Source organism: Mycolicibacter heraklionensis (assembly GCF_019645815.1).
Taxonomy (GTDB): Bacteria; Actinomycetota; Actinomycetes; order Mycobacteriales; family Mycobacteriaceae; genus Mycobacterium; species Mycobacterium heraklionense.
The window spans coordinates 3,037,059-3,150,262 of record NZ_CP080997.1 but is presented as its reverse complement, the minus strand read 5'-3'; the positions used below and the strand labels follow the sequence as shown (position 1 = coordinate 3,150,262).

Here is a 113,204-nt window from a genome sequence, read left to right as displayed (position 1 = left end):
GCAGGTCAGGGCAACGGCGAGGGCAAGGCTGCGGCCGAAGCGGTTGAGCCGCTGGCCGAGTGGGAGCAGGAGCTGCTGGCGGGCGCCACCACGTCTGCACCCGACGCCGAAGCCGGCGCCGAAACCACCACCGACGCATCGTAGGAAAGGCACACACAGTGGCGAACTACACCGCTGCCGACGTTAAGCGGCTTCGGGAACTCACCGGCTCAGGCATGATGGACTGCAAGAACGCGCTGGCCGAGAGTGACGGCGACTTCGACAAAGCCGTCGAGGTGCTGCGCATCAAGGGCGCCAAGGACGTCGGCAAGCGCGCCGAGCGTGCCACCGCCGAAGGTCTGGTCGCCGCCAAGGACGGCGCCCTGATTGAGCTGAACTCCGAAACCGACTTCGTCGCCAAGAACGACGAGTTCAAGTCGCTCGCCGACGAGGTCGTCACCGCCGCCGCGGCGGCCAAGACCTCCGATGTCGAGGAGCTCAAGAGCGCCAAGATCGGTGACCGCACCGTCGGTGAGGCCATCGAGGCGCTGTCGGCCAAGATCGGCGAGAAGCTCGAACTGCGCCGCGTCGCCTACTTCGACGGCACCGTGGAGACCTACCTGCACAAGCGGGCCTCCGACCTGCCGCCGGCCGTGGGCGTGCTGGTGGAGTACTCCGGCTCGGACAAAAACGCGGCCCACGCGGTCGCGCTGCAGATCGCCGCGCTCAAGGCCAAGTACCTGACCCGCGACGACGTTCCCGCCGACCTGGTGGCCAACGAGCGCCGCATCGCCGAAGAGACGGCCAAGGAGGAGGGCAAGCCCGAGGCTGCCCTGCCCAAGATCGTCGAAGGCCGGGTCACCGGCTTCTTCAAGGACGTCGTGCTGCTGGAGCAGTCGTCGGTGTCGGACTCGAAGAAGAGCGTCAAGGCGCTGCTCGACGAGGCCGGCGTGACCGTGACCCGCTTCGTGCGGTTCGAGGTCGGCCAGGCCTAGTCCCCGTCGTACGAAAATCACCGCCAGCGCCCGTCAATCGGGCCTGGCGGTGATTTTCGTTTGGGCCTCACGGACCCGCCTGGTCCGTCGGATAGTGTCACCGACATGCAACATGTGCACGCCTTCGGCGACGACGCGCTCGGTGACTCGGACACGGTCGGCCTGGTCGAACGACTCCGATCGGGCGAGGTGTCGCCCGCCGAGCTGGTCGACGCTGCGATCGCGCGCACCGAAGCGGTCAATCCGCAGCTGAACGGCCTGGCCTATCGGGCGTTCGACCGGGCCCGGGATGCCGCCCGGCACGGTGCACCTGCCGGCCGCGCCGGGTACTTCCAGGGCGTCCCGACGTTCATCAAGGACAACGTCGACGTCGCCGGGATGCCGACCATGCAGGGCACCGACGCCTGGCAACCGCACCCAGCCGCGGCCGACGGCGACTTCGCCAAGCTCTACCTGAACACCGGGCTGATCGCGCTGGGCAAGACCCAGTTGAGCGAGTTCGGATTCAGTGCATCGGCCGAGCATCCGCGGATCGGCGCCGTACGCAACCCGTGGAACACCGACTACACCGCGGCGGCGTCGTCGTCGGGATCGGCGGCATTCGTTGCCGCCGGGGTGGTGCCGATCGCGCATGCCAACGACGGCGGCGGGTCCATCCGCATTCCCGCGGCCTGCAACGGACTGGTCGGGCTCAAGCCGTCGCGGGGCCGGCTGCCGCTGGACAAGGACCTGCGTGCCATGCCGGTGCGGATCGTCTTCAACGGTGTGGTGACCCGTTCGGTACGTGACACCGCCGCCTTTTACGCAGAAGCGGAACGGATTTGGCGCAACACCAAGCTGCCGCCGATCGGTGATGTCCGGGCACCGAGCGCCCAGCGGCTGCGGGTGGGGGTGATCACTCGGTCGATCGCGCGCGAGACGTCGGCGGAGATGCGCGAGCTGACCTTGAAGACCGCGGCGCTGCTCGAGGAACTGGGTCACCGCGTCGAGTATCTCGACCGGCCACCCGTACCGGCGTACGTCATCGACGACTTCCTGCTCTACTGGGCGTTTTTGGCGACCGCATTGGTCAAGGGCGGGCGGCGGATGTTCGGCCCCACCTTCGACCGCACCCGGTTGGACAACCTGACACTGGGGCTGGATCGCCACGCCACCCGCCACCTCTACCGGCTGCCGCTGGCGGTTGCCCGGCTGGCGGCCGTGCGCCGGCGGCACACCTCACGGCTGTACGGCGACTACGACGTCGTGCTCACTCCGACGCTCGCCCACGAGACCCCGCGGGTGGGCCACCTGGACCCCACGGCCAGCTATGAGCAGGTCATCGACCGGCTGATGGACTGGGTGGCGTTCACGCCGCTGCAGAACGCCACCGGTGAACCGGCGATCTCGCTGCCGCTGGCCGAGTCCGCGGCCGGGTTGCCGGTCGGCATGATGTTCAGCGCCCCTCTCGGGCAGGACGCCCGGCTGTTGGAGCTGGCCTACGAACTGGAGGCCGCGAAGCCCTGGCCGACGATCGCCGCCCGGGCCTGACTAGTCACTCCGCGCCGATTCGCTCCAACATCTGCCGCAGCCGGTGCTGCTCGGCCGCGCTCAGCGCAGCCAGCACACGACTGTCGGCGACGCGCACGGCGTCCTCGGCCTGTTTCAGCAGATTCCGACCGGCCTCGGTCAAGTTCGCCGGCAGTGCGCGCCCGGACGGCACCGACTCCGGGCGGCTCACCGCGCCGCGGTTCTCCAGCCGGTGCAGCACGGTGTTCATGGCCTGCGGGGTGACGCCGGTGTGGCGGGCCAGCTCGGCGCTGGAGAGTCCGGGACGCAGCAACAATGCCCGCATGCAGACGAATTCGGGCAAGGTCAGCCCCAGCGGTCCGAGTACCGCGGTCACCTGCGGGCGCAGCGCCGAGCTGACCCGGTACAGCAGATAGCCCAGCGGAGCACCGTCCACGTCATCCATGTCAAATATCCTGACATACCAGGGTCTCTGCGCTGAGCTGCTGGCTATAGATCGTTTCCCGCGTAGGACAGGTTGAAGCTCTTATTGGTCAGCGGGAAGTCCGGGACGATGGTGTCGGCCATCGACACCGGCAGTGCGGGCCAGTTGAACCAGGACGGGTCGACGATCTTGGCGCGGGTGACGACGCCGTCGGCCCCGATCTCCACCCGGTGCACGATGGTGCCACGCCAGCCCTCGACGATGCCGACCCCGCGGCGAGGTCCGGTCGCTGCCGGAACCGGCTGCCGGACTTCGATCGGGCCAACGTGATTGTCGATCAGGTTGCGGCACAGGGCGACTGACGCCGCGAACTCATCGCGGCGAATGGTGTAGCGGGCGAGCACATCGCCGGCGCTCGCCGTCGCCTCGGTGACCGGCAGCTCGGTGGTCGGGTGGTCGAGGCGAGCGTCGGTGACAATCCCGCTGGCCCGGGCCACATAACCCAGGGTGCCCATCGCCACGGCGTCGTCGCGGTGCAATACCGAGGTGCCGGCGAACCGGTCGTAGATCACCGAGTTACCCAACGTCAGCTCGGCGATCTCGGCGACGTCATCAGCCAGGTCCTGCAGCCGGTCCGGGGAGGGAAGCTCTTGCAGCACAACGCCTCCGGGCCTGACCGCCCCGCGCAACAGCCGGTGTCCGGTCACCTGCGCGTTGATCCGCAGCGCAAGTTCGCGGACGCGCTGGGCGTGTGCGTTGGCCAGGCCGAAGCCCACATCGTTGGCCAGGGCGCCCAGGTCGGCGGCGTGGTTGTAGAGCCGCTCGAGCTCGACGAGCAGAGCGCGCAGCCGGTGCACCGGATCGGGCAGCTCGACATCGAGGGCGTCTTCGACGGCCAGGCTGTGCGCGAGCGCGTGGCCGGCGGAGGTGTCACCGCTGATTCGTTCGGCCAGGTCGACCGCCCCGACCGCGGCGCGGCCCTGAAAGAGCCGCTCGATTCCGCGGTGCACGAACCACAGTCGCGCCTTGAGTCGTAACACCGACTCGCCGACGACCGAGAACCGGAAGTGGCCCGGCTCGATCAGGCCGGCGTGTACCGGGCCGACCGGGATCTCGTAGACCCCGGCGCCGTCCACGGTCAGGAAGGGAAAGTGGTCCGTAGCAACGAATTCTCCAGGCGGCTCGGCGTCGTTGCGCATCGGATGCCAACCCTGCGGCCAATGCGCGTGTCGCACCAGGCGGCGAGGTTGCGGATGATCGACCGGGGTGATCCCGTACAGATCGAGCATCTCGCGCTCGAATCGGCCGGCCTGAAAAGACAACCGGGCCAGCGAAGGGATCTCCGGGTTGTCCGCCGCAACGGTCAGGGTGAGCTCGGTACGGCGGTCCGGGCGGCCGGCCAGGAACAGGTACACCACCCGCAGGGTGTCGCCGTCGTCGTGGGCGGCCATCAGGGCGAGCCGGAACCCGTCGGCGAACAGGGCGGTGGCCGCGCCGACGAGTTGACCAGCGGTGACCGGCTGTTCGCGGGTGATCGGATTCATCAGCGGACTCCGAGTTGGCTTGCGGCGACTGCGAACAAGTCGGACAGCGGGCCCGCGGTGACTCCCAGGGCGAGCGAGGCCAGCACCCCGGCCACCAGGGCGCCCGCAACCGTCACCGGAACCCGGATCGCCGGACTGCCGGTGTCCGGGGTGCCCAGCAGCATCCGGCCGGTGTTGCGCAGCAGCGCGGCGAACGCCACCACCAGCGCCACCAGTGCCAGGCCGAGCGCCCATGCCAGCCGGGCGTCGGCCAGCGACATCGCGATCGCGACCTCGCTGGCGAACATCGCGAACGGCGGCAATCCGAGCAGGACCACCATTCCGGCCGCGAACGCGCCACCGATCAGCCGCGACCTGCCGAGCACCGCGGTGATCTCGCCGATGGCGGTCGTACCGTGGGCGGCCTGCAACTGCCCGCCGGCCAGGAACAACACCGTCTTACCGACACCGTGAGCCAGCACATGCAGCAGCAGGGCGGCGATCGCCAGCCGGGTGCCGGCGGCCGCGGCAACCGCGATCAACCCCATCGTCTCCATCGATGAATAGGCCAGCATCCGTTTGAGATCGGTCGTGACGGTGAGCAGCAGCGCCGCGATCAGCAGCGTCACCAAGCCGGCGGCCAACAGTGCGGTCCGCAGAAAGGCCGGGCCCACCGCGGCATCGATGATCGGCTTGATCCGGATCAGCACCGAGAATGCGACGGAGAGCAGCACCCCGCTCATCAACGCCGAAACCGGCGCCGGGGCCTGGCTGTGCGCATCGGCGAGCCAGGTGTGAAACGGCGCCAGGCCCATCTTGGCTCCGTAGCCGATCAGCAGCAGTGCGCCCGCCAACCGGGCCACCGCCGGGTCGAGTCCACCGGCGTGGGCGGCAAGCACGTCGAGGTCCAACGCGTCCTCACCGCTCGCCCCGGCATGCAGCGCGGCGAAGTGCAGCAACACGGTGCCCAGGAACGCGATCGTGATGCCCACCGAACACACCATGACGTACTTCCAGGTGGCCTCCAGGGCGGACCGGCTGCGGTGGTGCCCGACCAGAAACGCAGTGACCACTGTGGTGGCCTCCACCGCGATCCACACCACGCCGATGTTGTTGGCCGACACCGCCAGAGCCATCGCCGCCAAGAACGCCGGAGTCAGGATGCCGTACAACCGCGCACCGCGCTCGTCGGTGTGCCCGCGAGCCAGTTCGGCGTCGATGTAACCGATGCTCGCCCAGGTGGCCAGGCTGCCGACGACCCCGATGACGATCAGCATGGTCACCGACAGGGCATCGGCACGCAGCAGGCCGTTCAATGCCAGATGCGCGTGGTCGCCGACCTGAAAACCCAGGGCGACACCGCATCCGAGGATCACCCACGCCGACACCACCGTGAGGCCGGCACTGAGCCGGCGCCAGCCGAGCGCCACCGAGCACAGCGCTGCCAACACCGGTGCCAGCAGCGGAAGCAGGATCAGAAGTGTCATCAGTCGCGTAGCTCCCGCAGCAGGTCCAGGTCCACGCCGCCAAAGGCGTTGCGCAGCTGTCCCGTCAGCACTCCGAGCACGATCAAGACGAACAGCACATCGAGCGAGGCGCCGAGCTCGACGATCAGCGGGACGCCGGCGGTGAGCAGGAACGCGGTCGCGGCGATCCCGTTGTCCAGCATCAGCAGCCCGACCGTCTGGGAGATGGCGTGGCGGCGGGTCGCCATGATGAATAGCGCGATCAGCACCGTCGCGATGGCCGCCGGGGCGGCGTTGGTCGACGTGCTGGGCGCCAGCGCGACCACGGGTTGGGCGATGGTGAACGCCGCGACCACCAGCGCGGTGACCATCAGCAGCGAGGCGGTGGTGCTGACCAGGGGAGCGGACTCACGGCGTTCTTGGCGTTCGGCGCCCAATGCCCGGTGGAGCAGCCATGGCAGCAGTACCGCACGTACCGCCAGCACGCCGAGGCCCACCAGGAGCAGGGCCCGATCGTGTTCGTGCGCACCACGAATCATCGGGATGGCGGCCAGCGCGACGCCTTGGGCGACGAGCAACCGGCGCACCACCACCGACAGGTCCCGGTGCCAGACGGCCAGCACCGCGGCCAGCAGCACGCCACCGGCAGCCAGGTCCAGCATGTTGACGTAGTTCACCCACCCGCTCCTGTGAAGAAGTTCGCCGCCGTCACGGCCAGCAACGCCAGCACGAAGGACCCGGCGAGTAATTCGGGCACCCGAAACAGTCGCAGCTTGGCGAGGAATACCTCCACGGCGGCCATGACTGCGGCCAGCACGGCCACTTTGAGCGCGATCGCGCCGGCGCCGACGATCACGTCGAGCGCACTGGGGTCCGCGCCCGCGATGCCCCAGGGAAAGAACAGATTGGCCAGCAGCGCCAGCAGCACGGTCAGCCGCATGCCGCTGGCCCACTCGACCATGGCCAGCTTGGGGCCGGCATATTCGAGCACCATGGCCTCGTGCACCATGGTCAGCTCCAGATGGGTGGACGGGTTGTCCACCGGTAGTCGGCCGGTCTCGGCGACGATCACGATGACCAGCGCGACGAATGCCAGCGCGCTCGCCAGTGAGATCACCTGACCGGGATGCTCGCTGGTGTAGCCGACGATGGCCCCCAGGTTGGCCGAGTTCGCCGGGATCGACAGCCCGAATACGGCAACCAGGATGGTCGGTTCCACCAGCGCCGCGATGGTGATCTCGCGGCTGGCGCCCATGCCACCGAAGGCCGTCGCGGTGTCGATGCCGGCCAAGGTCAGGGCCACCGTGCCCAGGAACAGCAGGCCCACGACCGTGATCAGGTCGGCGATCGGGTCCAGCGGCGAGCCGGTCGCCACCAGGGGAGCGGTGGCGACGATGACCAGCGTGGTGGCGGCCAGGGCGGCCGGTGCCGCGGCGAACACCCAGGTGGTGCCGAGCGGCTTGAGGTTCTGCTTGCCCAGCAGTTTGCGGATATCACGCCATGGTTGCCAGATCCCGGCACCGGTGCGGCCCTCGGCGCGGGCCCGGACCTGACGCGTCAGGCCGATGACCAGTGGGGCGCCGGCGATGACACCGGCGACCTGCACGAAGCCCGCTAGGTAAGCCATCAGGTTCATCGCGCCACCAACATGGCGATCAGCACTCCCACCGCGCCGTAGGCCAGGTAGAGGTGCACGCTGCCGGTGTGGGCGCGGCGCACCAGTTGCGCGGCGGCGGCCACGCCCTGAAGCAGCGGGGCATACCAACGGTCTTCGACGACGTCGGCCACCCGCGCCCGGTAGGCGATCCGGTCCACGTAATAGCTCGACGGAGCCTGCCGAGTCACCTCGACGGCGGCGTCGGTGTGCAGCACATCGTCGAAAACCTGCTGCAGCGGTTGGGCGAACGACGTCGCGGTGTATTGCATGCGTGCGCTCAGTTCGTCTGCGCCGCAGGCCCACAGCGGCACCGTGGCGGTGCTCGGGCGCGCACGCGCCCGCCAGCGTGAACCGATCAGGACCACCACGACGGCGGCCGCCAGAACGACGGCCAGTAGGCCCGGGGACATGGACGCGTCCAGCCCGGGAATGCGCAGGTAGGTTCCGAGCGCCGGGGCTGCTCCCGACACCGGCAGCGTCTCGAGCGCCCGGTGCAACAGCGGGCCCACGGTCCCCGGTGCGACGGCCAGCACCACACAGGCGAGTGCGGCCAGCGTCATCCCGGCGAGCATCGTGGTGGGCGCTTCCCGGGCCTCCGCCGCGGCGTCCGAGCGTGGGCGCGCCAGGAACCCGATTCCGAACGCTTTGACCATGGCGGCCACCCCCAAGCCGGCGGTCAGTGCGATCGCACCCACCGCCAGCGGGGTCACCAGGGTGATCGTGAGGTCGTGGTCGGCTCGGGCGTGCATCAGCGACTGGATCAGCAGCCATTCGCTGACGAAACCCGCGCCCAGCGGCAGGCCGGCGGCGCCGAGCGCGGCCACTCCGAACAGCGCTGTGGTGCCCGGCATTCGGCGGACCAGCCCGCCGAGCCGATCCAGGTCGCGCAAGCCGGTGGCGACCAGTACCGAGCCGGCGGCCAGGAACCCGAGGCTCTTGAACGCACCGTGGGCGAGCAGATGCAGCAGCGCCGCCACCGCGGCAACGGCTGCGGCATCGCGTGATCCCGCGCCCGACAACAGCATCGCCGCACCCAGGGCCAGGGTGATCAGCCCGATGTTCTCCGTCGTCGAATAGGCAAGCAGGCGTTTGAGGTCGGTTGCCACCGACGCCTGCAGCACCCCGTACAGCGCCGACGCGCCACCGGCGATCAGCAGCGTCAGACCCCACCACCGCGGGCCGGGACCGAGCAGCTGCACGTCGACGCGGATGATCCCGTAGATGCCCAGGTTGACCATGGCGGCGCTGAGCAACGCCGAGACCGGGCTGGGCGCCTCCGGGTGCGCCCTGGGCAGCCACGCGTGTAGCGGAAGCAGACCGGCTTTGGAGCCGAAACCGATCAGGGTCAACACGAATACGGTGTTGCGCACGGGATCGGGCAACGCACCGACACCGGCGAAGTCGTCGCCGGCCTGGGCTGCCAGCACCACCAGTCCCAGCAGCAGCGACACGAAGCCCAATTGGGTCATCACCGCGTAGATCAGCGCGGCCGAACGCACCTCGCTGCGCTGTTGATCGGTGAGCACCAACACCAGCGACGTCAGCGCCATCAGCTCCCAGGCGAGCAGGAACGTCGTCACCGAGCCTGCCGCGGGGACCGCCAGCAGCGTGGCGACGAACAGCGGCAGCGTCAGCAGCGGGACCGCGCCGTATCGCTCGTGGCGTGCGTAGCCGATCCAGTACAGGCCGGCGGCCACGGCCACCGCACCGGTCAGCGCCATGAAGAATCCGCCGAGCGGATCGATGCGCAGCTGCACGCCCAGCAGCGGCACCAGCCAGTCGATGCGAATCGCGGGCACCGTGCCGAACACGCCGGCCAGGCCGATGCCGACGCCGGCCGCACCGATCCCGGCCGTGGCGGCACCGCTGAGGGTCGCCGGAAGCGCTCGGTGGTGCGATGTTTCGGGGGAGGAAACCGCCGGCGTGCTCACCGGCCGGTCACCGACCGCAGCGCGGCGAGGATCTGCTCGGGTGTCGGCGGACAACCGGGAATTTCGACATCGACTTCGACCACCTCGCCGACCGCCCCCACGGTTGCATACGACTTCGCGAACACCCCGCGATTGAGCGCGCAGTCGCCGCACGCGATGACCTTTCGGGGCTGCGGGGTGGCCTCCAGGGTGTTGCGCAGCGGCTCGGCCATATTGCGGGTGACCACCCCGGTGACCAGCAGGGCGTCGGCGTGACGCGGCGAGGCGACGAGCCGGGCGCCGAATCGTTCGGCGTCGTACACCGGGCCGAACGCCCCGGCGATCTCGATCTCGCAACCGTTGCACGATCCGGCGTCGACATGGCGAATCTGCAACGACCCCGCGACGCCCGCCGGCGGGTCGGTGGCTGCCGGTGGGCGGGCACCGGCCGGTTCGGTGATTCGGCCCAGCGCACGGATTCTCGTGAACCAGCTCATTGCCCCGCCCGCAGGTCATCGAGGATGGCAACTTGCTCGTTGAGCATCCCGGTCAGCGCTTTGCGTGCCACCGCGAGCAGTTCGGTGATCACCGGCGAGGCGATGGAGTAGACCACCGCGTTGCCGTCTTTGGCGGCCGTCACCACGCCTGCGCGGCGCAGGACACCCAGCTGTTGGGACAGATTCGACGCCTCGAGCCCGGTCTCCGGGATCAGCTCGCTGACGGTGTGGTCACGTTCGGCGAGCAATTCGAGGACCCGGATCCGGGCGGGGTGCCCGAGGGTCTTGAAGAACTCGGCTTTCACCTGATGCAGCGAGTTCGGCACAGCCCAGACCATAGCAGCGGATGCAACAATTGAAAATTTCTTCATATGTTGTGATGGTCACGTCCGGTGTCGCCACCCCGGGCTCTGTTTGACCGGTCCGGTAGGGCAGGATGAGAATGCCGTCGCGGACGATTTCCGCGATGGCGCTGTCATATCCGCGCAGCCCCGAGGAGCCTGATGACGGAGCCGACGAGTACCGACGAAAGCCGGCCGTCCGGCCGTCCCCCTTACTCCCGGGTTTTGCTCAAGCTCGGCGGGGAGATGTTCGGCGGCGGGCAAGTCGGCCTCGACCCCGATGTGGTCGCCCAGGTGGCCCGCCAGATCGCCGAAGTGGTCCGCGACGGTGTGCAGGTCGCGGTGGTGATCGGTGGCGGCAACTTCTTCCGGGGCGCCCAGCTTCAGCAGCGCGGCATGGAACGGATGCGCAGCGACTATATGGGCATGCTCGGCACCGTGATGAACAGCCTTGCGCTGCAAGACTTCCTGGAAAAGGAAGGCATCGACACCCGGGTGCAGACCGCGATCACCATGGGTCAGGTCGCCGAACCCTACATCCCGCTGCGGGCCCAGCGGCACCTGGAGAAGGGCCGGGTGGTGATCTTCGGCGCCGGCATGGGTCTGCCGTACTTCTCCACCGACACCACCGCGGCCCAACGGGCGCTGGAGATCGGCGCCCAGGTGGTGCTGATGGCCAAGGCGGTCGACGGGGTGTTCACCGCCGACCCGCGCACCCACCCCGACGCCGAACTGCTCACCTCGATCACCCATCGCGAGGTCATCGACCGCGGGCTGAAGGTGGCCGATGCCACCGCGTTCAGCCTGTGCATGGACAATGGCATGCCGATCCTGGTGTTCAACCTGTTGACCGATGGAAATATCGCGCGCGCGGTCGCGGGTGAGAAGATCGGGACACTGGTCACCAGCTGAGGACGCCGGTGTCACAGCGGAGCGATAACGAGGAGCGGGGCACATGATCGACGAGGCTCTCTTCGATGCCGAAGAGAAAATGGAAAAGGCCGTGTCGGTGGCCCGTGACGACCTCTCGACCATCCGCACCGGCCGGGCCAACCCGGGCATGTTCTCGCGGATCGTCATCGACTACTACGGGTCGATCACCCCGATCACCCAGTTGTGCAGTATCAACGTGCCCGAGGCACGGCTGGTGGTGATCAAGCCCTACGAGGCGTCGCAGCTGGGCCCCATCGAGAACGCGATCCGCAACTCCGACCTCGGCCTGAACCCCAGCAACGACGGTTCGCTGATCCGGGTGGCGGTGCCGCAGCTGACCGAGGAACGGCGCAAGGAGCTGGTCAAGCAGGCCAAGGCCAAGGGGGAGGACGCCAAGGTCTCGGTGCGCAACATTCGTCGCAAGGCGATGGAAGAGCTGCACCGCATCCGCAAAGACGGCGAGGCCGGCGAGGACGAGGTCGGCCGGGCGGAGAAGGACCTGGACCGCTCCACCCAGCAATACGTGACTCAGATCGACGAGCTGGTCAAGCACAAAGAAGGCGAGCTGCTGGAGGTCTAGCGGCCGTCCAGCAGGCACACCCGTGGCAGACCACGACACCGGCGTAGACGCCGCGGATTCGCAGCCGAAACAGTCGCGAGCCGGACGCAATCTCCCCGCGGCCATCGCCGTGGGTGTACTGCTGGGCGGGACGCTGGTCTACACGCTGCTGTTCGCGCCGCGCTTCTGGGTGCTGATTCTGGCGGTGGCCGCTCCGGTTGCCACCCATGAGATCACCAGGCGGCTGCGTGAAGTCGGCTACGACGTGCCGTTCATCCCGCTGGCACTCGGCGGCCAGGCCATGCTGTGGCTGTCGCTGCTGTTCGGCGCGAGGGGAGTGCTCGGCGCCTTCGGCGCCACCGTGGTGATCGTCATGATGTGGCGGCTGGTCGGTCAAGGGCTGCACAACGCCCCGGTGAACTACCTGCGGGACATGTCGGCGACGATTCTGATCGCGGTCTGGGTGCCGCTGTGCATGAGCTTCGCGGCGCTGCTGGTCTTTCGCGACGACGGCCCGGGCCGGGTGCTGTGCCTGCTGTTCCCGGTGGTCTTCTCCGACATCGGCGGCTACGCCGTGGGCGTGCTGTTCGGCAAGCATCCGATGGCGCCGGCGATCAGCCCGAAGAAATCCTGGGAGGGTCTGGCGGGATCGCTGGTGCTCGGTGTTGCCGCGGCGGTGTTCGCGGTCACGATGTTCCTCGACCGGCCGTGGTGGGTGGGCCTGCCGCTGGGCCTGCTGCTCGTGGTCACCGGGGTCTTCGGCGACCTGATCGAATCCCAGGTCAAACGCGATCTGGGCATCAAGGACATGGGCCGGCTGCTGCCCGGCCACGGCGGGATCATGGACCGGCTCGACGCGCTGCTTCCGTCGGCCGTGGTGACCTGGATCGTGCTGACCGTGCTGCCCTGAGTCACCGGCATACTGGAACCGATCATGACGCAACAGCTGGTGTTCACCGCACCGCGGCGGGCACTTCCGCCGCGGCATCTGGCGGACCTCGACGCCGACGGTGTGGTGGCCGCGGTCGCCGAGCTGGGGCTGCCGGCCTTTCGCGCCAAGCAGCTGGCGAACCAGTACTACGGCCGGCTGATCGCCGACCCGCAGCAGATGACCGACCTGCCCGCTGCGGTGCGCTCCTCGGTGGCTGAGGCGCTGTTTCCCACCCTGCTGACCGCCGCCAGCGAGATCGAGTGCGACGCCGGTGAGACGCGTAAAACGTTGTGGCGGGCGCACGATCACACCAAGTTCGAGTCGGTGCTGATGCGCTATCCCCGCCGCAACACCGTCTGCATCTCCTCGCAGGCCGGGTGCGGCATGGCGTGCCCATTCTGTGCGACCGGCCAGGCCGGCCTCACCCGAAACCTCTCCACCGCCGAGATTCTCGAACAGGTGCGGGCGGCGTCCGTCGAACTCCGCGACAGAGACCACGGCAGACTCTCCAACATCGTGTTCATGGGGATGGGAGAGCCGCTGGCCAACTACGCCCGGGTGGTGGCCGCGGTACGGCGCATCATCGAGCCGGCACCCAACGGCTTCGGCATCTCAGCGCGGTCGGTGACGGTCTCCACGGTGGGACTGGCCCCGGCGATCCGCAAGCTCGCCGACGAGCGCCTCGGGGTGACGCTCGCGCTGTCGCTGCACACTCCCGACGACGAGTTGCGCGACACGCTTGTTCCGGTCAACAACCGGTGGAAGGTCTCCGAAGCCCTCGACGCCGCGCGTTACTACGCGGACGTGACCGGCCGGCGGGTGTCCGTGGAATACGCGCTGATCCGCGACGTCAACGACCAGCCGTGGCGGGCAGACCTATTGGGCAAAAAGCTGCACCGGGCGCTGGGACCGTTGGTGCACGTCAACCTGATTCCGCTCAATCCCACGCCGGGCAGCGAGTGGGATGCCAGCCCCAAGCCGGTGGAGCGGGAGTTCGTCCGGCGCGTCCGGGCGCAAGGCGTGGAATGCACGGTCCGCGACACCCGCGGCCGCGAAATCGCCGCGGCGTGTGGGCAATTGGCCGCCGAAAACCAGTGAATCCGTCGCGAGATCGGAACCACGCAGAAAAAGGTCGAGTAGACCGCTGCGTCAGCCCGATCTCGCGGAAAGTGCGGTGCGCTTAGCGCAGCCAGCCGCGGTTGCGGCCGATGATGTCGCGCACCACGACGAACAGCGTCAGGGCGGCGAAGCCCAGCAGGAAGTAGTCCTCGACGTGGCCGATGTGGTTGCCACGCAGCATGAGCAGTAAGAAACCGACGATGCCGAAACCGACGATGTGCCAGGTGCGGTAGTTGATCGCGCTCCAACCCCACGCTGCAGACGGCACCTCGACAGGGTCAACTCCGTTGTGGCGCTCCACCTCGGTACTGGCCACTTCGACTCCTTCAGTTCGCCCGTGCAACTACTCCTGCGCGACATTCTGACATATCGCAACGCAGCCACCTACCGTGGACGTCATGGCCCTGCACGTCGCAGAAGCGCCGCCGATCTGGGAATTCGCGGTGGCCCCACCCCGCATCGCGCCGGGTGTGGAGTCGATGGTGGGCTATCGCGCGCTCGACGTCCCCGACCGCGTTCACCGGGGGATGCCGTCGTCGACGGTGACCTTCATCGTCAGCCTCGACGAGGGGGTCGAGGCGGCCGATCGGGCCGACGCGCTGATGGCGGCCCGGCCGACCCCGATCATCCTGGGTGGATTGCACGAACACGCCAGCCATGTGCGACAGCGTCGCGGTCAATCCGGCGTTCAACTGGCGGTGCATCCGATGGCCTCGCGCGCACTGTTCGGTGTGCCGGCCGCCGAGCTGAGCGTAACCGACTTCGACGCGGCACCGATGTTGGGTGGCCGGGCGGTGCGCCTGCATGAGCAGCTCGCCGCCGCACGATCCTGGCCGGACGCGTTCGCGCTGGTGTCGGCGTACCTGGTGGCCGAACAGCGTCGCCGCGACAACAGCGTGCGGCCGGAGGTGACTTACGCCTGGCAGCTGCTGCAGCGCAGCCGGGGGAGGGTTCCCGTCGCGCGCATCGCCGAGCAGGTGGGACTGAGCCAACGCCATCTGACCACGCTGTTTCGCCGCGAGGTCGGCCGCACTCCGAAGGCGGTGGCCATGCTGATGCGCTTCGAATACGCGACCGCCCAAATGGCCGATGAGGCTCGCCGGTGTCGGCATGTCGACCTGGCGGGTATTGCGGTTGCTGCCGGATACGCCGATCAGGCTCACCTGACCCGCGACTTCGTTCGGTACGCCGGGCTCTCACCGGGAGCCTGGCTGGCCGAGGAGTTCCAAAACATTCAAGACGGCGGCCATGCGCAGCGCTCACAGTGGGGACATGACAGCTTCGAATCCGACCGTCTGGTTGACCCTGCAAGCGCATGACGCGCGCAAACTCATCGACTACTACGTCGACACCTTCGGTTTCGTCGTCACGGCCCGCCACGGCGATGACGGCGAGACCGTCGCCCACGCCGAACTGCGCTGGCCAGAGGGCGTCGGCGGCGTCATGCTCGGCAGCTACAAACCCGGTAGCGACTGGTGCCGGGAACCCGGCACCGCGGGTGGCTTCGTCGTCACCACCGACCCCGACGGCCTCTACCGGCGGGTCGTGGAACGCCACGCCGAGGTGATCCGACCGCTCACCGACACCGACTACGGCGCCCGTGAGTTCGCCGTCCGCGACCCGGAGGGCAACCTGTGGAGCTTCGGCAACTACGCGGGAGCACAATAGGTGGGTGACCACGGGGCGCCGGATCAAAGTTCTGCTGTTGGGCTCCACCGGCTCGATCGGAACCCAGGCGTTGCAGGTCGTCGCGGCGAACCCGGACCGCTTCGAGATCGTCGGACTGGCCGCCGGAGGCGGCAACGCGGCGCTGCTGGCCGCCCAACGCGCCGAGACTGGGGTCGCTAACATCGCCGTCGCCGACGCACAGGTCGGCGAAGCGCTCGATGCCCCCTACTGCGGACCTGAGGCCGTCACCCGCTTGGTGCAGGACACCGAGGCCGACGTGGTCCTCAACGCCTTGGTCGGCGCGCTCGGACTGCGGCCCACGCTGGCGGCGCTGGAAACCGGGGCCCGGCTGGCCCTGGCCAACAAGGAATCGCTGATCGCCGGCGGCCCGCTGGTGCTGCAGGCCGCCCAGCCCGGCCAGATCGTGCCGGTGGACTCCGAGCACTCGGCGATCGCCCAGTGCTTGCGCTCCGGCACGCCCGATGAGGTCGCCAAGATCGTGCTCACCGCTTCCGGTGGGCCGTTCCGGGGTTTCAGCGCTGCCGAGCTGGAAGGCGTCACGCCCGAACAGGCCGGTGCCCACCCGACCTGGTCGATGGGCCCGATGAACACGCTGAACTCGGCCTCGCTGGTGAACAAGGGCCTCGAGCTCATCGAAACCCACCTGCTGTTCGGTGTTCCCTACGAGCGAATCGACGTGGTCGTTCACCCGCAGTCGATCGTGCATTCCATGGTCACCTTCACCGACGGCTCGACGATCGCCCAGGCCAGCCCGCCGGACATGCGCCTGCCGATCGCGCTGGCCCTGGGCTGGCCGGCTCGGGTGCCCGGGGCGGCCGCGGCCTGCGACTTCACATGCGCCTCTACCTGGGAGTTCGAGCCGCTGGACGACGCCGTATTCCCGGCGGTGCAGCTGGCTCGCCAGGCCGGTCAGACCGGCGGCTGTATGACCGCCGTCTACAACGCCGCCAACGAGGAGGCCGCCGAAGCCTTCCTCAGCGGGCGGATCAGCTTCCCCGCGATCGTGGGCACCATCGCCGAGGTGCTGGGCGCCGCCGACCAGTGGGCCGCGCAACCCGCTACCGTGGATGAGGTACTCGATGCGCAGCGCTGGGCCAAGGAACGAGCGGCTCGCGCCGTCGAGGCGACAGCTACAAGAAAGGTCGGAAGCACCCGATGATGTTCGCGGTCGGCATCGCGCTGTTCGCGCTGGCCATCCTGGTTTCGGTGGCGCTGCATGAGTGCGGTCACATGTGGGTGGCGCGCGCCACCGGTATGAAGGTGCGGCGCTACTTCGTCGGCTTCGGAACGACGTTGTGGTCGACGCGACGCGGCGAGACCGAATACGGCCTCAAAGCGATCCCGGCCGGCGGCTTCTGTGACATCGCGGGCATGACCGCGGTGGAGGAATTGGAGCCCGACGAGGTCGACCGCGCCATGTACAAGCAGAAGACCTGGAAGCGGGTGGCCGTGCTGGCCGCCGGCCCCGCCATGAACTTCGTCATCGGTCTGGTGCTGGTCTACTCGATCGCGGTGATCTGGGGCCTGCCCAACCTGCACGCGCCCACCACCGCGGTCATCGGCGAAACAGCTTGTGTGGCACCCGAAGTCGTCAAGGGCGAACTGGGCAGCTGCTCGGGCCCCGGCCCGGCTGCGCTTGCCGGCATCGAATCGGGTGACGTGGTGGTGAAGGTCGGCGACACGCCGGTGACGACCTTCGAGGAGATGGCCGCCGCGGTACGCAAACAGCACGGCCGGACCCCGATCGTCGTCGAACGCGACGGCAGCACACTCACCAAATACGTCGACGTGACGCCCACCCAGCGCTGGATCGCCGACGGCCCCGACCGCGAGGCCGTCCCCAGCACCGTCGGCGCCATCGGGGTGGGCGCCGCCCAGTTCGGCCCGACCAAGTACAACCCGGTCACCGCGGTGCCGGCCACCTTCTCCTTCAGCGGAGACCTGTCGGTGCTGCTGGGTAAGTCGCTGGCCAACATCCCCTCCAAGGTCGGTGCGCTGGTGCACGCCATCGGCAACCCGCACGGGGAGCGTGACCCGGAGACCCCGATCAGTGTGGTGGGCGCGTCGATCATCGGCGGCGACACCGTCGACCACGGCCTGTGGGTGGCGTTCTGGTTCTTCCTGGCTCAGCTGAACTTCATTCTGGGTGTGCTGAACCTGGTGCCACTGCTGCCGTTCGACGGTGGGCACATCGCGATCGCGCTCTACGAGAAGCTCCGCAACATGGTCCGGTCGGCCCGCGGGAAGGTCGCCGCGGCACCGGTGAACTATCTCAAGCTGATGCCGGCCACCTACGTAGTCTTGGTGGTGGTGGTCGGCTACATGCTGCTCACCGTGACCGCCGACTTGGTCAATCCGATCAGGCTGTTTTGATAGGAGACCCCTCATGAGCGTCGGCCTAGGAATGCCGACCGCCCCTCCGCCGACGCTGGCGCCGCGTCGCAAGACCCGCCAGCTGATGGTCGGCGGGGTCGGGGTGGGCAGCGACTATCCGATCGCGGTGCAGTCGATGTGCACCACCAAGACCCATGACGTCAACGCGACATTGCAACAGATCGCGGCGCTGACCGCCTCGGGCTGTGACATCGTGCGGGTGGCCTGCCCCCGGCAGGAGGACGCCGACGCGCTCGCCGAGATCGCCCGGCACAGCCAGATCCCGGTGATCGCCGACATCCACTTCCAGCCCAAGTACATCTTCGCCGCGATCGACGCCGGCTGTGCCGCGGTCCGGGTGAACCCGGGCAACATCAAGGAGTTCGACGGCCGAGTCGGCGAGGTGGCCAAGGCGGCCGGCGCAGCCGGCATCCCGATCCGGATCGGCGTCAACGCCGGTTCGTTGGACCAGCGGTTCTTGGCCAAGTACGGCAAGGCCACCCCCGAAGCGCTGGTGGAGTCCGCGCTGTGGGAAGCCTCGTTGTTCGAGGAGCACGGCTTCGGCGATCTCAAGATCAGTGTCAAGCACAACGACCCGGTCGTGATGGTGGCGGCCTATCAACAGCTGGCCGAGCGTTGCGACTACCCGCTGCACCTGGGCGTCACCGAGGCCGGCCCGGCCTTCCAGGGCACCATCAAGTCCGCCGTGGCGTTCGGCGCGCTGCTGTCCCGCGGCATCGGCGACACCATCCGGGTGTCGCTGTCGGCGCCGCCGGTCGAAGAGGTCAAGGTCGGCAACCAGATCCTGGAGTCGCTCAACCTGCGGCCGCGGGGTCTGGAGATCGTGTCGTGTCCGTCGTGCGGGCGGGCTCAGGTGGACGTGTATCGGCTGGCCAACGAGGTCACCGCCGGGCTGGAGGGGATCGACGTCCCGCTGCGGGTCGCGGTGATGGGTTGTGTGGTCAACGGTCCCGGTGAGGCCCGCGAGGCTGATCTGGGTGTGGCGTCCGGCAACGGCAAGGGTCAGATCTTCGTCAAGGGCGAGGTGATCAAGACCGTTCCCGAGGCGCAGATCGTGGAGACCCTCATCGAGGAGGCTCTGCGCCTGGCGGAGCAGATGGGTGACGGATCTCCCGGCGGCTCGCCCACCGTCGCCGTAAGCTGAGTCACCATGTCGGCTCCACCCGATTTCCGTCTCGACCAGCGACGGGTTTCTGTGGCGCGGGACGCCGCGGCGGTCTGGCGGGTGCTGGAGGAGGATCCGATCGGCTCCTGCATGGTCGCGGCCCGCGTCGCCGATCACGGTGTCGATCCCCGGTCGATCGGCGGGGAGTTGTGGACGCGCGGCGGTGTGGACGAATCCTTGTGCTACGCAGGCGCGAACCTGATCCCGCTGCGCGGCGCCCCGGCTGACCTCACCGCGTTCGCGGACAAGGCGGTGGGTGCGATCCGGCGCTGTTCGTCGTTGGTGGGCCGGGCCGAACTGGTGCTGCCGATGTGGCAGCGCCTCGCCGATTCCTGGGGCCCGGCCCGCGACGTGCGCGAGAGCCAACCGTTGATGGCACTGCACACCATGCCCGCGTGCCCGATGGATGCCGAAGTGCGCCAGGTGCGTCCCGACGAGCTCGACGCATACCTGGTGGCCGCCGTCGACATGTTCATCGGTGAGGTCGGGGTGGACCCGCGGGCCGGTGACGGCGGCCGCGCCTACCGCCGGCGGGTGGCCAACCTGATCGCGTCGGGGCGGGCCTGGGCGCGCTTCGAGCGCGGCGAGGTGGTGTTCAAGGCCGAGGTGGGTTCGCAGTCGCCGACGGTCGGGCAGATCCAGGGCGTGTGGGTGCACCCGGAACGGCGCGGCCGCGGGCTGGGCGCCGGCGGCACCGCGATGCTGGCCGCGGTGATCGTCGGCACCGGACGCATCGCCAGCCTGTACGTCAACGACTTCAACGAGGTGGCGCGGTCCACCTACGAGCGGGTGGGGTTCACCCAAGTCGGCACTTTCGCGACGGTGCTGCTCGACTGACCCGGCTCGGCCGCCGACATCTCGGCCGGGACACGAAGTGATCTCGGTGCGCCTCCACGCTCGTGACTGTTGCAGTCTTTAACATCAGCCCCAATGACAACTGCAAGCTCATTAGTCACACGCGTCACGGGCCTGGTCACCGCGCTGCTCACCGCAGCCGGCCTGGCGGCCTGCACGCCGCGCCCCGACGGCCCAGGGCCGGTCGCCGAACGCTTCTTCGCCGCCCTGGCCACCGGCGACACCGCGACCGCCGCCGAGCTCAGCGACGACCCGTCTGCGGCACGCAGCGCACTCAACGCCGCGTGGGCGGGCCTGCAGGCCGAACACCTGGATGCGCAGGTGCTCAGCTCGCGCTACAACGACGACACCGGCAGCGTGGCCTACCGCTACACCTGGAAGCTGCCGAAGAACCGGACTTGGGCCTACGACGGCCAGCTCAAGATGGTCCGCAACGAAGGCCACTGGACGGTTCGCTGGACGGCCACCGGCCTGCACCCCAAGCTCGGCGAGCACCAGACCTTCGCGCTGCGGGCCGACCCCCCGCGCCGCGCGGCGGTCAACGAGGTGGGTGGCACCGACGTGCTGGTGCCGGGCTACGTGTACCACTACGAGTTGGACGCCAGCCGGGCCGGACGAAACCTGATGCGCACCGCCCGTGCGGTGGTCGACACCTTGCGGCCCTTCGACGACGCGCTGGGCGACCCGCAGCGACTGGCCGAGCAGGCCAGCTCCTTGAGGTCTCCGCTCGACCTGATCACGCTGCGCAAGGCCGACCACGACCGTGTCGAAGCCGCCATCGGCGCCCTTCCGGGAGTCGTGGTCACTCCGCGCCCCGATCTGCTGCCCACCGATGACCACTTCGCGCCGATGCTCATCAGCGAGGTCAAAAAGGCCGTCGGGACCCAACTCGAAGGTGCTGCGGGCTGGCGGGTGGTCAGCGTGAACCAGAACGGCGTCGACGTCGCGGTACTGCACGAGGTCGATCCCGCACCGGCACCTTCGCTGACGATCAGCTTGGACCGAGCGGTGCAGCGCGCCGCCCAGAACGCGGTCAACACCCGTGGTGACAAGGCGATGATGGTGGTGATCAAGCCATCGACCGGAGAACTGCTCGCCGTTGCGCAGAACGCAGCGGCTGATGCCGACGGCCTGGTCGCGACCAGCGGTCTGTACCCCCCCGGGTCGACGTTCAAGATGGTCACCGCGGGCGCGGCGATCGAACGGGACATGGCGACGCCGAACTCCATGGTGGGCTGTCCCGGCGAACTCGACATCGGCCAGCGCACCATCCCCAACTACGGTGGGTTCGACCTGGGCCTGGTGTCGATGTCGCGGGCCTTCGCAAACTCGTGTAACACCACCTTTGCCGAGTTGGCCAGCCGGATGCCGCCGCGGGCGCTGTCGCAGGCGGCCAGTCGCTACGGAATCGGGGTGGACTACCTGGTGGACGGGATCACCACGGTCACCGGCTCGGTTCCGCCGACCGTCGACCTGGCCGAACGCACCGAGGACGGATTCGGACAGGGCAAGGTGCTGGCCAGCCCATTCGGCGTCGCCCTGGCTGCGGCGACGGTGGCCGCGGGCCGGACACCGGTACCCCGACTGATCGAGGGCCGACCGACCGCGGTCAACGGTCCCGCCGCTGCCCCGGTGAGCGCGGAGATGCTCGACGGACTGCGCGAGATGATGCGGCTGGTGGTGACCGACGGGACCGCACGCGACATCGCCGGCTGCGGCCCGGTCTACGGCAAGACCGGAGAGGCCGAATTCGCCGGTGGTTCGCACTCCTGGTTCGCCGGATATCGGGGCGACATGGCCTTCGCGTCGCTGATCGTCGGTGGCGGCAGCTCGCAGTACGCGGTTCGGATGACCAAGGTGATGTTCGACTCGCTGCCGGACAACTTCCTGCTGTAGCGGCGTAAATTGAGAAGCCATGACGGGTCTCAGCGACGACATGGCCGACGTGGCCTTGCGTATCTCGGATGCGGACCGCAACGGCACCCTGCGGCGCCTGCACAATGCCGTCTCCCTCGGGTTGATCGACATCGGGGAGTTCGAGGAGCGCGCGGCGCAGGTGTCGCAGGCGCGGATGCGCTCGGACCTCGACACCCTGATCGGTGACCTGCCCGGACCGCGCGCCATCGTCACCTCGGCGGCCGACCGCGTCGAGCTGCGTGGCTGGGCCGGCTCGCTCAAGCGGCACGGGGAATGGATCGTGCCGACCCGGCTGGCATTGGTGCGGCGCCTGGGCTCGGTTGACCTCGACCTCACCAAGGCGCGGTTCGCCGGGCCGGTCGTCGTCATCGAGCTCGACATGCGATTCGGCTCGGTCGACATCCGCCTGCCCGACGGCGCCAGTGCCTCGATCGACGACGTCGAGGTCTACGGCGGCAGCGCCCGGGACCGTCGCCCCGACCCGCCCGCCGAAGGAGCCCCGCACCTGGTGTTGACCGGGCGGGTGGTGTGCGGCTCGGTGGACATCAGGGGCCCACGGCGCAAGCTCCGCTGGCGGCGCTGACCAGCTCCGTTAAGCTGGCGTAATGCCCGTTCGTGCCCCACTTTCCCCTGGCGTGCTGTCTCCGACGCTGCCGGTGCCCCGCTCCATCCCGCGTCCGGAATACGTCGGCCGCGCCACGGCCGCCGAGGGGTCCGAGCCCTGGGTGCAGACGCCTGAGGTGATCGAGAAGATGCGGGTGGCAAGCCGGATCGCGGCGGGTGCGCTTGCCGAGGCGGGCAAGGCCGTGGCGCCCGGTGTGACCACCGATGAGCTGGATCGCATCGCCCACGAGTTCATGGTCGACCACGGCGCTTACCCCTCGACGTTGGGTTACAAGGGTTTTCCCAAGTCGTGCTGCACGTCGCTCAACGAAGTCATCTGTCACGGCATCCCGGACTCGACGGTGATCGCCGACGGCGACATCGTCAACATCGACGTCACCGCGTACATCGACGGAGTGCACGGCGACACCAACGCCACCTTCCTGGCCGGTGACGTCTCACAAGAACACCGGCTGCTGGTCGAACGCACCCACGAGGCCACCATGCGTGCCATCAAGGCGGTGAAACCCGGCCGCGCGCTGTCGGTGATCGGCCGGGTCATCGAGTCCTATGCGAACCGGTTCGGCTACAACGTGGTCCGCGACTTCACCGGCCACGGGATCGGCCCGACCTTCCACAACGGTCTGGTGATCCTGCACTACGACCAGCCCGAAGTCGACACCATCATCGAGCCGGGCATGACCTTCACCATCGAGCCGATGATCAACCTCGGCAGCCTGGACTACGACATCTGGGACGACGACTGGACGGTGGTCACCAGCGACGGACAGTGGAGCGCCCAGTTCGAACACACCCTGGTGGTGACGGACGACGGAGCCGAGATCCTCACCCTGCCGTGACTTCCGGCTGGCCGCTGTTGAGGCACAGTCTGTTGAGCCGCTGAGGGGCCCGCCAAAATCGCCCCGTGCCGCCCGATGGGCTGTAGCGTGGCGCAAATGCCGGGCACGATGATGACCATCGACGGGTTCCCGATCCCGGTCGATGTGGCAGGTCCGCAAAACGGGCCCGTCGTCGTCGTGCTTGCTGCGGCGCAGCACCCCCTCACCGCCTACGACGCGGTCTGCCAGCGGTTGCACACCGCCTCCCTGCGAACCATCGTGATCGGCGCAGATCCGCGTCTGACACCCAAGTCGGTGATCGGCATTCTCGATTCGCTGGGCGTGCAGTGCGGCGTTCTGGTGGGCGACCGCACCGGCGCGGACAATGCCTGGGAACTCGCGGCGACGCGCCCGGACCGCTTCACCGGTCTGGTGGCGCTCGACCGGGGCCATCCGCGCGCGCCGGATCTCAGCGGCGTGATCCGTGACGAGCGCTGCCCTCCGGTGGAGATCAACACCACCGTTCTGGTCAGTTCCCGGGCCACGGCAGCGGTGGCCAACGCCAGCCAACGGTTTGTCTACGGCGAACATCGCCTGGTGATGCTGCCCGGGCGGCGCAGCGCCCAGGAATTCACCGCACAACTGGCGATGGAGATCGTGTTGCGGGCCAGTACCTGGTAATGCCAGGCGCGGAAGAGTAGGTTCCGGCGTAGCCGACGACCGGGGGGTGGTGCGTCGGCGGGGGAAAAATCACATACGTATCTGGGGGGATACCAAATGTTGTCGTGGGGGCAATCAATACCGGCGTTGCTGCGTGAACGTGCTCAGCAGTGGCCTGACCGGCCGGCGTTCACCTATATCGACTACGAGGTCGATCCGGCCGGTTACGCCGACACGTTGACGTGGTCCCGGATTTTGGCGCGCACACAGGCCGTCGCCGTGGAAGTGGCCGCGGTTGCCTCGCCGGGTGACCGCGTCGCGCTGCTCGCGCCGCAAGGCCTCGAGTACATCGCCGGCTTCTTCGGTGCGATGGAGGCGGGCTGCATCGTGGTGCCGTTGCCGGTACCGGCGTTCGGCAGCCACGACGAGCGAGTCACCGCGGCGTTGAAAGACTGCGCACCGGCGGTGGTTCTCACCACGTCGGCGGTCGCCGGCGACATCCACGGCTGCGTCAGCGCTGTCGGCGGAAGTTCGCCCGCGATCATCGAGGTGGATCTGATCGATCTCGACGCCCCTGTCTCCTGGCGCGGGACCGGTGCGTTGACGACGAAAACCGCACTGCTGCAATACACTTCCGGGTCAACCGGCTCGCCGAGGGGCGTCGTGGTGTCGCACCGCAACGTGTTCGCCAACATCGAGCAGGTGATCGCGGACTACTTCGGCGACGACGGGGGAGCGCCACCGCCGGACACCACGCTGGTGTCCTGGCTGCCCTTTTACCACGACATGGGTCTGCTGCTCGGTGTGATGGGAGCCGTCTTGCTGGGCCGCCACTCGGTGGTGATGAGCCCGATAGCGTTCCTGCAGAAGCCGTCCCGATGGATCCAACAGCTGGCCACCAACTCCTGTGCGTTCACCGCCGGACCCAATTTCGCGTTCGAACTGGCCGCGCGCCGGACCACCGATGAGGACATGGCCGGTCTCGACTTGGGGAGCGTGCACACCATCTTGAGCGGCAGCGAGCGCATCCACGCGGCGACGATCCGCCGTTTCACCGACCGCTTCACCCGCTTCAATCTGCCCGCCAGTGCACTGGCACCGTCGTACGGGCTGGCCGAGGCAATGGTCTACGTCGCCTCGGCGCCGCGCGCGAACCGTCCGGTGACGGTCCGGCTCGACTACGAGAAACTGGTGGCCGGCACTGCGCAGGCCGGTCCGGGCGGGGCCGAGCTGGTCAGCATCGGCGCTCCGCGGGCCTGCACGGTGCGGATCGTCGACCCCGAGGTGCACACCGAGAACCCGGACGGGCGCGTCGGGGAGATCTGGGTGCACGGGCCCAACGTCGCCGGCGGTTACTGGCACAACGCGGAGGCCACCGAGCGCACCTTCGGCGGGCACCTCGAGTCTCCGTCCGCCGGCACACCGGTGGGGCCGTGGTTGCGCACCGGCGACCTGGGCGTCATCCACGACGGCGAGCTGCTGGTGGTCGGGCGTATCAAGGACCTGTTGATCGTCGACGGCCGAAATCACTACCCCGATGACATCGAGGCCACCGTGCAGGAGCTCACCGGGGGTCGCGTCGCCGCGGTGCCGGTCGCCGGTGACGGTGGTGAGCAGCTGGTGGTCATCGCCGAGGTCAAGAACCGGGGCAATACCGTCGAAGAGCAATTGCACCGGATAGCGGCTCTGAAAAAGGATGTGGCGGCGTCGGTTTCGCGGTACCACGGGGTCCGGGTCGCCGACCTCGTACTGGTCGCTCCCGGCTCGCTGCCGATCACCACCAGTGGCAAGATCCGCCGCTCCACATGCGCCGACTGCTACCGTGCGGCGCAGTTCCGTCGGCTGGAGACCGTCGACTGACCGCGGGCGGGTAGCCTGACAGCACTCAACTGTCAGGGAAGATCGTCGTCGGCGAAGGAGCGCAATGAGTCGGCCTACGATGCTGTCCCTGACAGAGCTGCAACCACTGGTCGCCTCCGGGGAGATCGACACCGTTGTGGTGGCGTTCGCCGACATGCAGGGCCGGTTGGTCGGCAAGAGAGTCGCGGCCGAGCACTTCGTCGCCGAGGTTGCCGAACACGGCGTGGAGTGCTGCAGCTACCTGCTGGCCGTCGACGTGGAGATGCACACCGTCCCCGGCTACTCGATCGCCGACTGGGGCACCGGCTACGGCGATCTGGTGCTCAAACCGGACTTCGCCACACTGCGGCGCATCCCGTGGTTGCCCGGCACCGCGCACGTGCTGGCCGACGCGCACTGGCCGGACGGCGGTCCGGTCACGGTGGCGCCCCGTCAGATACTGGCCGCTCAACTCGCCCGACTGGCCGAGCGCGGACTGATCGCCTACGCCGCCACCGAACTGGAGTTCCTGGTCTTCGAGGAGAGCTACCGGCAGGCGTGGGCCGGTGGGTATCGTGGCCTGACCGCGGGGACCGACTACAACGCCGACTATGGTCTGGTCGCCGGCACGCGGCTGGAACCGCTGCTGCGTGACATTCGGCTGGGGATGACCGGCGCGGGCCTGCGCTGCGAGGGCGTCAAAGGGGAGTGCAACAACGGCCAGCAGGAGATCACCTTCCGCTACGAAGAGGCGCTGACCACTTGCGACAACCACAGCGTCTACAAGAGCGGCGCCAAGGAGATCGCCGACCAGCACGGCAAGAGCCTGACGTTCATGGCGAAGTTCGACCAACGCGAAGGCAACAGCTGCCATGTGCATCTGTCACTGCGCAACACCGAAGGATCTCCGGTGTTCGCTGATCCCGAGGCGCCGCACGGCATGTCGGCGTTGTTCCGGGGTTTCCTGGCCGGCGTGCTGGCCACGCTGCCCGAGCTGACCCTGTGTTATGCCCCGAACATCAACTCCTACAAGCGATTCGTCGGCGGTAGTTTCGCCCCCACGGCGATAGCGTGGGGCCTGGACAATCGCACCTGTGCGCTGCGAGTACTCGGCCACGGCAACTCGATGCGGGTGGAGTGCCGGGTGCCCGGCGGCGACGTGAACCCCTATCTGGCGGTCGCGGCACTGATCGCGGCGGGGCTGCACGGCATCGACAATGATCTGGCGCTGCCCGAGCCGGTCGACGGCGACGCCTACCGGGCGGGACTGCCGCACCTGCCCACGACGCTCGGCGGCGCCGTGGAGCTGTTCGCCGAATCGGCGTTAGCGCGCAAGGCGTTCGGCGATGAGGTCGTCGAGCATTACCTGCACAGTGCCCGGGTCGAGTTGGACGCATTCAACACCGCGGTGACCGACTGGGAGAGGGTCCGGGGTTTTGAGCGCTTCTGAACCCGTTATCGGACTGACGACCTATCTGGACCGAGCGAAGTTCGGAGTCTGGGATGCGCGGGCCGGCCTGCTGCCCGCCCAATACATCCAGAGCATCACCGCCGCAGGCGGAATCGCGGTGCTGTTGCCGCCGCAGCCGGTGACACCCGACATCGCGGCGCGTGTGCTCTCCGGTGTCAGCGCCCTGGTGATCACCGGCGGCCGCGACCTGGACCCCGCCGGGTACGGCCAGACCCCGCACGATGAGACTGATCGGCCCGACAGCACCCGGGACGCCTGGGAATTCGCCCTGTTGGCGGAGGCGATGCGGCGCGGGATGCCGGTGCTGGGGATCTGTCGTGGCGCCCAAGTACTCAACGTGGCGCTCGGCGGGACGCTGCACCAGCACCTGCCCGACGTCATCGGTAGCACCGGCCACCGGGCGGGTAACGGCGTCTTCACCCCGATGCCGGTGCGCACCGTGGCTGGCACTCGGCTGGCCGAGCTTCTGGGCGAGACCTGCCAGGTGCAGTGCTACCACCATCAGGCGATCGCGGACGTGGGTGCGAAACTTGTCGTCAGTGCGCGCGATGACGACGGGGTCATCGAGGCGATCGAGCTTCCCGGGGAGGATTTCGTGCTCGCGGTTCAGTGGCATCCCGAGGAATCCCCGGACGATCTGCGGCTGTTCGCCGCGATCGTGGCCGAAGCGGGCAAGTACGCGTCGGCTCGGGTGAGCGAATGATCCACGAACTGATCAACCCGGCCACCGGGGTGGTCTTCGCGACCGTCGACCACGTCGAAGCCGCCGCCGTGGACGATGCGGTGCGCCGCGCGCAGGCCGCCCAGAAGCGGTGGGCCAAACGTGCCCCGGCCGAGCGGGCCGCGGCGCTGCGAGACTTCGCCGCGGTTGTCGGCGCCCACATCGACGAGCTGGCCGCGCTCGAGGTCACCAACTCCGGCCATCCGGTGTCGGCCGCCGAATGGGAAGCCGGGCATGTCCGCGACGTGCTGCAGTTCTATGCGGCCAGCCCGGAACGGCTGTCCGGCAAGCAGATACCGGTCGCCGGTGGGCTCGACGTCACCTTCCACGAGCCGCTGGGCGTCGTCGGGATCATCACCCCGTGGAACTTCCCGATGCCGATCGCCGCGTGGGGTTTCGCACCGGCGCTGGCCGCCGGAAACGCGGTGCTGATCAAGCCCGCCGAGTGGACGCCGCTGACCACACTGCGGTTGGCGGAGCTGGCTGTGGAGTCGGGTCTGGATGGCGACCTCTTGCAGGTGCTGCCCGGTCGCGGTGCAGAGGTGGGGGAGCGCCTGGTCACCCACCCGGGCGTGGCCAAGATCGTGTTCACCGGTTCCACCACCACCGGCACCCGGGTCCTGCAGGCCGGCGCGGCCGGGGTCAAACGGGTGACGCTGGAACTCGGCGGCAAGAGCGCCAACATCGTGTTCGGCGACTGCGACCTGGAGCAGGCGGCCGCGACGGCACCCTACGGCGTGTTCGACAACGCCGGGCAGGACTGCTGCGCGCGTAGCCGGATCCTTGTGCAGCGCAGCGTCTATGACCGCTTCATGGAGTTGCTGGAGCCCGCGGTGGCCGGCGTGGTCGTCGGCGACCCGACGTCCCGCGACACCGAGATGGGCCCGCTGGTGTCGCGCCCGCACTGGGAAAAGGTGGCCTCCTACGTGCCCGACGACGCGCCGGTCGCCTTCCGAGGTCAGGCTCCCACCGGCCCCGGTTTCTGGTTCCCGCCCACGGTCCTGACTCCCGCGGCCACCGACCGGTGCGTCAGCGAGGAGATTTTCGGCCCGGTGGTGACGGTGCTGCCGTTCGATGATGAAGCCGACGCCATCGCCCTGGCCAACAACACCGTCTACGGGCTGTCGGGCTCGATCTGGACCAACGACCTGTCCCGGGCGCTGCGCGTCTCGCGGGCGGTGGAAGCCGGCAACCTGTCGGTGAATTCGCACTCCTCGGTGCGCTTCACCACGCCGTTCGGCGGCTTCAAACAGTCGGGGCTGGGCCGGGAGCTGGGCGCGGACGCCCCGCTGTCGTTCACCGAGACCAAAAACGTATTCATCGCAGTGAAGGAGATGCAGTGACCGATCTGACCCAACGCCTGGCCGGACGGGTAGCCGTGGTGACCGGCGCCGGTGGCGGAATCGGCTTGGCATCCGCGCGGCGGATGCGCGCCGAAGGCGCCCAGATCGTGGTCGGCGACCTCGACCAGGCGGCCGGCACCGCGGTCGCCGATGAGCTCGACGGCCTGTTCGTTCAGGTCGACGTCTCCGATCAGGACCAGGTCGACGCGCTGTTCGACACCGCGGCCCAGACGTTCGGCTCGGTGGACATCGCCTTCAACAACGCCGGCATCTCGCCGCCCGACGACGACGTGATTGAAACCACGGAACTTCCTGCCTGGCAACGGGTTCAGGATGTCAACCTGAAGTCGGTGTACCTGTGCTGCCGGGCGGCACTGCGGCACATGGCGCCCGCCGGACGCGGGTCGATCATCAACACCGCATCGTTCGTGGCGGTGATGGGTTCGGCCACCTCCCAGATCTCCTACACCGCCTCCAAGGGCGGCGTGCTGGCCATGTCGCGTGAGCTCGGGGTGCAGTACGCCCGGCAAGGCATCCGGGTCAACGCGTTGTGCCCCGGGCCGGTGAACACCCCGCTGCTGCAGGAGCTGTTCGCCGCCGACCCGGAGCGCGCCGCCCGCCGGCTGGTGCACGTGCCGGTGGGCCGGTTCGCCGAGCCGGAGGAGATCGCCGCCGCCGTCGCGTTCCTGGCCAGCGATGACGCGTCGTTCATCACCGGCTCGACGTTCCTGGTGGACGGTGGGATCAGCTCGGCGTACGTCACGCCGCTGTAGTCGCCCGGCTCGGCACCCAGCGGGCTTTGCCCCCGATCTCGGCGGGGTCGGCGGCGGCGATCTGATTGACCAGGGGATGTTCCACCGCCGGGAGCCGCCGCCGTAGCTTCTCGCAGCGCCGCAACAAAGCCAGGCATTCCCGCGCCGTCAGGGCCTCGAAATCCAGCCCCGGCGCCCGATCCACGTCGCCGAAGCTATCCACAACCAAAACCACAGTGACACAAGTGGATACGGTGACAGTACCGGACCGGGAAGGGTTGGGCTGAACGGGCTGTGTCGTGGGTGTTCCATTGAGTGGAACGGTGTGTTGATCGCTGCGACAGCAACCCGATAGCGTCCCGAATTCTTAGCATAAACACAGCAAAGCATTGGGGGCTCACCATGAATACGCACACGATTCGCTGCGCGACACTGCTTGGCTTCGCTTTGGGCGCACCGCTGATCGCGCTGGCCACCAGCGCCCTGGCGGCCGCCGACCCCGATTACGTCGTATACGAGCCGATATCGTCCAACGGTCCCGACGCCGGTCAACCGGGAGAGTACTTCTTCACAGGTGGAGTCAAAGACTTATCTCATCCGACGGTCGGGATTCACGGAGACGGGGTGGTCGGCAACTGGATCGCAACCAATCAAATCTTCGCTGGACTGGATTTCTACTCGAATACCGCCGGCTACGAGCTGTACGTCAACGGCGCCGACAGCCATGACTACATCGAGGAGTATTCCAACTTCGTCGCATCCGACGCCACCGGGACTGAGCTGTGGGGCAACACCTTCACCGAGGAGTTGAACTCCTCTGGAGTCGTGATCGGTATGTCGGATGTCATCGATTTCGGCGGCCAGGACTTCACCCTCTTCGACACTCTCCCTTCGACCGAGTTCTAGTAGGCGTTCCTCGGAACCATTCGGCTACGGCGCCAGCCGCACACCCACCCGCTCGGTCGCCAGCAGGTCGCCCAGGATCTTCGCCACCGTCGCCAATTCGGCATGGGTGTAGCGGGACAAGAAGTCGCTCATGCCGAGGTTCATCTCATCGTGCAGGCGGCGGTGGGCGCGCACCACGATGCGGCCGTCCGCGGTGAGTCGCAGGGCGATCTCCTTGCGGTTGCCCGGCACGGGCAGGCGTTCGACCAGGCCGGCCGCCACCAAGCGCTGCACATGCTTGGATACGGTGCCCTTGAGCTGCCCGGATCGGGCGGCCAGGGTGACGATATTGACCGGATCGTCGCCGATGCGATCGAGCAGATGCATGCTCAGGGTGGGCAGTTCGCGCACTGCCGCCTCTAGCCGCCGAGGGCAGTGCTGCGCCATGAAGTCACGCTCGGCGTCGCCGCCGGAGTCGTCGAACTTGTCGCCCACGGCTTGGACCAGGTCGCCGATCCGGGCGATCACGTCCGCTTTGGTTTTCACCGAAACCATATTGCCACGGCGCCGCGTCTCCGAGTATGGTTTCCATAGAAACCAAAAGGAGGCGTCGATGAAGGCAGCAGTGATCGAGGCGTTGGGGCGGGTGCCGGTATACACCGATTTCCCCGAGCCCGAAGCACATGACGGCGCGGTCATTGCGACAGTGGAGGCGTCGGCACTGACCAACCTCACCCGCGGGTTGGTCGCCGGTACGCACTACGGCAGTTCGGGTTTGTCGCTGCCCGGGGTGGCCGGAGTGGACGGTGTGGCCCGCCTCGCCGACGGCCGCCGGGTGTACGGCACCGCGGTCACGCCATACGGAATGATGGCCGAACGCACCCTGCTTGCCCCGGGCCGGATCGTCGAGCTGCCAGACGGCATCGATCCGGTACTCGCTGCGGCCGCGCCCAACCCCGGCGTGTCGGCGTGGGTGTCGCTACAGCACGCCGCACAGGTCCGCCCCGAACATCACGTACTGGTACTGGGCGCGACCGGCGTCACCGGGTCACTGGCGGTTCAGTTGGCCAAGTCCGAGTTCGGGGTCGAGCGGGTGGTCGCTGTCGGACGTGACGCCGACCGGCTCGACTGGCTGCGCGGTCTCGGCGCCGACACCATCCGGCTGGGCCACGACGACCTGGCCGCCCGGGTCGCCGCGGCGCACCGAGACCGCCCGTTCGACGTGGTCATCGACTACCTGTGGGGGGAACCGGCCGAGCAGGTGCTGGCCGCCCTGGGCAATCAGGGCCTGGGGGCAGTCGCCCACGCGACACAGTTCATCCAGGTCGGCACGATGGCCGGCCCCACCATCAACCTCGCCGGTGGAATTCTGCGCAGCGCCGCGGTGACGCTGCGCGGGGTGGGCCTCGGCAGTGTCCCGATGGACGTGCTGCGGCAGGCCAACCAGGAATTCCTGCCCCGGCTGTTCGCCATGCTCGCCGACGGCCAACTTCAGCTCGCGACCCAGCGGCAGCCCTTGGCGGACGTCGAGAAGGTGTGGACTCAGCGGGAGCCGTCGGGCACCCGGGTGGTCTTCACGCCCTAAAGCCGCTTCGGCCTACGTCAGAACCACTCCGGCCGCATCTCCAGAGTCGTGCGGTCCAGGCTTTCCAGCAGGTCGAGCTGCGGTCCGGTATTCGGCAGCTCATACCGGAAGAAGTACCGGGCCGCCTGGCGTTTGCCGTCGAAAAAGTCCCCGGTGCGCCCCTGGGCGGCCAACAGCTGCTCCAGCCAGATCCAGGCGATCACCACATGGCCGAAGGCCTCCAGATAGACCGCGCTGTTGGCCAGCGCGGCATCGATGTCGCCGGCGGCGAACATGCCCGCGGTGACGGATACCAGTCGCTGGATCACCGTGTCGAGTTGGGTGGCCATATCGGCCAGTTCGCCGCCGGCCCCATGCGCGGCCGCGGTGCTCTCGGTCATTGCCCGGTGTAGCGCGGCCAGGCTGGCCCCGTCGCGTTGCACCACCTTGCGGCCCAACAGGTCCAGGCTCTGGATGCCGTGGGTGCCCTCGTGGATCGGGTTGAGCCGGTTGTCCCGGTAGTGCTGTTCGACGTCGTACTCGCGGGTGTAGCCGTAGCCGCCGTGCACCTGGATCGCCAGATCGTTGGCGGCCAGGCACCACTGAGACGGCCAGCTCTTGGCGATCGGGGTGAGGATGTCCAGCAGCGCCGTGGCGTGGTCAAGTTCCTCGTCGGATTCGGCGGTGTGCGCGATGTCGACCAGTCGCGCGCAATAGAGAGCCAAGGCGAGCGCTCCCTCGACGTAGGACTTCTGCGCGAGCAGCATCCGCCTGACATCCGCGTGCTCGATGATCGGAACCTGCGGCATCGCAGGGTCTTTCGTGGTCGCCGGACGCCCCTGTGGACGGCTGCGCGCGTAGTCCAGCGACTTCAGGTAGCCGGTGTAGCCGAGCGCGATGGCACCCATGCCCACGCCGAGGCGGGCTTCGTTCATCATGTGGAACATGTAGGTCAAGCCGCGGTGCTCGTCGCCCACGAGATAGCCGACCGCGCCCGGCTCGCCGCCGGGTCGGTGGCCGCCCTCCCCGAAGTTGAGCACGGTGTTGGTGATTCCGCGATAGCCCATCTTGTGGTTGAGCCCAGCCAGCACGACGTCGTTGCGCTCACCCAGCGTGCCGTCGGGATTCACCAGATACTTCGGCACGATGAACAGCGAGATCCCTTTGGTGCCGGCCGGGCCGCCCGGGATCTTGGCCAGCACCAGGTGGACGATGTTGTCGGTCAGGTCGTGTTCGCCACCGGAGATCCACATCTTCGATCCGAACAGCCGGAAGGTGCCGTCGGCCCGGGGCTCCGCACGGGTGGTGATATCGGCCAGCGATGAACCGGCCTGGGTCTCCGAGAGGCACATCGTCCCGAAGAAGCGGCCGGCGAGCATGGGTTTGACGAAGGCGGTGACCTGTTCTTCGCTGCCGAACTTGGCGAGCAGGTTCGCGTTGGCCATGGTCAGCATCGGATAGCCGGCGGTGCTGACGTTGGCGGCGAACAGCCAGGCGAAGCCGGCCTGGGCCACCGTTGCCGGCAATTGCGCACCGCCCAGCGAGTAGTCCATGGCCATGCCGATCAGCTCAGCCTCGGCGCAGGCCGCCAGTGCCTCCTTGACTTCACCGATGATGGTGACTTTCGTCCCGTCGAAGGTGGGCTCGTGAGCGTCGCTCTTCTTGTTGTGCGGGGCGAAATAGCGAGTGGCCAACTGCTCGCACAAATCGAGTGTGTCGGAGAAGGTTTCCCGGGAGTGTTCGGAGAAGCGCTCTCGCCCGGTGAGTTCGTCGACGCGCAGCCAGTCGAACAGCAGGAAATCGAGGTCTTGGCGGGACAGCAGGGTGGACTTCATCTGGCGAACCTTTCACTCCAGGCCGAGCAGTGCGTTCTCCACGACCTCGGGCAGCGCCGGGTGGATCCAGTATTGACCGCGGGCCATCTCCGGCGCGGTGAGACCGAAGCTCATCGCCTGAATCAGCGGCTGGATGATCGACGACGCCTGGTAGCCCATGATGTGTGCGCCGAGGAGCCGCCCGGTGCCGCGTTCGGCGATGAGCTTGGCAAATCCGTTGCTGTCCTCCATCGCCCAGCCGTAGGCGACGTCACCGTAATCCTGGATCTTCACCGAGATATCGAGACCCTTTGCCAACGCCTGTGTTTCGGTCAGTCCGACCGCAGCGATCTGCGGATCGGTGAAGACCGCGGCCGGCACATAGCGGTGGTCGGTGATCCGCATCGAGTCCACGTCGTCCCAGTCGCACAGCAGGTTGTGTTGCACCACCCTGGCTTCGTGGTTGGCGACATGCTTGAGCTCGTAGGGCGAGGACACGTCGCCGAGCGCGAAAACTCCGCGCGCCGAAGTACGTTGGTACTTGTCGACGGTCACCCGCCCGCCGGCGACGACGACACCGGCCTGCTCGGCGTCCAGCAGGTCACCGTTGGGCACCCGCCCGGTGGCCACCAGCATCGCGTCGGCCCGCAGCACCGAGCCGTCGTCAAGCTCCACGACGACACCCGGCCCGGCGGATCCCTCCTGGCGGGCTGCGACCACGTTGCGGTGCGAGCGCAGCTCCCACTTGGCCGCGGCGATCCGGGTGAAGCGTTCGGCCACGGTCTCGTCGCAGTGCCGTAGCAAGGTCGAGCCGCGGATCACCACCGTGACCCGGACTCCCAAGGCGGAGAAAACGTGGGCGAACTCGGCGGCGATGAAGCCGCCGCCCACGATCACCAGATGCTCGGGCAGCTCAGCGATCCGCATGATGTCGTCGCTGGTGTAGTAATGCGCCCCGCTGTTGGCGATGGCGGGCGGGATTGCCGAGCGCGACCCGGCCGCGATCACCACCTGCTCGGCGCTGAACTGCTCGCCGCCGGCGGTGAGCAATAGGTACCGGCCGCACGCGCCGACCGGGCCGAACCGGGTGTGCTCGCCGTAGACGTCGACGTTTGGCAGGCTGCGGCGGTACTGCTCGCCGCCGGCGGCGATCGGGTCGATCCGCCCGAACACCCGCGAGACGATGTCGTCCCAGCGCACACCGTCGATATGAGCGTCAATCCCGTAGCGAGACGCCTCGGTCACCGTCTTGGCGACCTCGGCGGCGTAGACGAACATCTTGGTCGGGATGCAGCCCACATTGAGGCAGGTGCCGCCGAAAGTGCCCTGCTCGCAGATCGCCACCCGCTTGTCCGCGTAGCGCTCGTCGAGAATGCTGTTGCCCGAACCGGTTCCGATGATCGCCAGGTCGTAGCTCTCCATTGCGTCAGCCTAAACGGTGTGCGGGCTAATCTGATGGCGTGTCCACATCGGTTCAGACCGAGATGACCGACGTAGCGCTGATCGGCGCGGGCATCATGAGCGCCACATTGGGGGCGATCCTGCGCCGCCTGGAACCCAACGCCGCAATCACCATCGTTGAGCGGTTGGAATCCGCCGCCGGCGAGAGCAGCGATCCGTGGAACAACGCCGGAACCGGCCACGCCGGACTGTGCGAACTGTTCTACACACCGCAGCAGCCCGACGGCTCGATCGACACCGCCAAAGCGGTGCGCGTCAACGAGCAGTTCCAGGTGACCCGGCAGTTCTGGGCGTATGCCGTGGAAAACGGCCTGCTGGAGCAACCGCGCGACTTCGTGCATCCGATCCCGCACGTCAGCTTCGTGCACGGCACCGAGGGCGTGGACTACCTGCGGCGGCGCCATCGTGCGCTGGCCGGCAACCCGTTGTTCGCCGGAACCGAGTTCATCACCGACTTCGGCGAGTTCGCCGCGCGCCTGCCCGCGATGGCCGCCGGGAGAGATCCCGACGTGCCGGTGGCCCTGGACTGGGCGCCGCATGGCACCGACGTCGACTTCGGTGCGCTGGCCGGCCAGCTCATCGGCTACGGCGTGCGCCACGGCACTGCGGTGTTCTTCGGCCACGAGTTGCGCTCGCTGCGCCGGGAGTCCGACGGCAGCTGGACGTTGGGCCTGGCCAACCGCCGAACCGGCGAAACCCGAAGGCTCAATGCCAAATTCGTCTTCATCGGCGCCGGGGGAGCGACGCTGGGCTTGTTGCAGCGCGCGGGGATCCCCGAAGTGCGGGGCTACGGCGGCTTCCCGATCGGTGGGGTGTTCCTGCGCTGCGGCGCCGCGCAGCTGACCGCCGGACACCGCGCCAAGGTGTACGGCGCCCCGGTCCCGGGTGCGCCGTCGACGACGGCCCCGCACCTGGACTCCCGGATGGTCAATGGTGCGTCGTGGCTGCTGTTCGGGCCGTTTGCCGGCTGGTCTCCGAAGTTCCTCAAGCACGGGCGCGCCACGGACCTGCCGAGATCGGTCCGCTTCGACAACGTGAAGTCACTGCTGAGCGCCGGGATCCGGGAGCGCGAACTGGTCGGGTACCTGCTCGGCCAACTGCGGCGGACACACGCCACCCGTGTCGAGGCGCTGCGGGAGTTCCTGCCGCCTGCCGATCAAGCGGACTGGAATGAGATCCGGGCCGGCCAGCGCGTGCAGGTGATCCGCGGCGGACAACTCGATTTCGACACCACGATCGTCAGCGCCGGCGACGGCAGCATCGCGGGACTGCTCGGTGCCTCACCCGGCGCTTCGACCGCGGTGCCGGCGATGCTGGAGGTGCTGGCGCGCTGTTTCGCCGGGAAGTTCGCGCAGTGGCTGCCGACGCTCAAAGAGATGGTGCCCTCGTTGGGCACGCGACTCTCCGAAGAGCCCGCGTTATACGAGCAGGTGTGGCAGTGGGGCAGCCGACAGCTTCAGCTCACCTGATGGGCACGGGGCTAACGGAGGTGCCCCCAGCGCCCGGCTTCGCCGCGCTGGCGATCGCCACTAGAGTTGCCGGGTGACCGAGAACCCCTACCTGGCCGGTTTACGGCTGGCCGGCCGCAAGGTTGTCGTTGTGGGCGCGGGAAGCGTCGCGCAGCGACGACTTCCGCTGTTGGTGGACAGCGGCGCGCAGGTGCTGGTGATCGCACCCAGCGCCACCCCGGCGGTCGAAGCGCTGGGGGAGCGCAAGCCCGGCATCACGCTGGTCTCGCGCGCCTACCGCGACGGAGATCTGGCCGACGCTTGGTATGCGATCGCGGCCACCGACGACCCGGAGGTCAACGCCGCCATTGTGGCTGAGGCCGATCGTCGCCAGATCTTCTGTGTGCGGGCCGATCTGGCCGTCGAGGGATCCGCGGTCACCCCGGCCACCTTCGGTTACTCCGGTCTGTCGGTGGGCGTTCTGGCCGGCGGCGAGCACAACCGGTCGGCGGCGATCCGCTCGGCGATCCGGGAGGCCCTGCAGTCCGGAGCCATTACCGCAGAGACCTCTGACGTGGTGCGCGGCGGTGTGGCGCTGGTAGGCGGCGGACCCGGCGATCCGGAACTGATCACGGTGCGCGGCCGTCGCATGCTCTCGCACGCCGACGTCGTGGTGACCGACCGGCTTGCCCCGCCCGAACTGCTCGCCGAACTGCCGCCGAACGTCGAAGTCATCGACGCCGCCAAGATCCCCTACGGGCGGGCAATGGCGCAGGACGCCATCAACGCGCTGATGATCGAACGCGCCAAGGCCGGCAAGTTCGTGGTGCGCCTCAAGGGCGGCGACCCGTTCGTGTTCGCCCGCGGCTACGAAGAAGTCCTGGCCTGCGCCGAGGCCGGTATCCCGGTGACGGTGGTACCGGGTGTGACCAGTGCCATAGCGGTACCGGCTCTGGCCGGAGTGCCGGTCACCCACCGGGCCGTCAACCACGAATTTGTGGTGGTCAGCGGGCATGTCGCACCCGACGATCCCGAATCGTTAGTGAATTGGGACGCCCTGGCCGCACTGCGCGGAACCATCGTGTTGCTGATGGCTATCGAACGCATCGAACAATTCTGCGCGGTGCTGCAAAAAGGCGGACGACCTGCGGATACGCCGGTTCTGGTGGTGCAACACGGCACCACGCCGGCCCAGCACACGCTACGAGCGACCCTGGCCGACGCGCCCGAGAAAATCCGCGCGGAGGGCATCCGACCTCCCGCGATCGTCATTATCGGGGCCGTCGCAGGTTTCGGGGTTTAAACAGCTCTTAATATTACTGTAGGGTAGCCGGTTATGACTGCACTTGATGATGCAGGGCGTGCGACCGTGCAGCGGTCCGAAGGCGCTGCCGGGCAGGTTCCCCGGGGGCGAGCCGGCTCCGATCTCGTGAGCTGGACCAGCAAGTATGTGTCGTCCTGGCTGCCGTCTCGTCGCTTTATCTACGCCGTGATCGCGATCGGTGGCATGCAGCTGCTGGCCACCATGGACAGCACGGTCGCCATCGTCGCGCTTCCTAAGATCCAAGACGATCTGGGCCTGTCCGACGCGGGTCGCGGCTGGGTGATCAGTGCCTACGTGCTGACCTTCGGCGGCCTGATGCTGCTCGGCGGCCGACTCGGCGACACCATCGGCCGCAAGCGCACCTTCATCAGCGGGGTCGCGCTGTTCACCATCGCGTCGGTCCTGTGCGCGGTGGCCTGGGATGCGCCCACGCTGGTCATCGCCCGACTGCTGCAGGGGGTCGGCTCGGCCATCGCCTCACCGACCGCACTGGCGCTGATCGCCACCACCTTCCCGAAGGGGCCGGCCCGTAATGCCGCAACCGCGGTATTCGGCGCGATGACCGCCGTCGGTTCGGTGATGGGCTTGGTGGTCGGTGGTGCGCTGACCGAGCTGTCGTGGCGGCTGGCGTTCGGTGTCAACGTGCCGATCGGCCTGCTGATGATCTACTTGGCCCGCACCGCACTGACCGAGACCCATCGGGAGCGGATGAAGCTCGACGCCGCCGGGGCGCTGCTGGCGACCCTGGGCTGCACCGCCGCGGTATTCGCGTTCACGATCGGCCCGGAGAAGGGCTGGATCTCGGTCATCACCATCGGCTCGGGCGTGGTCGCGATCGTGGCGATGCTGGCGTTCGTCGTCGTCGAGCGCACCGCCCAGAACCCGGTGGTGCCGTTCAGCCTGTTCAAGGACCGCAACCGGGTGGCGACCTTCGCGGCGATCTTCCTGGCCGGTGGGGTGCTGTTCACCGTGACTGTGACCATCGGCCTGTACGTGCAGGATCTGATGGGCTACTCGGCGCTGCGCGCCGGAGTCGGATTCATCCCGTTCGTCATCGGGCTGGGCATCGGCCTGGCGGCGTCCTCGCAGCTGGTCCGGCGGTTCCCGCCCCGGGCGTTGGTGATCGCCGGTGGCATCGTGGTGCTGGGGGCGATGATCTACGGCTCGACCGTCGACCGGAACCTCCCGTACTTCCCGAACTTCGTGACGTTGATCGTGCTCGGCGGGTTCGGCATCGGCATGATCGTGGTGCCGCTGACCTTGTCGGCGATCACCGGTGTGGGCTTCGACCAGATCGGCCCGACCTCGGCGATCGCGCTGATGCTGCAGAACCTCGGTGGGCCGATCGTGCTGGCGGTCGTGCAGGCCGTCATCACCTCGCGCACGCTCTACCTGGGCGGCACCAACATGCCGGTCAAGACCATGAATCCCGCGCAGATCGCCGCGTTGGACGCCGGGTATACCTACGGCCTGCTGTGGGTGGCGGCCGTGGCCGTCCTGGTCGGCGCGATCTCCCTGCTGATCGGTTACACCGCCAAGCAGGTCGCGCACGCCCAAGATGTGCAGGACGCCTTCGGCGACCTGTAACTTCGCCTGGCTTCGCCGCACTTACGGTCCCCGCTAAGCGGCCTGCGGCGCTGGGCGTCGGCTACACGTATTCGCTGCTGTGGGTGGCGGCGATCGCGATCCTGGTGAGCGGGGCGGCGTTGCTCATCGGGTTCTCGGCCGACCAGATCGCCCGCGCCCAGCGCACCCGTGAGGCCGTGGAGGCCGGGGAGCTGTAGGCGCGCCGGGCAAGTCCGCGTCTGCTCGCGGCTGAAGATAGGCTCTCGGCCTGTGATCACCCGGATGTCCCAACTGTTCCTGCGCACCCTGCGCGACGACCCCGCCGATGCCGAAGTCCCCAGCCACAAGCTGCTGATCCGGGCCGGCTACATCCGGCCGATCGCACCCGGTCTGTACAGCTGGCTGCCGCTGGGTCTGCGAGTGCTGCGCAACATCGAGCAAGTGGTGCGCGAGGAGATGAACGCCATCGGCGGCCAGGAGATCCTGTTCCCGGCGCTGCTGCCCCGCGCACCCTATGAGACCACCAACCGCTGGACGGAATACGGCGACGGCCTGTTCCGGCTCAAGGACCGCCGCGACAACGACTACTTGCTGGGCCCCACCCACGAGGAGCTGTTCGCCCTGACAGTCAAGGGGGAGTACAACTCCTACAAGGACTTCCCGGTGGTGCTGTATCAGATCCAGACCAAGTACCGCGATGAGGCGCGGCCGCGAGCCGGCATCCTGCGCGGCCGCGAGTTCGTGATGAAGGATTCGTATTCCTTCGACGTGGACGATGCCGGCCTGGCCGCCGCCTACGAGGCGCACCGGGTGGCCTATCAGCGGATCTTCGACCGGCTCGGTGTGCGCTACGTGATCGTCTCCGCGGTGTCCGGCGCCATGGGCGGATCGGCCTCCGAGGAGTTCCTCGCCGAGAGCGCGGTCGGTGAAGACACATTTGTGCGCTGCCACGAGTCCGGCTACGCCGCCAATGTCGAAGCGGTGACCACCGCCCGCCCCGAACCGCAATCGATCGAGGGCCTGCCCGAGGCGAAGGTGTACGACACCGGCGACACTCCGACGATTGCCACCCTGGTGGATTGGGCCAACGGCGCGCTGGACCGTACGGTCACCGCCGCCGACACCCTCAAGAACGTCCTGCTCAAGGTCCGCCAACCCGACGGCGACTGGGAGCTGCTGGGCATCGGGGTGCCGGGCGACCGCGAGATCGACGAGAAGCGGCTCGGCGCGGCGCTCGAACCCGCCGAGCACGCACTGCTCGATGACGGTGACTTCGCCAAACACCCCTTCTTGGTGAAGGGCTACATCGGTCCGAAGGCATTGCAGGACAACGGGGTCCGCTACCTGGTCGATCCGCGTGTGGTGGACGGCACCAGCTGGATCACCGGCGCCGACGCACCCGGCAAGCACGTCGTGGGGCTGGTCGCCGGGCGTGATTTCGTCGCCGACGGCACCATCGAAGCGGCCGAGGTCCGGGACGGGGACCCGTCACCGGACGGGGCCGGCCCGCTGGTCAGTGCCCGGGGGATCGAGATCGCCCACATCTTCCAGCTCGGCCGCAAGTACACCGACGCGTTCGCGGTCGACGTTCTCGGCGAGGATGGCCGGCCGGTGCGGCTCACCATGGGCTCCTACGGCGTCGGCGTGTCCCGGCTGGTGGCTGTCATCGCCGAACAGCAGCATGACGAGCTGGGCCTGCGCTGGCCGTCGCAGGTCGCGCCGTTCGACGTGCACGTGGTGATCGCCAACAAGGACGACGCCGCACGCGCCGGCGCGACCGAGCTGGCCGCCGAACTGGACCGGCTCGGTCTGGAGGTGCTCTTCGATGACCGGCAGGCTTCGCCGGGAGTGAAGTTCAAAGACGCCGAGTTGCTCGGGGTGCCGTGGATCGTGGTGCTGGGGCGTGGCTGGGCCGAGGGGGTTGTCGAACTGCGGGATCGCTTCTCCGGGCAGACCCGTGAGCTGGCCGTCGGTGCGGAGTTGGCCGGGGAGATTCTGGCGGCGCTGGGCCGCTAGCTGGTCCCGGTCTAGTCCCCGTCTAGTCCTGGCCGCCCGGGAAGGCCTGGGTGATCGGCCAATTCCCCAGCGCGCGGTTCCAGTGCGCGGCCAGCACGGCACTCTGGCCGAGCGCGGTCGCCGCGAATTCCCGGTCGGTGGCTTCGCTGGCCTGCTCGACGACTGCACGCCAGGCTGCCGCGGTGTCGTCTTCCATCCGGACCGCCAGCCGCAGTGCGTCATTGGACGTGGTCACCGGCATGGGCACCTGATATCCGGCAGCGGCGGGTGGAACCGCAACCGAGCGGCTGGTCAGGATCGCGATGGTGCGGTCCCGGCGTTCGCGGTGCTGACGGATGGTGGTGACCACCAGATCGTTGAAGTCCGGCAGCGAGTACGCCGACACCAGCCCGTAGCCGTAGACGACCCCGTATTCGGTGGCCAGGGCATCGATCAGGGCCGATTCGGGGCCGGAGGCCGGGCTGGGCTCGGGAGATGTCATGTCTGCGCCACCAAGGCGACCGCGTAGGCGGCGGTGCACGCCGCGGCGATGGAGGCCAGCAGCCCGGCCCGGTAACCCGACGAGGCGACCGCCAGCTTTCCGGAGCTGTCGGCGGCGGCCCGTAACGCGTTGATCACCTGCGAGACCGTCGGGGCCGGCGCGTCCGGCGCGGCGTTGGCGGTGGTGGTTTCGGTCTCATCCGCCGGCGTCTTTCCGGCGGCGCGGGCGATCTCGGCTGCCAGCGCCCGGGCATGCTCAGTTCGCTCCTGCGACACCTGCTCCAGTGCTGCGGCCAGCGCCTTGGAGTCCGGGTCGGTCAGCGCCTCAGCGGCTGCGGTGGCCAGTTCACTGTCGTGTAGGGCCAGCTGTCGTTGGGCTTCCAGGTCGTCCACGACGGGCGTCGTAGGAGCAGAGCCGCAGGCCGGGGCCGCGAGGGCCAGCAGGGCGAACATCCCGGCGCCGGTGAGCACGCGCCGGCGGTCGATGACGGACAGGGGGCCAGGCACCCTGACATCCTGCCATTGCGACAGAAGCGGAGGGACGCGACGTGGCCGGGACCGGGCCGCGGTACGCTGACGGGCGCTTTTGCCGGTTTGCTGTGGCTGTGTTTCCCACGGCGTATCGTTGATGACTGGTTCCCGGCCGCGCCTGGCGCGTGGGAACGCGCCGACTGAACAACTCAAGACGAGGAGCTCGCCGTGGCCACCGGGCTACCTTCCCAGACACAGGTGATCGAGCTGCTCGATGCTGAGTTCACCCGCGCCGGATACGAGATCGAAGACGTCGTCGTCGATGATCAGGACCCGCTGCCGCGAATCACCGTGGTCGCCGACGGCGACACTCCGCTGGATCTGGACACCGCCGCGGCGCTGGCGCGTTCGGCGTCGGAACTGCTCGACACCCTGGAGTTCGACGGCCAATACGTGTTGGAGGTCAGCTCGCCCGGTGTGGGGCGGCCGCTGACCACCGCGAAGCAGTTTCGGCGCGCGCACGGTCGCAAAGTTGAGCTGACGCTGTCCGACGGGTCGGGTCTGGCCGGTCGGGTGGGCGTCGTCGATGACGACGTCCTGACGCTGGTGGTGCGTGCCGGGCGGGACTGGAACCGTCGCCGCCTGCCGCTGAGCGAGATCAGCCGAGCGGTGGTACAAGTCGAGTTCTCGCCGCCGAGCGAACGTGAGTTGGAGTTGGCGGGCCTACAGGCCCCCGAGGCGGGAACGGAGGCCGGAGCATGAATATCGACATGGCCGCGCTGCACGCGATCGAGGCCGACAAGGGCATCTCGGTCGACGTGGTCGTGGACACCATCAAATCGGCGTTGCTCACCGCATACCGTCACACCGAAGGTCATCAGGCCGACGCGGTGATCGACGTCGACCGCAAGAGCGGCGTGGTGCGGGTGCTGGCCCGCGAGACCGACGCCGACGGCAACGTGATCAGCGAATACGACGACACCCCCGAGGGCTTCGGCCGGATCGCGGCGACCACCGCGCGCCAGGTGATCCTGCAGCGGTTGCGTGACGCCGAGAACGAGAAGGCCTACGGCGAGTTCTCCGCGCGGGAGGGCGACATCGTCGCCGGCGTCGTCCAGCGCGACGCCCGGGAGAACGCCCGCGGTGTCATCGTGGTGCGCCTGGGTACCGAAGCCAAGGGTTTCGACGGCGTCATCCGCCCCGCAGAGCAGGCACCGGGCGAGGCCTACGAGCACGGCGACCGGCTGCGCTGCTACGTGATCGGGGTGACCCGCGGCCTGCGCGAGCCGCGTATCGAGCTGTCCCGTACCCACCCGAACCTGGTCCGCAAGCTGTTCGCCCTGGAAGTCCCCGAGATCGCCGACGGGTCGGTGGAGATCGTCGCGGTCGCCCGCGAGGCCGGCCACCGCTCCAAGATCGCGGTGGCCTCGCAGGTGCCCGGCCTGAACGCCAAAGGCGCCTGCATCGGTCCGATGGGCCAGCGGGTGCGCAACGTGATGAGCGAGCTGGCCGGCGAGAAGATCGACATCATCGACTACGACGAGGACCCGGCGCGCTTCGTCGGCAACGCGCTGTCGCCGGCCAAGGTGATGTCGGTGACCGTCATCGACCAGGCTGCCCGGGCCGCCCGGGTAGTGGTTCCGGACTTCCAGCTGTCCCTGGCCATCGGCAAAGAGGGCCAGAACGCCCGGTTGGCGGCCCGGCTGACCGGCTGGCGCATCGATATCCGCAGCGATACCCCGGAGCCCGGCGCCAACGGCGCCGAGCACGAGGCCGGCCGGGGCGTGGCGCAAGAACACTGAGCGGGACGCGGACCGGCGGGGCACTGAGCGGGGCGCTACGGGGTTTGTTTGGCGGTCCCAGCATCGCCTCTCCTTCGTCGAGCCTCGCTGAACCACCGGCCCGGATTCGGGTGGTTCGGGTGATCCCCGTTGTATGGGTAGACTGAGCCGTGATCCAGCGCGAGACTTCGACAGCCGCCTCGCGGACGCACCGCTCCCCAGAGGGACCGGTGCGCACGTGTGTCGGATGCCGGAAACGTGCGTTGACCGTCGAATTGCTTCGGGTGGTCGCGGTGTCAACCGAGAACGGCAACGGTGCCGTGATCGTTGACCGCGCGGGCAACCAACCGGGGCGGGGTGCGTGGTTGCATCCCGCGTCGGAGTGCCTGCACGCGGCGATTCGGAGACGGGCATTCGTGCGCGCGCTGCGGATCAGCGGTTCTCCGGATGTATCCGGGGTGGAGGAGTACTTCGAAGGATTCGAAGATCGGCTCGCCGCCCCGGTCAACAGAACAGGTAGCGAAGAACATGAGCACACCGTGAAGTCCCGATGACCATGCGTCATAGCTAAACCCGAGGCGCGGCCCACCACCGCTGTCGCCTCATAGACAGGAGATGTAGTGGCAAAGGCCCGCGTACACGAGTTGGCCAAGGAACTCGGTGTCACCAGCAAGGAAGTCCTCGCCCGCCTGAGCGAGCAGGGCGAATTCGTCAAATCGGCGTCCTCAACCGTGGAAGCCCCCGTCGCGCGGCGGCTGCGCGAGTCCTTCGGCGGCGGTAAGCCCGCGCCGAAGGCCGAAGCGCCCGCGGCCCCGGCGCCCGCCAAGGCCGCTCCGGCTCCGTCCCCGGCGGCGACTCCGGGACCGGCGAAGCCGGCACCGGCCGCTGCGGCTGACGGCGAGGCTGCGAAGCCCGCCGCACCCGCGGCCAAGCCGTCGGCTCCGGCAGCCCCGGCGGCTCCGCCCGCGCCCGCGGCCGAGGCCCCGCCGCCGGCAGCTGCGGCACCCTCCCCGGCGGCGCCGCCCGCTCCCGGCCCGCGGCCGGCAGCACCGGGCCCCAAGCCCGGCGCCCGCACCCCGCGCGTCGGCAACAACCCGTTCTCTTCGGCGCAGCCGGTTGAGCGCGCCATTCCGCGTCCGCACCCGCAGGCGCCCCGGCCTGGGGGCGCACCCCGGCCCGGCATGCCGCGTCCCGGCGGCGGCGCTACACCGGGCAACATGCCCGGTCGCACCAGCAACTTCGGCGCGCAGGGTCGCCCGGCGCGCCCCGGCGGTCCGCCGCGTCCCGGTGGCGGTGGCCGACCCGGTGCGCCCGGCGGTCGCCCGGGCGGTCCCGGCGGCGGTCCCGGTGGTAACTACCGCGGTGGCGGTGCCGGTGGTCCCGGCGGCGGAGGCGCCCCCGCAGGCGCCGGCGCCGGAGGTTTTCGGGGTCGTCCCGGAGGTGGTGGCGGCGGCGGTCGTCCCGGCCAGCGCGGTGGCGCGGCCGGTGCCTTCGGCCGGCCCGGCGGTGCACCCAAGCGCGGACGCAAGTCGAAGCGGGCGAAACGTGCCGAGTACGAGAACATGCAGGCGCCGGTCGTCGGTGGTGTGCGGTTGCCGCACGGCAACGGCGAGACCATCCGGCTGGCCCGCGGCGCATCGCTGAGCGACTTCGCCGAGAAGATCGACGCCAACCCGGCTGCCCTGGTGCAGGCGCTGTTCAACCTCGGTGAGATGGTGACCGCCACCCAGTCGGTGGGCGACGAGACGCTGGAGCTGCTGGGCAGCGAGATGAACTTCGTGGTGCAGGTCGTCTCGCCCGAGGACGAGGACCGCGAGCTGCTGGAGTCCTTCGATCTGACCTACGGCGAGGACGAGGGCGGCGAGGAGGACCTGCAGAGCCGGCCGCCGGTGGTGACCGTCATGGGTCACGTCGACCACGGCAAGACCCGACTGCTGGACACCATCCGCAAGGCCAACGTCCGCGAGGGCGAGGCCGGTGGCATCACCCAGCACATCGGGGCCTACCAGGTGTCGGTCGACTTCGACGGCTCCGAACGGCTGATCACGTTCATCGACACCCCGGGTCACGAGGCGTTCACCGCCATGCGTGCCCGTGGCGCCAAGGCCACCGACATCGCGATCCTGGTGGTGGCCGCCGACGACGGTGTGATGCCCCAGACGGTGGAGGCGATCAACCACGCCCAGGCTGCCGATGTGCCGATCGTGGTGGCGGTCAACAAGATCGACAAGGAAGGTGCCGACCCGGCCAAGATCCGGGGGCAGCTCACCGAGTACGGACTGGTTGCCGAGGACTTCGGCGGCGACACGATGTTCGTCGACATCTCCGCCAAGCAGGGCACCAACATCGCGGCCCTGGAAGAGGCGGTGCTGCTGACCGCCGACGCGGCCCTGGACCTGCGGGCCAACCCCGACATGGAGGCCCAGGGTGTGGCGATCGAGGCCCACCTGGACCGCGGCCGCGGTCCGGTGGCCACCGTGCTGATCCAGCGCGGCACGCTGCGAGTCGGCGACTCGATCGTCGCCGGGGATGCCTACGGCCGGGTGCGGCGCATGGTCGACGAGCACGGCGACGACGTGGAAGAGGCGCTGCCGTCGCGGCCCGTGCAGGTCATCGGGTTCACCTCGGTGCCGGGCGCCGGCGACAACCTGCTGGTGGTCGACGAGGACCGCATCGCTCGCCAGATCGCCGACAAGCGCAGCGCGCGTAAGCGCAACGCGCTGGCGGCGCGCTCGCGCAAGCGGATCTCGCTGGAGGACCTGGACTCGGCGCTGAAGGAAACCAGTCAGCTGAACCTGATCCTCAAGGGCGACAACGCCGGTACCGTCGAGGCGCTGGAAGAGGCCCTGATGGGAATCCAGGTCGACGACGAGGTGCAGCTGCGGGTGATCGACCGCGGTGTCGGTGGCATCACCGAGACCAACGTCAACCTGGCGTCGGCGTCGGACGCGATCATCATCGGGTTCAACGTGCGTGCGGAGGGCAAGGCCACCGAGCTGGCCAACCGCGAGGGTGTGGAGATCCGGTACTACTCGGTCATCTACCAGGCCATCGAAGAGATCGAGAGCGCGCTCAAGGGCATGCTCAAGCCGATCTACGAGGAGAAGGAGCTGGGGCGGGCGGAGATTCGCGCCATCTTCCGGTCCTCCAAGGTTGGCAACATCGCCGGCTGCTTGGTCACCTCCGGTCTCATCCGCCGCAACGCCAAGGCGCGGCTGCTGCGTGACAACGTGGTGGTCGCCGAAAACATCACGGTCTCCTCGCTGCGCCGGGAGAAGGACGATGTCACCGAGGTTCGCGACGGCTACGAGTGTGGTCTGACGCTGACCTACAGCGACATCAAGGAAGGCGACGTCATCGAGACCTACGAGCTCGTAGAAAAAGCACGTGTGTAGGCGCGGTCATCATGGCTGACCCGGCACGGGCACGCCGGCTGGCCAAGCGGATCTCCACGATCGTCGCCTCGGCGATCGAGTACGAGATCAAAGATCCGCGGCTGGCCGGCGTGACGATCACCGACGCGAAGGTGACCGCCGATCTGCACGACGCGACCCTGTACTACACGGTGCTGGGCCCCTCCCTGGACGAGGACCCCGACTACGGCGGGGCCGCTGCCGCGCTGGAGGGGGCCAAGGGGGTGCTGCGGTCCAAGGTCGGCGCAGGCACCGGGGTGCGGTTCACCCCGACCCTGACGTTCGTCCGGGACACCGTGCCCGACGCTGCCCATCGGATGGCGGAACTGCTGGCCGCAGCCCAAGCCGCCGACGCCGACCTGGCCCGGATACGGGAGGGCAAGCAACCGGTCGGGGACCCCAACCCGTACCGGGAGGCGCCCGGACAAGCGGGCGCCGACGACAGCGGTGACGGTGAGCAATCGGGCGACTGACCCGCTGCCCACGGGCCGGCGGGTCGACGCCGCCGGAGCAGTGGCACTGCTGGCGGGCGCGGGCACGCTGGCGGTGATCTGCCATGTGAATCCCGACGCCGACACCATCGGTGCGGGGCTGGCGCTGGCGTCGGTCCTGCGACGGCGCGGCAAGGCGGTCGAAGTCAGTTTCGCCCGCCCGGCGGTGCTGCCGCAGACGCTGCAGTCGTTGCCGGGCGGCGACCTGCTGGTCGCTGCCGATGCGATGCGCCGGGACGTCGATCTGGTGGTCACAGTCGACGTCTCGAGCGCGGATCGGCTCGGGGAGCTGCGGGAGCTGGCCGTCGGCCGCGAGCTGCTGGTGATCGACCATCATGCATCGAACCAGCTGTTCGGCACCGCCAACTTCGTTGACGCGTCCGCGGATTCGACCACGATGATGGTGGCTGAACTGATCGACGCCTGGGGCGAGCCGATCGACGTGGAGGTGGCGCACTGCCTGTATGCGGGGCTGGCCACCGACACCGGGTCGTTCCGGTGGGCCAGTGCCCGCGCGCACCGGCTGGCGGCGCGGCTGGTGGACGTCGGCGTGGACAACGCGGCGATCACCCGGACCGTGATGGACACCCACCCTTTCGGCTGGCTGACGATGCTGTCGCGCGTGCTGGCCAATGCGCGACTGCTGCCTGACGCGGCGGGCGGGCGCGGGCTGGTCTATGCGGCGGTCGACCACGCCGAGTGGACCGCGGCGCGGTCCGAGGAGGTGGAGAGCATCGTCGACATCGTGCGCACCACCGCACAGGCCGAAGTGGCGGCGGTGTTCAAGGAGACCGAGCCGGGGCGCTGGGCGGTGTCGATGCGCGCCAAGTCGGCGGTGGATCTGAGCGCAGTGGCCGTCTCATTCGGCGGTGGCGGACACCGGCTGGCCGCCGGCTACACAGCGACCGGAACGGCGCAGGACGTGATCGCTGCCCTGGTCACCGCGCTCGAGCGGTGACGGACCGCGCCCCGGCCGGCGGCCGCCAGATCATGGCGCTGGCGTTGCCGGCGCTGGTGGTGCTGGCCGCTGAACCGTTGTATCTGCTGTTCGACACCGCGGTGGTCGGCCGACTGGGTGCGCTGGGCCTGGCGGGGCTGGCGATCGGCGGGTTGATCCTGGGCCTGGTGGGCTCGCAGGGCACATTCCTGTCCTACGGCACCACGGCACGGGCGGCACGCCACTTCGGGGCCGGTGACCGTCGCGCCGCGGTCGCCGAGGGGGTGCAGGCGACCTGGCTGGCACTGGTCCTGGGGGTGCTGATCGTCGTCGTGGTGCAGGCTGCAGCGGTGCCGCTGGTCTCGGCTGCCGCAGGTCGTGACGCCATCGCGCAGGCCGCCTTGCCGTGGCTGCGGATCGCGATCCTCGGCGCTCCGGCGATCCTGGTGTCGCTGGCCGGAAACGGATGGCTGCGCGGAGTGCAAGACACCTCGCGCCCTCCGCGCTATGTGGTTGCAGGCTTTGCGCTTTCGGCGCTGCTGTGCCCGCTGCTGGTCTTCGGGGCGCTGGGCATGCCGCACTGGGGCCTGGCCGGCTCCGCGGTGGCCAACTGTGCGGGCCAGTGGCTTTCGGCACTGTTGTTCTTGCGTGCGCTTGCCTCCGAGCAGGTTTCGCTGCGGTTCGACACTGCGGTGCTACGCGCGCAGCTGGCGATGGGCCGCGACTTGATGGTGCGGTCGCTAGCTTTTCAGGCGTGTTTTGTCTCGGCAGCCGCAGTGGCGGCCAGGTTCGGGGCGGCAGCGTTGGCCGCCCACCAGATTGTGCTGCAGCTGTGGATGTTTCTGGCGTTGGTGCTTGATTCGCTGGCGATCGCCGCCCAGGCCCTGGTCGGCGCGGCACTGGGTGCCGGAGAGGCCGATCAAGCCAGGTCGGTGGCCATGCGGGCTACCGTGTTCTCGGGCATGGCCGCCGGGGTGCTGGCCGTGTTGCTTGCCGTCGGCTCCGGCACGCTGCCCGGCCTGTTCACCGGCGACGGCGCGGTGCTGGCCGCCGTCGCGGTGCCGTGGTGGTTCATGGTGGCTCAGTTACCCATCGCCGGAATCGTCTTCGCGCTTGACGGCGTGCTGCTGGGCGCCGGGGACGCCGCGTTCATGCGTACCGCCACGGTGATCAGCGCCTTGATCGGGTTCCTGCCGCTGATCTGGCTGTCGTTGGCGCTGGATTGGGGGCTGGCCGGGATATGGTCGGGATTGACCACGTTCATCATGCTGCGGTTGCTGTTCGTCGGGTGGCGGGCGCTTTCCGGGCGCTGGGTGCGAGCCGGACGGCCGTAGGATCGGCGGGCGTGAGCAGTCAGCGAGATCGGATGCTGCGCGGGGCGCTGTATCGGCCCGACGACCCGGACTTGGTCGCCGGCCGGCGGGATTGCCAACGCGTGGTGGCGGCGTTCAACGCCACCGGTCCAGACGACGCGGACGCTCGCCGTGAACTCCTGGACAAACTGCTGGGATCATTCGGGGCGAACTCAGAGATCTTGCCCCGGTTCTGTTGCGACTACGGAACATACATCAGCATCGGTGCCAACTGTTTCGTCAACTATGACGCGGTCTTTCTGGACTGCGCGCCCATTACCATCGGCGACCACGTGTCGATCGGACCCCGCGCCCAACTGCTGACGGCGCTGCATCCCATCGACGACGTCGATGCGCGGCGGGGCGGCTGGGAATCAGCCGCTCCGGTCACCCTTGGCGACAACGTCTGGCTGGCGGCGGGGGTGATCGTCTGCCCCGGGGTGTCGATCGGAGACGACACGGTGGTGGGGGCCGGCAGCGTGGTGACCCGGGATTTGCCGGCCGGTGCACTGGCCGCAGGAAATCCGTGCCGGATCCTTCGGCCGATCCACTAGCCCACCAGCCGTCAGACGCCCACGCCGGCGTTCACGTCCCAGGGCCGCCGGCGTGGCGGCGAAGCGACGTCGCCATAGGGCCACGGGGGGTAGGGCGCGTAGTTCTGCGCCACGACTGAGTCCACCTGGGGAGGTCCGGTTTGCTGTCCCACGGTAACCGTGTTCCAGCACGCCGGGGCGTTCTGTTTGTCCAGCTAACTGACAGGAAAAACCTACAATCCCTATCTATACATTTAGGTTACTCGTGGGTAGCATTCTGCTCGTTGTTACCGGTGGCATACATCTGACTGTCCGGATGTAACCCACCGGCATGGGAAAACGACGGAGATGGGGAAGCTCGAAAATGATGCATTACCGACTGATCGCCGCAGGCCTGGCCACCGGGGGTGGGCTGCTTACTGCGGCGTTCTTACAGGCTGCGGTCGCCGTGGCGGGCCCGGGCGACGACGCTGTGGCGCCGAGTGCCACCGGTGCCGACGCCTTTACGCTCGGCGGATATACGTTTGACCCGTACACAGGAACCGGCTCCTCCGCGCAGGAGGGTTTCGACCTTGTTCACACGCTCACCGGCTCTGCGCCCCTGTTGACTCTCGGTGGTGGCAGCCCCGGCGGCCTGCTGCCGATCGCACCCCAGAACTTCGAGGTGTACGGCGCGGACGGCGCCAGCCTGGGCAGTGTCAACTCCAGCGTGGTCGTCACCAACCTGGCGGGCTTGACCAACACTCAGTTCACCATCACCGACGTCAACGCCGCATCCGGCGGGTCGGCGGCGGACCTGCCGACGTCGGGGTCGGTCTATGACGTGTTCAACTTCGGCGGTGGCTTTGCGAATGTCTACATCGCCACCCCGGGCGAGGACGGGACCGTCACCGACACCTTCGTGACGCCCTGGGGCAGCATGGACCTGAGCTCGATGTTCGCCGGCTTCAACGCGGCGGACCCGCTGCAGCCGGGTGACGCCTTCGCCGCGCTGCAGGCCGGGGCGTCGGGCGGTGGCGACGACGCCTTCGCCATCGGTGGCCTGACGCTGGACCCGTTCCTGGTCGACAGCAACGGCGCCAATGTGGGGGAGGGCTTCACCCCGGTCGCTGCGCTCGGTGGCGCCGCGCCCCTGCTGGCCATCGGCGGCGCATCGCTGGGTGACCCGAGCCACCAGGGCAACGGTCTCGCGCCACAGAATTTCGATGTCTACAGCGGTACCGGCGACGACGCCACGCACCTCGGCACCATCAACACCGCGGTGGACGTGACCAATCTGTTCGGCATGACCAACGCCCAGCTCGTCGTCACCGACGGTTCGGACACCGGCGACGGCCTGCCGGCCGCGGGCACGATCTACGACGCGTTCAACTTCGGAGGCGGCTTCGCGAACGTCTACGTGGCCACCCCGGGCGAAAACGGCACCATCACCGACACTTTCGTGACGCCGTTCGGCAGCATGGACCTGAGCTCGCTGTTCAGTGGCATGGCCACCGGGGTCTCGATGGACCCGGGCGCCGCATTCGCCGCCCTGAGCGACAGTGCCGTGGGCGCGGAAGCCTTCAGCATCGGCGGCACCACTTTCGACCCGTTCACCGGGTCCGGAGCCGACACCAGCCCGGGATTCGCGCCGGTCTACCAGACGGTCGGCGCGCTGCCGTTGCTCAACATCGGCGGCGGATACCCGGGCCTCAACCTCGGCGGCACCTGGTTCCCCCTGCCGGTGACCGGACAGGACTTCAACATCTATGACGGCACGGACCTGCTCGGCACCGCGCACGCTCAGGAGACCGTCACGCAGCTGCTGGGCCTGACGACCACGGAGTTCGTCATCGATGGAGTGACACCCGGTGCTGGCGACGCCGCGGACCTGCCGGCGTTGGGTTCGGTGTACAGCGTGCTGGACCTCGGTAGTGGTTTCGCCAACGTCTACTCCGCCATCCCCGGGCTGGACGGCGCCGACAGCACCGTCACGGACACCTTCGTGACCCCGTTCGGCGACTTCGACCTGAGCTCGCTGTTCGGTGGATTCGACGCTTCGGCGTTGTTGGACCCGGGTGCTGCGTTCCTGGGTCTCGACTTCTAGCGGTTCGCCACACCTGACACGTCCCGGGCGGTGCGCAAGCGCCGTCCGGGACGTGTCGTGTCACTGCACCTGGGCGCGCCCACGTTCCAACACGGCCGCCCGGTTGGCGGCGACGTCGGCGCCGGTCACGGTGTGCAGCCACTGCTTGGCCGCCATCGCTTCGATCCAGAGTCCGGTGGCGGTCTGCGACTCGTCGATGCGGTGATAGGAGGCCAGCAGTGCCCGTACCGCGGCCTGGTTGTTGCCGACGATCGAGGCAGCCACCCGGCGCGCTGCGGGCAGCAGCTCGGCGTGCGGCACCACCTCGGTGACCAACCCGGCCCGCAGCGCGTCGGCAGCGGAGAGGTAATCGCCGGTCAGGCTCATCCGGCGGGCCAAGCCCACGCCGACCTTCTGGGGGAGCCGGACGCTGAGTCCCCAGGACGGCAGCAAACCGACCCGAGCGTGGGTGTCGGCGAACCGGGCTTGCTCGGAGGCGATCAGGACATCGCAGTACAACGCCAGCTCGAGCCCGCCGGTCACCGCCGCACCGTTGATGGCGCCGATCACCGGCTTGGTCATCGGTGGCCACTGCGGGGAAATGTCTGTCAGTGCAGTGGATTCGCCGAACTCCTTGAGGTCCAGCCCGGCGCAGAACACCGGATCGGCGCCGGTCAGGATCACCACGTCGACGTCGTCGTCGACGTCAGCGTCGGCCAGCGCACCGAAGATGGCGTCCCGCAGGGCACCGGACAGCGCATTGCGGGCCTGCGGGCGGTTGAACGTCAGGGTGCGGACGCGGTCCTGTGTCTGGACCAGCAGAATGTTGTCGCTCACCGGTTCACCGTAGCCCCGGCTACGCTGAGGGGAATGCACGGTATGGCGTTGAAGGAGTGGAGCGCTGTCGTTGCCGCGCTGCTGGCCGGCCGGCAACGAATCCTGCTGCGTAAAGGCGGCATTCACGAGAAGCGCTTCGACACCCATGCTGAGGAGTTTCTGCTGTTTCCGACCTCGGTGCACAGCCACGCCGAGCGGGTCCGTCCCGAACACCGCGACCTGCTCGCGCCGGCGGCCGTCGATTCCACCGCTGAGCAGGTGCTGGTACGGGCCGCGGCGAAAGTCGTTGCAGCGCTGCCCGTCGAGCGCCCCGACGCATTGGAGGAGATCGCGGACCTGCATATCTGGACCGCCGACTCGGTGCGCGCCGATCGGCTGGATTTCCGGCCCAAGCATCGGCTGACGGCGCTGGTGGTCCAGGTGTTCCCGCTGTCCACACCGGTGCGGCTGCCGCGCAGCCCCGATTATGCCGGTTGTGCCAGCTGGGTGCGGCTACCGATCGCCGACCCTGAGCTCGGGTCCCCGGTGTACACCGCCGAACAGCTCGAGGCGGTGGCCACCCGGGTTCGCGACACCGTCGGCTGACGCACTCGGCGGGTCAGATCTGCCCGTGGCTCGGCGGCCGGACCGCGGTGAGCTCCCAGGCTCCGATGTGGTGATACTTCCAGTCCACCGGATCGTGCACGCTGTGCGTTCGGGCATTGCGCCAATGTCGATCCAATCCGTACTTGAGGTCGGTTCCGCTGGTTCCGGTCAGCGCGAACAGCTCGCTGGCCACCTCGACGGCCACCTCGCTGGCGAACGCCTTGGCCTGGGCAACGGCGATCGACCCCTGCGCTGCGGTGTCGGGACCGGCCGGGATCAGGCCCAGCTCCTCGAGGACTTCGGCCGCCCAGCGCAGCAGCTGCACCGCGGCACGGGTGCGGGTGGCCAACCGGCCGAACCGCAACCGGATGTGCGGGTCCTCGGCCGCCGTCGGCGCCTGGTCGGACCGGTACGCCTCGAAGAACGGCCGGCTGCGGGTGCGGACGAATTCCGCGGCGTCGGCCAGCGCCCCCTCGGCGATCCCCGCTTCGATAGCCGCGTGCACCAGCTGTGTTCGCGCACCGAGTAGCTGTGGTTCGGTGAACGCCGTCCAGTACGGCACCACGAAGCCGGATTCGACGTGCACACCATCGAAAGTTGTTGTGCCGCTGACCGTGGCGCGCTGTCCCATCGCCGACCAGTCCTCACCGATGGCTATTCCTGGACTGTCGCGTTCGATGAGCGCCAGCACCAGCTTGTCGTCGGGGTCCAGCGCGCTGGCGGCCAGCCAACGGGCCGTGATGGCGCCGGTGCTGTAGTACTTGACGCCGGCCAACCGCCAGCCTGGTCCGTCGGCGACCAGCCGGGTCTTCAAGTCGAGCGCGTGTGTGCCGCCGCGTTCGGCCAGCACCGGGGCGATGCGTCCGCCTTCGGTGACCGCGGGCAGGATCCGGCTGCGTTGTTCTGGCGTACCGAGCCGGCGCAGGATGTCGATGGCCAGAAAGTGGCCCTGCGGGATCTGCGCCAGCGCCGGGTCGGCGGCGGCGATGGTTCTGATCACCTCGGCCAGGGTCACCGGGCCCAATCCGGCGCCGCCGTCGGCGACCGGGACAGTGATGGCCGGCAGACCCGAACGGTCGAAATCGGCCAGCTCGCCGCGCGGCACACCCCCGGCCCGGTCCCGCTCGGCGGCGCCGGGGCGCACCGCGGCGGCGAATGCCTCAGCGGCAGCGACGGCTTCGGCGTGGCTACCGAGGCGCCGCACGCGGCCCGCCGTCACGGCAGCGCCGGCGCGGGCACGGGTGCCAAGCCGGCATGTGCCTCCAGTTCGCGCACCAGCGGCAGCACGTTTCGGCCGAAAGCCTCAACCTCCTCCTGGAAGTGCAGGAAGCCGGCCAGGATCAGATTCACCCCCAGTTTGCGGTACTCGACGATGCGTTCGGCGACTTGTTCGGCGGTGCCGATCAGCTGCGTGCGGAAGCCGTCGTTGTACTGCACCAGGTCCTCGAAGCTGGAATCAGCCCACATGCCACGATGGTCGGCGGTCGACGCGCCGGCCTGCCGCACCGCCGCACCGAATCCCTGGACCGCGGGAACATCGGCTTTGGCGATGATCTCCCGCAGTACCTCTTTGGCCTCTGCCTCGGTGTCACGGACGATGACGAAGCCGTTGAGGCCGAAGCGGGGCGGTGCTGCGCGGCCGGAATCGGCAGCGACCCGGCGAAGGTCGGCCAGTTGGGCGTTGACCCCGTCGAAGTCGTTGCCGTTGGAGAAATACCAGTCGGAGTAGCGGCCGCCGTTGTTGCGGGCTGCGGTGGAGTTGCCGCCCTGAAAGATCTCCGGGTGGGGCCGGCCATCCCACGAAAGTGGCTTGGGCTGCAGGCGGAAGTTGCGGATGCGGTAGAAGTCGCCGGCCAAGTTGGCGGGGTCCTCGGTCCAGATCGCCCGGAGCGCCTGAATGAATTCGGCGCTGCGCCGGTAGCGTTCGTCGTGCTCAAGCCACGGCTCGCCGAGCTGGGTGAATTCGTCCTTGAGCCAGCCGCTGACGACGTTGACCGCCGCCCGTCCGTTCGACAGATGATCGGCGGTCGCCAGCCATTTCGCCAGCACGCCCGGCTGCCACAATCCCGGGTGGACCGCGGCGATCACTTTGAGTCGCTGCGTGGCCAGCAGCAAGGCCAGGCTGAAACTGGTTGACTCGTGCTGATATTCGGCGCTGTAGCTGGCCGTGTAGCGGACTTGGGTCAGCGCATATTCGAAGCCGGCTTCCTCGGCGATCCGGGCCAGGGCGACGTTGTAGTCATAGCTCCAGTCGGTGCGCTGCTCGATCGTCGAGGTGACCAGCCCGCCGCTGACGTTAGGCACCCAGTAGGCGAAGCTCAGCGGCGTGGTGGGGTCGGTCGGCATGGCTTGTCTTCCTTACGTGGTCAGTGGGGCAGGGGGGTGGGCGAGCAGGCCCCGCTCGGCCAGGATCGGCAGCACACCCTCCCCGAACGAGAACGCCTCCTCCAGGTGCGGGTAGCCGGACAGGACGAACTCGTCCAGCCCCAGGCGGTGGTATTCCTCGATGCGGTCGGCGACCTCCTCGTGGCTGCCCACCAGTGCGGTCCCGGCGCCTCCTCGCACCAGGCCCACACCGGCCCACAGGTTCGGTGAGACTTCGAGCTGGTCGGTTCGGCCGCCGTGTAGCTCGGTCATCCGGCGCTGGCCCTCGGATCCGGAATTGCGCTGGACCTGCTGAGCGCGGTGAATCTGCCCGGGGCTGATTCCGGCCAGTAACCGATCTGCCTGGGCCCACGCCTCCGCCGCGGTGGGCCGGCTGATGACGTGCAGGCGGATCCCGAACCGCAGCTCGCCGGATGCTGCCCGAGCCGAGCCCAGATCCTTGACCCGCCGGCGAACCGCATCGAGCTTGTCGGCGACCTGCGCGGGCGGTTCGCCCCAGGTCAGGTAGACATCGGCGTGCTCGGCCGCCACATCCATCGCTTCCGCCGACGATCCGCCGAGATAGATGTCAGGCCACGTGGCTGCGGGCACGATGGTCGCATCGTCGACGAACAGATGATCGCCGCGGAAGGTGACGGGCTCCCCGGACCACAGCTGCCGGAAGACGGTGAGGAACTCGCCGGCCCGCCGATAGCGCGCGGTCTTGTCCAAGTCGTCGCCGAACCGCCGCTGCTCGGCGTCGTCACCGCCGGTCACGACATTCAGCAGCAGCCGTCCCCCCGATATCCGCTGGAAGGTGGCCGCTGCTTGGGCCACCAGCGTCGGAGCCTGCAACCCCGGACGGAAGGCCACCAGAAACTTGAATCGTGTGGTGAGTTGGCTCAGCGCGGCGGTGAACACCCAGGCGTCCTCACACCAACTGCTGGTCGGTGTCAGGGCCCCGGTGAACCCCAGCTTCTCCGCCGATCCCGCCACCAGGCGCAGATAGTCCAGATCTGGGGCGCGGTCGGCTCCGTAGGCGTTCGCGCGGCTACCCGCGACACCGACGGCGTTTCCCAGACTGAGATCACTGCGGGAATCTCCGTTGGTGGGCAGGAACCAGTGCAGGGTGATGGGCATCAGCGGTAGAGCGAGAACTCGGGGTGCCGATGGTTGAGCACCCAGTCGCCGACCTCGCGTGCCTTGTAGGCGACCGGGTCGTGCAGGGTGTGGGTTCGCAGGTTGCGCCAATGCCGGTCGAAACCGTACGCGCTGGTGGTGGCGCGGGCGCCCTGGATTTCGAAGAGTCGGCTGACGGTGTGCAAGCCGACTTCGGTAGCGAGATATTTGGCTTCGTACACGGCGATGGCGGCCTCGGCGCGCTGATCCTCAGTGAGTCCCGGGCCGATATTGACGGCTCCCTGCAGGGCCTCGCCGGCCCGGTCGGCCAACAGCCCCACAGCACGGACCTGACTGACCAATTCGCCGACGGTCTGCAGGATGTAGGGATCGTCGGTGGCTCGGCCTACACCCGAGGACTCCCACGGTGTGGCGTGGTCCCGGGTCCAATTCACCGCTTCGGTGAGCGCGCCCTCGGCGGTGCCGACATAGAAGTTGACGAATGCCAGCTGCCAGTGCGGGGTGATCAGCGTCTGGTAGGGGCTCAGGGTGCCTCCGGTGAATGGCTCCTCGCCGAGCACCTCGTGATGTTCGATGCGCGCGTCGATGACGCGGACCCCGCCGGAGTCCGTCAGGCGCTGACCGATGTTGTCCCAGTCGTCGAGGAAGGTGAAACCTTGTCGACCCCCGCGGGCGTCGAGCGACAGGAACACCTGCGAGCCGTCCAGCAAGGCGGTGACCGAGAGTTGATCCCCGGTGCTGGCGCCACTGGCGAACGTCCGGCTGCCGTTGAGCAGGAAGCCGTCGCCGTCGCGGGTCAAGACCAGGCCCGCGCTGCCGCGCGGGTTTTGAATCCCGCCCCAGAACAGCTTTTCGGCGGCATTGCGACGAGACTGGGCGTCCGCCTGCGCCGGCGTGCCGAACAGCGTGGCGACCCGGGTTTGGGCGTAGTGATAGCCGAGCAGGTGAGCAATCGAGGTGTCGCCACGAGAGATTCGCCGGGTTACCTGGGCGGCCTGCGCGAAATCGAGTCCAGAGCCGCCGTATTCGACCGGCTCCTGAATCTGTAGCAGATCGTTGTCGCGCAGCAGTTCGATCTCGGCGCGTGGCGTCGCGTTGGCCCGGTCCCGGGCGGCAGCGGTCTGGCGCAGCTGCTCGGCGACGCGGTCGGCGGTAGCCAGCACGTCGGCGATCGCCCCGTCGCTGGCTGCGGTGCGCTCGGTGACGACGGTCATGGGTGCTCCTCGCGGACTATGTGTGGCACAACGGATAACTCGATTTGACGAGACTTGGACGAGATACAACGCGGACTCTTCGTCCTCGAGCAAGACGGGCATTTGCCGACTGCGCCGCTCTAACCCCCGCTGATCAGCGCTTTTGCCGCCGATGGTGCTAGAAACAAGCTGATTCGAACCAGGCGGGAACTCGGAAGGCCCGGGTGCGGCGCTCCCGGCGGCTACCGGCGGTCCGGCTGGCCGACGTGCCAAATTCCGCTCGCCCTGGAGCTAATCGTTATCAAACGCTAAGCCGCTGTTCACGACTCCGTGACCTGTGGCTGCCAGCAGACGGCCTGTTGCGGATGAGCGGCGACTGAAATTTCATTCGGTGCTGAATCGCCTTCCGACGCACGGTGATCTCGCGCGTCTGGAGTCCCGCCACCATCCCGATCATCCAAAGAGGAAGAGCCAATGAGGGTTTCGATTAATCGTGGGGACTGGTCCAGGGTGATCGATCGGTGGCGAGCGGGAATCCACGTGGCAGCGGCAGCTGCTGCCGTCTTGGTGGCCGCCGGTTCGCTGACCGTGGTGGCCGGCCCGGTGGCGCGCGCCGACGACATCAAATACGAAGCGTTCTACACGCCGCCGGCTCCGCTTCCGGCCGGGAGTCCCGGTGATCTGATCCGGACCGAGCCGCTGCACCTGGTACTGGAACCATCCGGTCAATTGGGCGCCTTCGTCGGGTCCGGTACCCGAATCATGTACCGGGGCACGGATGCTCAGGCGCATCCGGTGGCGGTCACCGGGGCCTATATCGAGCCCGACGTGCCCTGGCCGGGGCGCGGACCGCGCCCGCTGATTGCCTACGCGACAGGACCGTACGGCGTCGGCGAGCAGTGCGCGCCGTCGCGGCTGTTGGACCAGGGTATTCACTTCTCGCAAGGCTTCGACCTGACCTTCAACTACGAAGAGGGCTTCATCGCGACGCTGCTGGCCCGCGGTTTCGCCATCGTGGTGACCGACGGAATCGGATTGGGCACTCATGGGCCGCAGTCGCCCCAGTTCTTGAACCGGGTTGCGGCCGGAACCGCGCTGATCGACGCGGCCCGCGCGGCTCAGAAGCTGCCCGGCACATCCCTGGATCCGCACGGACCGGTCGCGTTCTGGGGCTGGGCATCCGGTGGGCAAGCGTCGTTGTCGGCCGCCGAGCTGGCACCGACCTATGCACCCGAACTCAACGTGGTGGGCAGCTACGCCAACGCGCCGCTGACCAACGTGGTCGAGGCGATCCCCGCCGTAGACGGCAACTTCTTGGCGGTGCTCGCGGGCTATCTGTTGCGCGGCATCCAGGCGTCCTATCCGGAGACCGAACAAGCCATTTGGGATGCACTGACGCCGCGCGGGGTCCAGATGCTGGACTGGAGTGGACACACCTGCCTGGTGCAGGGCGGCGTCGACTATGCGTTCCGTCACCTTGAGTTCTGGTTCAAGGACGACCTGAATGCGGTCGCCTCCGCCGAACCGCTGAAGACGATCTTCGCCTCCCAACGGGTGGGAAACATCAAACCCCATGGACCGGTGTATATCTCGCACAACCGCTGGGATCCGTTAGCGCCCTACACGTCGGCCCATGACACGGCGCGCGACTGGTGCCGACTGGGTGCAGACGTAGAACTGTGGACCAACGAACAGCCGCCGTTTCTGAACAAGATGGACATCAACATCCTGCTGCCGCAGTTCGTCGACGGTGAGCGGAGTATGGCGTGGGTCAGCGATCGCTTCAACGGTGTGCCGACCAACTCGAACTGCGCCGCGATCCAGGCCGAGTGACCTCCGGCGGGTGTTACCGGCGGGACCGCAGGGTCCGAATGATCTGCGCTGAGAGTTCCGGGTCGGCGAGCAGTTGATCGATCAGCGCCGTCATGACTTCCTGCCCGGTGATGCGAGCGCATCCCACTCGGTCGGCGGCATCGCGCTGCCAGAGGTCGAGCCCGCGATGTTGCGCCGGCGACAGATCGACGGTGCGGCGGGTCCGGGTTTGACGCAGCGGAATCGGCTCCGTCGGCTTCATTCCCGTTTCGCGTGGCGGTGCCCAGCCGGTGGCCGGGGCGCTGAAACTGCGGTTATTGAGGGAATCGCTGGCAGCGCTCATCGTGTGGACCTTCGGTTGCGGTGGAACCTCACCCTGGTACTAACGCCAGAGTAGCCCGTCACCCGTCGGGTAAGACCAGAGCGGCCTCAGCGGGCCCTCGCCCCGGTGATGGCGTCGCGCAGGGGCCCGCTCATCGGTCGGATGCGCACAAAGCCACGGTGTGGCAATTCTTCGCGCCATTATCTATACAAGATTAAAGAAATGTTAGATGGACTCGGTCGGTCATGATTCCATTAAATACGGACCTCCGTGAATCAGTGGGTCAGTAGATCAGTAGATGGGTCTTGAGCTGCATATATAGACGTCTTCTACACGGATGTGGCGCGTCTTGTGCGAAATATCCGGCACACAAAAAAATTGTCAATCAGACCGTTGTTGAGCACTCGTGCCGGTGCTACTCTCCGAATATCAAGATGATTCGGGAATCTTGACGAGGGAGGAAATCATGTTGATTTCACGCAATTCGTGCCGACGCGTGGCCGCCGGAGCGATCAGTGCCGGCACCGTCGCCGGTGCGCTGTTGGTCGGCGCCGCGGGCCCGGCGCAGGCATCCCCGGGGGAGGTCGGTGCACAACCGCCCGCGGCGGTCCACATGGCCGGGACCCCGCTCGGGCTCCCGGTCGCGGTCGGGAATCGCGTCGCCATCGATCGCGCACCGGCCGATACCGTGTTCGCCACCGACTGGCGCACGGCTCCCATGCCGCAGTGGGGCCGGCACCACTGGTGGCGTCATCACCACTTCTGGCACCGCTGGTGGTGGTGGTGGTGATCGCGATGTCGGCCTTTGACCGCGGTGGGCTGCGTGCTACCCGGAATGGGCTGGCACTGCTGGCCGCACTCGGCGTCGGGGCAACCCTCGCCGGGTGCGGCACCAGTGCCGAAGTCACCCCGGCCGGGCCGGTTGCGTCCCAGCCGCCCGCCGCTGAGCCGAGCCCGGCGCCGTACGACATCTCACGAGTCGACGCCGTCTCCAACGACTTTCCGCAGGGCTTCACGCCGCAGGCGCACCCGGCAAAGACACTGGGGCAGTCCGACATCGACGGTTCCGCGGTCGCCGCGTTCACCGACGCCCAGGTCGACCCGCCGCAGTGCCGCTCGGTGGTTATCCCACCGTATGTCGATCCAACGGTCGGCACCGAAGCTGCCGGCGTGATCGGGCAGGGAGACCAGGGCAACGTGTACGTCGTCGCCCTGCGGTCGCCGAATCCTGTTGCGGCTCAGTCTGAACCGGCGGGCTGTGACCGGATCTCGCTGTCCGGTTCGCCGGAGGCGACCGGGACCGTGGAGCGTATCGCGGCACCCGCCATTGCCGGCGCCACCACGACCGGGGTGAAGCTGAGCGTGGCGGACCCCGAGGAGGACCCCGACTATCTGTACACGGCGGCGCTCGACCAACGAACGTCGGTGGTCGTCATGGGCAGTGCGGATGCGCAGTTGGATCCGCAGCGGCTGATGTCAGACCTACTGGTCAAGGCGGTCTCGGCGGTCCGCGGGCAGCAGCAACCGTGAGCCGGCCAGCCGCACCGTGTGAGTTGCCGGTCGGGCGGCGGCGCCGCTGATCGCGGGCTCGCCGGTGCCCAGGTTGCGGGCGAACCGGGGATGACAGCCGCCGGCGATCAGCAGCCGGATGCGAGAGCCGGCCGCAAAACGGTGGGCGATCTGGTCCAGGTCGATACGAACCGTGCCAGTGTTCTGGTCCAACCGACGGTAGCCGTCACTGACATTGCGTGAGCGTCCGCGACCGTCGACCTCGCTGACCCTGACGAACACGTCGACATGCGGGTGGTCGCTGGAATGCGCCAGCTCCACCACCGGGCTGCCGAAGACGTAGACATCCTCGGTCAGGGGCTCCCCGGTGAAGGTCAGCACGTCGGCACGGCGCGCCAGCGCGTCGTCGCGCTGATAGCCGCCGCCGGGGGCGAGCAGCCGCCCGCCCACCGTCGGCGTGGGATCGGCCGGGTCATAGCTGAAGCTGGCCGAGTCGGTCGCACCGTCGGCCACGGGTGAGTCGGCCAGCCGCCCGCCGGTCTGCAGCCACCAGCTTCGGCCGGTCGGTTCGGGGGCCCAGTCCGGAAATTCACGCCAGCCCCCGCCGCCGGTGACGTAGACGCGGACCGGGCTGGTTCGCGACGGCCCGTCCGCGCCGGCCAGATGAGTGTCGAGCCAGTCCAGGGATTCTGCGGTAACAGTGCGCAATCCCTTGGTCAGCATCTCGGTGTGGGTCCACGGGCCGACGGTCAGCGCAACCTCGGCTCCCCGGTCGCGCAGTGTCGCGAACTGAGCCAGCGTCTGGTCCAAGAACAGGTCTTGCCAGCCACTGAGCAGCAGCACCGGCACCTGGGTCCGCTCCAGCGCCACCGGGTGACGCAAGCGGTCCCAGAACGGGTCATCGCGATCGGGGTGCTCAACCCACGACTCGTACCAGGGGGAGCCGCCGCCCAGCAGCGCCCGGCCGGCCGAGCCCAGCGGCAACGCAGCCGCGGCACGTTTGACCCGGCGTTGCGCGGTCAGCTGCGCCAAGCCGGCACGGATCCGTGGCCGAACCTCCTGGTGGGCCATCATGTGACTCCAGCCCAAGAAGTCGTTGAGCGCGAACGACCCGACGCCCCACGTCGACTGGTACAGATCGTGCGGCCCGACGGTGATCACCGCCGCGGTCAGCTCCGGTGGTGGGTCGGCCAGCAACGCCCACTGAGTGAAACCCAGATACGACAACCCGATGGTGCCGAAGGACCCGGTGAACCACGGCTGGGCGCGCAGCCAGGCCACGGTGTCGGCACCGTCGGCGGCCTCGTTGACCATCGGCTCGAACACCCCACCGGAGCCGAAGGTGCCGCGCACACTCTGCAGAATCACCCGGTACCCGCGGGCGGCGTACATCCGGGCGAACACCAGCGAGAACGGGAATTTGCGGCCGTAGGGGCAGCGCACCAGCAGGGTGCCGGCCACGTCGCCGGTCGGCTGATAGTGGTCGGCGCGCAGCTGGACCCCATCGCGCATCGGGATGTGCTCCCGGCGCACGGTGTAGCCGGTGGTGGGCGGCGGCAGCCGCCGCAGCGCCCGATTGACGATGGCATCGGCGAAACGGGGTGAGGTACTCGCCATGCAGGTCAGTACTTGTAGTGCGGAGCCAGCTGGTGGGCGCGCATCAGGTTCTCGGTGGGGCAGTCCACGTCCGGGCTGGAGTACACCGGCGAGTAGTACAGCGACTGCTGGATCAGGCCGTAGCTGGTCTTGAACGCCACCATGCAGGAGAACCACCACCGGTTGTTCCACTCGGTGGGCTTCATCACCCAGTACTGCGCCGCCCGGTGCCCGTTGATGTCCATCTCGATCGCATCGGCCGGGATGGACTCGTCGTAGCTGCGCCAGACGTACGTCTCGACGGCCATCTGGTAGTTGCCGGCGTCGAATTCGCAGCGCACGCCCTCGACCGGCTTTGGCGGCGTGAACGCCAGCCCCAACTGTGCGATGACGTCGTAGGGGATGTCCTCGCAGGCGTCGAACGGGCGTGGGTTGGTGATGTTGACCGCTTTGCTCGAGGTAGTCGGGGGTGCCAGCGGCATCGCGGTGGACCGCAACTGGACCCCGGACTTGCCGGCGACGTCATTGCCGGGGGGTGTCTGTTGCCAGACCATCACGACGGCCATCACCAGCGCCCCCAACGCGGTGATCAGACGCAGTTTGGTGAGCATGACACTCCTCGCTTCCGCCCGGTGTTCTGCCGGGAGTGTACAAGTTGTGGCGGCGGCCACTGCCCCGAAGGCGAGAACACGTTCTAATTCTGCGCACCTATTAGGCTCGACCCTCGTGAACACCCACGAGCCAAGGGCTGCAGACGGCCCGACCCTGTGGGCGATCTCCGATTTGCACACCGGCCACCTGGGCAATAAGCCGATCACCGAGGCGCTGCATCCGGCCACCGGGGACGACTGGTTGATCGTCGCCGGCGACGTCGCGGAGCGCACCGACGAGATCCGCTGGGCACTGGATCTGCTGCGGAAACGCTTCGACAAGGTGATCTGGGTTCCCGGCAACCACGAGCTGTGGACCACCAACAAGGATCCGATGCAGATATTCGGGCGCTCGCGCTACGACTATCTGGTCGACATGTGTGACCAGATGGGCGTCATCACGCCCGAGCACCCCTTCCCGGTCTGGACCGAGCAGGGTGGCCCCGCCACCATCGTGCCGATGTTCCTGCTCTACGACTACACCTTCCTGCCGGCCGGCGCGACGAGCAAGGCCGAAGGTCTGGCCATCGCGCGGGAGAACAACGTGGTGGCCACCGACGAGTTCCTGCTGTCGCCCGAGCCCTACGGCACCCGTGACGCGTGGTGCCGCGACCGGGTCGCGGTGACCCGCAAACGCCTCGAAAACCTCGACTGGATGACGCCGACCGTGCTGGTCAACCATTTCCCGATGGTGCGCCAGCCCTGCGACGCGCTGTTCTACCCGGAGTTCTCGCTGTGGTGCGGCACCGTGGAAACCGCCGACTGGCACACCCGTTACAACGCGACGTGTTCGGTCTATGGCCACCTGCACATCCCGCGCACCACGTTCTACGACGGCGTGCGCTTCGAAGAGGTCTCGGTGGGCTATCCGCGGGAATGGCGTCGCCGCCGGCCGCATCGGTGGCTGCGCCAGATACTGCCCGATCCGCAGTACCCGCCCGGTTACCTCAACGAGTTCGGCGGCCACTTCGCCATCACCGATGAGATGCGCGAGGCCAGCGCGAAGTTCGCCGAACGGCTACGCCAACGGCAGGCGCGATGAGCAAGCTGCTGGACGGGGTGCTCGAAGGAGCGCCGACAGGTTCGCTGGCCTGGGCCGAGCGCTACGACGATCCGCCCGGGCTGGCTCCACTGCCCGAGGAAGAGCCGCTGGTTGCCCGCTCGGTCGCCAAACGCCGCAACGAATTCGTCACCGCGCGCTACTGTGCCCGGCTGGCGTTGGAAGAGCTCGGGCAACCGCCGGTCGCGATCCTCAAAGGGGAGAAGGGCGAGCCTGCTTGGCCGGACGGCGTTGTCGGCAGCCTGACGCACTGCGCGGGTTTCCGCGGCGCGGTGGTGGGCCGCAGCGTCGACGTGCGGTCGGTGGGTATCGACGCCGAGCCGCATGACGTGTTGCCCGACGGCGTGCTCAACGCGGTCAGCCTTCCCGCCGAGCGTGTCGAGCTTGAGGCGCTGCCGCAGGACCGGCACTGGGACCGAATCCTGTTCTGCGCCAAGGAAGCCACCTACAAGGCGTGGTTTCCGCTGACCAGGCGGTGGCTGGGCTTCGAGGATGCCCACATCACTTTTGACCCCGACGGAACCTTTGCCTCCCGCATCCTGATCGACCCCGCGGCGCTGTCCGGGCCGCCGTTGACCGAGCTGCGCGGGCGCTGGTCGGTGGCGAGCGGTCTGGTGCTGACGGCGATCGTGCTGTGAGCACGCCGCCGCCGGCCGGTCTGGTGATCGTCGACAAGCCCGCCGGAATCACCAGTCACGACGTCGTTTCGCGGTGTCGCAGGATCTTCGGGACCCGCAAGGTCGGCCACGCCGGCACGCTGGACCCGATGGCCACCGGGGTGCTGGTGATCGGCATCGAACGGGCGACCAAGATTCTGGGATTGCTGACCACCTCGCAGAAGTCCTACGCCGCCACCATCCGATTGGGCCAAACCACCTCGACAGAGGACGCCGAGGGCGAGGTGCTGGCGACGACTTCGGCGGCGCACATCACCGATGACCAGATCGCCGCGGCGATCGCCGGACTGTGCGGTGATATCGAGCAGGTCCCCTCCGCGGTCAGCGCCATCAAGGTCGCCGGCAAGCGGTCCTACCAGCTGGCCAGGGAAGGCCGCGCCGTCGAACTGCCCGCCCGGCCGGTGCGCATCGAACGCTTCGAGTTGCTGGCGGTACGGCGCGACGAGCCGTTCGTCGATCTGGACGTCGAGGTGGACTGCTCGGCGGGAACCTACATCCGGGCACTGGCCCGTGACGTGGGCAGCGAGCTGGGAGTGGGCGGGCACCTGAGGGCACTGCGGCGCACCCGCGCCGGCAGCTTCGGGCTGGACCAGGCTCGCACCCTCGACGAACTGGGGGAGAGTGCAGCGCTGAGCTACAGCCTGGATGCCGCCTGCCTGCAAACCTTTCCGCGCCGGGACCTCACCGTCGACGAGGCACTCGACGTCAGTCACGGCCGGCCGCTGGCACCGGCAGGCATCGACGGCATCTACGCGGCAACCGACGCCGAGGGGCGAGTGATCGCACTACTGGAGGACTCGGGACGACGGACCAAGTCGGTGGTCGTCGTCCGGCCGGCAACGCTATAGTTCGCCGATGGTGACCCATGAGCGCGAGATCACCGACCCGGTCGATCTGTGCACCCCATCCGGGTCGCTGAACCCGGCCGCGGTGGGCTGGACCCGAACCCCGTTGCACCGCAGTAATCTTCGCGGGTGGGGCCGCGCCAAGCGGTGGGAGTACTGGTGCGTGACGACGCCCACCCACCTGATCGCGGTGACCGTCGCGAGCCTGGACTATCTCGGCGTGAGCAATGTGTACTTCTTCGACTATTCCGGCCGTGAGGTGAGTCGGAGCTGTCTGCACCCGGCCGGCTGGGGAATCACCCTGCCGCCCAGTCTCGGAGACGGACCGGCCGCCGCCCGCGGCCTGATCACGATCGACCTCACCACCGAGCCCGACGGCACCCGGATCCGGTTCTCCTGCAAGACCTCTGCCGGACCCATGACCGGTGACCTGTTTGTGGCATTGCCGCCCGGACACGAGACGCTGGCGGTGGTGGTGCCGTGGGGCGAGCGGAGATTCCAGTACACCGCCAAGCACACCGCGCGGCCGGCGTCGGGCGTCGTGCGGGTCGGTGACACCCGCTACGACTTCGAGGGCGGATGGGGTGTGCTCGACCACGGGCGCGGCCGCTGGCCGGCCAACACCGTATGGAACTGGGGTGCCGCCTCCGGGCCCACCGACGGCCACACGGTCGGCCTGCAGCTGGGCGGCAAGTGGACGGTGGGCACCGGCAGCACCGAGAATGCGCTCTGCGTCGACGGCCGACTGAGCAAGATCGGTGCCGAACTGGACTGGCATTACCCCGAATACGCCGGGCCGTGGACGATCCGCACGCCCGGCTCCGACCAGGTGGAGCTGACGTTCACCCCGTTCCACCACCGGTCACCGCTGCCCGGCACCCACCAGTGTTTCGGGCACTACGACGGTCGGATCCGCACCGACGACGGGACGAGTGTTGCCGTCGACGGTCTGCTCGGCTGGGCCGAGCAGGTGCACATGCTTTGGTGAGCGGAGCTGGCTCAGACCCCCGAATGCTGCGCAGGCGAGGCAGTCCGCGACCTCCGCGTGGCGTGGGAGGCGTCCCCGTCCGGCGCGGTTATGCTGAGGAAGTTGCATACCCTCGGGAACGTATGTAAACGCTTCTCTGCAAAGTTAGGCCGACGCAGGGAGCTGCGACAGGACCAATCGGGGAGGTGGGTGGATGGCCGCGAGCGGCACTGCACCTCCAGTACGGCGCACCCAGGCAGAGCGCAGTGCAGCGATGCGGACCCGCCTGCTCGACGCCACCATCGAATGCTTGGTGACCTACGGCTACGCCGGCACCACTACGCCGCGCATCGCCGAGTTGGCCGGCGTCACCCGGGGCGCCCAGATCCACCATTTCCGGTCGAAGGAAGACCTCGTCGTCGCCGCGATCGAACATCTCGCCCAGCAGCGCACCCAGGCCGCCATTCGGGAGCTCGGTCAGATTCGGTCGATCCCGGACCCGGTGGCGACGGCCCTCGACTTCCTGTGGGAGGCCCACCAGGGGCCGATGTTCATTGCCACCGTGGAACTTTGGGTCGCCGCCCGCACCGACCGGGTCCTCGCTCAGCACATCGAGAGGGTGGAAGCCGTCGTCAACGGCACCCTGGTCGCTGCGATCGCCCAGCTGATGCCCGGGCATCCCGCGCAAAAGGAGATCCGCAACGTCGTCTACACCGCCATGGACGCGCTGCGCGGAATCCTGGTGGCAAGCTTCGTGGATCAGGACACTGAGCGCGCGCGGCGGCGTTGGGAACGCGTCTGCGGCCACCTGCGCCAGATTGCGGCAGACGCGATCCGTGATTCGCCATCGGACCGCCGAGCCCAGCCCGGGTCAGATGGTGAGCGGAACGCCGGCGAGGATGGACTGCAGCGCCAGAAACGGCAACCCGAGGCCCATCAGCGCGGCCATGGTGATGTCGCCGGCGGGGATGAGCTCGAGTTGGTCCACAAACCCGCCGAAGTCACCGGCGACTAACTGGTTCGTCCCTTCGGCGAGGAAATGCAGGTCGTTGGTGACGAAGTTGGCCGGCGCGCCCAGAACGACGGGCAACAGCTGCTCGATGACGTAGACGGCATTGGTGAGCCGGTCGTCGGCGCCGATGTCGGTGAGGGCGTCTCGCAGCGGGTCGCCGAGGGCGTAAACGGCCTGCTGGATCAGCGGATCGAGCTGATCGTTGATGACATGGCCGACCACGCTGTCGAGGCTATTGAGCGCGCCGGAAACCGGACTGAGTGCGGCCGCGAGCCAGTCGGGAATGACGACACTGTTCACCGCGTCGTGCAGACCGGAACTCACGGCGTGGATAAGCGGATCGGTCTGATCAGCCAAGGAACCGAGAGCAGTCGCCAGGTAAGTGACGGGGTCGGTGATCAGCGACGGCAACGTTGGCAGCCCGAGGTCGGTGAGCGCCGCGTCTGCTCCGCGTAGGGCGCCGTCGACCAGATCTTCGAGGACCGCGAACGGATTGACGTCCGTGGGGAAAAGTCCGGCCACGGTGGGAGCGTTCGCCGGTCCGGCTGACCACCCATGGTCGGGGTCGCCGTAGCCAAGATTGACGATCACCCGCAAGGCCGGCTCGATCAGGTGAATCAGCCACGCCGGGACGCCGAGTTGCTGGAACGGTAGGAGCAGTGGCAGATAACCGGTGGGAATCATCCAATAGTGGGTCATGGTGTCGCCGGCCGTCGGCAGCTCGATAGCCGTCGCAAGTTGCTCGGGCGTGAGAGCCGCGTAGGTGCCGTGCACGGTAGCCATGCCCAGCAGGGCGTTGAGGTCGGCCACGATATTGAGCGGGTACTTCGGGAAGTCCGCCCACCCGTCGTACTCGAGCGTGAAGACGTCCGTCGGATACAGATTGTCCGGGGTCGCGCCGGAGAACGTCAGCAGGGCGGGGATGTCGGCACCGTCGAAGCGTTCCAGCAGGCCGCCGTTGGGATTGTTGCCGTCCCCGAGCAGGACGAAGGCCAACTGATCGATGTCCGGCCGCTCATCGGCGGGCAGGGTGGCCAAGTAGCTCATCTCACGGGTGATGATCGACGCGCTCTGCGAGACGCCCAACACCACCACGCTGTTGCCGGCGGCGATCTGGGTCCGGATCTGTTCGTCGAGGACGTCGGCACCCCACTGCACCGACGTGTCGAAGGACAGGCTTTCCAAGCCGGTGAACGGGTGAAGCTGCTCGGGGGTGGCCAGACCGTAAGAGCTGTCGACGGAGTAATGCGGGCCGACGTTAGCCGGCGCAATGGTGCCGGTGATGAAACGGTCGACAACCGCCTGGATCAATCCCTGCGTCGGCTGCGACCACGGGGATTCGGGTGTTAGGCAACAGGGTCCGGTGCCGCTCATGATCCATGCCTCGCTGTCCAGCAACGTCACTGCCGGGGTTGTCGGCACCCCGAACGGGATTGGTGTGGACGCCGTCAGCCACAGCAGGGCGCTGCCGGCGATGGCGCAGGGCAGACCAGAAAGGCGCCTCGGCGATGTCATTACCCGACCTCCTCAGGAGATGGCGGCAGTGCGGTTTCCCGGTTACGGCACAAAGGCGGAAAGGATTTCGAGGCCACCGTCAACAGCTCCCTGCAGCGCCACGAGGTCGGCCGCCACGGCATTGAGAATGTCGTCGGCGAACACCAGCGCCGCGAAAAGGCCGATGGTGATGTCCTCGCCGGGTATGGCACCAAGGGTGCTGATGAAACCGGCGACGTCGCCCCCGGCCAGCGTGTCGACCGCAGAGAGGACGGCGTTGATGTTGACCGACGGCAGGGTGGTCACGGCCTCTAGGGCCATCTGCACCGGCGGCAGGAACGCCGCGGCGTTAACTCCCAGCGCCAAGGTCAGATTTGCGAACGTATTGGCACCCAGCGCCTGGATTACCGAAATGATGTTGCCGACGGTGTCACCCGGAATGATCGTGGGTACCGGAACCGGAGGGGCGGTGATACCGGTGACCCCGGTGAGGATGTCCAGCGGCGAACCCGTCGGAGCCGCGGCGAAGTTCGGTACCAACGCTTCGAAGGTCACGCTGTTGAACGCGTCATTCCAACCCTGCTGCGCGCCCTTGACCAAGTCGGTCAACAGATCGATGAGGTCGACGTTGGGCAGGAAGCCGGCCGGCGTGGGCACGTTCGCCGGCCCCGTCGAATAGCCGAAGTCGGGATCCCCGTAACCGAGGTTGACCAGCACCCTCAGATCCGGCTGGATCAGGTCGGCCAGGGGGTTTCCGATAATCGGCAGGGCACGCAGCGGCTCCAGCAGGGGAAGGTTCTCCGTGGGGACCATGTAATAGGTGGTCGCGGTGCCGTAGGCCGGGTCGGTCGGCAGCTCGATCGCCGACGCGATCTGTTCCGGTGTCAGATTGCCGGCGGTCGGGTGCACAAACAGAAAGCCGGCGATCGCATTGAGGTCGGCCAGGATATTGATCGGGTACTGCGGATAGTCTGAGGCGCCGTCGTATTCAAGCGTGTAGACAGCCGTCGGGTAAATCGTGTCCGGTGGCGTCGCACCGTTGAATGTCACGCCCAGCGCCGGGAAGGCAAGATCGGGATAGCGGGCGAAGAGCCCGCCGTTCGGATTGTTCGGGTCGACGAGTAGCACGAATCCCAGCTCGTCGGCGCTGGGTTGTTGGTCGGCGGGCAGGGCGGCCAGCAGGCGCATCACTTCGCCGGCGACGACGCTGCTTTGCGAGTCGGTGAGGACGACGACATGGTTCCCCTCAGCGATCTGACGCAGAATGGCATTGTTCAGCGTGTTGGCGCCCGCGGCTACCGACTGGTTCAGCGTGAGGCTGCTGACTCCGGTCAACGGATAAAGTTGTTCGGGGGTATAGACACCCTGCGCATGGGCGCTGGTGAAACCGGGGAAATTCGGTGTGACGAATTTGTCGGTGCCGCCAATGATGAAGCCGGGCGGCGGGTTGGGTACCGAAAGCCCGGTGCCGCCCAGGACCAACGTGACGTCGTCGCCGTACGCGAACGGCGCGCTGATCGTTGCGGTCAGCGCCAAGACACCGATACCCGCGGCGGCGGCAAGCCGGAGACCTGGCCGGATCGGCCCATTCGGGTGCGGCGCGAAGGTCATGAGAAGAGTCCCGCGAGTGCGTCCACGGTGAATGTGGCCGTATTCAAGACGTTTAAGCCAAGAAGGCCCAGCCCCATCGAGATCAGCGCCGCGTCGGCTGCGAGCGGGTTACCGATCGCGTCGACAAGGTTGCCGGCCTCGATGCCGGCCATGAACAGTTGGGCGTTGTACAGCGGCACACTGGTCAGCAATGTCAGGAGCAGATCCGCGGTGGGAAGCAGCGCCGCGTAGTTGGTCGCGACTACCGAGGTGACGGTATTGACGATGTGGGTGAGTTCCGATACGAAATCGCCGGGGCCAGAGGGTATCGACGGCAGAGTCGCCGCGACCAGCGCCGCCGGGTCCGGCATGGACAGCGACCCGAGATCGTTCACGAACTGTTGGAATCCTTGCTGCGCCCCACGCGCCAGGTCGTCGAGGACCGTGCCGACGTCAATGTTGGGGAACAATCCGATCGGGGTGGGAACGTCGGCGTAGGTGGTCGCCGCAAAGGGATCGTCATAGCCCAAGTCGACGAGGACTTTCAAGGCCGGCTGGAGCAGATCGGCCAACGGATCGCCGACGACGGGGATCGACCGCAGCGGTTCCAGCAGTGGCAGATTCTCGGTCGGGATCATGTAGTAGGTGGTGGCACCGTCGTACCCCGGTGACGTCGCCAATTCCCTGGCGTCAGAGATCTGTTCGGCCGTGAGGGCCGGGTACATGCCATGCCCGTACAAGACGCCCAAGAGTGCGTTGAGGTCCGACAGCAGATTGAGCGGATACTTCGGGAAGTCGGCATAGCCGTCGTACTGGATCGTGTAGATATCGGTCGGGTAGGGGGTATCGGACGGTGTCGCGCCGGTCAGGGTCGCACCCAGGCTCGGCGCGGTGAACCCGACGAGGCGCTCGAAGAACCCGCCATTGGGATTGCTGGGATCGCCGATCAGCACGAAGTGGAGGTCGTCGGGGCTTGGTTGCTCCCCGGGCGGCAGTCCGGCCAGCTTCTGCATTTCCAAGCTGGCGATCACGGCGCTCTGCGAATAGCCCAGGACGGCGACGCGGTTTCCAGTGCCGACTTCCTGCATGATCGCGTCATGGAGGATCTGGACCCCCTGGTCCAGTGACTGGTCGAGAGTCAAGCTCTTGGTGCCGGTCAGTGGGTAGAGGTTCTCGGGCGTGAACAGGCCTTGTGCTTGGTCCGCGGTGAAGTCCGGGAAATTCGGGGTGATGTATTTGGTGGTGACATCAACGATGTAGTCGGGGCTGGGGTTTGGGACCTGGATTCCGGTGCCGCCCATCACCAATGCCGTGTCGCCGGCGAGCAACAGTGTTTGCACCGTCCACGGCGTTGTCCCGATAGCAGGCGCTGACGCGACCGTGGAGGCCGCCGCCAGCAGAGTGGAGCCCGCGATCGCCCAGGGCGCGGCGCGCGACGAACCGATTCTGCGAGCTGTCATGGCGACCTCCGCGGAGCCAAAGTAACCACGTTCAGCTTCGAACGATGAGCAGAAGCTCAGGGTGTCCTCAGCTGCCCTTCACGCCCATACGGTCCACCATCTGGCAGAATTAGTCAAGATACAATCTGGCTTGTATGTTTCTATGTGTAGGGGCTGGAGTCGGCCCTGATGCGCAATACGGGAGGAGCCTGATGGCGAACAAGGTGTATGTGATCGGCGTTGGCATGACGAAGTTCGAGAAGCCGGGCCGTCGACTCAACGACGACGGGTCGGCATGGGACTACCCGGACATGGCCCGGGAATCCGGCACCAAGGCGCTGGCCGACGCCGGGATCGACTACCGCGAGGTGGAACAGGGCTACGTCGGTTACGTCTACGGCGAGTCCACCTCCGGTCAGCGGGCCCTGTACGAGCTGGGGCTGACCGGGATCCCGGTCGTAAACGTCAACAACAACTGTTCGACCGGGTCGACAGCGCTCTACCTCGCCGCCCAAGCGATCCGGGGCGGGCTGGCCGACTGCACCATCGCGCTGGGCTTCGAGAAGATGAAGCCCGGTTCGCTGGAGTCCACCTACGACGACCGTGCCCAGCCGATGGAAAAGCATGTGCTCGCGATGGCCGAGATCTCCGAAGTGCTGTTCCCGGTTGCGCCGTGGATGTTCGGCGCCGCGGGCCGCGAACACATCAAGCAACACGGCTCGACCGCCGAGCATTTCGCCAAGATCGGCTACAAGAACCACAAACATTCGGTCAACAACCCCTACGCCCAGTTCCAGGACGAATACAGCCTCGACGACATCCTGGGCTCGCGAATGATCTACGACCCGCTGACCAAGCTCCAGTGCTCGCCGACCTCGGACGGATCGGGTGCGGCGATTCTGGCCAGCGAGGCGTTTGTCGACAAGCACGGCCTGGCCGGGCGAGCGGTCGAAATCGTCGGGCAGGCGATGACCACCGACTTCGCCTCCACCTTCGACGGCAGCGCCAAGAACCTGATCGGCTACGACATGAATGTGCAAGCCGCGCAACGTGTCTACCAGCAGTCCGGCCTGGGTCCGGAAGACTTCCAGGTGATCGAGCTGCATGACTGCTTCTCGGCGAACGAGCTGCTGCTCTATGAAGCGCTGGGGCTCTGCGCCGAGGGCGACGCGCCCAAGCTGATCGACGCCGGCGACACCACCTACGGCGGGCGCTGGGTGGTCAACCCCTCTGGCGGCTTGATCTCCAAGGGACATCCGCTGGGCGCCACCGGGTTGGCGCAGTGCTCCGAACTGACCTGGCAGCTCCGCGGCGACGCCGACCAACGCCAGGTGCCGGGCGTCACCGCCGCCCTGCAACACAACATCGGCCTCGGCGGAGCCGCCGTGGTCACCGCCTACCAGCGCGCCGAGCGCTAAACCATCGATAGCCGAGGAGAACACCCCATGGGACACATCGAAGCCACCAAAAGCCTGGCCGTCAGCCCGAACGCGCTGTGGGACACCATCAGCGACCTGTCCAGCTGGGACCAGTGGTTCACCATCCACGAAAAGTGGCTCACCGAGCCACCCGCCGCGTTGGCACCGGGCTCGACGTTGACGGCCAAGATCGTCATGCTCGGGATGGCGAACAAGATCGAATGGACAGTCGAGAATGTCGTTGATGAGGACGGGTCCCCACGCAGCCTCACCATGTCGGGCACCGGTATGGCGGGCGTGAGGTGCCGCTTCGACTTCACGGTCACCCCGGAGGGTGACGGCTCCCAATTCAGCGTGGCCGGCGACTTCGAGGGCGCGCTGATCAAGGGCGCGTTGGGCAAGGCGGTCGAGAAGGACGGAGCCAAACAACTCGACAAGACCCTCGCCCAGCTCGAGGCGCTGGCCTCGACGGCGGCCTGACGTGGCTGACGATCTGGAGTTCGACGACTCCGGGTTGGACAAGTGGTGCGATGAGGAGCACTTCGAGGTCACCCGGCAGCGGCTGATCGACTATGCCCAGGCCACCAACGACCCGATCCCGGCGCACCTGACCGGACAGGTCGCCGCACCGGTATTCGCGATCGTGCCCGTCTTCGAAGCCATGCTCACCCCGGCGGTCGAGGTCGCTCCGGTGGAGTTGATCCCACGAGTCGTCCACGGCGAGCAGGACTTCCGGTTCCATCGGCCGATCCGACCGGGAGACAAGCTGGTCTCCCGCGGCAAGATGATCGGCTATGAGGGCTTGGAGAAGGGCACTCGCGCGGCGATCTACCTGGAATGCCGCGCGCAAGACGGTGAACTGGTCAACGAGCAGTACGTGACGTGCTTCTTCCGGGGCCACAACGCCGGCAAGAAGATCGGTGAGCTCAGTCCGGAGCACAAGTTCGACCCGACATTGCAGGACGGGGCGCCCATCGCCAAGGTCGTCCAGCACGTCGATGCCGACCAGACGTTCCGCTACGCACCGGCTTCCGGTGACCCGATGCCGATCCACCTCGACGAGGAGGTTGCGAAGTCGGCCGGACTGCCGGGCATCATCGCGCACGGCCTATGCACCATGGCGTTCACGTCCTGGGCGGTGCTCACCGAGGTCGGTGGGTCGGATGTATCTCGGCTCAAGCGATTTGCGGTGCGGTTCTCCAAGATGGTGCTGCCCGGCGATGACCTGGAGACCCGGATCTGGAAAACCGGATCGGCGGACAACACGACCAGTTACGCATTCGAGACGGCGCGCGTCGGCACCGACGAATTGGCCATTACCGACGGCTTGGCCGTCATCGCAGACTAGAACACAGCAAGGAGTCATACATGGGTGTATTGGAAGGCCGGGTCGCCGTCATCACCGGAGCCGGCCGAGGAATCGGCCGGGAACACGCGTTGCTGTTCGCCCGCGAGGGCGCCAGCGTCGTGGTGAACGACCTGGGCGGCAGCAATGCCGGCGAGGGCTCCGACACCACCACCGCGCAGCAGGTCGTTGACGAGATCGTGGCGGCCGGCGGACGAGCGGTCGCCAACACCGACAGTGTCGCAGATTGGAATGCCGCGAAAGGCATTGTCCAGCAGGCCATCGACGAGTTCGGCCGGTTGGACGTGCTGGTCAACAACGCCGGCATTCTGCGTGATGCCTTCATCCCCGGTATGGAGGAATCACAATGGGATGCGGTGATCGCCGTGCACCTCAAGGGGCATTTCGCGATGCTGCACCACGCCGCGGTGTATTGGAAGGCGCAGTCCAAGGCCGGTGACCAGCCCAACGCCGCGGTGATCAACACCGCCTCGGGGTCCGGGGTCACGCTGCCCAACCCCGGGCAGGCGAACTACGGTGCGGCCAAGGCGGGGATCGCCGCACTGACCCTGATCGCGGCGGAGGAACTGGACCGCTACGGAGTGCGCGTCAACGCCATCGCTCCGATCGCACGTACCCGCCTCACCCTGGCCACGCCCGGCATGGGTGCGCTGATGGCCGAGCCCGAGGAAGGGGAGCTGGACCTGTTCAGCCCAGCCAACATCTCCCCGCTGGTGGCCTATCTGGCCACCGAGAAGTGCCCGGTCACCGGCACCGTGTACGCGGTACAGGGTGGCGCCATCTCGCGGCTGTCCGGTTGGCACGACACCGACACCATCGAGACCGACGGCATCTGGCAGCTCGACGACATCGCGGCACGGCTGCCGCACTGACCCCGGGGAGAACAGCCATGTTCGAGTGGTCCGAAACCGACCTCATCATGCGCGACACAGTTCGCGGCTTCATCGACAAAGAGATCCGCCCGCACCTGGACGCACTGGAAACCGGAGAGATACCGCCCTATCCGATCGCACGCAAGCTGTTCAGCGAGTTCGGCCTGGACGTGCTGGCCGGCGAAGCGGTCAAGAACATGCTGGACAAACAACGCGCCAAGGCCGAGTCCGATGCGCCGGCGGCCGACCGCGAATCCTCGGGCGGAATGGGCGATCTCGGCGGGCAACTGTCGATGGCCGCGATCATGGTCTCCGAACTGTCCGGAGTCAGCATCGGGCTGCTGAGCACCGTCGGTGTCTCGTTGGGACTGGGCGCGGCCACCATCCTCAGCCGTGGCACGCTGGCGCAGAAGGAGCGCTGGCTGCCGGAATTGATGACGTTGGAGAAGATTGCCTGCTGGGCCATCACCGAACCCGACGCCGGCTCGGACGCGTTCGGCGGGATGAAGACCTACGTCAAACGCGACGGTGACGATTACATCCTCAACGGGCAGAAGACCTTCATCACCAACGGCCCCTACGCCGATGTGCTGATCGTCTACGCCAAGCTGGACGAGGGTGATCCGAGCATCGACAAGCGCAACCGGCCGGTGCTGACCTTTGTTCTGGACGCCGGGATGCCGGGACTGACTCAGGGCAAGCCGTTCAAGAAGATGGGCATGATGTCCTCACCGACCGGTGAGTTGTTCTTCGACAACGTGCGGCTCACCCCGGACCGGTTGCTCGGCGAGACCGAACAGCACACCGGTGGTGACGGGCGAGAAAGCGCCCGAGCCAATTTCGTCGCCGAACGCGCGGGCGTGGCCCTGATGTCGCTGGGCATCATCAACGAATGCCACCGGCTGTGCCTCGACTACGCCAAGACCCGCACGCTGTGGGGCCAGAACATCGGCCAGTTCCAGCTGATCCAACTCAAGCTGGCCAAGATGGAGGTTGCCCGGATCAACGTGCAGAACATGGTGTTTCAGACGCTGGAGAAAGTGCAGGCCGGCAAGATTCCGTCGCTGGCCGAGGCGTCGGCGATGAAACTGTATTCCTCGGAGGCTGCCACCGAGGTCGCGATGGACGCTGTGCAGCTGTTCGGCGGCAACGGCTACATGGCCGAATACCGGGTCGAGCAGTTGGCCCGCGACGCCAAGTCGCTGATGATCTACGCCGGCAGCAACGAGGTTCAGGTCACCCACATCGCCAAGGGGCTGCTGGGCGGCTGATCGGTGACCGTCACCCAAGCCCGGGTGTCCTGTCGCTGAGCCACGACGATGACGCGCAGTCTGTCTGAAACGATCAAATAGGTGTCCGTTCCGCGCATTCCGGTCCGGGCTCAACAGTCCTAACGTCGGGATATGCCCAGCGACCTGCTGCACCCCCCGGCCAGAGCGATCGCGGCGGCGGCCCGCACCGCGATCGGCGATCTGGGGCGCCCCTTCGCCGTCGGTGCCTATCGCGATCTCCGTCGTCCGCGCGCCCGGCTCGCGCCAGCCGCCGTACCGCGCACCACCTTCGATCCCACACTGCCGGAGAGCATCGCGAACCCGCATCCGGACTTCGAACGGATCCGGGAGCACCCGGTGGTGGTCAACGAACGACTCGGCGTGTGGATGCTCGGGCGCTATGCCGACGTCCACGCCGCTGCCCGCGACAACGAGATCTTCTCGTCGTCACACGGGATCATGCTGCGCTCGACGCCGGGTCCCTCGATCATCACCACTGATCCGCCGAACCACGAGCGGCTGCGGCGGGTCACCCAGCCCATGTTCAGCAAGAAGTCGATCGCGTCTTTCACCGACGACATCAGGGAATTGGCCGCCGACGGAGTCAAACAGCTTCAACGTGGCGAAGTCGTCGACATGGTGCCGGCGTTGACCATCCCGTTGCCGGTCAACGTGATCGCCCGAGTTCTCGGGGTACCCCGCGATCAATGGGAACAGTTTCGGGCCGTCTCCGATCGGTGGGCGCAGATATTCAGCCCCAGAACGATTTTCGAGGTTCTTCGTCTCACATCGACGAGTTTCTCGGCCTACATCCAATACCGCAGCTTCGTCGCGGCCGAACTCAAACGCCGCGCCGGAAGTGCGGGCGCCGAAGTGCTGGACAGGCTGCGGCTGGCCGTCGATACCGGAGAAATCTCTGACCAAGAGGCGTTCTACTACGCCTTGATCGTGCTGGTTGCCGGCAATGAGACCACCACCAACCTGCTGGGCATGCTGTTGATCCGGCTCGCGCAAGACCCGGAACTCTTCGCCGCGTTGCGTGCGGACCGCAGCCTGCTGGGCGCGGCGGTCGAGGAAACCGCCCGCTGGGGCTCGCCGGTGCAATGGGTGACCAGGATCGCCACCGCGGACTGCGAGATCGGCGGAGCGGTTGTGCCGCGCGACGCCCGGGTGGTCTTGTTCTACGCATCGGCCAACCGCGACCCGCTTAAGTTCCCCGACCCGAACCGATTCGACGTCCACCGAGCGACGGCGGCCCACCTCGGCTTCGGGCATGGCATCCACTTCTGTCTCGGAGCGCACCTGGCACGACTCGAGGTCGTTACCGCCATCGACTACCTACTCGACGAGGTCGACGGTCTGGAGTTGGCCGGACCGGTGCGGTGGGGGACAACGCCGTCGCTGCAGGGGCCGGCGTCGGTGCCGCTGCGGGTCAGGAAGACCGCATGAGAGCCTCCGTGCGGCAACGAATTGCCGGCACCACGGTCCTGATCACCGTTTCGACGGTCGCAGCTGGCAGCTTTCCACCACGACCGGGCAGACGGCTACGCACGACTTCCTCATTTCGGCCGCCGGGGTGCTGCGGGAACCGCGGATGCCCGACATCGAAGGGCTGTCGGACTTTTGCGGACCGGTCATGCACTCGGCGAGGTGGGACCACAGCGCGGAGCTGGCCGGCAAGCGCGTCGCGGTCATCGGCACCGGGTCAACCGGTGTGCAGCTGGTGTGCGGTCTGGCCGACTCGGTCGGCGTTCTGGAGCTGTATCAGCGCAGTGCGCAATGGATTCTGCCGCTGCCCAATCCGAGCTACCGGCGCTGGACCGGCGCGTTGCACCGCCGGTTCCCCATGCTGGACGCCCTGGCCTACCGTGGCTTTGACCACGCATTCGAGTTCTTCGCTCGCGCGCTGGTGCGCCCGGGGTGGCGGCGCACGTTCTTATCTCGCGCCTGCCGGATCAATCTGCGCACGGTGCGTGAGCCCGACCTGCGTCGCAGGCTCACTCCGGACTACCAGCCGATGTGCCGGCGGCTGGTGATCTCTGCGGGCTTCTATTCGGCCGTGCAACGCCGCAACGTGCACCTGATCGACACCGGGATCGACCGCATCGAGCGACGCGGCATCGTCACCCGCGATGGCATATTGCATGAACTCGACGCCATCGTGCTGGCCACCGGGTTCGATGCCCATGCGTTCATGCGGCCGATGGCGGTGGCGGGTCCCGGTGGGCTCACCGTCGAGCAGTTGTGGGCAGCCGGCCCCAAGGCCCACCTGGGCGTGGCACTGCCCGGCTTTCCGAACTTCTTCATGCTGATCGGGCCGCATAGTCCGGTCGGCAACTACTCGTTGACTGCGATCGCCGAGGCGCAGGCCGGGTACATTCTGGGCTGGATCCAGCGTTGGTGCGATGGTGAATTCGACACCGTCGCACCCACATTGCATGCCACCGACGAGTTCAACGCGAGCATGCATGACGCCATGCCGGGCACCGTGTGGGCGACCGGTTGCACGAGTTGGTATCTGGGTGCCGATGGCCTGCCCGAGTTGTGGCCATGGACACCCAATACGTATCGACGCCGGCTCGCCGCGACTCCCGACGCCGAACACTACGAGCTGGGGGAGTACGTAGTCGCGGCGCCACCGTCGAGAACGACCGCCGGCGGGCCCAGGTCATGAGGAAGCTCACTCAGGTGTACAGCGATTCGAAGTGCTTGATGGACCGCTCGATGTCGCCCTTGACCGCGCGGGCGGCGGTGGCCCCGATCGGGCCGAACAGCGGCCGGCCACCCAGGTCCATCCGCAGAGTGAATTTCGAGCCGGAGACGGCTGGGGCGATGGCCAGGGTCAGCGCGTACTTGGTACCGCCCACGCCGTCGCCGGTCAGTTCCAGCAGGGCGGGCGGGTCGACCCTGCGGACCGTCCAGGTGACGCGGTTGCGCATGCCCTTGGCTCCGGCCACTCCGATCAAGGTGGTTCCTGCCTCGAGTTCGGCCGGTATCTCACAGCGCCAGCCCTGGTGCAGGGACAGCCAGTCACCCAATTCGGCCAGATTCGACGCATGAGACCAGGCTTCGTCGGGAGGCAGTGACAGCTCGCGGGACAACTCAAGTTTTGCCATCGGCAAATCGTAGAGCGGTAGGTGCGCGCCGATCCAAATTTGATATATTCGGACACGTGTCGATCGGCGGTGCCGCGCAGGCGGATTGGGACATTCCCCGGCCGGTGGCGACCTGTCGGCATCTTCTTCAGGCCGCCCGCCTGCATGGCATCGATGCGGCGGGGTGTCTTGCGGGTACCGGTGTCACGCCGGCCGACATCGCGGACAGTGCGATCGAGGTTCAAGCCGGCCAGGAACTCGCGATTCTGCGTAACATCCTTGGCCGGGTAACAGATCCACACGAGTTCGCCCGTGACGTCGGTCTGCAGTACAACTTCGCGAACACCGGTGTGCTCGGCTATGCGCTGCTGGCCAGCCCGACCCTGGGCGACGCGGTCAACACGGCCTGCCGGTACGCGACGTTGTCGTCGACGTTTCTGCGGCTGACCCGCCACGACACCCCTGAGGGCGCCGTGCTCGAGTTCGACGACAGTGCCGTGCCCGCCGACGTCCGGACCTTCATGTTGGAACGGGATCTGTTCGCGCTGACCAACATGGTGCCGCTGCTGATCGGCCAGCTGAACTCGGACGCGCCGATCAAGGTCGAGCTGCCGGGCATCGACTTTCCCGTCGAACGTCTCGAGTTTCCCTGGGTGACAATCGAAGTCGACGTCGCCGCGAAGCGCAGTGCGATCACCATCCCCGTCGAAGTGCTGGCGCTACCGATGCCGGCGGCGGACCCCGCTGCCGCCGAGGCGTGCGCCCTGCAGTGCGAAGAGCTCTTGCAGACCCGTCGTCGGCGGCGGGGAATCGCCGCACAGGTGCGCTCCCGGCTGGTCCGGGACCCCGGCGTGCTGCCGTCGATGGCGGTGATCGCCGACGAACTGTGCATCACCGAGCGCACCCTGCATCGCCGCCTTGCAGGCGAACACACCAGCTACCGCGCGTTGGTCGACGAGGTGCGGGTGACCCTGGCGGCAGCCATGCTCGAATCGGGCCTCACCGTCGAGGAAACGGCCCGTCAACTGGGATATTCGGAAACGGCCGCCTTCAGTCGTGCCTTTATCCGGTGGGTCGGCACACCGCCCAGCAAACACCGGGGACGAAGGCCCTGACGGCCGGCTGTCCGAAAACATCAAATCCTTGTCCGGCTCGCACATTCCGCCCGCCCGGAAGTCGGACCTAGCGTCGTTGGCATGACGAACGTGATGACGTACCCCGCCGTCCGACGACTGAACTTCGGGTTCGGTGAACAGCCCGCCGGCGACCGGTATTTCGCCGACGACAGCATTGTGTTCAGCCATCTGGTGGCCATCTTGTCAGCGATCTTCCCGCCCGGCGAGGACATCTTCGTGCGCTCGGTGCGCCGCTATGCCGACCAGCTCACCGACCCCGAATTGACGAAGCGCGTGGCCGGCTTCGTCGGGCAGGAGAAGACGCACGGCCGCCAGCACCGTGAGCTCAATGAACAACTCGCGGCCATGGGATACCCGACCGCGTGGTTCGAGTACCTGCTGGGCAGCACCGAGCGGATGGAGAAGTTCCTCGACAAGCAGTTCCCCAACCCGGACCGGCTGCCTCGCCTTCGCCACTTCTTCCTCGGATTCACCGTGGCCGCAGAGCATTTCACCGCGGTGTGGGCGGAGAACATCCTGAAACGCCCGGCGGTCCAGGCGATGATGTATGACGCCGAGATCCGCAATCTGCTGAACTGGCACGCGCTGGAAGAGTTGGAGCACAAGTCGGTTGCGTTCGACGTGTACCGGGCGGTGGGCGTTCCGGAGTCGACACGCATCCGGTGGATGCGCTTCGCGCAGAACTGTGGCATTCCGATCCTGGTGTTGTTCTCCTGGCTGTCGATCGCCACCACCGACGTCGAGGGCCGCCGTCAACCGTTCCGGATCCTCAAGGAAACGGTGCAGATGCTGCGCAACCCGATGTGGAAGGGCTTCTACTTCGACATGCGGCCCTTCAAGAAGCGTGACTTTCACCCCGACCAGATCGACACCACCGAACTGGTCGCGTACTGGCAGCAGGAACTCTTCGGGGCCGAAGGCCAACTCGCCGACCACGTGAAGTAAGGGCTAGACCACCCAGATCGCCTGGGCGGCAGGGCTGCCCAGGTCAACGGTGGCCTGCTCGCGATCGGAGCCCGCGGGCGAATCAAGGGCTATCGAGATGATCCCGGCGAAGTCGCGGCGAGTCAGCACTCGCAACCGGGCGTCGAGGCTGATGCCCACCTGGGCGAAGTAGCGCAGCATCTCCGGATCGTTGTCGGAGATGCGGGCCACCGTGCCGGTCTCGCCCTCGGCGCACGCCCACAGTTGGCGGGCCGGAGGAGTCGGCACCTGACCGTCCGTCGCCGGGATCGGGTCGCCGTGCGGGTCGCGCTGCGGGAAGCCCAGCTTGGCGTCGATACGTGCGATCAGCCGGTCTGACACCGCGTGCTCGAGGACTTCGGCCTCGTCGTGCACCTCATCCCAGCTGTAGCCCAGTTCGCGCACCAGAAAGGTCTCGATCAGGCGGTGCCGGCGCACCATGGCGAGCGCGGCCCGGCGCCCCTCGTCGGTCAGGGTCACCGCGCCGTACTTCTCGTGGTCCACCAAGCCCGCATCGGCGAGCTTGCGGATCGACTCCGAGGCGGTGCTGGCCGACACGCCGATCTTCTCTGCCAGCATCTTGGTGCTGACCTTGTCCGGTGACCATTCCTGGGCGGTCCAGATGACTTTCAGATAGTCCTGGGCGACGCTACTCAGCCCATCCGACTGCTCCCAAGGGCTCACAACGGGACAGTTTAGGCTGTCCTCGTGCAGCGGTGGCGGGGGCAGGACGAGATCCCCACAGACTGGGGCAGGTGCGTGCTCACCATCGGCGTGTTCGACGGTGTGCATCGTGGTCATGCGGAGCTGATTGCCCATGCGGTGAAGGCCGGCCAGGCGCGCGGCGTGCCGACGGTGCTGATGACCTTCGACCCGCATCCCATGGAGGTCGTCTACCCCGGCAACCATCCCGCGCAGCTCACCACGCTGGCGCGCCGTGCCGAGCTGGTCGAGCAGTTCGGCATCGACGTCTTCCTGGTGATTCCGTTCACGCCCGAATTCATGAAGCTCACCCCGGACCGTTACATCCACCAACTGCTGGTCGAGCACCTGCACGTGGTGGAAGTGGTGGTGGGGGAGAACTTCACCTTCGGCCGTAAGGCGGCCGGCAACGTCGAGACCCTGCGCCGCGCCGGCGAGCAGTTCGGGTTCGGGGTCGAATCGGTGTCGCTGGTGGCCGAGCGCGCCGACGCCACCCAGTCGGTCACCTTCTCCTCGACCTACATCCGATCCTGTGTCGACGCCGGCGATGTGTCGGCCGCCGCTGAGGCGCTGGGCCGGCCCCACCGGGTCGAAGGTCTGGTGGTGCGCGGTGACGGTCGCGGGCGTGGCCTGGGCTTCCCGACCGCCAACGTGGCCCCGTCGGCCTTCGCGGCGATTCCGGCCGACGGGGTGTACGCCGCATGGTTCACCGTCTTGGGCCACGGTCAGGTGCCGGGCACGGTCGTCGCAGGTCAACGCTGCCGGGCCGCGGTGTCGGTGGGCACCAACCCGACGTTCTCCGGGCGGGCCCGGACCGTGGAGGCGTTCCTGATCGACGAAACCGCCGACCTGTACGGACAGCGCGTCGCCGTCGACTTCGTCAGCCGGATCCGCGGCCAGGAGAAGTTCGACTCGGTGGCGGACTTGGTGGCGGTGATGAACACCGATGTCGAGAAAACCCGCGGCCTGCTCTCCGGCGACTGACCGCCCGCGCGATTGGGACGGCCGCCCAGGGCGCTGCTAGACTCGCCCCTCGGCGTGCTGCAGTCCGCGGTGGCCGCCGACTTGATATTCGCGGGACCGATTGATGGAGTTTTTTTCGTGGCGCTGACCGTCGAGCAGAAAAAAGAGATCCTGGCCAACTACGGCCTGCACGAGACCGACACCGGCTCGCCCGAAGCTCAGGTCGCCCTGCTGACCAAGCGGATTGTCGACCTCACCGAGCACCTCAAGAAGCACAAGCATGACCACCACTCCCGGCGCGGACTGCTGCTGCTGGTCGGCCGGCGGCGTCGTCTGCTCAAGTACCTGACCCAGACCGATGTGGCGCGCTACCGCTCGCTCATCGAGCGCCTGGGCCTGCGTCGCTGACATTCCGGCCGGCGTCAGCCGCTGCCGTGTAGAGTGAGACCGTTCCGGGCCTGCCAGGCCCGGACATCGGTGTGGCCCCGCATCCGCGTGCGCCACTCCGGCACGTCACGACGGGACATGTCCCTGCGAACAGCCAGACTTGCATCGGGCGGTCTTCGGTAGTGGCAGCCGGGTCTGAAAAGTACGTCTTCAAAAGATCCGGCCGCTTCGATCGACGACCGTAGCCGCATCCAGGTCGTTGGCTGACGCACGTCTGACGTTGCGAAACAGCTGAACGAACCAGGAAAGGCCGCACGGGCTTCCATGTCTGCAATTGAAATTGAAGAAGGCGTATTCGAGTCGACCGCTGTCATCGACAACGGCAGCTTCGGCAAGCGCACCATCCGCTTCGAGACCGGCCGGCTGGCCCAGCAAGCCGCCGGCAGCGTCGTCGCCTACCTCGACGACGAGACCATGCTGCTGTCGGCGACCACCGCCAGCAAGGCTCCCAAGGAGCACTTCGACTTCTTCCCGCTCACCGTCGACGTCGAGGAGCGGATGTATGCGGCCGGCCGCATTCCCGGCTCGTTCTTCCGCCGCGAGGGCCGGCCGTCCACCGACGCGATCCTGACCTGCCGTCTCACCGACCGCCCGTTGCGCCCGTCGTTCGTCGACGGCCTGCGCAACGAGGTCCAGGTCGTGGTGACTGTGCTGAGCCTCAACCCGAACGACCTGTACGACGTGGTGGCGATCAACGCCGCGTCGGCTTCCACCCAGCTCGCCGGCCTGCCGTTCTCCGGCCCGGTCGGTGCCGCGCGGGTGGCCCTGATCGACGGCACCTGGGTGGCGTTCCCCACCGTCGAGCAGCTGGAGCGCGCGGCGTTCGACATGGTGCTGGCCGGCCGCACCCTCGATGACGGTGACGTCGCCATCATGATGGTCGAAGCCGAGGCCACCGAGAACGTCATCGAGCTCATCGAAGCCGGCGCCCAGGCGCCGACCGAGACCGTGGTGGCCGAGGGCCTCGAAGCGGCCAAGCCGTTCATCGCGGCGCTGTGCAAGGCCCAGCAGGAGCTGGCCGACGCGGCCGCCCGCCCGACCGCCGACTACCCGCTGTTCCCGCCTTACGGCGAGGACGTCTACTACTCGGTGGCCTCCATCGCGACCGATGAGCTGGCGAAGGCACTGACCATCGCCGGTAAGGCCGAGCGTGACGACCGCACCGACGAGATCAAGGCCGAGGTCATCGAGCGCCTCGCCGAGACTTACGAGGGTCGCGAGAAGGAGATCAGCGCGGCCTACCGGAGCCTCACCAAGAAGCTGGTGCGCCAGCGCATCCTGACCGACCACTTCCGCATCGACGGCCGTGGCATCACCGACATCCGGGCGCTGTCCGCCGAGGTCGCGGTGATCCCCCGGGCGCACGGCAGCGCGCTGTTCGAGCGTGGCGAGACCCAGATCATGGGCGTCACCACGCTGGACATGATGAAGATGGCGCAGCAGATCGACTCGCTCGGGCCGGAGAAGTCCAAGCGCTACATGCACCACTACAACTTCCCGCCGTACTCGACCGGTGAGACCGGCCGGGTCGGTTCGCCCAAGCGCCGCGAGATCGGCCACGGTGCCCTGGCCGAGCGGGCCCTGGTCCCGGTGCTGCCCAGCGTCGAGGAGTTCCCCTACGCCATCCGTCAGGTGTCGGAAGCCCTGAGCTCCAACGGATCCACCTCGATGGGCTCGGTCTGTGCGTCCACGCTGGCGCTGCTCAACGCCGGGGTGCCGCTGAAGGCTCCGGTCGCCGGTATCGCGATGGGCCTGGTCTCCGACGACGTCGAGGTCGACGGCAAGACCGAGCGTCGCTTCGTCGCGCTCACCGACATCCTGGGCGCCGAGGACGCGTTCGGCGACATGGACTTCAAGGTCGCCGGCACCAAGGACTTCGTCACCGCGCTGCAGCTGGACACCAAGCTCGACGGCATTCCGTCGCAGGTGCTCGCGGGTGCGCTGGCGCAGGCCAAGGACGCGCGTCTGACCATCCTCGAGGTCATGGCCGAGGCCATCGACGCTCCCGACGAGATGAGCCCGTACGCGCCGCGGGTCACCACCATCAAGGTTCCGGTGGACAAGATCGGCGAGGTGATCGGGCCCAAGGGCAAGATGATCAACTCGATCACCGAGGAGACCGGCGCCCAGATCTCGATCGAGGACGACGGCACCGTGTTCGTCGGCGCCACCGACGGCCCGTCGGCGCAGGCCGCGATCGACAAGATCAACGCGATCGCCAACCCGCAGCTGCCCAAGATCGGCGAGCGGTTCCTGGGCACCGTGGTCAAGACCACCGACTTCGGCGCCTTCGTGTCGCTGCTGCCGGGTCGCGACGGCCTGGTGCACATCTCCAAGCTCGGCAAGGGCAAGCGGGTGGCCAAGGTCGAAGACGTGGTGAAGGTCGGCGACAAGCTGCGCGTGGAGATCGCCGACATCGACAACCGCGGCAAGATCTCGCTGGTGCCCGTGGAAGACGCAGCGGACGCCGCTCCAGTCCCAGACGCGGGGTCCGCTGAGCCTGCCGATGCCGCGGCTGTCGAAAGCTGACATCCCGCCGTCGCGCGCCCTGCGACGCACCACCCTGCCGGGCGGACTGCGGGTGGTTACCGAGTACCTCCCCGCGGTTCGTTCGGCGTCGGTGGGAGTCTGGGTGGGCGTCGGATCGCGCGACGAAGGCACCACGGTGGCCGGCGCGGCGCACTTCCTGGAGCATCTGCTGTTCAAGGCCACCCCGACCCGCACGGCGGCCGGCATAGCCCAGGCGATGGACGCCGTCGGGGGTGAACTCAACGCCTTCACCGGCAAAGAGCACACCTGCTACTACGCCCACGTGCTGGACACCGACCTGGAGCTGGCGGTCGCGCTGGTGAGCGACGTCGTGCTCAACGGATCCTGCGCGGCTGCCGACGTCGACCTCGAACGCGACGTGGTCCTTGAGGAACTCGCGATGCGCGATGACGACCCCGAGGATGCGCTGGGCGATGTGTTCCTGTCGACGCTGTTCGGCGACCATCCGATCGGACGGCCGGTGATCGGCAACGTCGAGTCGGTGTCGACGATGACTCGCGCACAGTTGCGGTCGTTCCACCAGCGCCGCTACACACCGGAGCGCATGGTGGTCGCCGTTGCCGGCAACATCGACCACGACACGGTTGTGGCTTTGGTGCGAGAACATTTCGGGCACCGGCTGATTCGTGGCCAGCAGCCCGCCCCGCCGCGGCGCGGCGCCGCCCGGGTTCCGGGCTCGCCCGGGCTGACCGTGGTCAACCGCGACGCTGATCAGACGCACATGTCCCTGGGAGTACGCGCGCCCGGACGCTATTGGCAGCACCGTCAGGCGCTGGCAGTGCTCAACACCGCCCTGGGCGGGGGCCTGAGTTCCCGGCTGTTCCAACAGGTTCGGGAAACCCGCGGCCTGGCGTACTCGATCTACTCATCGGTGGATACCTTTGCCGACGCCGGTGCGCTGTCGGTGTACACCGCCTGCCAGCCGGACCGGTTCGCCGAAGTGGCGGCCGTGACGGCCGAGGTGCTCGACTCGGTGGCGCGCGATGGCATCACCGCCGAAGAGTGCCGGATCGCAAAGGGATCGTTGCGTGGGGGATTGGTGCTGGGCCTAGAGGATTCCGGTTCCCGGATGAACCGCTTGGGCCGTACCGAACTGAACTACGGTCGGCATCGGCCCATCGCGCGCACCCTGCGGGAACTGTCCGCGGTCACTGTCGACGAGGTCAACGCGGTGGCCCATAAACTGCTGCGACAGCCCTACGGCGTCGCGGTTCTGGGTCCTTACCGCTCGAAAGGCGCGCTGCCAACCCGTCTGCGGGCGCTTGCCGGTTGATGGCAGGCTAGGGGAATGGCGTTCAGCTTCTCTGAGCTCACTGTCCCATTGATCGGCGCGCCGATGGCAGGCGGTCCCAGCACACCGGCGCTGGCGGCCGCGGTGTCGGAGGCGGGCGGCCTGGGGTTTGTCGCCGGCGGCTATCGCACCGCTCAACAGCTGGCCGACGAGATCACCGCCGCGCGCGCGGCCACCAGCGGCCCGCTCGGGGTGAATCTGTTTGTGCCCCAACCCAGTGGCGCCGATGTGGTGCTGCTCGACGAGTACGCCGACCTCCTGGATCCGCTGGCCGAACATTACGGCGTGGAGCTGGGCCGGCCGCGCTTCGGTGACGACGACTGCTGGCCGGAGAAGCTCGAGGTGATCGCCGACCTGCGGCCCACGGTGGTGTCGTTCACGTTCGGGACGCCGTCGCCCGATGACTTGGAGGCGCTGCGGGCGTTGCGCATCCTGACGATGGTCACGGTGACCTCGGCCTACGAGGCCGGTGTCGCCCTGGGACACGGTGCCGACGCACTGGTGGTGCAGGGCCCCAAGGCGGGCGGACACCGGGGCACCTTCGCACCGGACGTGCACCCGGGCACCGACTCCCTGGAGCATGTGCTGGCGGAGATCACCCACGCCCACGGCCATGTCCCGTTGGTGGCGGCGGGCGGGCTCGGCACCGCGGCCGACGTGGCCGGGGTGCTGCACGACGGTGTGGTCGCAGCCCAGGTCGGCACCGCGCTGCTGCTGGCGCACGAAGCCGGGACCAACCCGACGCACCGTGCGGCCCTGACCAACCCGGAATTCACCAACACCACGGTGACGTGTGCGTTCTCCGGCCGCTACGCACGCGGCCTGGAGAACGACTTCACCCGGGCCTTCGAGGATGTGGCTCCGGTGGGATACCCCGAGATCAACCACATGACCACCCCGATCCGGGCGGCGGCGGTGGCCCTGGACGACCCGCACGGGACCAGCCTGTGGGCCGGGACCGCCTACCGGACCGCCCGCTCGGCTCCCGCCGCCGAGATCATCGCCGCTCTGACACCCTGAACCGGCGGTACCGCGTCGTTATGATCGCCGCATGACTGATACATCCGGCCCGTCAGCAACCGGCACCGTGCACATCGACGCCGCCCCCGAGGTGGTCTATGCGCTGATCACCGACCTGTCCGCCTTGGCAGACTGCGCCGAGGAGACCGTCGCCATGCGGTGGCGCAAAGGCGATTCAGTGCGTCCCGGGGCGAAGTTCAGCGGCGCCAACCGCAACGGTTCGCACAGCTGGAACACCGTCTGCACCGTCGTTGACGCCGAACCCGGTCGCCTGTTCTCCTTCGACGTGCGCTCGTCGGTCATCCCGGTGGCCCGCTGGGCCTACGAGATCACCCCCGTCGATGGAGGTTGCCAGGTCACCGAGAGCACGTGGGACCACCGGCCCCGCTGGGCCCTCGGGATCAGCCGGCTGGTCAGCGGCGTCGCCGATCGGAGCGCCGCCAACGCCGACCACATCCGGCTCACCCTGGACCGGCTCAAGCAGAAGGCAGAGTCAGGGCGCTGACGCCTGTCCGTGACAACGACGGCCATTTCGTGAATGCGGTACCGGTGGTACCGTTGTACAAATCAGACTGGTTTGTAAATCTGACGAGGGGTTGGGCATGCTCAAGGTCGACGACAGCGCTGCGGGTCCGCACGACGGATCGCTAGACCACGAACGCATCGTCCTGCAGGCCCGCGACGTCGGATTCGACTGGTCGGACCTGCCCGTGCACTACGTGCCCGGCGAGCCCTTCGTCACCCACTTCTGCAACGTGCTGCACCTGCTGCTGCCCGCCGGCGAGGAGTTCTTCGTCGAGGTGTTCAAGCAGGCGCTACCGCTGATCAAGGACGACCAGCTGCGGCTCGACGTCCAGGGGTTCATCGGGCAGGAGGCCACTCACTCCCAGGCGCACAGCGCAGTCGTCGACCACCTGGCCGCCCGCGGTGTCGACATGTCGCCGTTCACCGGCCAGATCAAGTGGCTGTTCGACAAGTTGCTCGGTGACCGGCCGACCTGGAGTGAGCGCCGTCAGCAGCGCTGGCTGCTGGAACGGGTGGCCCTGGTGTCCGCGGTGGAGCACTACACGGCGATTCTCGGCGAGTGGGTCCTGGAGAGCCCCGCGCTGGACGAGATCGGCACCCATCCGGTGATGCTGGACATGTTGCGCTGGCACGGCGCCGAAGAGGTCGAGCACAAGGCTGTCGCGTTCGACGTGATGAAGCACCTGAAGGCCGGCTTCTTCCGGCAGGTCCGTACGCAGTTGGCCGTCACCCCCCTGATGCTGCTGTTGTGGGTGCGCGGCCTGCGGTTCATGTACAAGGTGGACCCGCAACTGCCGGCCGGAACCAAGCCGCGCTGGCGGGACTGGTTCATCGCTGCGCGCCGCGGGCTGGTGCCCTCGCCGTTCGAGTTCCTGCCCGCGATCGCCTCCTACTACCGTCCGGGTTTTCACCCGTCGCAACTGGGCGGGGTGGAGAAGGCGGTCAACTACCTGGCCATTTCGCCCGCTGCCCGCGCCACGCACTGACCGGTACCGCAGGCGAACAACGAGGAGTGCAGTCGATGACCACCCCCACCACTACCACTGTGACGTCAGCCGACGGTGTGACCCTGGCGGTGCACGCCTACACGGATCTGGACCCGAAGCGGACGACCATCCTGGCGATCCACGGCTACCCGGACAACCACCACGTGTGGGACGGGGTGGCTCGTGAGCTCATCGAGCAGCACCCGGGCCGCTACAACGTCGTCGCCTACGACGTACGCGGTGCGGGGACGTCCTCGGCGCCGGCGGATCGGTCGGGTTACCGATTCCCGCACCTGATCGCCGATGTCGCCGCGGTGATCGAACACTTGGGCCGACTGGGTGTGAACCAGGTTCACCTCCTGGGCCACGACTGGGGTTCGATCCAGGGTTGGGCCGCCATCACCGACCCGGCCGTGGCGGCCAAAGTCGGCTCCTACACCTCGATTTCGGGTCCACACCTGGATTACGCCGGCCGGTTCCTGCGCTCGGCGCGCAACCTTCGCACGCTCGCCGACGTCGTCAGGCAGCTGCTGGAGTCGAGCTACATCTGGTTGTTCTTGACCCCGCGGGTTCCCGAGGCGGCCTTCCGGTCCGGTCTGGGCGTCAGAGTCCTTGGCTGGCTTGACCGTATCGGTCGCTCTGGCAAGCCGCAGCCGGCCATGCCCCGAGGCGAGAACGACTACGTCAACGGGCTCAACCTGTACCGCGCGAACATGCCGAGGCCTTTTCTGAAGCCGTCGCGGCCGCTGCCCGCCACCGATGTCGCGGTGCAGGTGCTCGCGCCCCGCTTGGATCTGTTCGTCAGCCCGGCCCTGCAGCGGTACACCGGATCGATCCCGGCCAACCATCGGGTGCTCGACATCGACGGCGGCCACTGGGTGGTCATCGATCGCCCCGAGGTCATCGCCCGGCTCACCGACGAGTGGGTGCAACAGAGCGTGGCCGGCGGTGCCGGCGCGTCCGGCGATGACCTTCGACACGCCTGACATGGCGCCGCAGATCTGGGATTCGCGTCCCGCCGACCTGTACGGCCGGCGAAAGCATGACCGGTTGTTCAACGCGCTCTGGGCAGCGGTCACGGTATTCGGTGGCATGGCCGCACTTTCGCGGTGGAAGCCGTCCCGAGTAGCCCCGGTGTCCCGGACGATCGCGGCCGTCGTCACCAAGCGGGAGATGGTGACCAGCGACGTGGTGGCCCTCACCCTGGCAGACCCCGACGGCGGACTGTTGCCGTCCTGGACGCCGGGCGGTCACATCGATGTGCAGCTGCCGTCGGGCCGCCGCCGGCAGTACTCGCTGTGCGGCGTGCCGGGACGTCGCACCGAGTACCGCATCGCGGTGCGCCGGCTCGATGACGGCGGCGGCGGCTCGGTCGAGATGCACGAGTCCTACGCCGAGGGCGACACGTTGCTGTTCGAGGGGCCGCGCAACGCGTTCTATCTGGGCACCGGTGAGAGCGACGTGCTGTTCGTCATCGGCGGAATCGGCGTGACCCCGATGCTGCCGATGCTGCGCGAGGCTGCCCAGCGCGGAATCGATTGGCGCGCGGTGTATGCCGGCCGCAGCCGAGCCGACATGCCGTTGCTGGACGAGGTGCTGGCTGTGGATCCCGGGCGGGTCACGGTGTGGGCCGACGACGAGCACGGCCGTTTCGCCGGCACCGACGAACTGTTGGCCGGAGCCGGACCGCACACCGCGGTGTACGTGTGCGGGCCGACCGCGATGCTCGAGGCGGTGCGCGTCACCCGCGACGAACACGCCGACGCTCCGCTGCACTATGAACGATTCAGTCCGCCACCGGTGGTCGACGGGGTGCCCTTCGAGTTGGAGCTGGCCCGGTCGGGCCGCGTACTGAAGATTCCCGCGGACCGCTCGGCGCTGGACGTGATGCTCGACGCCGATCCGACGACCGCGTGCTCGTGCCGGCAGGGATTTTGCGGCACCTGCAAGGTCAAGGTCATGGCCGGCAGTGCGGGACAAGTCGACCGGCGTGGACGCACCGCAGAGGGCGACGACGAGATGCTGGTCTGCGTCTCGCGGGCCAATGGGGGGCGGATCGTCATCGACGCGTGAGTCGAGCCGTATCGGTGGCGATAGGATGCCCGGATGTCTGGTGTTGCTGAGGTCCATCGCGCGAGTTTGCGGGCCAGGATCATCTACGCCGTCTTCGCGGCGGTGATGCCGCGGTTGGTGCGGTGGGTCAGCCGCCGCGGGGGCCCCGAGGCCATGCCCGGAATGTTGGCGCAGTTGGGCCGGCGTACCAACACCGTCGCCCGCCTGCAACGGCTGCGCCCGTACTTCAGGATCCGTTTCACCCGCGAACTCGCCGCAGGGGTTCCGGTCGAGACCGTTCGCAGAGCAGACTGCGTCGCCCCGCTGGGCGACGGCGCCGTCTTGTACTTTCACGGCGGTGGGTTCTTCACCGGCGGTTTCGACACCCACCTGCATGTCGTGGCGGCCCTCGCCCGGCGCACCGGGCTGCCGGTAGTGCACGTCGACTATCGGCAATTCCCCGACGTGAGCGTGGACGGCTCGGTGGAGGACTGCGTCGGCGCCTACCGCTGGCTGCTGGAACAGGGGGCAGACCCGGCCAAAACGGTGATCGCCGGAGACTCCGCAGGAGGCTTTCTCACGTTTGCCACCGCGCTTCGGTCCCAGCAGGAGGGGTTGCCGGCACCGGCCGGCGTCATTGGGATCTCAGCGCTGCTGGAGCTCGACGGAACGGCCCGCAGTACTCACCCGAACATGGGCACCGACGCATTCGGCATCGCGGACGCGCTGCCGGACCTCGTCGAGCATGTGTGCCCGTCGCTGCCGATGCGTCACGACCTGTCGCCGATCAACGGCCGGCTGGAAACCATGCCGCCGGCGCTGCTGATCGCCGCCGAGTCGGAGATCCTGCGCTGCGATAACGAACGGCTGCACGCCGCGCTGTTGGATCACGGCCGGTCCAGCCGGCTTGAGCTGTGGGCTCATCAGGTGCACGCGTTCCCGGCGCTGTTCCCCTTCCTGCCCGAGAGTCGGGCGGCGTTTGACCTGATCGTCCGTTTCGTCGCCGAACGCCTTGCTGACCCCGGTGAGTCCGGCGAGACCCGCCGAGAGGTTTCCTGAAGCCCGCTGCCACTAGGGTGGCAGCTATGCGAGTAGCAGTACTGGGCGCCAAGGGCAAAGTCGGTGCCACGATGGTTGCGGCGGTGCACGCCGCGCAAGATCTCACCCTGTCCGCCGAGGTCGACGCCGGCGATGAACTGAGCCTGTTGACCGACAGCGGCACCGAGGTGGTGATCGACTTCACCCACCCCGCCGTCGTGATGGACAACCTGAAGTTCTTGATCGACAACGGGATCCACGCGGTGGTGGGCACCACCGGGTTCACCGACGAGCGGCTGGCCCAGGTGCGTTCCTGGATCGAGGCCAAGCCCGGTTCGGCGGTGCTGATCGCACCCAACTTCGCGATTGGCGCGGTGCTGTCGATGCATTTCGCGACCCAGGCCGCAAAGTACTTCGAATCGGTGGAGGTCATCGAGCTGCACCACCCGCAGAAGGCCGATGCGCCGTCGGGTACGGCCGCTCGCACCGCCGCGCTGATCGCCGAAGCCCGGAAAGGGCTTCCGCCCAACCCCGACGCCACCAGCACCGGCCTGCCCGGAGCGCGCGGCGCAGACGTGGACGGCGTGCCGGTGCACTCGGTTCGGCTGGCCGGGCTGGTCGCCCACCAGGAAGTGCTGTTCGGCACCATGGGGGAGACGCTGACCATCCGGCACGACAGCATTGACCGGACCTCATTCGTTCCCGGGGTGCTGCTGGCGGTGCGCCGGGTCGCCGAATTCCCCGGGCTCACGATCGGCGTCGAGTCCCTCCTCGACCTGAAGTAGTCGTGATCAAGGTGTCGCCGGCCGCCCGGGTGAAGGTGCTCATCGCCTTCATGTGCCTGGCGCTGCTGATGTATCTGGTGTTTCTGGGCCGGATCGCGGTGCTGCTGATCGCCTCCGGTTCGGTGCCGGCGATCGGGATGGGGCTGGCGCTGCTGATCATGCCGTTCCTCGGGCTGTGGGCGATGATCGCCACCCTGCGGGACGGGTTCGCCCACCAGCGGCTGTCGCGGCTGATCGCCGAGGAAGGAATGGAACTCGACGCCGGCGCCTTGCCGCGGCGTCCGTCCGGACGCATCGAACGCGACGCCGCCGATGCCCTGTTCCACACCGTTCGTGCCGAGCTCGATGCCGACCCGGACAACTGGCGGCGCTGGTACCGGCTGGCCCGGGCCTACGAGTTCGCCGGGGACCGTCGTCGCGCGCGGGAGGCGATGAAGACCGCGGTCCAGTTGCAGGGGCGGCAGTGAGCAAGACGTTGCTGGTGGTGCATCACACGCCTTCGCCGTTCTGTCAGGCGATGTTCGAGGCGGTGCTGTCCGGGGCGACGGACCCGCAGATCGAGGGCGTCGACGTGGTGCGCCGCGCCGCGCTCGAGGTGTCGCCCAGCGACATGCTGGCCGCCGACGGCTACCTGCTGGGCAGCCCGGCCAACCTGGGCTATATCAGCGGGGCGCTCAAGCACGCCTTCGACGTCTGCTATTACCCGATCCTGGACTCGACCCGCGGCAGGCCGTTCGGCCTCTACCTGCACGGCAACGAAGGCACCGAAGGCGCCGAACGGGCCGTCGACTCCATCACGACGGGGCTGGGATGGGTCAAAGCGGCCGACTACGTGGTGGTTTCGGGCAAGCCGGACAAGTCCGACCTGGAAGCGTGCTGGGAGCTTGGCGCGACGGTGGCCGCGCAGTTGATGGACTGAGCCCCGCTACGGGTCGATGTGGGTTTCCGGCATGTAGAACGAGTGGAACGGGTACTGCTGGCCCACCGGCCCCATCTGATGGCAGTCCTGTTGCGACGGTGGTGATTTCGGCGGCTCGTAGTAATAGATGACGCAGCGCTGCCAGCTGCCGTCGGGCTGAATCGGGCCGTCGCACTTCTGGGCGGTGGAGAAGAACAGCAGCGGGTTGTCCTGACAACCGGCATGGGCCGCCGGCGCCGAGGCGATCAGCCACCCGGTCGCGAGTCCGGCTGCCGCCAGCGCGGTGGCCAGGCCTCCGGTGAGGTAGCGCTTCACGGTCGACCCCTCCTCAGTGCGTCGTGTTGTCGAGTGACTATGCCGGACGCGGCCGATGTTTGTCGCAGATTATGCCCGCGGTTCCCACACAGTTCCTATCGTGAGGCGATAGGCTGCGATGCCGTGAGCCATGCAAACGACACTGCGTCCACGACGGAGTCCACTACGGACCTGCTTGCGCGCACCCTGGAGTCTGTCCGCGTCGCCCACGACAACATCGCGGAGCTGGCAGAGCAACAGAACGGCATCTACGCCGTTGCCCAGACCGCGAGGGGCACCGCGCTGATCCACGACCTGCGCAAGCAACTCGACCAGCTCAACAAGATCCTGCCCTTCAAGAGCTAGCTGCCCGCCCTCGTCAGGGTGGCGCCTTATTGAGAGCACGTTCGCTGTTGATGCGGTGGGCGCGGTCTTGGATGCGGGTGCGCTTGCGCGTAGGCATCATCAGGCCGCGGTCGGCGGTCGATGTCGCTGGTGACGGTGTTACCGCTGGTGTGGCGGCGGCTTGGCACAGGGCAGGGAATAGCAGAGTGCTGCCAGGCCGGGTGGTGTAGGTGTGGCCGGTGGGGCTGGTCCATTCGATGGTGCCGTTGGGGTGCTGACGGTCGCTCCAGCCCCCGCGGCCGGTCCAAAAGGTCTTGAGTAAGTGGTGTTTTCGGCACAGGCAGCGCAGGTTGGTTGCAAGTTGGCAATCTACCCCCTTCGCGCGGGTGTACGACTCGGCCGCCTATAGGTATTGCCCGCATGACGGGCTTGCCCGTGAACCATTGGGCTACAGTCACTTCGCTGTTCTGACGATGGCGAGGTTGTGGTCATGGAGCGCGGTGATGAGTTCGCGGGTACCGTCGTCGGGTTGTGGCGCCAGTTCGTGGGCGATGGCTGTGCGCACCACGGCCGATACCGGTAGGCGGCGCTCTGCTGCAGCGGTACGTAGCCGGGTCATCTCATCGTCGGTGAGGCGCACGGTGAGGGTTTGGGCCTTTTCGCGGTTGGGGTGGGTGGCCGGTGCGGTCGTGTATTCAGAGCTGTCGACGGCTTCCAGCTCGCGTGCCTCGTTGAGTAGGTTGCTGAGTTCGTTGTTCACGGGTTGTTCCTTTCCCGGTATGTGTTCTGGTCGGTGGCGTTGGCCGGCCAGCAGTTCGCGCCGTATGGCCGGTCCTCGTGGTCAACGACGATGACGACGAGGACTGCGTCTGCGGTCGGCGAGAAGCCGATGAACCGGCTGCTTTTGCCCGAGCGGCGCTTGGGGTCGGGGATGAACCCCACCGCGTCGGGATTGCTGACGGCTTCGGTTGCCATCTCGACGGTGGTGCGGTGTTTGTCCCACATATGGGTGACCGCTTCGCTGGGCCAGTGCAACTCGGTCACCCACTCAGTGGGTGACAAATGTATGGCATTTGTGGGCAAGCGTGCGCGCAAGCCATGGGTGGTTCGGGGGTTGGATTCCGGCAAAGACGACTGCCTCGCCTTAAGTATCGCAAATGACACCCCTGTTCGTCATCGAACTCCGACCTCGGTGATCGGCACAATCGTAGAACGCAAAAGCCGCTCCACGATGCTGGTCCACCTTCCCCGGCTCGACGGGTGGGGCCAGAGGCCGCCGGTGAAGAACGAGCCGGTGCTCAGCGGATACGGCGCCGTGGCGATGAACGCCGCGTTGGCCGCATCACTGACGCAGCTACCCGAACAGCTGCGGCAGACGCTCACCTGGGATCGCGGTAAAGAACTGTCCGGGCATGCCCAGTTTCACGTTCGACACCGGGACGAAGGTGTTCTTCGCTGACCCACACTCACCCTGGCAGCGACCAACGAACGAAAACACGAAGGGTCTTCTGCGTCAATATTTCCCGAAGGGAACCCACCTATCCCGCTGGTCCGCCGAAGAACTCGAAGCGGTCGCCCTCGGGCTCAACAACAGGCCACGCAAGGTCCTCAACTGGTAGACTCCCGCCGAAGTCTTTGCCGAGCAACTACACTCGCTTCAACAACCCGGTGTTGTATCGACCGATTGAACTCGTCCGGTTTCCCTCAGCCGTGTCCGCGGTAGATGATGCGCAGCATCTTGAGGTTGAGGCGGGCGAAGCGCCACGCCTGGACGGGCAGGTTCTGGCGTGTCCGCAGCGTGGCATCGGTGGGCAGCGGGGCGTCGGCGATACGTTCTGCGGTCTGAGCGTTCGCGGTGGTGTAGATGTCGTCGTCCACGGCAGGGCCTTTCACTCGGGGATCAGCCACCACAACGGATTGGCCTTGGCCTTGTAGATGAACAGGTGGTGCAGCAGCGCCTTGATCCAGTGGCCGGCCAGCCCGATCTCACCGTAGGTGCCTGCCAGATCGCGGCCGGTCTGCGGGTATTTCACCGGGTCGGGAACGACTGGGAACATCGTCATCGCCGCGGCGGAGCCGTCGCGAAACCCGGCGCCGGCCGATGCCACGCATGCGGCGCCCATGGCCGCCATCGAGGCGTGGTGGGCCGGGGCTTGGCCGCCGCGGGCGATACGGTCGCGGATGGTCTGGGCGACCGTCTTGGCCATGATGCCCGACGGCATGCCGGTGCGTGGCGGGCTGGGGGTGATGACCGTCCCGTTGGGGCTCTTGCGCGGTTGCGAGATCGAGTGCGGTGGGGCGAAGGCGATGCCCGGGGCGAAGATGTTCGGGTAGGCACAGGATTCGTAGGTGCGCGGCCAGTCGTCGGCAGACCACTCCTCGTAGGGCTTGCCCGAGTAATCGGCATCCACCTTCAGGAAACCCGATGGCGCGAACAGAGTGGAGGTGATGTCGGCACCGTCTTTGTCATAGGCGCTCAGGCCGGCACCCCGGAACGGCGGCAGCAGCATCGCGAAGTCGAAGTCGAGGTCGTGCTCGGTACCGTCGAGTTGCTCGTAGCGCAGCTTGCCGTCCATCACCTCGCTCACGTGCGCCTGAGTGATGGCTTTGACGCCACGTTCCCGGAACAGTGACTCGGTCCACAGCCGGCTCGACTGGGTGAAGCCCTTGTCGACGAATTTCATTCCGTCCACACCGAAGTCGCCGAGTTCGTATTCGTTGGTCAGGTAGATGACCTCGGCGAGGTCGCGGACGCCGGCGGCGCGCAGCATGTGCTCGACGTTGAAGGTGTACTCGAAGGCCGCCCCCTCGCACGTGGAGGTGCCGTGCCCGACGCCGATGACCAGACGCTGCTTCTGGCCGGTTTTGAGTTTGGCGACGACTTGGTTGAACGCCTTGGCCGTCTCGGCGGCGTGTGCGGCGGTGCACACCGACCAGGAGTGCCCGTCGGGTCCGAGTCCGGGCGTGGCGGCGAAGTTCAACTTCGGGCCGGTGGCGTTGATGAGGTAGTCGTAGGTGAGGCTGCCGGTCTCGCCGCTACGCACGGGATCGGTGTAGGTGAAGTCCACCGACGGTGACGGCTGCTCGGGGCTGCCCGCGGGATGAATGGTGGTGGCAAACCCCTGATGGAAGCCGATTCCCTTGCGCTTATAGATCGGCTCCAGCGGGATGAGCACCTTCTTCGCCTCCATCCGGCCCACCCCGACCCAGATGTTCGACGGAATGAAGTTCCAGTCCGGCTCGGGCGAGACCACCACGACCTCATGTTTACGGGGGAGCATTCGGCGAAGGTGCATTGCGGCGGTGTGTCCGGCAATTCCGGCACCGAGGATGGCGACTCGGGCCATGAGATCCTCCTGATTTGAGTGGGTTCAGCTTGTCGGCAGGATCATTCTCGAATCCCAGTCTATACCCATCGGGGTATGTATGTCATGACTTTTCGTGCGGATGCGCATCGTCACACGTTCCGCCCTTCAAGAGCGGATCGCGCCTATCGGCAAGCGGGGGTCGACTTCGGCGACGACCGCAGTGCTCGTTCAAACGTCGTGGCTATGCCAAGGCGGTGGAGCAGCAGTTTTGCCGGACACCAGCCGACCATCGCATCGAGCAGCAGGTTGGCACCGACGAACGCGGTGAGTATCCGCCAGCGCCCGTCGAGCAGCTGCCCCAAAGTCAGGCTGGTCAGCACGATGATTCCCGCCATGAGGTGCAGTACCCGTTCCAGTGGCCATCCGGCTGGTTGCGGGATGCCGAATGTCATGCGCCGGGTCGGGGGTGCGTCGTGGCTGTTGTTGTCCTGCATTGGGCTGGAACCTTTCCGGTTTGTTGACGGCTCGGTGACGCATCGCTGACGAACTTCGCGGCGCATCGCCGCTAAGGTGCGTCACCGTTGATCATATACCCGGTAGCGTATATGAGATCATTCTTGTCAATACCCCTATAGGTATATGTGACCTTCCTCACATTTACCAGATCGGTGATCACCCGAAGGGCCGGCGTGGCATTGTCCTAGAGTTGACTTCCGTTGGGGTGCAATGCGATCCAGGCCTGCCATGTGATGTTCACATGTCCGCTCCTCTGCATGGATGCCCGGTGGGGTATCTGTTAGGGTGCAAGCAGTTGCTATGGATCGATTGAGGAGGATCAAGGATGACCACGACAGAGAACGCGCCGATCGTGCAGATGCCCCGCATCGGCGACCCGGCACCGACCTTCACTGCGGTCACCACCCAGGGCGAGATCAACTTCCCCGGCGACTACGCCGGCAAGTGGGTGATCCTGTTCTCCCATCCGGCGGACTTCACGCCGGTGTGCACCAGTGAGTTCGTGACGTTCGCGTCGATGCAGGAGGAGTTCGCCGCCTACAACACAGACCTGGTGGGCCTGTCTGTGGACGGCCTCTACAGCCACATCGCCTGGCTGCGGACGATCAAAGACAAGATCGCCTTCCGCGACATGCGCAACGTCGAGGTCACCTTCCCGCTGATCGACGACGTCTCGATGCAGGTCGCCGGCAAGTACGGAATGATCATGCCAGGGGAAGACACCACGAAGGCTGTGCGCGCGGTCTTCTTCGTCGACCCGCGCGGGACCATCCGGGCGATCATCTACTACCCGCTGAGTATCGGTCGCAACTTCGACGAACTGTTGCGGGTGGTGAAGGCCCTGCAGGCCGCGGACCACTTCGACGTTGCGACACCGGCGGATTGGCGCCCGGGTGAGCCGGTGATCGTGCCGACCGCCGGTTCCTGCGGAACCGCCAAGGAGCGCATGGACGGCGACGTCGAAGGCCTCGACTGCCAGGATTGGTTCTTCTGCACCAAGCAGATCGCCGTACAAGAGGTCGAGGCGGCCATTCGGTCCGGGCAACCTGACGCGTAGGAGCGTGGGGTGCGGGCTGGTTGTGCAACGCTGCCCAGGCGCAGCCGACACCCAGATCTGTCCCGACTGCGATCGGGTCGGTAGTTCCGCCGGGGCGCGGATCCCCCGATGGCGATGGTGCTTGCCCGACCATCACTGCGGAATGTCCCGGCATGGCCGTCGCATTCGCAGGGATCTCAACTCGCACACCCAATGGTGTGCGTGCGCAATGTAACGAGGATGGAAGGTATCGGTATGGTCAAGAAACTACTCATTCTGGGTGCCGGTGTCGGTGGACTCAGCGTCGTCAACGAGCTCAGGGAATCTGGCGCCTCACTCGACGACGTGGATATGACCATCGTCGACCAGGACTTCTCTCATTTCATGGGCTTCACGTTGCCCTGGGTGATGCGTGGGTGGCGTGATCAGGACAGCGTCGCGATCCGGCCCACCGTCGAGGCGTTGTCGGGTGTCCGCACCGTCACTGGTACCGCCCGAACCATCGACCATTTGGCGCACACCGTCACGATGGACGACGGCACCGACGTTCCGTTCGATGCGCTGGTGATCGCCACCGGGGCGCGTAACGCGGTGGACAAGGTGCCCGGATTGGCGGACGCGATGGACCGAGGCGTTGCCGTGCACTACTACGGCATCGAAGCGGCCGGTGCCGCGCACCGCGCCCTGCGGGGCTTCACGGGCGGAAAGCTGGTCTTTCTGATCACATCCCAGCCCTTCCGTTGCCCGGTCGCCCCGTACGAAGGCGCACTGCTGGCTGCGGATCTCCTGCGTGACAGCGGTGCACGAGCGGCAACCCAGATGTCTGTCTACAGCCCCGAAACGCATCCGATGCCCTCAGCAGGCCCCTACGCAGGGCCTGAGCTGGTGGAACTGCTCAAGGGTGCCGGCATCGACTTCCACGGGGAGCGGAACGTGGAACGCGTTGACGGTGACCGCCGAATCATCGAGTTTCACGATGAAACCCAAGCCGAGTTCGACATGCTGGTATTCATCCCCCCGCACGAACCGTCCCTCAGCCTTGACGGGGACGACTGGATCACGGTTGACGTCAACACCATGCAGACCCAGCACCCAGGTATCTTCGCGGTCGGTGACGCCACCTCGATCACCATCCCATCGGGCCGCTCCCTGCCGAAGGCAGCGATCTTCGCCCGAAACGGGGCAAAAACCGCTGCAGAGAACGTGTTGCACTACCTCGGCAAGACCGACCGTGCTGGGGCTCTCTCGGGTGAGGGGTACTGCTACATCGACACCGGTGCGGGCACCTCCGCCCGCGGTGCTGGAGACTTCTTCACCCTTCCGTACCCAGCCATCCATCTGAGCCCACCGTCAGCCGAACTCAACAGCGACAAACACGCCGAGGAGCACCAGTGGCGGGCAGTGTGGGAGCGCCCTGCCGCAACAGCCGGGTAGCCGCGGCGTGAGCCCGCAGTCTCTGCGGGGCCGCTTGGATTCCTGTGCCGGCCAAGGCGACTGTCATCGCGCCTTGGCCGGCACAGCCGTATCAGCACGGGACGGAACGGTACGCAGCATGGACACTCCCGGCCCTGGCATTCTGAAGTCGTCAAGCCACCCGTCGTCAACCGCCGATCGCTATCGCCTGGCTCCACGCGGCTCCACTGATGTCGGTCAGCGTCAATCGGTAACGATGATCGGTGTTCGGGCGAGCGGAGTCGGTGTTCATCGTCAGGTCTGCCTTGGCGCCAAGTGGGACGATGAGACTGTGCGCGCCGGGCTTGACCTTGGCTATGTACCGGTTGGCGATAGCGTGTTGCGGCAGTCGGCTCAGCTGGTCGGCGTTTAAATCCACGACCTTCTTGCCGGTGGTGTCGTCGGTGACTGTTACGCCGATGAGAAAAGACCCGTACACGTCGACACCGTCAGTGCGATAGATCGTGAACCGCAGCACGTCGGTATCGATGCGGGCGTCGGATATCTCTATGGTCGGTGCAATCGACTTATTGTGCAGCGGACCATACAAGCCACCGTGAAAATACTGGTTGGTGAAGAGCGTCAAGGACAGCACAGCGATTGACCCGGCGAATACGGCTCTACGGTCGAGTGTCACATCGCCAGAGGTCAGCCAGGAAAACATTCGGGTGCGGGTGAACGCGTAATTCCTTGCCGCCAGGAATCCGTCCAGAGAGTAGTGCCCCCCGCCGCTGAGGAACAACAACAGCCCGCCGGCGACGCCGAGAATCCCGATCTGCCATTCGTCCAGGCAGGTCGTACCCAACCATCCGGCACTGATCAAGATCCCGAACGCCAGGGCTGACACGATTACCGCCACGGGCCGGGTGAACAAGCCGAGGATCATACAGGCGCCAGCGATGCCCTCGACGATCGTGAATGCGATCATGGCGACGCGAAGCAGGCCCGGTGCGGTCAGAAGATGCTCCATGATCGGCCCGATCCCGATCGAATGAGGCAGGAAATGATTGAACTTCTCACCGACGTAGCCCGGTAGATCTGGATTCAGTTTGTTGGACAGCACGACTCGCCGCCAAAAGGCCGAGAAATACGTCCAGCCGAGGACCAGGCGCACGGGCAGAGCGACCAGTGCGGCGGTAGCGAACGGGGTCTGGGTACGGTCTAAGCCTTCATCAACACTCTTGGCGGGCATGTGTCACGCTTTCTCTGATCGCGGTGTTATTGCGTTTCCGGATGTTGTGTGGTGCCTGTTTGGTCGCCGGTCGGTGGTGGCAGAACAGCCACCGGGATCGGCGTGGTAGGCGGTGCCATGTCGCGTACCGGTCGGTTGTGCACCCGCTGGGGCCACCAGAACCACCGTCCGAGCAGCGCTGCCGCCGCTGGTGTCAGGAACGATCGCACAATCAGGGTGTCGAACAGCAGCCCGAGCCCGATCGTGGACCCGGCCTGGCCGATCGAATACAGGTCGCTGGCGGCCATCGACATCATCGTGAAGGCGAAGACCAGCCCAGCCGCGGTGACCACTGACCCGGTGCCGCCGATCGAGCGGATGATGCCCGTCTTGATGCCGGTGCGGGTCCCCAGCCCGATCTCCTCCTGGAATCGCAGGACCAACAGCAGGTTGTAGTCGGAACCCACCGCCAGCAGGATGATCACCCCGAACACCGGGGCGATCCAGTTCAGCGGCAGCCCGAGGAGGTGTTGCCAGACCAGCACACTGAGCCCGAACGCCGCGCTCAGTGACAGCAGCACGGTGCCGACGATCACCGCCGCGGCCACCAGCGCTCGGGTGAGTAGCAGCATCACGATGAAGATCAAGGTCACCGCGGCCGTGCCGACGATCAAGATGTCATAACGTGAACCGGTCTGGATGTCGTTGTAGACCGCGGCGGTGCCGGTCAGGTAGAACTTGGCGTCGGTCAGCGGCGTGCCCTTGACCGCGTCATGGGCGGCGGCCAGCAGTGGCTCGACGAATGCGATGCCCTTCGGGGTGGCCGGGTCGGCGTCGTAGGTGACGATGAACCGTGCGGCCTTGCCGTCCGGGGACAGGAAGAGTTCCAGCCCCTTCTTGAAGTCAGGATTGTCGAACGCCTCCGGCGGGAGGTAGAAGTAGTCGTCGGACTTCGACGCGTCGAACGCCTGCCCCATCGCCCCGGCAGTGTCGGTCATCCGCGACATCTGGTTGACCAGACCCGAGAAGCTGGAGTGCATGGACAGCAGGCTGCCCTGCATCGATTTCGCGATCGCGATCATCGGATCGAACTGGTCGACGATCTCGGGCAGCACGGCGTCCATGTCCTCGACGTCCTGCAGCAGCGGCTGCATCTTCATGCTGAACTTGTCCATGCCGTCGTAGGCCTCGAAGACCGAACGGGCCGCCCAGCAGACATTGATGTTGAAGCAGTGCTGCTCCCAGTAGACGTAGTTGCGGATCGGGCGGATGACGTCGTCGAAGTCGGCGATGTGGTCGCGGATCTCCTCGACGGTCTCGTCGATCGAAGCCATATCGGCAGACATCCGACCGGTCGTGGCGCCCATCCGGCTGACCAGATCACGCAGTCGGGTCATCGACGTGATGGTGCCGTCGAGGTCATTGCTCATCTTGAGCATGTCACTCATCCGGTCGTTCATGAACTGCAGGTTCTCCTGGATCGGCACCGCCTGCATGCTGATCTGGAACGGGATCGAGGTGTGGTCGATCGGGCTGCCCAGCGGTCTGGTGATGCTCTGCACCCGCTCGATGCCGCGGCTGCGGAACATGTTCTTGGCGATCCGGTCCAGCAGGATCATGTCGCTGGGGTTGCGCATGTCGTGGTCGGTCTCGACCATCAGCATGTCCGGGTTCATCCGCGCCGCGCTGAAATGCCGCTCGGCAGCGTCGTAGCCAACATTCGACGGCAGATCCTTCGGGATGTAGTAGCGGTCGTTGAAGCTGATCTTCATCCCCGGCACCGCCAGCATCCCGGCCAGGGTGACCAGCAGGGCGGCGACGAACACCGGTCCGGGCCAACGGACGTTGGCGGTACCGATCCGACGCCAGCCGCGGCCCTCCACCCGCTTGGGGTCCAACGCGGGGGCGGCGACCGCGACGACGGCGGGGGCGACGGTCAGCGCACCGGCGATCACCACCAGCAACCCCAGCGCCGACGGGATACCCAGGGCCTTGAAGTAGGACAACCGGGCGAAATGCAGGCACAGCGAGGCCCCGGCAATCGTCAGGCCCGAACCCAGGATCACATGCCAGGTGCCGCGAAACATCGAATACCAAGCGGTTTCTCGGTCTTCACCGGCGTTGCGCGCCTCGTGGTAGCGACCGATCAGAAAGATCGCGTAGTCGGTGCCGGCGGCGATCGCCAATGATGACAGCATCGCGACCACGAACGTCGAGAAACCCAGCAGGCCCAGATTTCCCAGTAGCGCTACCAGGCCGCGTGCGGTGCCCATCTCGAAGCCCACCATCACCAGCGCAAGCGCCACCGTGGCAGCCGAGCGGTAGACGATCGACAGCATGATGATGATGACCAGACCGGTCACCCCCATCATCGTGAGCATGGAATGGTCGGCGGCCTCGGTCATGTCGGTGGTCAGCGCCGCTTGACCGGTGACATAGACCTTCAGTCCCGGCGGCGGCGGGTCGGCGGCGACGATCTTGCGGACCGCGTCGACCGAGGCATTGCCCAGCGTGCTGCCCTGGTCGCCGGCGGTGTGGATCTGCGCGTAAGCGGCCTTGCCGTCGGTGCTCTGCACACCGGCGGCGGTGATCGGATCACCCCACAGATTCTGGATGTGCTGGATGTGGGTGTGGTCCTTGTCGAGCTGGGTGATCAGGCCGTCGTAGTAGTGGTGCGCTTCGGGGCCGAGTTTCTCGTCACCCTCCAGCACCAGCATCACCATCGAGTCGGAGTCGAACTCCTCGAATTTCTTACCGATGTGTTTGGCCGCGATCATCGCCGGTGCGTCCTGCGGCGACATGGTCACAGCGTGGGTGCGGGCCACGGACTCGATCGGCGGCACCAGCAGGTTCAGCCCGGCGGTGAGCAGCAGCCAGAAGACGATCAGCGGCCACGCCAGCGTGCGGACCAGCCGCATGTAGGCCGGGCGGCTGGTCGTGTCGTGCGCGCTCATGCGGCCTTCACCAGACAGAACACCTGGGCGTGGTGGCCGGTGACGATGTGCTCATCCTTGATCACGCCGTTGACCGTGATCCGGCAGCCGATCTGATCCCCATCGCCCTGGGCCACCAGGTTGCCGATCACCGCCGGGCTGGTGGTGATGATCTCATGAGTCCACGGCAAGCCGGTGTACTGAGCCTGCTCGGTCCGGGTGTCCCGGTTCAAGAAGCTCACGCCACCGGCGGTGTCCGCAGGGCCGAAGACCTCGTAGGTGATGTGCTTTTCGTTGATCGACTCGATGATTTCGGATCCCCTGCCACTCCAGCCGAAGATCTCGTCAGCGCCGAACGCGCCGCGTAGATTGACTACGGCCACGGTCCCGGCGACCGCGGCAGCGGCGACCACCAGTGGAACCCACAGGCGTTTGAACAGCGTCAGCATCGACGTTCACCGCCACAGGTTCGCGTGGTTTCAGCGGTGGGCCGTTGCATGGCAGATGAATTGCGCACGTCGGGGGTGTTGGACAGGGTGTGGGTTGGGGCAATGTTTCTACACATTCCAGGAACGACTGGAGGCCGATCCCCAACGGATGTGCCAGGGCGTAGGACTGGCCGTGTCGCCTGAGCGAGTGCCGCCAGCGTCGACGCCGAACGCGTCGGCGCGCCCCATCTCGATCTCACTGTCCCTCCTTGTGGGCCCTCACCGAATACTGGCTCCGTCTTCATTTTCCGGACGCGGTAATGCCAGCCTTTGAGCTGTGTCCCTTGCGTCCGCCACGCTCGAACCATACCCTATAGGGTATAGAGAATGTGAAATGAGTTGTCCGAAGCCAGAGGAAGCCCCTACCGGTACGGGTATATTACAGTTCAGGCGCAGCGTGCCGGACGTCGGTGCGGAACTCATGCGGAAGTGCTGGATTGAGGGTCCGCCAGCTTCTGGGCGAAGGACGTTTCCAGCTGCTGACGACCGGCACGGCGCGATCTGGCTTGGCGCAAGGAAGGCTGCACGCGATATGTCTCAATCGGGGAGATCTTTGGCCGGCGTGGGTGCTGCTGCACTGCTGACGCTCGGCGTGGTCGGCGCCTGGCTGTCGCCCGCAGCGGCGGCGGATTCCACTGACGACTACCCGATACCTCGTCGGATCATCGCTACAACCTGTACCGCTGAGCAGCTCTTAGCTGCGGCTCGCGACCACACGCCGGTGTACTACGAGCGCTACATAATCGATATGCACAACCACTCACCGGAAGTCCAACGAGCAGCGCAAGACGAAATCCACCGATTCTTCGCCATGGCGCCAGCGCAGCGCAGGGCAACATCCGAGGACTGGGCAACGCACCTGGCGGACCCGCTGACCGCAAGTTGGCCCAATTGGGGGAAGCTGTTCTTCAACAACAAGGGTGTGGTGGCCAAAACAGCCCAATCCTGCGGTCAATACCCGCCGGATGACGACTCCGTCTGGGGCTGAGGGGAACGGCGAGCATATGAAGATCATCAGTCTTATCGCGGCCATCGCCACAGCGGCATCCCTGGCGGCGCCGGCGCACGCCGACACTGACAGCGACTTCGTCGGACAATTGCACAACTACGGCATCTACGGCCCGCACGACTACGACGCCTGGCTCGGCAAGATCGTCTGTGAACGACAGCGAAACGGCATAGACGCCGGCCCCGGCCGCGCCGCGGCTTTTATCGCCGACAACCTCCCGACGGGCACCGATCGGAGTCGGTCATGGCAATTCCTCGCGACCGCGATCGCGTTCTACTGCCCGGACCGAGCAGACTTCATGCATGACGCACCGGTGGCGGTGGGCTCGGCCTGAACGCAGGCGAGGTAGGCCCGCCATCGCGGTCACGAGTGCCCGGGGGGCCAGAACGTCGACGCGGGTTTGACGATCGCAGGCAGAAGCAACAACCGAGACCGGGAAAATTCCGGGCCTGCGAGTGTCGGGAACCTGACTACGATGAACTCGCCCGGATCAGCGTGTCGATGGCGGCACGCAATTTGGCGCTCGCTTCGTCGGCTATCTCCTGCAAGCCCTGCTGATCGGTCGTCTGGGTCATCACGGTGGGGTCCATCGCCTCGACGAGAATACCTCCGGCGGGGTCGGCAGGATCGCATCGCACCACGACGTTGCACGGCATCAACTGTCCGATGTGACGGTCCACGTCCAGGGCGCGTTGAGCCAGTGCCGGGTTACAGGCTCCGAGGATTAGGTAATCCTCCATGTCATGCCCGAGTTTCTGCTTCAACGTGGCCGTGACGTCGATCGTCGTCAGCACACCGAAGCCGTGATCCGCCAACGCCTCAATGGTGCGCTTGACGACGTCGCCAAACGGTGCGTGCACCGTCGTGTTCAATCCGGCTGTCATCACTCCTCCTGATCCGCGAATCCCGCTGCGGCTAGGCCATGCTCAGGCCAGTGCCAAAAAAAGCTTCTCCAGCTTCGCCTCCGACAGCGCCTGTTCTCCGTCTGGGCCGCTGCCGGCGATGCAGTCGCGCAGCCCAGCTGCGACGATCTTGAACCCCGCACGGTCAAGGGCGCGCGACACCGCCGCCAGTTGAGTGACCACGTCCTCGCATGCACGGCCCTGTTCGATCATGGTGATGACGCCACCGAGTTGGCCCTGCGCTCGGCGCAACCTGTTAAGTACCGCCGCCACACTATCCTGATCGCCAGCCAATTTCCCTCTCCTCAATCCACTCGACCAATGATAGTACCCGCCGGGGTATGAAGATGGCCGTCCAGGTGCCAATGCACACCTCGACTATACCTATGCGGGTACTGGTATACTCTGTTCATGAGCGAAAAAGGCCACTATCACGATGTGCTTGACGAACTCAACCCGCAGCACCGCGCTTTGCGTCAGATGATCCCCGGGGTCTACCGCGGCTTTGGTGAGATGAGCAGTGCCGCACTGACCGACGGCGCGCTGGACAAGAAATTCAAGGAACTCATCGCTGTGGCCATTGGGGTCGTCGCCGGTTGCGATGGCTGCATCGCCTCGCACACTCAGGGCGCGGCACGGGCTGGAGCGACGAAGGAAGAAGCCGCCGAAGCAATCGGGGTCAGCATCCTGATGCACGGTGGACCCGCCACGATCTACGGTGCGCGGGCATATCAAGCGTTCTGCGAGTTCGCCGATGCAGACGCCTCAATGGGGTCCGCCTAAGGCGCAGCGCGGTCCTGCTCTGCTGACTGAGGGCGAAACGCCCCCGGGGTGTCTATAGGCCGACGCTGACAGCCCCGCACGGGCGGACGCAAAGATCCCCCAATGCCGAATCGGGTCTGACGTTGGTCTGACGCCCACAACGTTCACCGTGATTGGAGTCTTGATGTGCTACCCCGTCAGTTGCCCATTTTGCTGCAAGGTCACCTGGGCGGGGTGCGGCTTGCATGCCGACAGCGTCATGCGGTCGGTGCCGGCGAGTCAACGGTGCACCTGCAGGAGCGAGGCGCTGCAGGATGAGACGCCTCGATACCAGTAAAGAAAGTTCTCACATGCGAGGTCAGAGACGCCGTTCGGTGTGGTCGGCGACCTGCGTAGGTGCGGCCCCGCCGCCAGGGTGTTCGCCGACGGGGGCACGGCCGACGGGGCTGTTGCCGCTGGTAGTGCGGCACAGTTCGCTGCTGGCTGGCGACACTGGTTGGCGGGCGGCGGACGCAGGGTGTAGTGCAGCGACCGGCGCGGACGGGAGCGCCAGCGGACGGCAGCGCAAGGGAGCGTAGCGAAGCCCGGAGGTAGCCGCCCGCTGGGGTAGTTCCGATCAACTCGGCTGCGCAGTGCGCTGGCGCGACACCGTGGCGGCGCAGAGTGCGGCGATCGTGTGCACCCGTTGGTGGGCGCGTGGCTGGTGTGGTCGGAACCTGGCCAGGCTGGGTGGCGGTTACCCGTAGAGGCGTTGGCGCAGTTCGCGAAGGCCGATCAGGCGGGGGCGTCGGTGCAGGGCTTCGAT

Annotated in this window: 113 protein-coding genes and 4 pseudogenes (2 of these 117 cut by a window edge); 77 read left to right on the top strand and 40 right to left on the bottom strand. The window is 67.2% G+C overall.

Annotated features, from left to right (window positions below; genetic code table 11):
• The 3 genes from rpsB to K3U94_RS14850 form a co-directional block, all read left to right on the top strand.
• Window positions 1-144 carry the 3' end of a 30S ribosomal protein S2 gene (gene rpsB, locus K3U94_RS14860; RefSeq protein ID WP_047318602.1) on the top strand. Its footprint begins 684 nt before the window's first position, so only the last 144 of its 828 coding nucleotides appear in the window; its start codon lies beyond the left edge, outside the window; its stop codon occupies window positions 142-144.
• A gap of 14 nt (window positions 145-158) precedes the next feature.
• A complete protein-coding gene (gene tsf, locus K3U94_RS14855; RefSeq protein WP_047318601.1) occupies window positions 159-974 on the top strand; it encodes a translation elongation factor Ts in 816 nt (271 codons plus the stop codon).
• 105 nt (window positions 975-1,079) lie between these two features.
• Window positions 1,080-2,504 (top strand): amidase, encoded by a 1,425-nt coding sequence (locus K3U94_RS14850; RefSeq protein WP_220694199.1) that lies wholly within the window; start codon window positions 1,080-1,082, stop codon window positions 2,502-2,504.
• Between the two features lie 4 nt (window positions 2,505-2,508).
• On the opposite strand, the gene K3U94_RS14845 is transcribed toward K3U94_RS14850, so the two are convergent.
• Genes K3U94_RS14845 through K3U94_RS14810 form a run of 8 tightly spaced genes read right to left on the bottom strand, consistent with a single transcriptional unit; the run spans window position 2,509 to window position 10,298 of the window.
• Window positions 2,509-2,928, bottom strand: a complete 420-nt coding sequence (locus K3U94_RS14845; protein ID WP_047318599.1) for a MarR family winged helix-turn-helix transcriptional regulator — start codon at window positions 2,926-2,928, stop codon at window positions 2,509-2,511.
• A 44-nt stretch (window positions 2,929-2,972) separates the two neighbouring features.
• Window positions 2,973-4,451 (bottom strand): hydrogenase large subunit, encoded by a 1,479-nt coding sequence (locus tag K3U94_RS14840; RefSeq protein ID WP_220694198.1) that lies wholly within the window; start codon window positions 4,449-4,451, stop codon window positions 2,973-2,975.
• Window positions 4,451-5,917 (bottom strand): proton-conducting transporter transmembrane domain-containing protein, encoded by a 1,467-nt coding sequence (locus K3U94_RS14835; RefSeq protein ID WP_220694197.1) that lies wholly within the window; start codon window positions 5,915-5,917, stop codon window positions 4,451-4,453. Before K3U94_RS14835 ends, K3U94_RS14840 begins: the two co-directional genes overlap by 1 nt.
• A complete protein-coding gene (locus K3U94_RS14830; protein ID WP_047318650.1) occupies window positions 5,917-6,558 on the bottom strand; it encodes a hypothetical protein in 642 nt (213 codons plus the stop codon). Before K3U94_RS14830 ends, K3U94_RS14835 begins: the two co-directional genes overlap by 1 nt.
• A gap of 11 nt (window positions 6,559-6,569) precedes the next feature.
• Window positions 6,570-7,523 (bottom strand): respiratory chain complex I subunit 1 family protein, encoded by a 954-nt coding sequence (locus K3U94_RS14825; protein ID WP_220696814.1) that lies wholly within the window; start codon window positions 7,521-7,523, stop codon window positions 6,570-6,572.
• A 5-nt stretch (window positions 7,524-7,528) separates the two neighbouring features.
• Window positions 7,529-9,484, bottom strand: coding sequence for a proton-conducting transporter transmembrane domain-containing protein (locus K3U94_RS14820; RefSeq protein ID WP_220694196.1), 1,956 nt, complete (start codon window positions 9,482-9,484; stop codon window positions 7,529-7,531).
• Window positions 9,481-9,960 (bottom strand): NADH-quinone oxidoreductase subunit B family protein, encoded by a 480-nt coding sequence (locus tag K3U94_RS14815; RefSeq protein ID WP_220694195.1) that lies wholly within the window; start codon window positions 9,958-9,960, stop codon window positions 9,481-9,483. Before K3U94_RS14815 ends, K3U94_RS14820 begins: the two co-directional genes overlap by 4 nt.
• Window positions 9,957-10,298, bottom strand: coding sequence for an ArsR/SmtB family transcription factor (locus K3U94_RS14810; RefSeq protein WP_230987136.1), 342 nt, complete (start codon window positions 10,296-10,298; stop codon window positions 9,957-9,959). Before K3U94_RS14810 ends, K3U94_RS14815 begins: the two co-directional genes overlap by 4 nt.
• A gap of 165 nt (window positions 10,299-10,463) precedes the next feature.
• Here K3U94_RS14810 and pyrH point away from each other — a divergent pair, with 165 nt between their 5' ends.
• From pyrH to rlmN, 4 genes are read left to right on the top strand one after another with little or no spacing between them, the layout of a single operon-like run.
• Window positions 10,464-11,213 (top strand): UMP kinase, encoded by a 750-nt coding sequence (gene pyrH / locus K3U94_RS14805; protein ID WP_047318592.1) that lies wholly within the window; start codon window positions 10,464-10,466, stop codon window positions 11,211-11,213.
• Between the two features lie 43 nt (window positions 11,214-11,256).
• Window positions 11,257-11,814, top strand: coding sequence for a ribosome recycling factor (gene frr / locus K3U94_RS14800; RefSeq protein WP_047318591.1), 558 nt, complete (start codon window positions 11,257-11,259; stop codon window positions 11,812-11,814).
• A 22-nt stretch (window positions 11,815-11,836) separates the two neighbouring features.
• On the top strand, window positions 11,837-12,703 hold the full coding sequence (locus K3U94_RS14795) for a phosphatidate cytidylyltransferase (RefSeq protein WP_047318590.1): 867 nt from the start codon (window positions 11,837-11,839) through the stop codon (window positions 12,701-12,703).
• Between the two features lie 24 nt (window positions 12,704-12,727).
• Window positions 12,728-13,822, top strand: coding sequence for a dual-specificity RNA methyltransferase RlmN (gene rlmN, locus K3U94_RS14790; protein ID WP_220694193.1), 1,095 nt, complete (start codon window positions 12,728-12,730; stop codon window positions 13,820-13,822).
• An 82-nt stretch (window positions 13,823-13,904) separates the two neighbouring features.
• On the opposite strand, the gene K3U94_RS14785 is transcribed toward rlmN, so the two are convergent.
• Window positions 13,905-14,159, bottom strand: a complete 255-nt coding sequence (locus tag K3U94_RS14785) for a DUF2631 domain-containing protein (RefSeq protein ID WP_047318588.1) — start codon at window positions 14,157-14,159, stop codon at window positions 13,905-13,907.
• Between the two features lie 163 nt (window positions 14,160-14,322).
• Between K3U94_RS14785 and K3U94_RS14780 the strand changes: the two genes are divergently transcribed.
• From K3U94_RS14780 to K3U94_RS14710, 15 genes are all read left to right on the top strand, one after another.
• Window positions 14,323-15,162: a helix-turn-helix domain-containing protein gene (locus tag K3U94_RS14780; protein ID WP_220696813.1), complete on the top strand. Its 840-nt coding sequence runs from the start codon at window positions 14,323-14,325 to the stop codon at window positions 15,160-15,162.
• Entirely contained in the window at window positions 15,116-15,511 is a 396-nt protein-coding gene (locus K3U94_RS14775) for a VOC family protein (protein ID WP_047318587.1), read from the top strand. Before K3U94_RS14780 ends, K3U94_RS14775 begins: the two co-directional genes overlap by 47 nt.
• A 4-nt stretch (window positions 15,512-15,515) precedes the next feature.
• A complete protein-coding gene (gene dxr, locus K3U94_RS14770; RefSeq protein ID WP_220694192.1) occupies window positions 15,516-16,691 on the top strand; it encodes a 1-deoxy-D-xylulose-5-phosphate reductoisomerase in 1,176 nt (391 codons plus the stop codon).
• Window positions 16,688-17,905 carry a M50 family metallopeptidase gene (locus K3U94_RS14765; protein WP_220694191.1) on the top strand — a complete coding sequence of 406 codons (1,218 nt, stop codon included), beginning with the start codon at window positions 16,688-16,690 and terminating at the stop codon, window positions 17,903-17,905. The genes dxr and K3U94_RS14765 overlap by 4 nt, the downstream gene beginning before the upstream one ends.
• Window positions 17,906-17,918: 13 nt before the next feature.
• Window positions 17,919-19,070 carry a flavodoxin-dependent (E)-4-hydroxy-3-methylbut-2-enyl-diphosphate synthase gene (gene ispG, locus K3U94_RS14760; protein ID WP_220694190.1) on the top strand — a complete coding sequence of 384 codons (1,152 nt, stop codon included), beginning with the start codon at window positions 17,919-17,921 and terminating at the stop codon, window positions 19,068-19,070.
• A 6-nt stretch (window positions 19,071-19,076) separates the two neighbouring features.
• The gene (locus K3U94_RS14755; RefSeq protein WP_220694189.1) at window positions 19,077-19,928 is read left to right on the top strand and encodes a GNAT family N-acetyltransferase; all 852 of its coding nucleotides are present in this window, start codon (window positions 19,077-19,079) and stop codon (window positions 19,926-19,928) included.
• Window positions 19,929-20,021: 93 nt separating this feature from the next.
• Window positions 20,022-21,842 carry a penicillin-binding transpeptidase domain-containing protein gene (locus tag K3U94_RS14750; RefSeq protein ID WP_220694188.1) on the top strand — a complete coding sequence of 607 codons (1,821 nt, stop codon included), beginning with the start codon at window positions 20,022-20,024 and terminating at the stop codon, window positions 21,840-21,842.
• 19 nt (window positions 21,843-21,861) lie between these two features.
• Window positions 21,862-22,446 carry a DUF1707 SHOCT-like domain-containing protein gene (locus K3U94_RS14745; RefSeq protein ID WP_047318582.1) on the top strand — a complete coding sequence of 195 codons (585 nt, stop codon included), beginning with the start codon at window positions 21,862-21,864 and terminating at the stop codon, window positions 22,444-22,446.
• Window positions 22,447-22,468: 22 nt separating this feature from the next.
• Window positions 22,469-23,326, top strand: coding sequence for a type I methionyl aminopeptidase (gene map / locus K3U94_RS14740; RefSeq protein WP_047318581.1), 858 nt, complete (start codon window positions 22,469-22,471; stop codon window positions 23,324-23,326).
• Window positions 23,327-23,422: 96 nt separating this feature from the next.
• The gene (locus tag K3U94_RS14735; protein WP_047318580.1) at window positions 23,423-23,986 is read left to right on the top strand and encodes an alpha/beta fold hydrolase; all 564 of its coding nucleotides are present in this window, start codon (window positions 23,423-23,425) and stop codon (window positions 23,984-23,986) included.
• Between the two features lie 96 nt (window positions 23,987-24,082).
• A complete protein-coding gene (locus K3U94_RS14730) occupies window positions 24,083-25,825 on the top strand; it encodes an AMP-binding protein (RefSeq protein WP_220694187.1) in 1,743 nt (580 codons plus the stop codon).
• A gap of 64 nt (window positions 25,826-25,889) precedes the next feature.
• Entirely contained in the window at window positions 25,890-27,254 is a 1,365-nt protein-coding gene (locus K3U94_RS14725; RefSeq protein WP_220694186.1) for a glutamine synthetase family protein, read from the top strand.
• Window positions 27,241-27,978, top strand: coding sequence for a gamma-glutamyl-gamma-aminobutyrate hydrolase family protein (locus K3U94_RS14720; RefSeq protein ID WP_220694185.1), 738 nt, complete (start codon window positions 27,241-27,243; stop codon window positions 27,976-27,978). Before K3U94_RS14725 ends, K3U94_RS14720 begins: the two co-directional genes overlap by 14 nt.
• A complete protein-coding gene (locus tag K3U94_RS14715; protein ID WP_220694184.1) occupies window positions 27,975-29,339 on the top strand; it encodes an aldehyde dehydrogenase family protein in 1,365 nt (454 codons plus the stop codon). The genes K3U94_RS14720 and K3U94_RS14715 overlap by 4 nt, the downstream gene beginning before the upstream one ends.
• Entirely contained in the window at window positions 29,336-30,112 is a 777-nt protein-coding gene (locus K3U94_RS14710) for a 3-oxoacyl-ACP reductase (protein ID WP_220694183.1), read from the top strand. The genes K3U94_RS14715 and K3U94_RS14710 overlap by 4 nt, the downstream gene beginning before the upstream one ends.
• On the opposite strand, the gene K3U94_RS14705 is transcribed toward K3U94_RS14710, so the two are convergent.
• Window positions 30,099-30,296 carry a hypothetical protein gene (locus K3U94_RS14705; protein ID WP_267878372.1) on the bottom strand — a complete coding sequence of 66 codons (198 nt, stop codon included), beginning with the start codon at window positions 30,294-30,296 and terminating at the stop codon, window positions 30,099-30,101. The two genes, K3U94_RS14710 and K3U94_RS14705, sit on opposite strands and share 14 nt — an antisense overlap.
• 197 nt (window positions 30,297-30,493) lie before the next feature.
• On the opposite strand from K3U94_RS14705, the gene K3U94_RS14700 reads away from it, so the two are divergent.
• Complete coding sequence (locus K3U94_RS14700) at window positions 30,494-30,997, top strand: hypothetical protein (RefSeq protein ID WP_220694182.1); 504 nt, start codon at window positions 30,494-30,496, stop codon at window positions 30,995-30,997.
• 24 nt (window positions 30,998-31,021) lie between these two features.
• Here K3U94_RS14700 and K3U94_RS14695 read toward each other — a convergent pair whose 3' ends face one another.
• Window positions 31,022-31,522, bottom strand: a complete 501-nt coding sequence (locus K3U94_RS14695) for a MarR family winged helix-turn-helix transcriptional regulator (protein WP_047318647.1) — start codon at window positions 31,520-31,522, stop codon at window positions 31,022-31,024.
• Window positions 31,523-31,589: 67 nt separating this feature from the next.
• Here K3U94_RS14695 and K3U94_RS14690 point away from each other — a divergent pair, with 67 nt between their 5' ends.
• A complete protein-coding gene (locus K3U94_RS14690; protein WP_220694181.1) occupies window positions 31,590-32,561 on the top strand; it encodes a quinone oxidoreductase family protein in 972 nt (323 codons plus the stop codon).
• 17 nt (window positions 32,562-32,578) lie between these two features.
• Here K3U94_RS14690 and K3U94_RS14685 read toward each other — a convergent pair whose 3' ends face one another.
• Both K3U94_RS14685 and mtr read right to left on the bottom strand, forming a co-directional pair.
• A complete protein-coding gene (locus K3U94_RS14685) occupies window positions 32,579-34,375 on the bottom strand; it encodes an acyl-CoA dehydrogenase family protein (protein ID WP_220694180.1) in 1,797 nt (598 codons plus the stop codon).
• Between the two features lie 12 nt (window positions 34,376-34,387).
• Window positions 34,388-35,776, bottom strand: a complete 1,389-nt coding sequence (gene mtr / locus K3U94_RS14680) for a mycothione reductase (RefSeq protein ID WP_220694179.1) — start codon at window positions 35,774-35,776, stop codon at window positions 34,388-34,390.
• Window positions 35,777-35,838: 62 nt separating this feature from the next.
• Here mtr and mqo point away from each other — a divergent pair, with 62 nt between their 5' ends.
• The 5 genes and pseudogenes from mqo (at window position 35,839) to K3U94_RS14655 (ending at window position 42,169) form a co-directional block, all read left to right on the top strand.
• Entirely contained in the window at window positions 35,839-37,284 is a 1,446-nt protein-coding gene (mqo, locus tag K3U94_RS14675; RefSeq protein ID WP_220696812.1) for a malate dehydrogenase (quinone), read from the top strand.
• A 73-nt stretch (window positions 37,285-37,357) separates the two neighbouring features.
• A complete protein-coding gene (cobA, locus tag K3U94_RS14670) occupies window positions 37,358-38,566 on the top strand; it encodes a uroporphyrinogen-III C-methyltransferase (protein ID WP_220694178.1) in 1,209 nt (402 codons plus the stop codon).
• Window positions 38,567-38,770: 204 nt separating this feature from the next.
• A complete protein-coding gene (locus K3U94_RS14665; protein ID WP_412178188.1) occupies window positions 38,771-40,174 on the top strand; it encodes an MFS transporter in 1,404 nt (467 codons plus the stop codon).
• 44 nt (window positions 40,175-40,218) lie between these two features.
• Window positions 40,219-40,371, top strand: a pseudogene (locus tag K3U94_RS24425) (MFS transporter); the annotation flags it as partial.
• Window positions 40,372-40,423: 52 nt separating this feature from the next.
• Window positions 40,424-42,169, top strand: a complete 1,746-nt coding sequence (locus K3U94_RS14655) for a proline--tRNA ligase (RefSeq protein WP_047318568.1) — start codon at window positions 40,424-40,426, stop codon at window positions 42,167-42,169.
• Window positions 42,170-42,191: 22 nt separating this feature from the next.
• Here the strand turns inward: K3U94_RS14655 and K3U94_RS14650 are convergent, their stop codons facing one another.
• Both K3U94_RS14650 and K3U94_RS14645 read right to left on the bottom strand, forming a co-directional pair.
• On the bottom strand, window positions 42,192-42,650 hold the full coding sequence (locus K3U94_RS14650; protein ID WP_220694177.1) for a ferritin-like domain-containing protein: 459 nt from the start codon (window positions 42,648-42,650) through the stop codon (window positions 42,192-42,194).
• Window positions 42,647-43,102 (bottom strand): hypothetical protein, encoded by a 456-nt coding sequence (locus K3U94_RS14645; RefSeq protein ID WP_434084927.1) that lies wholly within the window; start codon window positions 43,100-43,102, stop codon window positions 42,647-42,649. The genes K3U94_RS14650 and K3U94_RS14645 overlap by 4 nt, the downstream gene beginning before the upstream one ends.
• Before the next feature lie 246 nt (window positions 43,103-43,348).
• On the opposite strand from K3U94_RS14645, the gene rimP reads away from it, so the two are divergent.
• The 9 genes from rimP (at window position 43,349) to K3U94_RS14600 (ending at window position 53,713) form a co-directional block, all read left to right on the top strand.
• Entirely contained in the window at window positions 43,349-43,882 is a 534-nt protein-coding gene (gene rimP, locus K3U94_RS14640; protein ID WP_220694175.1) for a ribosome maturation factor RimP, read from the top strand.
• Entirely contained in the window at window positions 43,879-44,922 is a 1,044-nt protein-coding gene (nusA, locus tag K3U94_RS14635; protein ID WP_220694174.1) for a transcription termination factor NusA, read from the top strand. Before rimP ends, nusA begins: the two co-directional genes overlap by 4 nt.
• A gap of 242 nt (window positions 44,923-45,164) precedes the next feature.
• On the top strand, window positions 45,165-45,455 hold the full coding sequence (locus K3U94_RS14630) for a YlxR family protein (protein WP_230987134.1): 291 nt from the start codon (window positions 45,165-45,167) through the stop codon (window positions 45,453-45,455).
• 66 nt (window positions 45,456-45,521) lie between these two features.
• On the top strand, window positions 45,522-48,296 hold the full coding sequence (gene infB / locus K3U94_RS14625) for a translation initiation factor IF-2 (protein ID WP_220694172.1): 2,775 nt from the start codon (window positions 45,522-45,524) through the stop codon (window positions 48,294-48,296).
• A gap of 11 nt (window positions 48,297-48,307) precedes the next feature.
• On the top strand, window positions 48,308-48,787 hold the full coding sequence (gene rbfA / locus K3U94_RS14620) for a 30S ribosome-binding factor RbfA (RefSeq protein ID WP_047318561.1): 480 nt from the start codon (window positions 48,308-48,310) through the stop codon (window positions 48,785-48,787).
• Window positions 48,762-49,763, top strand: a complete 1,002-nt coding sequence (locus K3U94_RS14615) for a DHH family phosphoesterase (RefSeq protein WP_220694171.1) — start codon at window positions 48,762-48,764, stop codon at window positions 49,761-49,763. Before rbfA ends, K3U94_RS14615 begins: the two co-directional genes overlap by 26 nt.
• 32 nt (window positions 49,764-49,795) lie before the next feature.
• Entirely contained in the window at window positions 49,796-51,076 is a 1,281-nt protein-coding gene (locus K3U94_RS14610) for an MATE family efflux transporter (protein ID WP_220696811.1), read from the top strand.
• An 11-nt stretch (window positions 51,077-51,087) separates the two neighbouring features.
• On the top strand, window positions 51,088-51,648 hold the full coding sequence (locus K3U94_RS14605) for a sugar O-acetyltransferase (RefSeq protein WP_220694170.1): 561 nt from the start codon (window positions 51,088-51,090) through the stop codon (window positions 51,646-51,648).
• A 346-nt stretch (window positions 51,649-51,994) separates the two neighbouring features.
• Window positions 51,995-53,713 carry a hypothetical protein gene (locus K3U94_RS14600; protein WP_220694169.1) on the top strand — a complete coding sequence of 573 codons (1,719 nt, stop codon included), beginning with the start codon at window positions 51,995-51,997 and terminating at the stop codon, window positions 53,711-53,713.
• Between the two features lie 60 nt (window positions 53,714-53,773).
• On the opposite strand, the gene K3U94_RS14595 is transcribed toward K3U94_RS14600, so the two are convergent.
• Window positions 53,774-54,529, bottom strand: coding sequence for an enoyl-CoA hydratase (locus tag K3U94_RS14595; protein ID WP_220694168.1), 756 nt, complete (start codon window positions 54,527-54,529; stop codon window positions 53,774-53,776).
• Between the two features lie 33 nt (window positions 54,530-54,562).
• Here K3U94_RS14595 and K3U94_RS14590 point away from each other — a divergent pair, with 33 nt between their 5' ends.
• The gene (locus K3U94_RS14590; RefSeq protein WP_220694167.1) at window positions 54,563-55,114 is read left to right on the top strand and encodes a DUF1802 family protein; all 552 of its coding nucleotides are present in this window, start codon (window positions 54,563-54,565) and stop codon (window positions 55,112-55,114) included.
• A 13-nt stretch (window positions 55,115-55,127) separates the two neighbouring features.
• Here K3U94_RS14590 and K3U94_RS14585 read toward each other — a convergent pair whose 3' ends face one another.
• The 4 genes from K3U94_RS14585 to K3U94_RS14570 are packed head-to-tail and all read right to left on the bottom strand — an operon-like array spanning window position 55,128 to window position 59,832.
• On the bottom strand, window positions 55,128-56,318 hold the full coding sequence (locus K3U94_RS14585) for an acyl-CoA dehydrogenase family protein (RefSeq protein WP_230987133.1): 1,191 nt from the start codon (window positions 56,316-56,318) through the stop codon (window positions 55,128-55,130).
• Window positions 56,319-56,329: 11 nt separating this feature from the next.
• Window positions 56,330-57,460, bottom strand: a complete 1,131-nt coding sequence (gene sfnG, locus K3U94_RS14580) for a dimethylsulfone monooxygenase SfnG (protein ID WP_047318554.1) — start codon at window positions 57,458-57,460, stop codon at window positions 56,330-56,332.
• 12 nt (window positions 57,461-57,472) lie between these two features.
• Window positions 57,473-58,618 carry an LLM class flavin-dependent oxidoreductase gene (locus K3U94_RS14575; RefSeq protein WP_220694165.1) on the bottom strand — a complete coding sequence of 382 codons (1,146 nt, stop codon included), beginning with the start codon at window positions 58,616-58,618 and terminating at the stop codon, window positions 57,473-57,475.
• Window positions 58,618-59,832: an acyl-CoA dehydrogenase family protein gene (locus tag K3U94_RS14570; RefSeq protein WP_220694164.1), complete on the bottom strand. Its 1,215-nt coding sequence runs from the start codon at window positions 59,830-59,832 to the stop codon at window positions 58,618-58,620. The genes K3U94_RS14575 and K3U94_RS14570 overlap by 1 nt, the downstream gene beginning before the upstream one ends.
• A gap of 519 nt (window positions 59,833-60,351) precedes the next feature.
• On the opposite strand from K3U94_RS14570, the gene K3U94_RS14565 reads away from it, so the two are divergent.
• Window positions 60,352-61,644: a lipase family protein gene (locus K3U94_RS14565; RefSeq protein WP_220694163.1), complete on the top strand. Its 1,293-nt coding sequence runs from the start codon at window positions 60,352-60,354 to the stop codon at window positions 61,642-61,644.
• A gap of 13 nt (window positions 61,645-61,657) precedes the next feature.
• Here K3U94_RS14565 and K3U94_RS14560 read toward each other — a convergent pair whose 3' ends face one another.
• Window positions 61,658-61,966 (bottom strand): hypothetical protein, encoded by a 309-nt coding sequence (locus tag K3U94_RS14560; RefSeq protein WP_047318551.1) that lies wholly within the window; start codon window positions 61,964-61,966, stop codon window positions 61,658-61,660.
• Between the two features lie 445 nt (window positions 61,967-62,411).
• On the opposite strand from K3U94_RS14560, the gene K3U94_RS14555 reads away from it, so the two are divergent.
• A complete protein-coding gene (locus K3U94_RS14555; RefSeq protein ID WP_220694162.1) occupies window positions 62,412-62,735 on the top strand; it encodes a hypothetical protein in 324 nt (107 codons plus the stop codon).
• Window positions 62,690-63,475 (top strand): DUF5642 family protein, encoded by a 786-nt coding sequence (locus K3U94_RS14550; protein WP_230987130.1) that lies wholly within the window; start codon window positions 62,690-62,692, stop codon window positions 63,473-63,475. Before K3U94_RS14555 ends, K3U94_RS14550 begins: the two co-directional genes overlap by 46 nt.
• On the opposite strand, the gene K3U94_RS14545 is transcribed toward K3U94_RS14550, so the two are convergent.
• Window positions 63,428-65,071 carry a CocE/NonD family hydrolase gene (locus K3U94_RS14545; protein WP_220694161.1) on the bottom strand — a complete coding sequence of 548 codons (1,644 nt, stop codon included), beginning with the start codon at window positions 65,069-65,071 and terminating at the stop codon, window positions 63,428-63,430. The two genes, K3U94_RS14550 and K3U94_RS14545, sit on opposite strands and share 48 nt — an antisense overlap.
• 5 nt (window positions 65,072-65,076) lie before the next feature.
• Window positions 65,077-65,661, bottom strand: a complete 585-nt coding sequence (locus tag K3U94_RS14540; protein WP_220694160.1) for a DUF3558 domain-containing protein — start codon at window positions 65,659-65,661, stop codon at window positions 65,077-65,079.
• Window positions 65,662-65,776: 115 nt separating this feature from the next.
• On the opposite strand from K3U94_RS14540, the gene pptH reads away from it, so the two are divergent.
• The 5 genes and pseudogenes from pptH to K3U94_RS14515 all read left to right on the top strand — a co-directional run.
• Complete coding sequence (gene pptH, locus K3U94_RS14535; protein ID WP_220694159.1) at window positions 65,777-66,742, top strand: ACP phosphodiesterase PptH; 966 nt, start codon at window positions 65,777-65,779, stop codon at window positions 66,740-66,742.
• Window positions 66,739-67,398 carry a 4'-phosphopantetheinyl transferase PptT gene (gene pptT / locus K3U94_RS14530; protein ID WP_047318545.1) on the top strand — a complete coding sequence of 220 codons (660 nt, stop codon included), beginning with the start codon at window positions 66,739-66,741 and terminating at the stop codon, window positions 67,396-67,398. Before pptH ends, pptT begins: the two co-directional genes overlap by 4 nt.
• Window positions 67,395-68,285 carry a tRNA pseudouridine(55) synthase TruB gene (gene truB, locus K3U94_RS14525; protein ID WP_220694158.1) on the top strand — a complete coding sequence of 297 codons (891 nt, stop codon included), beginning with the start codon at window positions 67,395-67,397 and terminating at the stop codon, window positions 68,283-68,285. Before pptT ends, truB begins: the two co-directional genes overlap by 4 nt.
• A gap of 7 nt (window positions 68,286-68,292) precedes the next feature.
• Window positions 68,293-69,270 (top strand): DUF2804 domain-containing protein, encoded by a 978-nt coding sequence (locus K3U94_RS14520; RefSeq protein ID WP_220694157.1) that lies wholly within the window; start codon window positions 68,293-68,295, stop codon window positions 69,268-69,270.
• A gap of 193 nt (window positions 69,271-69,463) precedes the next feature.
• Window positions 69,464-70,081, top strand: a pseudogene (locus tag K3U94_RS14515) (TetR/AcrR family transcriptional regulator); the annotation flags it as partial.
• A 39-nt stretch (window positions 70,082-70,120) separates the two neighbouring features.
• On the opposite strand, the gene K3U94_RS14510 reads toward K3U94_RS14515, so the two are convergent.
• The 3 genes from K3U94_RS14510 to K3U94_RS14500 all read right to left on the bottom strand — a co-directional run bounded on the left by K3U94_RS14510 (window position 70,121) and on the right by K3U94_RS14500 (window position 74,805).
• Complete coding sequence (locus tag K3U94_RS14510; protein WP_220694156.1) at window positions 70,121-71,776, bottom strand: PE-PPE domain-containing protein; 1,656 nt, start codon at window positions 71,774-71,776, stop codon at window positions 70,121-70,123.
• Between the two features lie 42 nt (window positions 71,777-71,818).
• Window positions 71,819-73,291: a PE-PPE domain-containing protein gene (locus tag K3U94_RS14505; RefSeq protein ID WP_230987129.1), complete on the bottom strand. Its 1,473-nt coding sequence runs from the start codon at window positions 73,289-73,291 to the stop codon at window positions 71,819-71,821.
• A 71-nt stretch (window positions 73,292-73,362) separates the two neighbouring features.
• On the bottom strand, window positions 73,363-74,805 hold the full coding sequence (locus tag K3U94_RS14500) for a PE-PPE domain-containing protein (protein ID WP_220694154.1): 1,443 nt from the start codon (window positions 74,803-74,805) through the stop codon (window positions 73,363-73,365).
• Between the two features lie 191 nt (window positions 74,806-74,996).
• Here K3U94_RS14500 and K3U94_RS14495 point away from each other — a divergent pair, with 191 nt between their 5' ends.
• From K3U94_RS14495 to K3U94_RS14465, 7 genes and pseudogenes are all read left to right on the top strand, one after another.
• Window positions 74,997-76,202: a lipid-transfer protein gene (locus tag K3U94_RS14495; RefSeq protein WP_220694153.1), complete on the top strand. Its 1,206-nt coding sequence runs from the start codon at window positions 74,997-74,999 to the stop codon at window positions 76,200-76,202.
• Window positions 76,203-76,229: 27 nt separating this feature from the next.
• Window positions 76,230-76,682, top strand: a complete 453-nt coding sequence (locus K3U94_RS14490; RefSeq protein ID WP_220694152.1) for a type II toxin-antitoxin system Rv0910 family toxin — start codon at window positions 76,230-76,232, stop codon at window positions 76,680-76,682.
• 1 nt (window position 76,683) lies between these two features.
• A complete protein-coding gene (locus K3U94_RS14485; RefSeq protein ID WP_220694151.1) occupies window positions 76,684-77,550 on the top strand; it encodes a MaoC/PaaZ C-terminal domain-containing protein in 867 nt (288 codons plus the stop codon).
• Between the two features lie 20 nt (window positions 77,551-77,570).
• Window positions 77,571-78,440, top strand: a complete 870-nt coding sequence (locus K3U94_RS14480; protein WP_220694150.1) for an SDR family oxidoreductase — start codon at window positions 77,571-77,573, stop codon at window positions 78,438-78,440.
• A gap of 17 nt (window positions 78,441-78,457) precedes the next feature.
• Window positions 78,458-79,711, top strand: a complete 1,254-nt coding sequence (locus tag K3U94_RS14475) for an acyl-CoA dehydrogenase family protein (RefSeq protein ID WP_220694149.1) — start codon at window positions 78,458-78,460, stop codon at window positions 79,709-79,711.
• Window positions 79,712-79,843: 132 nt separating this feature from the next.
• Window positions 79,844-81,160: a cytochrome P450 gene (locus K3U94_RS14470; protein WP_220694148.1), complete on the top strand. Its 1,317-nt coding sequence runs from the start codon at window positions 79,844-79,846 to the stop codon at window positions 81,158-81,160.
• 76 nt (window positions 81,161-81,236) lie between these two features.
• Window positions 81,237-82,385: pseudogene (locus K3U94_RS14465) on the top strand (flavin-containing monooxygenase); the annotation flags it as partial.
• A gap of 10 nt (window positions 82,386-82,395) precedes the next feature.
• Here K3U94_RS14465 and K3U94_RS14460 read toward each other — a convergent pair.
• Window positions 82,396-82,827: a type II toxin-antitoxin system Rv0910 family toxin gene (locus K3U94_RS14460; RefSeq protein ID WP_220694147.1), complete on the bottom strand. Its 432-nt coding sequence runs from the start codon at window positions 82,825-82,827 to the stop codon at window positions 82,396-82,398.
• A gap of 56 nt (window positions 82,828-82,883) precedes the next feature.
• Here K3U94_RS14460 and K3U94_RS14455 point away from each other — a divergent pair, with 56 nt between their 5' ends.
• Both K3U94_RS14455 and K3U94_RS14450 read left to right on the top strand, forming a co-directional pair.
• Window positions 82,884-83,921, top strand: coding sequence for an AraC family transcriptional regulator (locus K3U94_RS14455; RefSeq protein WP_220694146.1), 1,038 nt, complete (start codon window positions 82,884-82,886; stop codon window positions 83,919-83,921).
• Between the two features lie 81 nt (window positions 83,922-84,002).
• Window positions 84,003-84,887: a metal-dependent hydrolase gene (locus K3U94_RS14450; protein WP_230987127.1), complete on the top strand. Its 885-nt coding sequence runs from the start codon at window positions 84,003-84,005 to the stop codon at window positions 84,885-84,887.
• 3 nt (window positions 84,888-84,890) lie between these two features.
• Here K3U94_RS14450 and mntR read toward each other — a convergent pair whose 3' ends face one another.
• Window positions 84,891-85,589, bottom strand: a complete 699-nt coding sequence (gene mntR / locus K3U94_RS14445) for a manganese-binding transcriptional regulator MntR (protein WP_047318533.1) — start codon at window positions 85,587-85,589, stop codon at window positions 84,891-84,893.
• A gap of 24 nt (window positions 85,590-85,613) precedes the next feature.
• Between mntR and K3U94_RS14440 the strand changes: the two genes are divergently transcribed.
• The 13 genes from K3U94_RS14440 to K3U94_RS14380 all read left to right on the top strand — a co-directional run bounded on the left by K3U94_RS14440 (window position 85,614) and on the right by K3U94_RS14380 (window position 98,183).
• Entirely contained in the window at window positions 85,614-86,591 is a 978-nt protein-coding gene (locus tag K3U94_RS14440) for a bifunctional riboflavin kinase/FAD synthetase (RefSeq protein ID WP_047318532.1), read from the top strand.
• Window positions 86,592-86,708: 117 nt separating this feature from the next.
• The gene (gene rpsO / locus K3U94_RS14435) at window positions 86,709-86,978 is read left to right on the top strand and encodes a 30S ribosomal protein S15 (RefSeq protein WP_047318531.1); all 270 of its coding nucleotides are present in this window, start codon (window positions 86,709-86,711) and stop codon (window positions 86,976-86,978) included.
• Between the two features lie 303 nt (window positions 86,979-87,281).
• Window positions 87,282-89,546, top strand: a complete 2,265-nt coding sequence (locus K3U94_RS14430; RefSeq protein ID WP_220694145.1) for a polyribonucleotide nucleotidyltransferase — start codon at window positions 87,282-87,284, stop codon at window positions 89,544-89,546.
• Complete coding sequence (locus tag K3U94_RS14425; RefSeq protein WP_047318529.1) at window positions 89,524-90,840, top strand: M16 family metallopeptidase; 1,317 nt, start codon at window positions 89,524-89,526, stop codon at window positions 90,838-90,840. Before K3U94_RS14430 ends, K3U94_RS14425 begins: the two co-directional genes overlap by 23 nt.
• 15 nt (window positions 90,841-90,855) lie before the next feature.
• Window positions 90,856-91,878 carry a nitronate monooxygenase gene (locus tag K3U94_RS14420; protein ID WP_047318528.1) on the top strand — a complete coding sequence of 341 codons (1,023 nt, stop codon included), beginning with the start codon at window positions 90,856-90,858 and terminating at the stop codon, window positions 91,876-91,878.
• 31 nt (window positions 91,879-91,909) lie between these two features.
• Window positions 91,910-92,383, top strand: coding sequence for an SRPBCC family protein (locus K3U94_RS14415; RefSeq protein ID WP_047318527.1), 474 nt, complete (start codon window positions 91,910-91,912; stop codon window positions 92,381-92,383).
• A gap of 97 nt (window positions 92,384-92,480) precedes the next feature.
• A complete protein-coding gene (locus tag K3U94_RS14410; protein ID WP_220694144.1) occupies window positions 92,481-93,389 on the top strand; it encodes a metal-dependent hydrolase in 909 nt (302 codons plus the stop codon).
• Window positions 93,390-93,424: 35 nt separating this feature from the next.
• A complete protein-coding gene (locus K3U94_RS14405) occupies window positions 93,425-94,375 on the top strand; it encodes an alpha/beta fold hydrolase (RefSeq protein ID WP_220694143.1) in 951 nt (316 codons plus the stop codon).
• 1 nt (window position 94,376) lies between these two features.
• Window positions 94,377-95,462: a PDR/VanB family oxidoreductase gene (locus K3U94_RS14400; RefSeq protein ID WP_220696807.1), complete on the top strand. Its 1,086-nt coding sequence runs from the start codon at window positions 94,377-94,379 to the stop codon at window positions 95,460-95,462.
• 33 nt (window positions 95,463-95,495) lie between these two features.
• A complete protein-coding gene (locus K3U94_RS14395) occupies window positions 95,496-96,500 on the top strand; it encodes an alpha/beta hydrolase (protein ID WP_220694142.1) in 1,005 nt (334 codons plus the stop codon).
• Window positions 96,501-96,526: 26 nt separating this feature from the next.
• Complete coding sequence (gene dapB / locus K3U94_RS14390) at window positions 96,527-97,264, top strand: 4-hydroxy-tetrahydrodipicolinate reductase (RefSeq protein WP_220694141.1); 738 nt, start codon at window positions 96,527-96,529, stop codon at window positions 97,262-97,264.
• 50 nt (window positions 97,265-97,314) lie between these two features.
• Window positions 97,315-97,731 carry a tetratricopeptide repeat protein gene (locus K3U94_RS14385; protein WP_434084926.1) on the top strand — a complete coding sequence of 139 codons (417 nt, stop codon included), beginning with the start codon at window positions 97,315-97,317 and terminating at the stop codon, window positions 97,729-97,731.
• A gap of 50 nt (window positions 97,732-97,781) precedes the next feature.
• On the top strand, window positions 97,782-98,183 hold the full coding sequence (locus K3U94_RS14380) for a flavodoxin family protein (protein ID WP_230987619.1): 402 nt from the start codon (window positions 97,782-97,784) through the stop codon (window positions 98,181-98,183).
• Between the two features lie 6 nt (window positions 98,184-98,189).
• Here K3U94_RS14380 and K3U94_RS14375 read toward each other — a convergent pair whose 3' ends face one another.
• Complete coding sequence (locus K3U94_RS14375; protein WP_047318522.1) at window positions 98,190-98,498, bottom strand: CDGP domain-containing protein; 309 nt, start codon at window positions 98,496-98,498, stop codon at window positions 98,190-98,192.
• Between the two features lie 123 nt (window positions 98,499-98,621).
• On the opposite strand from K3U94_RS14375, the gene K3U94_RS14370 reads away from it, so the two are divergent.
• Complete coding sequence (locus K3U94_RS14370) at window positions 98,622-98,843, top strand: hypothetical protein (RefSeq protein WP_047318521.1); 222 nt, start codon at window positions 98,622-98,624, stop codon at window positions 98,841-98,843.
• A 433-nt stretch (window positions 98,844-99,276) separates the two neighbouring features.
• Here the strand turns inward: K3U94_RS14370 and K3U94_RS14365 are convergent, their stop codons facing one another.
• Both K3U94_RS14365 and K3U94_RS14360 read right to left on the bottom strand, forming a co-directional pair.
• The gene (locus tag K3U94_RS14365) at window positions 99,277-99,582 is read right to left on the bottom strand and encodes a ribbon-helix-helix protein, CopG family (protein ID WP_149773518.1); all 306 of its coding nucleotides are present in this window, start codon (window positions 99,580-99,582) and stop codon (window positions 99,277-99,279) included.
• Window positions 99,579-99,866, bottom strand: coding sequence for a transposase (locus tag K3U94_RS14360; protein WP_225401010.1), 288 nt, complete (start codon window positions 99,864-99,866; stop codon window positions 99,579-99,581). Before K3U94_RS14360 ends, K3U94_RS14365 begins: the two co-directional genes overlap by 4 nt.
• Before the next feature lie 145 nt (window positions 99,867-100,011).
• Here K3U94_RS14360 and K3U94_RS14355 point away from each other — a divergent pair.
• Window positions 100,012-100,510 (top strand): annotated as a pseudogene (locus tag K3U94_RS14355) (IS30 family transposase); the annotation flags it as partial.
• A 16-nt stretch (window positions 100,511-100,526) separates the two neighbouring features.
• On the opposite strand, the gene K3U94_RS14350 reads toward K3U94_RS14355, so the two are convergent.
• The 3 genes from K3U94_RS14350 to K3U94_RS14340 all read right to left on the bottom strand — a co-directional run bounded on the left by K3U94_RS14350 (window position 100,527) and on the right by K3U94_RS14340 (window position 102,624).
• Window positions 100,527-100,715 (bottom strand): hypothetical protein, encoded by a 189-nt coding sequence (locus K3U94_RS14350; protein ID WP_220696935.1) that lies wholly within the window; start codon window positions 100,713-100,715, stop codon window positions 100,527-100,529.
• Window positions 100,712-102,169: an NAD(P)/FAD-dependent oxidoreductase gene (locus K3U94_RS14345; RefSeq protein WP_149773517.1), complete on the bottom strand. Its 1,458-nt coding sequence runs from the start codon at window positions 102,167-102,169 to the stop codon at window positions 100,712-100,714. Before K3U94_RS14345 ends, K3U94_RS14350 begins: the two co-directional genes overlap by 4 nt.
• Before the next feature lie 143 nt (window positions 102,170-102,312).
• Entirely contained in the window at window positions 102,313-102,624 is a 312-nt protein-coding gene (locus tag K3U94_RS14340; protein WP_225401011.1) for a YgaP family membrane protein, read from the bottom strand.
• A 347-nt stretch (window positions 102,625-102,971) separates the two neighbouring features.
• On the opposite strand from K3U94_RS14340, the gene K3U94_RS14335 reads away from it, so the two are divergent.
• Both K3U94_RS14335 and K3U94_RS14330 read left to right on the top strand, forming a co-directional pair.
• Entirely contained in the window at window positions 102,972-103,703 is a 732-nt protein-coding gene (locus tag K3U94_RS14335) for a peroxiredoxin (RefSeq protein ID WP_372585098.1), read from the top strand.
• A 234-nt stretch (window positions 103,704-103,937) separates the two neighbouring features.
• On the top strand, window positions 103,938-105,116 hold the full coding sequence (locus K3U94_RS14330) for an NAD(P)/FAD-dependent oxidoreductase (protein WP_149773516.1): 1,179 nt from the start codon (window positions 103,938-103,940) through the stop codon (window positions 105,114-105,116).
• 166 nt (window positions 105,117-105,282) lie between these two features.
• Here K3U94_RS14330 and K3U94_RS14325 read toward each other — a convergent pair whose 3' ends face one another.
• From K3U94_RS14325 to K3U94_RS14315, 3 genes are read right to left on the bottom strand one after another with little or no spacing between them, the layout of a single operon-like run.
• Complete coding sequence (locus K3U94_RS14325) at window positions 105,283-106,326, bottom strand: TQO small subunit DoxD (protein WP_220694140.1); 1,044 nt, start codon at window positions 106,324-106,326, stop codon at window positions 105,283-105,285.
• Window positions 106,327-106,352: 26 nt separating this feature from the next.
• Window positions 106,353-109,259 (bottom strand): MMPL/RND family transporter, encoded by a 2,907-nt coding sequence (locus K3U94_RS14320; RefSeq protein WP_220694139.1) that lies wholly within the window; start codon window positions 109,257-109,259, stop codon window positions 106,353-106,355.
• Window positions 109,256-109,687, bottom strand: a complete 432-nt coding sequence (locus K3U94_RS14315) for an MmpS family transport accessory protein (protein WP_220694138.1) — start codon at window positions 109,685-109,687, stop codon at window positions 109,256-109,258. The genes K3U94_RS14320 and K3U94_RS14315 overlap by 4 nt, the downstream gene beginning before the upstream one ends.
• 571 nt (window positions 109,688-110,258) lie before the next feature.
• Here K3U94_RS14315 and K3U94_RS14310 point away from each other — a divergent pair.
• Together K3U94_RS14310 and K3U94_RS14305 are read left to right on the top strand one after the other, a co-directional pair.
• Window positions 110,259-110,714 carry a DUF5078 domain-containing protein gene (locus tag K3U94_RS14310; protein ID WP_220694137.1) on the top strand — a complete coding sequence of 152 codons (456 nt, stop codon included), beginning with the start codon at window positions 110,259-110,261 and terminating at the stop codon, window positions 110,712-110,714.
• 16 nt (window positions 110,715-110,730) lie between these two features.
• The gene (locus K3U94_RS14305) at window positions 110,731-111,069 is read left to right on the top strand and encodes a DUF732 domain-containing protein (RefSeq protein WP_220694136.1); all 339 of its coding nucleotides are present in this window, start codon (window positions 110,731-110,733) and stop codon (window positions 111,067-111,069) included.
• Window positions 111,070-111,205: 136 nt separating this feature from the next.
• Here the strand turns inward: K3U94_RS14305 and K3U94_RS14300 are convergent, their stop codons facing one another.
• Complete coding sequence (locus K3U94_RS14300; protein ID WP_220694135.1) at window positions 111,206-111,619, bottom strand: DUF302 domain-containing protein; 414 nt, start codon at window positions 111,617-111,619, stop codon at window positions 111,206-111,208.
• A gap of 42 nt (window positions 111,620-111,661) precedes the next feature.
• Window positions 111,662-111,931, bottom strand: a complete 270-nt coding sequence (locus K3U94_RS14295) for a metal-sensitive transcriptional regulator (protein WP_220694134.1) — start codon at window positions 111,929-111,931, stop codon at window positions 111,662-111,664.
• Between the two features lie 117 nt (window positions 111,932-112,048).
• Here K3U94_RS14295 and K3U94_RS14290 point away from each other — a divergent pair, with 117 nt between their 5' ends.
• Both K3U94_RS14290 and K3U94_RS24465 read left to right on the top strand, forming a co-directional pair.
• Window positions 112,049-112,420, top strand: a complete 372-nt coding sequence (locus tag K3U94_RS14290) for a carboxymuconolactone decarboxylase family protein (RefSeq protein WP_149773148.1) — start codon at window positions 112,049-112,051, stop codon at window positions 112,418-112,420.
• Between the two features lie 163 nt (window positions 112,421-112,583).
• Window positions 112,584-112,736, top strand: a complete 153-nt coding sequence (locus K3U94_RS24465; RefSeq protein ID WP_491562382.1) for a DUF8730 family Cys-rich protein — start codon at window positions 112,584-112,586, stop codon at window positions 112,734-112,736.
• Window positions 112,737-113,135: 399 nt separating this feature from the next.
• On the opposite strand, the gene K3U94_RS14285 is transcribed toward K3U94_RS24465, so the two are convergent.
• Window positions 113,136-113,204, bottom strand: the 3' portion of a protein-coding gene (locus K3U94_RS14285) for a helix-turn-helix domain-containing protein (protein WP_220694133.1). The gene runs 1,149 nt beyond the window's last position; 69 of the gene's 1,218 nt are visible here — the last part of the coding sequence; its start codon lies off the right edge, out of view; its stop codon occupies window positions 113,136-113,138.

Bases quoted from the DNA above. Each gene is read 5' to 3' on its own strand.
- K3U94_RS14850 (WP_220694199.1), top strand. From the start codon at position 1,080: ATGCAACATGTGCACGCCTTCGGCGACGACGCGCTCGGTGACTCGGAC.
- K3U94_RS14845 (WP_047318599.1), bottom strand. From the start codon at position 2,928: ATGGATGACGTGGACGGTGCTCCGCTGGGCTATCTGCTGTACCGGGTC.
- K3U94_RS14840 (WP_220694198.1), bottom strand. From the start codon at position 4,451: ATGAATCCGATCACCCGCGAACAGCCGGTCACCGCTGGTCAACTCGTC.
- K3U94_RS14835 (WP_220694197.1), bottom strand. From the start codon at position 5,917: ATGACACTTCTGATCCTGCTTCCGCTGCTGGCACCGGTGTTGGCAGCG.
- K3U94_RS14830 (WP_047318650.1), bottom strand. From the start codon at position 6,558: ATGCTGGACCTGGCTGCCGGTGGCGTGCTGCTGGCCGCGGTGCTGGCC.
- K3U94_RS14825 (WP_220696814.1), bottom strand. From the start codon at position 7,523: ATGGCTTACCTAGCGGGCTTCGTGCAGGTCGCCGGTGTCATCGCCGGC.
- K3U94_RS14815 (WP_220694195.1), bottom strand. From the start codon at position 9,960: ATGAGCTGGTTCACGAGAATCCGTGCGCTGGGCCGAATCACCGAACCG.
- K3U94_RS14810 (WP_230987136.1), bottom strand. From the start codon at position 10,298: ATGGTCTGGGCTGTGCCGAACTCGCTGCATCAGGTGAAAGCCGAGTTC.
- pyrH (WP_047318592.1), top strand. From the start codon at position 10,464: ATGACGGAGCCGACGAGTACCGACGAAAGCCGGCCGTCCGGCCGTCCC.
- frr (WP_047318591.1), top strand. From the start codon at position 11,257: ATGATCGACGAGGCTCTCTTCGATGCCGAAGAGAAAATGGAAAAGGCC.
- rlmN (WP_220694193.1), top strand. From the start codon at position 12,728: ATGACGCAACAGCTGGTGTTCACCGCACCGCGGCGGGCACTTCCGCCG.
- K3U94_RS14780 (WP_220696813.1), top strand. From the start codon at position 14,323: ATGGTGGGCTATCGCGCGCTCGACGTCCCCGACCGCGTTCACCGGGGG.
- K3U94_RS14775 (WP_047318587.1), top strand. From the start codon at position 15,116: ATGACAGCTTCGAATCCGACCGTCTGGTTGACCCTGCAAGCGCATGAC.
- K3U94_RS14765 (WP_220694191.1), top strand. From the start codon at position 16,688: ATGATGTTCGCGGTCGGCATCGCGCTGTTCGCGCTGGCCATCCTGGTT.
- ispG (WP_220694190.1), top strand. From the start codon at position 17,919: ATGAGCGTCGGCCTAGGAATGCCGACCGCCCCTCCGCCGACGCTGGCG.
- K3U94_RS14755 (WP_220694189.1), top strand. From the start codon at position 19,077: ATGTCGGCTCCACCCGATTTCCGTCTCGACCAGCGACGGGTTTCTGTG.
- K3U94_RS14750 (WP_220694188.1), top strand. From the start codon at position 20,022: ATGACAACTGCAAGCTCATTAGTCACACGCGTCACGGGCCTGGTCACC.
- K3U94_RS14745 (WP_047318582.1), top strand. From the start codon at position 21,862: ATGACGGGTCTCAGCGACGACATGGCCGACGTGGCCTTGCGTATCTCG.
- map (WP_047318581.1), top strand. From the start codon at position 22,469: ATGCCCGTTCGTGCCCCACTTTCCCCTGGCGTGCTGTCTCCGACGCTG.
- K3U94_RS14735 (WP_047318580.1), top strand. From the start codon at position 23,423: ATGCCGGGCACGATGATGACCATCGACGGGTTCCCGATCCCGGTCGAT.
- K3U94_RS14730 (WP_220694187.1), top strand. From the start codon at position 24,083: ATGTTGTCGTGGGGGCAATCAATACCGGCGTTGCTGCGTGAACGTGCT.
- K3U94_RS14725 (WP_220694186.1), top strand. From the start codon at position 25,890: ATGAGTCGGCCTACGATGCTGTCCCTGACAGAGCTGCAACCACTGGTC.
- K3U94_RS14715 (WP_220694184.1), top strand. From the start codon at position 27,975: ATGATCCACGAACTGATCAACCCGGCCACCGGGGTGGTCTTCGCGACC.
- K3U94_RS14700 (WP_220694182.1), top strand. From the start codon at position 30,494: ATGAATACGCACACGATTCGCTGCGCGACACTGCTTGGCTTCGCTTTG.
- K3U94_RS14690 (WP_220694181.1), top strand. From the start codon at position 31,590: ATGAAGGCAGCAGTGATCGAGGCGTTGGGGCGGGTGCCGGTATACACC.
- K3U94_RS14685 (WP_220694180.1), bottom strand. From the start codon at position 34,375: ATGAAGTCCACCCTGCTGTCCCGCCAAGACCTCGATTTCCTGCTGTTC.
- mtr (WP_220694179.1), bottom strand. From the start codon at position 35,776: ATGGAGAGCTACGACCTGGCGATCATCGGAACCGGTTCGGGCAACAGC.
- mqo (WP_220696812.1), top strand. From the start codon at position 35,839: ATGACCGACGTAGCGCTGATCGGCGCGGGCATCATGAGCGCCACATTG.
- K3U94_RS14665 (WP_412178188.1), top strand. From the start codon at position 38,771: ATGCAGCTGCTGGCCACCATGGACAGCACGGTCGCCATCGTCGCGCTT.
- K3U94_RS14650 (WP_220694177.1), bottom strand. From the start codon at position 42,650: ATGACATCTCCCGAGCCCAGCCCGGCCTCCGGCCCCGAATCGGCCCTG.
- K3U94_RS14645 (WP_434084927.1), bottom strand. From the start codon at position 43,102: ATGTTCGCCCTGCTGGCCCTCGCGGCCCCGGCCTGCGGCTCTGCTCCT.
- nusA (WP_220694174.1), top strand. From the start codon at position 43,879: ATGAATATCGACATGGCCGCGCTGCACGCGATCGAGGCCGACAAGGGC.
- rbfA (WP_047318561.1), top strand. From the start codon at position 48,308: ATGGCTGACCCGGCACGGGCACGCCGGCTGGCCAAGCGGATCTCCACG.
- K3U94_RS14610 (WP_220696811.1), top strand. From the start codon at position 49,796: ATGGCGCTGGCGTTGCCGGCGCTGGTGGTGCTGGCCGCTGAACCGTTG.
- K3U94_RS14600 (WP_220694169.1), top strand. From the start codon at position 51,995: ATGCATTACCGACTGATCGCCGCAGGCCTGGCCACCGGGGGTGGGCTG.
- K3U94_RS14590 (WP_220694167.1), top strand. From the start codon at position 54,563: ATGCACGGTATGGCGTTGAAGGAGTGGAGCGCTGTCGTTGCCGCGCTG.
- sfnG (WP_047318554.1), bottom strand. From the start codon at position 57,460: ATGCCGACCGACCCCACCACGCCGCTGAGCTTCGCCTACTGGGTGCCT.
- K3U94_RS14575 (WP_220694165.1), bottom strand. From the start codon at position 58,618: ATGCCCATCACCCTGCACTGGTTCCTGCCCACCAACGGAGATTCCCGC.
- K3U94_RS14570 (WP_220694164.1), bottom strand. From the start codon at position 59,832: ATGACCGTCGTCACCGAGCGCACCGCAGCCAGCGACGGGGCGATCGCC.
- K3U94_RS14560 (WP_047318551.1), bottom strand. From the start codon at position 61,966: ATGAGCGCTGCCAGCGATTCCCTCAATAACCGCAGTTTCAGCGCCCCG.
- K3U94_RS14555 (WP_220694162.1), top strand. From the start codon at position 62,412: ATGTTGATTTCACGCAATTCGTGCCGACGCGTGGCCGCCGGAGCGATC.
- K3U94_RS14545 (WP_220694161.1), bottom strand. From the start codon at position 65,071: ATGGCGAGTACCTCACCCCGTTTCGCCGATGCCATCGTCAATCGGGCG.
- K3U94_RS14540 (WP_220694160.1), bottom strand. From the start codon at position 65,661: ATGCTCACCAAACTGCGTCTGATCACCGCGTTGGGGGCGCTGGTGATG.
- pptT (WP_047318545.1), top strand. From the start codon at position 66,739: ATGAGCAAGCTGCTGGACGGGGTGCTCGAAGGAGCGCCGACAGGTTCG.
- K3U94_RS14520 (WP_220694157.1), top strand. From the start codon at position 68,293: ATGGTGACCCATGAGCGCGAGATCACCGACCCGGTCGATCTGTGCACC.
- K3U94_RS14510 (WP_220694156.1), bottom strand. From the start codon at position 71,776: ATGACATCGCCGAGGCGCCTTTCTGGTCTGCCCTGCGCCATCGCCGGC.
- K3U94_RS14500 (WP_220694154.1), bottom strand. From the start codon at position 74,805: ATGACAGCTCGCAGAATCGGTTCGTCGCGCGCCGCGCCCTGGGCGATC.
- K3U94_RS14495 (WP_220694153.1), top strand. From the start codon at position 74,997: ATGGCGAACAAGGTGTATGTGATCGGCGTTGGCATGACGAAGTTCGAG.
- K3U94_RS14490 (WP_220694152.1), top strand. From the start codon at position 76,230: ATGGGACACATCGAAGCCACCAAAAGCCTGGCCGTCAGCCCGAACGCG.
- K3U94_RS14480 (WP_220694150.1), top strand. From the start codon at position 77,571: ATGGGTGTATTGGAAGGCCGGGTCGCCGTCATCACCGGAGCCGGCCGA.
- K3U94_RS14475 (WP_220694149.1), top strand. From the start codon at position 78,458: ATGTTCGAGTGGTCCGAAACCGACCTCATCATGCGCGACACAGTTCGC.
- K3U94_RS14470 (WP_220694148.1), top strand. From the start codon at position 79,844: ATGCCCAGCGACCTGCTGCACCCCCCGGCCAGAGCGATCGCGGCGGCG.
- K3U94_RS14460 (WP_220694147.1), bottom strand. From the start codon at position 82,827: ATGGCAAAACTTGAGTTGTCCCGCGAGCTGTCACTGCCTCCCGACGAA.
- K3U94_RS14450 (WP_230987127.1), top strand. From the start codon at position 84,003: ATGACGAACGTGATGACGTACCCCGCCGTCCGACGACTGAACTTCGGG.
- K3U94_RS14430 (WP_220694145.1), top strand. From the start codon at position 87,282: ATGTCTGCAATTGAAATTGAAGAAGGCGTATTCGAGTCGACCGCTGTC.
- K3U94_RS14425 (WP_047318529.1), top strand. From the start codon at position 89,524: ATGCCGCGGCTGTCGAAAGCTGACATCCCGCCGTCGCGCGCCCTGCGA.
- K3U94_RS14420 (WP_047318528.1), top strand. From the start codon at position 90,856: ATGGCGTTCAGCTTCTCTGAGCTCACTGTCCCATTGATCGGCGCGCCG.
- K3U94_RS14415 (WP_047318527.1), top strand. From the start codon at position 91,910: ATGACTGATACATCCGGCCCGTCAGCAACCGGCACCGTGCACATCGAC.
- K3U94_RS14410 (WP_220694144.1), top strand. From the start codon at position 92,481: ATGCTCAAGGTCGACGACAGCGCTGCGGGTCCGCACGACGGATCGCTA.
- K3U94_RS14405 (WP_220694143.1), top strand. From the start codon at position 93,425: ATGACCACCCCCACCACTACCACTGTGACGTCAGCCGACGGTGTGACC.
- K3U94_RS14400 (WP_220696807.1), top strand. From the start codon at position 94,377: ATGGCGCCGCAGATCTGGGATTCGCGTCCCGCCGACCTGTACGGCCGG.
- K3U94_RS14395 (WP_220694142.1), top strand. From the start codon at position 95,496: ATGTCTGGTGTTGCTGAGGTCCATCGCGCGAGTTTGCGGGCCAGGATC.
- dapB (WP_220694141.1), top strand. From the start codon at position 96,527: ATGCGAGTAGCAGTACTGGGCGCCAAGGGCAAAGTCGGTGCCACGATG.
- K3U94_RS14385 (WP_434084926.1), top strand. From the start codon at position 97,315: ATGTGCCTGGCGCTGCTGATGTATCTGGTGTTTCTGGGCCGGATCGCG.
- K3U94_RS14380 (WP_230987619.1), top strand. From the start codon at position 97,782: ATGTTCGAGGCGGTGCTGTCCGGGGCGACGGACCCGCAGATCGAGGGC.
- K3U94_RS14345 (WP_149773517.1), bottom strand. From the start codon at position 102,169: ATGGCCCGAGTCGCCATCCTCGGTGCCGGAATTGCCGGACACACCGCC.
- K3U94_RS14340 (WP_225401011.1), bottom strand. From the start codon at position 102,624: ATGCAGGACAACAACAGCCACGACGCACCCCCGACCCGGCGCATGACA.
- K3U94_RS14335 (WP_372585098.1), top strand. From the start codon at position 102,972: ATGACCACGACAGAGAACGCGCCGATCGTGCAGATGCCCCGCATCGGC.
- K3U94_RS14330 (WP_149773516.1), top strand. From the start codon at position 103,938: ATGGTCAAGAAACTACTCATTCTGGGTGCCGGTGTCGGTGGACTCAGC.
- K3U94_RS14325 (WP_220694140.1), bottom strand. From the start codon at position 106,326: ATGCCCGCCAAGAGTGTTGATGAAGGCTTAGACCGTACCCAGACCCCG.
- K3U94_RS14320 (WP_220694139.1), bottom strand. From the start codon at position 109,259: ATGAGCGCGCACGACACGACCAGCCGCCCGGCCTACATGCGGCTGGTC.
- K3U94_RS14315 (WP_220694138.1), bottom strand. From the start codon at position 109,687: ATGCTGACGCTGTTCAAACGCCTGTGGGTTCCACTGGTGGTCGCCGCT.
- K3U94_RS14310 (WP_220694137.1), top strand. From the start codon at position 110,259: ATGTCTCAATCGGGGAGATCTTTGGCCGGCGTGGGTGCTGCTGCACTG.
- K3U94_RS14305 (WP_220694136.1), top strand. From the start codon at position 110,731: ATGAAGATCATCAGTCTTATCGCGGCCATCGCCACAGCGGCATCCCTG.
- K3U94_RS14300 (WP_220694135.1), bottom strand. From the start codon at position 111,619: ATGACAGCCGGATTGAACACGACGGTGCACGCACCGTTTGGCGACGTC.
- K3U94_RS14290 (WP_149773148.1), top strand. From the start codon at position 112,049: ATGAGCGAAAAAGGCCACTATCACGATGTGCTTGACGAACTCAACCCG.
- K3U94_RS24465 (WP_491562382.1), top strand. From the start codon at position 112,584: ATGTGCTACCCCGTCAGTTGCCCATTTTGCTGCAAGGTCACCTGGGCG.